This window comes from Alteromonas sp. G5_S2_22_S1 (assembly GCF_054968525.1).
In genome coordinates, this window is the sequence record NZ_JBQKUJ010000001.1 from 115,344 (window position 1) to 230,686 (window position 115,343).

The 115,343-nt window shown below is 44.9% G+C and carries 95 protein-coding genes, 3 tRNA genes, 1 other RNA gene and 1 pseudogene (1 of these 100 only partly in view); 40 read left to right on the top strand and 60 right to left on the bottom strand.

Going from position 1 to position 115,343, the window contains the following annotated elements; translation table 11 throughout:
- Window positions 1-235: 235 nt before the first annotated feature.
- The 6 genes from mnmA to ACTRWF_RS00625 all read left to right on the top strand — a co-directional run bounded on the left by mnmA (window position 236) and on the right by ACTRWF_RS00625 (window position 5,972).
- On the top strand, window positions 236-1,363 hold the full coding sequence (mnmA, locus tag ACTRWF_RS00600) for a tRNA 2-thiouridine(34) synthase MnmA (protein WP_015067099.1): 1,128 nt from the start codon (window positions 236-238) through the stop codon (window positions 1,361-1,363).
- Window positions 1,363-1,989, top strand: coding sequence for a high frequency lysogenization protein HflD (hflD, locus tag ACTRWF_RS00605; protein ID WP_015067098.1), 627 nt, complete (start codon window positions 1,363-1,365; stop codon window positions 1,987-1,989). Before mnmA ends, hflD begins: the two co-directional genes overlap by 1 nt.
- Window positions 1,990-2,002: 13 nt before the next feature.
- On the top strand, window positions 2,003-3,370 hold the full coding sequence (purB, locus tag ACTRWF_RS00610; RefSeq protein WP_015067097.1) for an adenylosuccinate lyase: 1,368 nt from the start codon (window positions 2,003-2,005) through the stop codon (window positions 3,368-3,370).
- Window positions 3,371-3,469: 99 nt separating this feature from the next.
- A complete protein-coding gene (locus ACTRWF_RS00615) occupies window positions 3,470-4,165 on the top strand; it encodes an adenylate/guanylate cyclase domain-containing protein (protein ID WP_287148869.1) in 696 nt (231 codons plus the stop codon).
- A 172-nt stretch (window positions 4,166-4,337) separates the two neighbouring features.
- The gene (locus ACTRWF_RS00620; protein WP_020743473.1) at window positions 4,338-5,504 is read left to right on the top strand and encodes a cupin domain-containing protein; all 1,167 of its coding nucleotides are present in this window, start codon (window positions 4,338-4,340) and stop codon (window positions 5,502-5,504) included.
- A 9-nt stretch (window positions 5,505-5,513) separates the two neighbouring features.
- On the top strand, window positions 5,514-5,972 hold the full coding sequence (locus tag ACTRWF_RS00625) for a GNAT family N-acetyltransferase (protein ID WP_462834932.1): 459 nt from the start codon (window positions 5,514-5,516) through the stop codon (window positions 5,970-5,972).
- A gap of 16 nt (window positions 5,973-5,988) precedes the next feature.
- Here ACTRWF_RS00625 and ACTRWF_RS00630 read toward each other — a convergent pair whose 3' ends face one another.
- Together ACTRWF_RS00630 and ACTRWF_RS00635 are read right to left on the bottom strand one after the other, a co-directional pair.
- Complete coding sequence (locus ACTRWF_RS00630) at window positions 5,989-6,405, bottom strand: DUF4826 family protein (protein WP_015067093.1); 417 nt, start codon at window positions 6,403-6,405, stop codon at window positions 5,989-5,991.
- A 20-nt stretch (window positions 6,406-6,425) separates the two neighbouring features.
- Complete coding sequence (locus tag ACTRWF_RS00635) at window positions 6,426-6,566, bottom strand: hypothetical protein (RefSeq protein ID WP_023559664.1); 141 nt, start codon at window positions 6,564-6,566, stop codon at window positions 6,426-6,428.
- Between the two features lie 157 nt (window positions 6,567-6,723).
- Here ACTRWF_RS00635 and ACTRWF_RS00640 point away from each other — a divergent pair, with 157 nt between their 5' ends.
- The 3 genes from ACTRWF_RS00640 to ACTRWF_RS00650 all read left to right on the top strand — a co-directional run bounded on the left by ACTRWF_RS00640 (window position 6,724) and on the right by ACTRWF_RS00650 (window position 10,068).
- Window positions 6,724-6,939, top strand: a complete 216-nt coding sequence (locus tag ACTRWF_RS00640; RefSeq protein ID WP_015067092.1) for a PGPGW domain-containing protein — start codon at window positions 6,724-6,726, stop codon at window positions 6,937-6,939.
- Window positions 6,940-7,303: 364 nt separating this feature from the next.
- Window positions 7,304-7,810 carry a (2Fe-2S)-binding protein gene (locus tag ACTRWF_RS00645; RefSeq protein ID WP_015067090.1) on the top strand — a complete coding sequence of 169 codons (507 nt, stop codon included), beginning with the start codon at window positions 7,304-7,306 and terminating at the stop codon, window positions 7,808-7,810.
- On the top strand, window positions 7,807-10,068 hold the full coding sequence (locus ACTRWF_RS00650; protein WP_462834933.1) for a molybdopterin cofactor-binding domain-containing protein: 2,262 nt from the start codon (window positions 7,807-7,809) through the stop codon (window positions 10,066-10,068). Before ACTRWF_RS00645 ends, ACTRWF_RS00650 begins: the two co-directional genes overlap by 4 nt.
- A 610-nt stretch (window positions 10,069-10,678) precedes the next feature.
- Here the strand turns inward: ACTRWF_RS00650 and ACTRWF_RS00655 are convergent.
- Both ACTRWF_RS00655 and ppsA read right to left on the bottom strand, forming a co-directional pair.
- On the bottom strand, window positions 10,679-10,828 hold the full coding sequence (locus ACTRWF_RS00655; protein WP_023559661.1) for a hypothetical protein: 150 nt from the start codon (window positions 10,826-10,828) through the stop codon (window positions 10,679-10,681).
- A gap of 325 nt (window positions 10,829-11,153) precedes the next feature.
- Window positions 11,154-13,526, bottom strand: coding sequence for a phosphoenolpyruvate synthase (gene ppsA, locus ACTRWF_RS00660; protein ID WP_015067087.1), 2,373 nt, complete (start codon window positions 13,524-13,526; stop codon window positions 11,154-11,156).
- Window positions 13,527-13,798: 272 nt separating this feature from the next.
- On the opposite strand from ppsA, the gene ppsR reads away from it, so the two are divergent.
- Window positions 13,799-14,611 (top strand): posphoenolpyruvate synthetase regulatory kinase/phosphorylase PpsR, encoded by an 813-nt coding sequence (ppsR, locus tag ACTRWF_RS00665; protein ID WP_462834934.1) that lies wholly within the window; start codon window positions 13,799-13,801, stop codon window positions 14,609-14,611.
- Window positions 14,612-14,786: 175 nt separating this feature from the next.
- On the opposite strand, the gene ACTRWF_RS00670 is transcribed toward ppsR, so the two are convergent.
- The 3 genes from ACTRWF_RS00670 to ACTRWF_RS00680 form a co-directional block, all read right to left on the bottom strand.
- Complete coding sequence (locus tag ACTRWF_RS00670) at window positions 14,787-15,500, bottom strand: diguanylate cyclase (protein ID WP_462834935.1); 714 nt, start codon at window positions 15,498-15,500, stop codon at window positions 14,787-14,789.
- Window positions 15,501-15,801: 301 nt separating this feature from the next.
- Complete coding sequence (locus ACTRWF_RS00675; RefSeq protein WP_462834936.1) at window positions 15,802-17,781, bottom strand: sulfotransferase; 1,980 nt, start codon at window positions 17,779-17,781, stop codon at window positions 15,802-15,804.
- Between the two features lie 164 nt (window positions 17,782-17,945).
- Window positions 17,946-20,657 carry a TonB-dependent receptor gene (locus ACTRWF_RS00680; RefSeq protein WP_348681527.1) on the bottom strand — a complete coding sequence of 904 codons (2,712 nt, stop codon included), beginning with the start codon at window positions 20,655-20,657 and terminating at the stop codon, window positions 17,946-17,948.
- 323 nt (window positions 20,658-20,980) lie between these two features.
- Here ACTRWF_RS00680 and ACTRWF_RS00685 point away from each other — a divergent pair, with 323 nt between their 5' ends.
- The gene (locus ACTRWF_RS00685; RefSeq protein ID WP_012518306.1) at window positions 20,981-22,951 is read left to right on the top strand and encodes a BCCT family transporter; all 1,971 of its coding nucleotides are present in this window, start codon (window positions 20,981-20,983) and stop codon (window positions 22,949-22,951) included.
- Window positions 22,952-22,983: 32 nt separating this feature from the next.
- A complete protein-coding gene (locus tag ACTRWF_RS00690; RefSeq protein WP_012518305.1) occupies window positions 22,984-23,460 on the top strand; it encodes a MarR family winged helix-turn-helix transcriptional regulator in 477 nt (158 codons plus the stop codon).
- A 72-nt stretch (window positions 23,461-23,532) separates the two neighbouring features.
- Here the strand turns inward: ACTRWF_RS00690 and ACTRWF_RS00695 are convergent, their stop codons facing one another.
- On the bottom strand, window positions 23,533-23,880 hold the full coding sequence (locus ACTRWF_RS00695) for an RnfH family protein (protein WP_012518304.1): 348 nt from the start codon (window positions 23,878-23,880) through the stop codon (window positions 23,533-23,535).
- The gene (locus ACTRWF_RS00700; protein ID WP_012518303.1) at window positions 23,877-24,308 is read right to left on the bottom strand and encodes a type II toxin-antitoxin system RatA family toxin; all 432 of its coding nucleotides are present in this window, start codon (window positions 24,306-24,308) and stop codon (window positions 23,877-23,879) included. Before ACTRWF_RS00700 ends, ACTRWF_RS00695 begins: the two co-directional genes overlap by 4 nt.
- A 145-nt stretch (window positions 24,309-24,453) precedes the next feature.
- On the opposite strand from ACTRWF_RS00700, the gene smpB reads away from it, so the two are divergent.
- Window positions 24,454-24,933: an SsrA-binding protein SmpB gene (gene smpB / locus ACTRWF_RS00705; protein ID WP_012518302.1), complete on the top strand. Its 480-nt coding sequence runs from the start codon at window positions 24,454-24,456 to the stop codon at window positions 24,931-24,933.
- Window positions 24,934-25,035: 102 nt separating this feature from the next.
- Here the strand turns inward: smpB and ACTRWF_RS00710 are convergent, their stop codons facing one another.
- A complete protein-coding gene (locus tag ACTRWF_RS00710; RefSeq protein ID WP_462834937.1) occupies window positions 25,036-26,259 on the bottom strand; it encodes an oxidoreductase in 1,224 nt (407 codons plus the stop codon).
- Window positions 26,260-26,644: 385 nt separating this feature from the next.
- On the opposite strand from ACTRWF_RS00710, the gene ssrA reads away from it, so the two are divergent.
- Window positions 26,645-27,004: a transfer-messenger RNA gene (gene ssrA, locus ACTRWF_RS00715) on the top strand.
- Window positions 27,005-27,169: 165 nt separating this feature from the next.
- A pseudogene (locus ACTRWF_RS00720) lies at window positions 27,170-28,416 on the top strand (integrase domain-containing protein).
- Between the two features lie 122 nt (window positions 28,417-28,538).
- On the opposite strand, the gene ACTRWF_RS00725 reads toward ACTRWF_RS00720, so the two are convergent.
- From ACTRWF_RS00725 to ACTRWF_RS00740, 4 genes are all read right to left on the bottom strand, one after another.
- Window positions 28,539-28,940, bottom strand: coding sequence for a hypothetical protein (locus tag ACTRWF_RS00725; protein ID WP_462835074.1), 402 nt, complete (start codon window positions 28,938-28,940; stop codon window positions 28,539-28,541).
- A 19-nt stretch (window positions 28,941-28,959) separates the two neighbouring features.
- Window positions 28,960-29,400: a hypothetical protein gene (locus tag ACTRWF_RS00730; RefSeq protein ID WP_462834938.1), complete on the bottom strand. Its 441-nt coding sequence runs from the start codon at window positions 29,398-29,400 to the stop codon at window positions 28,960-28,962.
- 148 nt (window positions 29,401-29,548) lie between these two features.
- Window positions 29,549-30,193 (bottom strand): hypothetical protein, encoded by a 645-nt coding sequence (locus tag ACTRWF_RS00735; protein WP_462834939.1) that lies wholly within the window; start codon window positions 30,191-30,193, stop codon window positions 29,549-29,551.
- A 166-nt stretch (window positions 30,194-30,359) separates the two neighbouring features.
- On the bottom strand, window positions 30,360-30,926 hold the full coding sequence (locus tag ACTRWF_RS00740; protein WP_020743463.1) for a recombinase family protein: 567 nt from the start codon (window positions 30,924-30,926) through the stop codon (window positions 30,360-30,362).
- Window positions 30,927-30,976: 50 nt separating this feature from the next.
- On the opposite strand from ACTRWF_RS00740, the gene ACTRWF_RS00745 reads away from it, so the two are divergent.
- Window positions 30,977-31,498, top strand: a complete 522-nt coding sequence (locus tag ACTRWF_RS00745) for a DUF4437 domain-containing protein (RefSeq protein ID WP_462834940.1) — start codon at window positions 30,977-30,979, stop codon at window positions 31,496-31,498.
- Window positions 31,499-31,577: 79 nt separating this feature from the next.
- Here ACTRWF_RS00745 and ACTRWF_RS00750 read toward each other — a convergent pair whose 3' ends face one another.
- The 4 genes from ACTRWF_RS00750 to ACTRWF_RS00765 form a co-directional block, all read right to left on the bottom strand.
- Window positions 31,578-32,420: a DUF3307 domain-containing protein gene (locus ACTRWF_RS00750; protein ID WP_020743461.1), complete on the bottom strand. Its 843-nt coding sequence runs from the start codon at window positions 32,418-32,420 to the stop codon at window positions 31,578-31,580.
- A gap of 64 nt (window positions 32,421-32,484) precedes the next feature.
- Window positions 32,485-33,243 (bottom strand): hypothetical protein, encoded by a 759-nt coding sequence (locus tag ACTRWF_RS00755; RefSeq protein WP_462834941.1) that lies wholly within the window; start codon window positions 33,241-33,243, stop codon window positions 32,485-32,487.
- A gap of 240 nt (window positions 33,244-33,483) precedes the next feature.
- A complete protein-coding gene (locus ACTRWF_RS00760; protein ID WP_462834942.1) occupies window positions 33,484-33,906 on the bottom strand; it encodes a diguanylate cyclase in 423 nt (140 codons plus the stop codon).
- The gene (locus tag ACTRWF_RS00765) at window positions 33,896-34,987 is read right to left on the bottom strand and encodes a GAF domain-containing protein (RefSeq protein WP_462834943.1); all 1,092 of its coding nucleotides are present in this window, start codon (window positions 34,985-34,987) and stop codon (window positions 33,896-33,898) included. The genes ACTRWF_RS00760 and ACTRWF_RS00765 overlap by 11 nt, the downstream gene beginning before the upstream one ends.
- A 153-nt stretch (window positions 34,988-35,140) precedes the next feature.
- Here ACTRWF_RS00765 and ACTRWF_RS00770 point away from each other — a divergent pair, with 153 nt between their 5' ends.
- Both ACTRWF_RS00770 and ACTRWF_RS00775 read left to right on the top strand, forming a co-directional pair.
- Window positions 35,141-35,716, top strand: coding sequence for an exopolysaccharide biosynthesis protein (locus tag ACTRWF_RS00770; protein ID WP_020745852.1), 576 nt, complete (start codon window positions 35,141-35,143; stop codon window positions 35,714-35,716).
- Window positions 35,717-35,841: 125 nt separating this feature from the next.
- Entirely contained in the window at window positions 35,842-36,009 is a 168-nt protein-coding gene (locus ACTRWF_RS00775) for a hypothetical protein (protein WP_015067071.1), read from the top strand.
- 67 nt (window positions 36,010-36,076) lie between these two features.
- Here ACTRWF_RS00775 and ACTRWF_RS00780 read toward each other — a convergent pair whose 3' ends face one another.
- From ACTRWF_RS00780 to ACTRWF_RS00815, 8 genes are all read right to left on the bottom strand, one after another.
- Entirely contained in the window at window positions 36,077-36,928 is an 852-nt protein-coding gene (locus tag ACTRWF_RS00780; protein ID WP_015067070.1) for a sterol desaturase family protein, read from the bottom strand.
- 139 nt (window positions 36,929-37,067) lie between these two features.
- Entirely contained in the window at window positions 37,068-37,724 is a 657-nt protein-coding gene (locus ACTRWF_RS00785; protein WP_462834944.1) for a CDP-alcohol phosphatidyltransferase family protein, read from the bottom strand.
- Window positions 37,718-38,356 (bottom strand): ATP-binding cassette domain-containing protein, encoded by a 639-nt coding sequence (locus ACTRWF_RS00790; RefSeq protein ID WP_462834945.1) that lies wholly within the window; start codon window positions 38,354-38,356, stop codon window positions 37,718-37,720. Before ACTRWF_RS00790 ends, ACTRWF_RS00785 begins: the two co-directional genes overlap by 7 nt.
- The gene (locus ACTRWF_RS00795) at window positions 38,346-40,091 is read right to left on the bottom strand and encodes an ABC transporter permease (RefSeq protein WP_462834946.1); all 1,746 of its coding nucleotides are present in this window, start codon (window positions 40,089-40,091) and stop codon (window positions 38,346-38,348) included. Before ACTRWF_RS00795 ends, ACTRWF_RS00790 begins: the two co-directional genes overlap by 11 nt.
- The gene (locus ACTRWF_RS00800) at window positions 40,091-41,284 is read right to left on the bottom strand and encodes an ABC transporter substrate-binding protein (protein WP_462835075.1); all 1,194 of its coding nucleotides are present in this window, start codon (window positions 41,282-41,284) and stop codon (window positions 40,091-40,093) included. Before ACTRWF_RS00800 ends, ACTRWF_RS00795 begins: the two co-directional genes overlap by 1 nt.
- A 103-nt stretch (window positions 41,285-41,387) precedes the next feature.
- Window positions 41,388-42,269, bottom strand: coding sequence for a DUF547 domain-containing protein (locus tag ACTRWF_RS00805; RefSeq protein WP_020743452.1), 882 nt, complete (start codon window positions 42,267-42,269; stop codon window positions 41,388-41,390).
- A gap of 29 nt (window positions 42,270-42,298) precedes the next feature.
- Window positions 42,299-44,452, bottom strand: a complete 2,154-nt coding sequence (locus tag ACTRWF_RS00810; protein WP_462834947.1) for an FAD-dependent oxidoreductase — start codon at window positions 44,450-44,452, stop codon at window positions 42,299-42,301.
- 16 nt (window positions 44,453-44,468) lie between these two features.
- Window positions 44,469-46,808 carry a TonB-dependent receptor domain-containing protein gene (locus tag ACTRWF_RS00815; protein ID WP_462834948.1) on the bottom strand — a complete coding sequence of 780 codons (2,340 nt, stop codon included), beginning with the start codon at window positions 46,806-46,808 and terminating at the stop codon, window positions 44,469-44,471.
- A 166-nt stretch (window positions 46,809-46,974) separates the two neighbouring features.
- On the opposite strand from ACTRWF_RS00815, the gene ACTRWF_RS00820 reads away from it, so the two are divergent.
- Window positions 46,975-47,385 (top strand): hypothetical protein, encoded by a 411-nt coding sequence (locus ACTRWF_RS00820; protein ID WP_462834949.1) that lies wholly within the window; start codon window positions 46,975-46,977, stop codon window positions 47,383-47,385.
- A gap of 85 nt (window positions 47,386-47,470) precedes the next feature.
- Here the strand turns inward: ACTRWF_RS00820 and ACTRWF_RS00825 are convergent, their stop codons facing one another.
- Window positions 47,471-47,935 (bottom strand): EVE domain-containing protein, encoded by a 465-nt coding sequence (locus ACTRWF_RS00825; RefSeq protein ID WP_462834950.1) that lies wholly within the window; start codon window positions 47,933-47,935, stop codon window positions 47,471-47,473.
- 317 nt (window positions 47,936-48,252) lie between these two features.
- Between ACTRWF_RS00825 and ACTRWF_RS00830 the strand changes: the two genes are divergently transcribed.
- Window positions 48,253-50,628, top strand: a complete 2,376-nt coding sequence (locus ACTRWF_RS00830) for a YgiQ family radical SAM protein (protein ID WP_020743449.1) — start codon at window positions 48,253-48,255, stop codon at window positions 50,626-50,628.
- A 73-nt stretch (window positions 50,629-50,701) separates the two neighbouring features.
- Here ACTRWF_RS00830 and ACTRWF_RS00835 read toward each other — a convergent pair whose 3' ends face one another.
- The 3 genes from ACTRWF_RS00835 to ACTRWF_RS00845 all read right to left on the bottom strand — a co-directional run bounded on the left by ACTRWF_RS00835 (window position 50,702) and on the right by ACTRWF_RS00845 (window position 54,189).
- Window positions 50,702-51,106, bottom strand: a complete 405-nt coding sequence (locus tag ACTRWF_RS00835) for a hypothetical protein (protein WP_462835076.1) — start codon at window positions 51,104-51,106, stop codon at window positions 50,702-50,704.
- Window positions 51,106-52,773: a S41 family peptidase gene (locus ACTRWF_RS00840; RefSeq protein WP_462834951.1), complete on the bottom strand. Its 1,668-nt coding sequence runs from the start codon at window positions 52,771-52,773 to the stop codon at window positions 51,106-51,108. The genes ACTRWF_RS00835 and ACTRWF_RS00840 overlap by 1 nt, the downstream gene beginning before the upstream one ends.
- Window positions 52,774-53,115: 342 nt before the next feature.
- Window positions 53,116-54,189, bottom strand: a complete 1,074-nt coding sequence (locus tag ACTRWF_RS00845) for an SMP-30/gluconolactonase/LRE family protein (protein WP_462834952.1) — start codon at window positions 54,187-54,189, stop codon at window positions 53,116-53,118.
- 231 nt (window positions 54,190-54,420) lie between these two features.
- Between ACTRWF_RS00845 and ACTRWF_RS00850 the strand changes: the two genes are divergently transcribed.
- Entirely contained in the window at window positions 54,421-54,999 is a 579-nt protein-coding gene (locus ACTRWF_RS00850; RefSeq protein WP_462834953.1) for a demethoxyubiquinone hydroxylase family protein, read from the top strand.
- 323 nt (window positions 55,000-55,322) lie between these two features.
- Here ACTRWF_RS00850 and ACTRWF_RS00855 read toward each other — a convergent pair whose 3' ends face one another.
- The 4 genes from ACTRWF_RS00855 to ahpC form a co-directional block, all read right to left on the bottom strand.
- Window positions 55,323-56,816 carry a PepSY domain-containing protein gene (locus ACTRWF_RS00855; protein WP_462834954.1) on the bottom strand — a complete coding sequence of 498 codons (1,494 nt, stop codon included), beginning with the start codon at window positions 56,814-56,816 and terminating at the stop codon, window positions 55,323-55,325.
- Between the two features lie 9 nt (window positions 56,817-56,825).
- Window positions 56,826-57,362: a hypothetical protein gene (locus ACTRWF_RS00860; RefSeq protein WP_462834955.1), complete on the bottom strand. Its 537-nt coding sequence runs from the start codon at window positions 57,360-57,362 to the stop codon at window positions 56,826-56,828.
- Between the two features lie 328 nt (window positions 57,363-57,690).
- The gene (gene ahpF / locus ACTRWF_RS00865; protein ID WP_012518269.1) at window positions 57,691-59,280 is read right to left on the bottom strand and encodes an alkyl hydroperoxide reductase subunit F; all 1,590 of its coding nucleotides are present in this window, start codon (window positions 59,278-59,280) and stop codon (window positions 57,691-57,693) included.
- Between the two features lie 176 nt (window positions 59,281-59,456).
- Window positions 59,457-60,014 (bottom strand): alkyl hydroperoxide reductase subunit C, encoded by a 558-nt coding sequence (gene ahpC / locus ACTRWF_RS00870; RefSeq protein ID WP_431603865.1) that lies wholly within the window; start codon window positions 60,012-60,014, stop codon window positions 59,457-59,459.
- Window positions 60,015-60,325: 311 nt separating this feature from the next.
- Between ahpC and ACTRWF_RS00875 the strand changes: the two genes are divergently transcribed.
- Together ACTRWF_RS00875 and ACTRWF_RS00880 are read left to right on the top strand one after the other, a co-directional pair.
- Window positions 60,326-61,654: a DUF2252 family protein gene (locus tag ACTRWF_RS00875; RefSeq protein ID WP_462834956.1), complete on the top strand. Its 1,329-nt coding sequence runs from the start codon at window positions 60,326-60,328 to the stop codon at window positions 61,652-61,654.
- A gap of 320 nt (window positions 61,655-61,974) precedes the next feature.
- Complete coding sequence (locus tag ACTRWF_RS00880) at window positions 61,975-64,566, top strand: ExeM/NucH family extracellular endonuclease (RefSeq protein ID WP_462834957.1); 2,592 nt, start codon at window positions 61,975-61,977, stop codon at window positions 64,564-64,566.
- 128 nt (window positions 64,567-64,694) lie between these two features.
- On the opposite strand, the gene ACTRWF_RS00885 is transcribed toward ACTRWF_RS00880, so the two are convergent.
- Together ACTRWF_RS00885 and ACTRWF_RS00890 are read right to left on the bottom strand one after the other, a co-directional pair.
- Window positions 64,695-66,380 carry a response regulator gene (locus tag ACTRWF_RS00885; RefSeq protein WP_012518264.1) on the bottom strand — a complete coding sequence of 562 codons (1,686 nt, stop codon included), beginning with the start codon at window positions 66,378-66,380 and terminating at the stop codon, window positions 64,695-64,697.
- 285 nt (window positions 66,381-66,665) lie between these two features.
- A complete protein-coding gene (locus ACTRWF_RS00890; protein ID WP_012518262.1) occupies window positions 66,666-67,337 on the bottom strand; it encodes a 2OG-Fe(II) oxygenase in 672 nt (223 codons plus the stop codon).
- Between the two features lie 282 nt (window positions 67,338-67,619).
- On the opposite strand from ACTRWF_RS00890, the gene ACTRWF_RS00895 reads away from it, so the two are divergent.
- The 3 genes from ACTRWF_RS00895 (at window position 67,620) to rluF (ending at window position 71,101) form a co-directional block, all read left to right on the top strand.
- Entirely contained in the window at window positions 67,620-69,176 is a 1,557-nt protein-coding gene (locus ACTRWF_RS00895; protein WP_012518260.1) for a carbon-nitrogen hydrolase family protein, read from the top strand.
- A gap of 215 nt (window positions 69,177-69,391) precedes the next feature.
- Window positions 69,392-70,201: an AAA family ATPase gene (locus tag ACTRWF_RS00900; RefSeq protein WP_012518259.1), complete on the top strand. Its 810-nt coding sequence runs from the start codon at window positions 69,392-69,394 to the stop codon at window positions 70,199-70,201.
- A gap of 153 nt (window positions 70,202-70,354) precedes the next feature.
- On the top strand, window positions 70,355-71,101 hold the full coding sequence (gene rluF, locus ACTRWF_RS00905; RefSeq protein ID WP_012518258.1) for a 23S rRNA pseudouridine(2604) synthase RluF: 747 nt from the start codon (window positions 70,355-70,357) through the stop codon (window positions 71,099-71,101).
- 188 nt (window positions 71,102-71,289) lie between these two features.
- On the opposite strand, the gene rpsO is transcribed toward rluF, so the two are convergent.
- The 14 genes from rpsO to ACTRWF_RS00975 all read right to left on the bottom strand — a co-directional run bounded on the left by rpsO (window position 71,290) and on the right by ACTRWF_RS00975 (window position 87,841).
- Window positions 71,290-71,559, bottom strand: coding sequence for a 30S ribosomal protein S15 (gene rpsO / locus ACTRWF_RS00910; RefSeq protein WP_012518257.1), 270 nt, complete (start codon window positions 71,557-71,559; stop codon window positions 71,290-71,292).
- Window positions 71,560-71,670: 111 nt separating this feature from the next.
- Window positions 71,671-72,957, bottom strand: a complete 1,287-nt coding sequence (locus tag ACTRWF_RS00915; protein ID WP_462834958.1) for a hypothetical protein — start codon at window positions 72,955-72,957, stop codon at window positions 71,671-71,673.
- 194 nt (window positions 72,958-73,151) lie between these two features.
- Window positions 73,152-74,123, bottom strand: a complete 972-nt coding sequence (gene truB, locus ACTRWF_RS00920; RefSeq protein ID WP_462834959.1) for a tRNA pseudouridine(55) synthase TruB — start codon at window positions 74,121-74,123, stop codon at window positions 73,152-73,154.
- Complete coding sequence (gene rbfA, locus ACTRWF_RS00925; RefSeq protein ID WP_012518254.1) at window positions 74,124-74,525, bottom strand: 30S ribosome-binding factor RbfA; 402 nt, start codon at window positions 74,523-74,525, stop codon at window positions 74,124-74,126.
- Between the two features lie 117 nt (window positions 74,526-74,642).
- Complete coding sequence (infB, locus tag ACTRWF_RS00930; RefSeq protein ID WP_012518253.1) at window positions 74,643-77,249, bottom strand: translation initiation factor IF-2; 2,607 nt, start codon at window positions 77,247-77,249, stop codon at window positions 74,643-74,645.
- Between the two features lie 24 nt (window positions 77,250-77,273).
- Window positions 77,274-78,770, bottom strand: a complete 1,497-nt coding sequence (gene nusA, locus ACTRWF_RS00935) for a transcription termination factor NusA (RefSeq protein WP_024016208.1) — start codon at window positions 78,768-78,770, stop codon at window positions 77,274-77,276.
- A gap of 45 nt (window positions 78,771-78,815) precedes the next feature.
- A complete protein-coding gene (rimP, locus tag ACTRWF_RS00940; RefSeq protein WP_462834960.1) occupies window positions 78,816-79,274 on the bottom strand; it encodes a ribosome maturation factor RimP in 459 nt (152 codons plus the stop codon).
- 308 nt (window positions 79,275-79,582) lie between these two features.
- Window positions 79,583-80,584, bottom strand: coding sequence for a response regulator (locus ACTRWF_RS00945; protein ID WP_015067050.1), 1,002 nt, complete (start codon window positions 80,582-80,584; stop codon window positions 79,583-79,585).
- A gap of 14 nt (window positions 80,585-80,598) precedes the next feature.
- Complete coding sequence (locus ACTRWF_RS00950; RefSeq protein WP_462834961.1) at window positions 80,599-83,934, bottom strand: MHYT domain-containing protein; 3,336 nt, start codon at window positions 83,932-83,934, stop codon at window positions 80,599-80,601.
- 168 nt (window positions 83,935-84,102) lie between these two features.
- Window positions 84,103-84,179: transfer RNA gene (locus ACTRWF_RS00955), tRNA-Met, on the bottom strand.
- Window positions 84,180-84,233: 54 nt separating this feature from the next.
- Window positions 84,234-84,310, bottom strand: a tRNA-Met gene (locus ACTRWF_RS00960).
- A 53-nt stretch (window positions 84,311-84,363) separates the two neighbouring features.
- Window positions 84,364-84,440: transfer RNA gene (locus ACTRWF_RS00965), tRNA-Met, on the bottom strand.
- Between the two features lie 202 nt (window positions 84,441-84,642).
- Complete coding sequence (locus tag ACTRWF_RS00970; RefSeq protein WP_012518248.1) at window positions 84,643-84,945, bottom strand: 4a-hydroxytetrahydrobiopterin dehydratase; 303 nt, start codon at window positions 84,943-84,945, stop codon at window positions 84,643-84,645.
- A gap of 190 nt (window positions 84,946-85,135) precedes the next feature.
- A complete protein-coding gene (locus ACTRWF_RS00975; RefSeq protein WP_462834962.1) occupies window positions 85,136-87,841 on the bottom strand; it encodes a TonB-dependent receptor domain-containing protein in 2,706 nt (901 codons plus the stop codon).
- 419 nt (window positions 87,842-88,260) lie between these two features.
- On the opposite strand from ACTRWF_RS00975, the gene ACTRWF_RS00980 reads away from it, so the two are divergent.
- Together ACTRWF_RS00980 and ACTRWF_RS00985 are read left to right on the top strand one after the other, a co-directional pair.
- Window positions 88,261-89,247: a mechanosensitive ion channel family protein gene (locus ACTRWF_RS00980; protein ID WP_015067047.1), complete on the top strand. Its 987-nt coding sequence runs from the start codon at window positions 88,261-88,263 to the stop codon at window positions 89,245-89,247.
- 18 nt (window positions 89,248-89,265) lie between these two features.
- A complete protein-coding gene (locus ACTRWF_RS00985) occupies window positions 89,266-89,430 on the top strand; it encodes an entericidin A/B family lipoprotein (protein WP_012518245.1) in 165 nt (54 codons plus the stop codon).
- Window positions 89,431-89,588: 158 nt separating this feature from the next.
- On the opposite strand, the gene ACTRWF_RS00990 is transcribed toward ACTRWF_RS00985, so the two are convergent.
- A complete protein-coding gene (locus ACTRWF_RS00990; protein WP_020743444.1) occupies window positions 89,589-90,038 on the bottom strand; it encodes a MaoC family dehydratase in 450 nt (149 codons plus the stop codon).
- Window positions 90,039-90,270: 232 nt separating this feature from the next.
- Here ACTRWF_RS00990 and ACTRWF_RS00995 point away from each other — a divergent pair, with 232 nt between their 5' ends.
- Together ACTRWF_RS00995 and ACTRWF_RS01000 are read left to right on the top strand one after the other, a co-directional pair.
- Complete coding sequence (locus ACTRWF_RS00995; protein WP_015067045.1) at window positions 90,271-91,173, top strand: LysR family transcriptional regulator; 903 nt, start codon at window positions 90,271-90,273, stop codon at window positions 91,171-91,173.
- A 217-nt stretch (window positions 91,174-91,390) separates the two neighbouring features.
- Window positions 91,391-91,783 (top strand): DUF3718 domain-containing protein, encoded by a 393-nt coding sequence (locus ACTRWF_RS01000; protein ID WP_012518242.1) that lies wholly within the window; start codon window positions 91,391-91,393, stop codon window positions 91,781-91,783.
- Between the two features lie 155 nt (window positions 91,784-91,938).
- Here ACTRWF_RS01000 and ACTRWF_RS01005 read toward each other — a convergent pair whose 3' ends face one another.
- Together ACTRWF_RS01005 and ACTRWF_RS01010 are read right to left on the bottom strand one after the other, a co-directional pair.
- The gene (locus tag ACTRWF_RS01005) at window positions 91,939-93,456 is read right to left on the bottom strand and encodes a mannitol dehydrogenase family protein (protein WP_287151651.1); all 1,518 of its coding nucleotides are present in this window, start codon (window positions 93,454-93,456) and stop codon (window positions 91,939-91,941) included.
- 10 nt (window positions 93,457-93,466) lie between these two features.
- Window positions 93,467-95,182, bottom strand: a complete 1,716-nt coding sequence (locus tag ACTRWF_RS01010; RefSeq protein ID WP_015067042.1) for a purine-cytosine permease family protein — start codon at window positions 95,180-95,182, stop codon at window positions 93,467-93,469.
- A 475-nt stretch (window positions 95,183-95,657) separates the two neighbouring features.
- On the opposite strand from ACTRWF_RS01010, the gene ACTRWF_RS01015 reads away from it, so the two are divergent.
- The 4 genes from ACTRWF_RS01015 (at window position 95,658) to ACTRWF_RS01030 (ending at window position 98,639) form a co-directional block, all read left to right on the top strand.
- Complete coding sequence (locus ACTRWF_RS01015) at window positions 95,658-96,332, top strand: HAD family hydrolase (RefSeq protein WP_287151653.1); 675 nt, start codon at window positions 95,658-95,660, stop codon at window positions 96,330-96,332.
- Complete coding sequence (locus tag ACTRWF_RS01020; RefSeq protein ID WP_278382889.1) at window positions 96,325-97,281, top strand: sugar-binding transcriptional regulator; 957 nt, start codon at window positions 96,325-96,327, stop codon at window positions 97,279-97,281. Before ACTRWF_RS01015 ends, ACTRWF_RS01020 begins: the two co-directional genes overlap by 8 nt.
- Window positions 97,282-97,598: 317 nt before the next feature.
- Window positions 97,599-97,997: a DUF3718 domain-containing protein gene (locus tag ACTRWF_RS01025; protein ID WP_015067039.1), complete on the top strand. Its 399-nt coding sequence runs from the start codon at window positions 97,599-97,601 to the stop codon at window positions 97,995-97,997.
- Window positions 97,998-98,240: 243 nt separating this feature from the next.
- Window positions 98,241-98,639 carry a DUF3718 domain-containing protein gene (locus ACTRWF_RS01030; protein ID WP_287151120.1) on the top strand — a complete coding sequence of 133 codons (399 nt, stop codon included), beginning with the start codon at window positions 98,241-98,243 and terminating at the stop codon, window positions 98,637-98,639.
- Between the two features lie 363 nt (window positions 98,640-99,002).
- Here ACTRWF_RS01030 and ACTRWF_RS01035 read toward each other — a convergent pair whose 3' ends face one another.
- From ACTRWF_RS01035 to ACTRWF_RS01045, 3 genes are all read right to left on the bottom strand, one after another.
- A complete protein-coding gene (locus ACTRWF_RS01035) occupies window positions 99,003-100,802 on the bottom strand; it encodes an acyl-CoA dehydrogenase C-terminal domain-containing protein (RefSeq protein WP_020745823.1) in 1,800 nt (599 codons plus the stop codon).
- 9 nt (window positions 100,803-100,811) lie between these two features.
- Entirely contained in the window at window positions 100,812-101,993 is a 1,182-nt protein-coding gene (locus tag ACTRWF_RS01040) for an acetyl-CoA C-acyltransferase (protein ID WP_012518227.1), read from the bottom strand.
- A 131-nt stretch (window positions 101,994-102,124) separates the two neighbouring features.
- On the bottom strand, window positions 102,125-104,251 hold the full coding sequence (locus ACTRWF_RS01045) for a 3-hydroxyacyl-CoA dehydrogenase NAD-binding domain-containing protein (RefSeq protein WP_462834963.1): 2,127 nt from the start codon (window positions 104,249-104,251) through the stop codon (window positions 102,125-102,127).
- 245 nt (window positions 104,252-104,496) lie between these two features.
- Between ACTRWF_RS01045 and ACTRWF_RS01050 the strand changes: the two genes are divergently transcribed.
- From ACTRWF_RS01050 to ACTRWF_RS01060, 3 genes are all read left to right on the top strand, one after another.
- Window positions 104,497-105,417 (top strand): haloalkane dehalogenase, encoded by a 921-nt coding sequence (locus ACTRWF_RS01050; protein WP_012518225.1) that lies wholly within the window; start codon window positions 104,497-104,499, stop codon window positions 105,415-105,417.
- A gap of 12 nt (window positions 105,418-105,429) precedes the next feature.
- Complete coding sequence (locus tag ACTRWF_RS01055; RefSeq protein ID WP_012518224.1) at window positions 105,430-106,194, top strand: SDR family NAD(P)-dependent oxidoreductase; 765 nt, start codon at window positions 105,430-105,432, stop codon at window positions 106,192-106,194.
- Window positions 106,195-106,371: 177 nt separating this feature from the next.
- Window positions 106,372-106,647 carry a hypothetical protein gene (locus tag ACTRWF_RS01060; RefSeq protein ID WP_012518223.1) on the top strand — a complete coding sequence of 92 codons (276 nt, stop codon included), beginning with the start codon at window positions 106,372-106,374 and terminating at the stop codon, window positions 106,645-106,647.
- A gap of 94 nt (window positions 106,648-106,741) precedes the next feature.
- On the opposite strand, the gene ACTRWF_RS01065 is transcribed toward ACTRWF_RS01060, so the two are convergent.
- Window positions 106,742-107,107 carry a DUF4870 domain-containing protein gene (locus tag ACTRWF_RS01065; protein WP_012518222.1) on the bottom strand — a complete coding sequence of 122 codons (366 nt, stop codon included), beginning with the start codon at window positions 107,105-107,107 and terminating at the stop codon, window positions 106,742-106,744.
- A 133-nt stretch (window positions 107,108-107,240) separates the two neighbouring features.
- On the opposite strand from ACTRWF_RS01065, the gene ACTRWF_RS01070 reads away from it, so the two are divergent.
- The 3 genes from ACTRWF_RS01070 (at window position 107,241) to ACTRWF_RS01080 (ending at window position 113,025) form a co-directional block, all read left to right on the top strand.
- Window positions 107,241-109,061 (top strand): M2 family metallopeptidase, encoded by a 1,821-nt coding sequence (locus tag ACTRWF_RS01070; protein WP_287150145.1) that lies wholly within the window; start codon window positions 107,241-107,243, stop codon window positions 109,059-109,061.
- A gap of 264 nt (window positions 109,062-109,325) precedes the next feature.
- On the top strand, window positions 109,326-112,175 hold the full coding sequence (locus ACTRWF_RS01075; RefSeq protein ID WP_462834964.1) for a diguanylate cyclase: 2,850 nt from the start codon (window positions 109,326-109,328) through the stop codon (window positions 112,173-112,175).
- Window positions 112,176-112,392: 217 nt separating this feature from the next.
- Window positions 112,393-113,025, top strand: a complete 633-nt coding sequence (locus ACTRWF_RS01080) for an NAD(P)H-binding protein (RefSeq protein WP_462834965.1) — start codon at window positions 112,393-112,395, stop codon at window positions 113,023-113,025.
- Between the two features lie 199 nt (window positions 113,026-113,224).
- On the opposite strand, the gene ACTRWF_RS01085 is transcribed toward ACTRWF_RS01080, so the two are convergent.
- The 3 genes in view from ACTRWF_RS01085 to holB are tightly spaced (at most 60 nt apart) and all read right to left on the bottom strand, a layout consistent with a single transcriptional unit that may run on beyond the window.
- Window positions 113,225-113,782 carry a pyridoxamine 5'-phosphate oxidase family protein gene (locus ACTRWF_RS01085; RefSeq protein ID WP_462834966.1) on the bottom strand — a complete coding sequence of 186 codons (558 nt, stop codon included), beginning with the start codon at window positions 113,780-113,782 and terminating at the stop codon, window positions 113,225-113,227.
- A 20-nt stretch (window positions 113,783-113,802) separates the two neighbouring features.
- The gene (locus ACTRWF_RS01090) at window positions 113,803-114,594 is read right to left on the bottom strand and encodes a TatD family hydrolase (RefSeq protein ID WP_287150820.1); all 792 of its coding nucleotides are present in this window, start codon (window positions 114,592-114,594) and stop codon (window positions 113,803-113,805) included.
- A 60-nt stretch (window positions 114,595-114,654) separates the two neighbouring features.
- On the bottom strand, window positions 114,655-115,343 hold the 3' portion of the coding sequence (gene holB, locus ACTRWF_RS01095) for a DNA polymerase III subunit delta' (RefSeq protein ID WP_462834967.1). It continues 199 nt past the right edge of the window; 689 of the gene's 888 nt are visible here — the last part of the coding sequence; its start codon lies beyond the right edge, outside the window; its stop codon occupies window positions 114,655-114,657.

Consider the following 115,343-nt stretch of genomic DNA (forward strand, 5'->3'; position numbering starts at 1 on the left):
TGTCTATCGTATATTTAATAGCAAAAGTGGATAAGGATTAAATGTGAATTAGCCTGCGTATTCTGATAAAATCCGCGACCTCGAAAACGGGCCTACAAAGTAGAGACTTTAAACGAAATTCTCCATTGATTTCGGCAGCGTTGCCATTTGATGTGGCGCACTTGCTTGGCAAGTAGCTTAAACCGTACTCAATGCTTTGATTTCTAGTGCTACAGGCTTCATTTTTATTAATCAAATGAGTGTGCAATCCATAGTGAGTGATATTGAATCTAACGCCAGCAAAAAAGTAATCGTCGGCATGTCCGGCGGAGTCGATTCTTCTGTTTCAGCCTACCTGCTTCAACAACAGGGTTACCAGGTTGAAGGCCTTTTCATGAAAAACTGGGAAGAGGATGACAACGATGAATACTGCGCTGCAGCGGAAGATTTAAAAGATGCGCAGGCGGTAGCTGATAAACTAGGTATTGAGCTACACACTATTAATTTTGCTGCTGAATACTGGGATAACGTGTTTGAGTATTTCTTAGAGGAATACAAAGCCGGCCGTACGCCAAACCCAGACATCATGTGTAACAAAGAAATCAAGTTTAAAGCGTTTCTAGAATTTGCAGCCGAAGACCTTGGCGCTGACTACATTGCTACCGGTCACTACGTGCGCCGCAGAGAGGTAGACGGCAAATGGCAGATGCTTCGCGGTTTAGATAACAACAAAGACCAAAGTTATTTTCTTTACACGCTTGGCGAAGAGCACGTTGCTAAAACCCTTTTCCCGGTTGGCGATATCGAAAAGCCATTAGTTCGCAAAATTGCTGAAGAGCAAGGTCTTATCACCCATGATAAGAAAGACTCTACAGGGATTTGTTTTATCGGCGAGCGCAAGTTTAAAGATTTTCTAGCGCGGTACCTTCCCGCTCAACCTGGGGTTATTGAAACCGCAGAGGGTGAAGAAATTGGCCAGCACGAAGGCTTGATGTACCACACACTAGGTCAGCGTAAAGGGCTACACATTGGTGGTTTGGCGAAATACGGTGACGACCCTTGGTATGTAGTTGATAAAGATGTTGCTCGCAACGTGCTTATTGTGGGCCAAGGTGCCGACCACCCTCGCCTTTACTCTAAAGGCTTGGTAGCAAAACAGCTGCACTGGGTAGATAGAAAAACGATTACAGAGCCTATGCGCGCTGTAGTTAAAACCCGTTATCGTCAGGCCGATATCCCTTGTACAATAACGCCGACTCAAGACGACACCATTGAAGTGATGTTTGATGAGCCACAAAAGGCGGTAACGCCGGGGCAATCTGCGGTATTTTATATTGATGAAGTATGCCTTGGTGGCGGTATTATTGAGAGTTATATTCGCTGATGTTAGATACCGATATAGAAAATAACCTTGCCCTCGCCGGGGTGTGTCAAGCAGCTGCACTTGTTCAGCAGCTTGCACGACGAGGCTCAGCCGATAACGAAGCACTAGAAGCAAGCTTGTCGAGTATATTGGTTACCGACCCCGATACTCCCCAGCAGGTTTTCGGCCAGCTTAATAACCTAAAAACCGGATATACGACGCTTGCTGCACAACTGTCAGATAAACAAGCCACCAAAGATACCGAGCTAACCCGCTACATTGCCAGTATTCTAGGGTTAGAGCGTAAATTAGCGCGAAAACCAAAGGCCATGAATGAACTGGGTGAGCGCATTTCACACGTTCAGCGCCAGCTTGCCCATGTCGACTTTCAAAACCCGCAAATTGTTGCCTCTCTTGCGAGTATTTACAGCGATATCATCAGCCCACTAGCCCCCCGTATTCAGGTGGCAGGCAATCCAGATTATCTAGGCCAACCCGCTACACAGCATAAAGTACGAGCACTTCTTCTTGCTGGCGTACGCGCTGCTGTAATGTGGCGTCAAATGGGCGGCAAACGAAGAAACATATTATTTAAACGCAAACACATTCTTAACAGTGCTGTAAAAGCACTACGATTAATAAACTAGTGAGGAGCTTAAGGTGGAACTGAGTCAGTTAACTGCAATTTCCCCTGTCGATGGTCGATATGCTGGCAAAAGCGTAGAATTACGCAGTATTTTCAGTGAATACGGCTTATTAAAATACCGTGTGGAAGTAGAAGTACGTTGGTTACAAATGCTATCTACTCACCCACAAATTAAAGAAGTTCCTGCCTTTAGCGACAAGTCAAATGCACTACTTGACAACATTGTGGCTGAATTTAGTGTTGAAGATGCTATGCGCATCAAGGAAATTGAGCGCACTACCAACCACGATGTAAAAGCGGTTGAATACTTCCTTAAAGAGAAAGTCGCCGACAACAGTGAGCTTTCAGCGGTAAACGAGTTCATCCACTTTGCTTGCACGTCTGAAGACATTAACAACCTTTCTCACGGTTTAATGCTCCGCGAAGCTCGCGAGACCGTTATTCTTCCTTACTGTGATAAGCTTATTGATGCGCTTGTAGAACTTGCTAAGCGCTATCAAAACGTACCAATGATGGCACGTACCCACGGTCAGCCTGCTTCGCCCACCACTATGGGCAAAGAAATGGCAAACGTAGCCATTCGCTTAAAACGCCAGCGCAGCCAAATCGCAAAGGTTGAGCTGCTTGGTAAAATCAACGGCGCGGTGGGTAATTACAACGCGCACCTGTCAGCGTATAAAGACGTTGATTGGCACGGCGTATCAGAAAGCTTCGTTACATCACTAGGCCTGACCTGGAACCCGTTTACTACGCAAATTGAGCCACACGACTACATCGCAGAAATGTTCGATGCTATCGCTCGTTTTAACACCATTCTTATCGATTTCGATCGTGATGTTTGGGGCTACATTGCACTGGGTCACTTTAAGCAAAAAACCGTAGCGGGTGAAATTGGTTCTTCTACCATGCCGCATAAAGTTAACCCTATCGACTTTGAAAACTCAGAAGGTAACTTAGGTTTAGCGAACGCAATCTTTGACCATCTTGCCGCCAAGCTTCCCATTTCACGCTGGCAGCGCGACCTGACTGATTCCACAGTGCTTCGTAATCTAGGTGTGGGTGTGGGCTATGCGGTAATTGCTTACCAAGCAACCCTTAAAGGCATCAGCAAACTAGAAGTTAACGAGCAAAGCTTGCTTAACGAACTCGATAACAACTGGGAACTACTGGCCGAGCCCATTCAAACAGTAATGCGTCGTTACGGCATAGAAAAGCCGTATGAGAAGCTTAAAGAGCTTACCCGCGGTAAGAAAGTTAATGCAGACGTTATTGCTGAGTTTATCGACAACCTAGACATGCCTGAGGCCGCGAAAACAGAGCTTAAAGCACTGTCTCCGGCGACCTATATTGGCGATGCAATCAGGCTTGTAGATCAGTTATAAGCATAACGCTTTTCCACTACACTCAAACGCGGTCGTAAAACACCGCGTTTTTTTATGCCAGTAAATAAAATACCCAATCGAACAATACAGGGCGAGCGAATGGCGTTGCACAAACCTATCGATATACCGTTACCACCCACAAACAATTGGGTTACCAAGCAGCGTGTAGAAAATACGGTTGTGATTTTTGCCGACCTTTCTGGCTTTCAGCAGTTCGCCGCTGACTATGGCGATATGACATGTATGGGAGTCGTTGAAGGCCTATTTGAAAAGTTCGACGAATTTGCCCGCCTACATCAATTAACCCCACTAAAAACTAATGGCGATCAATATATCGCCGTTGGGTTTTCGGCTCATCCGAAGCACATTCTTCCTAGCAGCTTTAACACGAATATTCATCAGCGCGCTTCACTCAAAGAATCACTTTGCCGGTCTGTTCGCGATGCTGTTTCCGCGGCATTTCACTTTGCGTGTAAAGCCAGAGACGAAGTGAATAGCCATCCACTTTTGGTATCTTCTTCATGTTATTTACGTGTAGGTATAGCGACAGGTTCCGTCATTGCAGGGCGATCATCTCGCCGCTTTGGAAATTTCGATATTTGGGGAGCGACCGTTAACCGTGCAGCCATGTTAGAGCAGTTTACGGCGCCAAACACAATTGCAATGTGTGATAGAAGCGGCTCATTATTAATAAGTCCTGAACACAATAGGCCGCTACTCCATGGCAACCACCTATTGCTTTACCCCAAGTACTTAAAAACTAAAGCAGAAGGTATTCTTGCGCATGTTTGTTAATCAATCGCACGATTTTTCACACCATACCTCGCGCGCAATTTTTTCACACCATACGCGCCGTTTTAAGGTGTAAGGTGGTAATACGTTCACCAATATTTGATAATGCCGGCAATAGCAATGTTTAGCGCTTCTCGCGTTAAACTGTACACTGACACTAAAATAATGAGACGCCATGCGCACCAACGACACTTCGTACTTTATTGATGCACAAACCGGAAAAGGGTTTGATGCCGATACTTTCCTTAAGCACTATTGGCAGCAAAAGCCGGTGGTTATTAAGCAATTTTTCACAGATTTTGACGACCCTATCGATGAAAACGACCTTGCCGGGCTCGCACAGGAATCTGAGGTGGATGCAAGAGTGATCAGCAACGTGCAGGGAAACTGGCATGTTGAACAAGGGCCCATTACTGACTTTGACCATGCCTGTCAGGGCAAGTGGACACTGTTGGTTCAAGGTGTAGACAAGTACGTGCCAGATGTTGCGCCCATTTTATCGCCCTTTTCATTCGTTCCTCACTGGCGTTTAGACGATTTAATGGTGAGTTTTGCAACGAACGGCGCTGGGGTTGGTGCCCACATCGACCAGTACGATGTATTTCTTGTTCAGGGAAAAGGAAAGCGTCGTTGGCGTGTCGGTCAACCTGGTGATTATAAAGAGGTCTTTCCTCACCCTAAACTTCGACAGATTGAACGTTTTACCCCAGTTATTGACGTTGTAGTGGAACCCGGCGATGTGATCTACGTGCCGCCAGGTTGGCCTCACGACGGCGAAACAGTGGAAGATAGTTTGACCTACTCAGTAGGCTATCGCGCTCCGGACAACCTTCAGCTAGCAGAGAGTTTAGCGATGATGCTGGATAAAGGCGCGCACAACTATCGCTTTACTGATATTGGGCGTACACACCAAAATAACCCGGCGTTGGTGAGCACAAGCGATATCGCAGCCCTCAAACAACAGCTCATTGACGCAATTAACGGTGAAGATTTTACCCTTGCTCTATTAGAAGCGATGAGCGAACAAGGTATTCCAGAGTACCCGTTAGATAACGAAGTTAACCTAGAGCAGGTTTCAAACGACCTAGCCGCGGGTATGAGCTTTGCACCTGCCCCTGGGGTTAGAGCGTTACTTTGCGACGGTAAGCGAGGCCTACCTCGTGCGCTCTATGTAAACGGTAGCCAATTTACTTTCGCTAAAAATGACCAAGAATGGTTTGAAGTGCTGGCATCAGGGTCAATTTTGAACGCAACATGTTGTCAGGATGCACCGTCTTTTACATTTTTAGAAACCTTAACTACACTTATCAATAATGGTTACTGGGAATGGTTCGAGGGATAACAGTCACGTATGACGTTTACCGTAAAGAACGTCGATTGGGAGAAGGATAAACATCGACTAAAAGCACTAAGGGAACACGTATTCGTTTTGGAATGGCGCGTTCCCGAGGCCAGTGAATTCGATGAACACGACAGTTCAGCGTGTCAGGTGTTAATTGTTGATGCTAATAACGACCCCATCGCTACCGGGCGCCTAACAACAAAAGGGGAACTTGGCCGCATAGCCGTTAAGCGCTCTTACCGAACTTTACACGTATACCGCGTGCTATTTAAAGCGTTGTTGAAAGCTGCAAAGCAAAACAACCTTCCCATTATCAAGGTAGTGTGTAACTTAGAAAGTGTCTCTTACCACAAGTCTCTTGGTTTTATTCCTGATGGTCAGGTATTTATGGATGCTGGGGTGCCTCGACAGCGTTTAAAATGCCCGGCAGAGCGATTCCCTCTGCCAGACGTAACCCAATTGCATTAAGGCGAGTAAAACGTTATTAAGCCCACAAATCGGGTGTATTTTGCATAGCGAACAAGCTTTCAGCGCGGTTAATGAGTAATGCGCCAAACGCTTTTTGACTATCGTCTGCCCCTTCTGCATTAATCAAATTCTCAGCTTTTAACTGCCAATGCATAGCGAAATGACGCAGCACATCTTTCGCATCTGCAGCATTGTCGACTGACGTGTAATCGGTAGGTAAATCTCCGCTAATTACCCAGTATTGTTTGCCGTCCATTGCTCTTATCTTCCACACCGCAAGGTAAGGCATTAAATAGCGACTTTCTTCTGTTGTGACTGAGTCAAACAGTACGCCATTTTCTGCGAGAAACTTATTGGCTTTCTGAAACTGTTCTCTTACCCATTCTGCGCGCTGTTCTTCGCTGACTGGTTGGTTTTCTTGTTGTTCTGCCATAACTGCTCTCTTTCTTATCGTTATAAATCGCCTGCACAAATATGCGAAGCGCTTTTTCTCATAGGCATTACGCAAGCTTCTAATGCCCTTGCATGTCTTTCTTTGTACTTTATTTCTGGGTAGCGATCCACCGTAATTAAGCGGTTATCTTCGCTTTTCATATCAAGTGGCTACTTATTCATCAATAGCTCACTGCGCTGCTGTACGCAACGTGATGTAACAACGGCACCATACAAACATTTACAATTATTTTATTGGCAAATACGCCAATTTCACTCACACTGTTGTTCTTACATTTAAGAACGAGCGTTCACTTTCATGCGAATAGTTAGACTTACATTAGGGGCTATCTTGTTTATTGGCGGGATCGTTCTAACGCTTCTTCCTGGCTCAATCTTACTCGTTGTCGGTGGGCTAATGCTGTTAAGCTATGACTGGCCCCGCGCTAGAGGCTGGCTAAAATACAGTCAAAAAACCATGACCACGGGGGCGCGAAAAATCGATCGCTTCTTGCTAATGAGAAGACTTCGTTAAATTCGAATCTCTTACTTTTCGTAAACCAGTCTTACCCCTATTCAACGGGCTGCTTCTTTCGCATTTTTCCATAACCTCTGACACCATTTAGTCGCAGCCTGCTAGCAGTTAAACTTATGTATATGCGTATTCGTATAATGCGTGTTAACGTAATCTTAATTATAAATAGCGAAGCCTTTAATAATAAAAACAGTGGCAAATATCCTAGTATGCGCAGCGTCTTGGATAGTTCGCTTTATCAGGCAACGGAACCGTATAGATATAACACGTGTAATGCGCTTATTGCACAGTATGCCGCTTGGGTGAGAGGCCCTATTAATATTGGGCTAGCGTATATCTATCGTTTACCTATGGAGACAAGACCATGATCACGTTTACCGTAAATGGTAACAAACACGAATTTGCAGGTGATCCTTCAACCCCAGTGTTGTGGTACCTTCGTGATGAATTAAATCTTACAGGGCCTAAATTTGGCTGTGGTATGGCGCAATGCGGCGCATGTACCGTTCATATTGATGGTATGGCGCAACGCTCCTGTGTTCTGCCGGTTTCGGCGGTTCAGGGTAAAAAGATCACTACGATTGAAGGCTTAAGCGAAAACGGCGACCATCCGGTTCAAAAAGCCTGGGTTGAACATAAAGTGCCTCAGTGCGGTTTTTGTCAATGTGGACAGATTATGCAGGCAGCTAGCTTACTCTCAACGAACCCAACGCCTAGCGACGAAGAGATTGTACAGAACATGTCAGGCAACATTTGCCGGTGTGGCACCTACCCTCGTATTCACAAAGCAATAAAGTCTGCTTCTAAATCCATCAGCGCCACCGCTGGTGTGAATTACTTCGACCCAGCAACCGAGGGAGAAGAAGCATGAGCGAAAATAGATACTTCGACATGAACCGCCGCAGTTTCTTGAAGTCTACCGCTGCCGCAGGTGCCTTGGTGTTAGGCACATTTTTTATGGGCAGTGCGCCACGTGCTATGGCTGGCGTTTTGGCTAAGCCAGCAGAAAATGCAAAGCGCGCAAACTTATTCATTGCACTGCGCCCTGACGGCATGGTTGAAGTAACCTGCCACCGCAGTGAAATGGGCCAGCAGATCCGCACCGCTATTGCGCAAATTGTTGCGGATGAAATGGAAGCGGCATGGGATAAAGTGATTGTTATTCAGGGTAAGGGCGACCCTAAATACGGCGACCAAAACACAGACGGTTCACGCAGCATTCGTTTCAACATGCAGCGCCTTCGCGAGATGGGCGCAAGCGTACGCTACATGATGCAACACGCCGCAGCCAAGCGTTGGGGTGTTGAGCCTAGTAGCTGTGTTGCCGAACAACACATGGTTAGCCATAACTCTGGCAAGTCTATCGCTTATAAAGACCTTATCGACGACGCGTTAACCATTACGCCGCCAGAAGCAGACAAGCTTCAGCTTAAAGAAAGAAAAGAATGGCGTTACATCAATACGGGCATGGCGCATATTGACCTTCAGGACATTGTAACCGGTAAGGCAACATTTGCCGCCGATGTGCGTGAGCCCAAGGCACTGGTTGCTATTATCGAGCGTCCTCCAGTGGTGGGCGGTAAAGTGAAAAGCTTTGATGCCAGTAAAGCAAAAGCGGTTTCCGGTGTTGTAGATGTCATCGAAATTCCTGCACCTAAAGGCGCACCGCAATTTCAACCCAAAGGCGGTATTGCCATTATTGCTAACAATACGTGGGCCGCTTGGCAGGGGCGAAAAGCCCTTGATGTAGAATGGGATGACGGTGCTAACGGCGACTATAACTCAGAAAGTTTTAAAGCGCGGTTGCTTAGTACAGTAAACGCACCGCAAACCCTTGTTAGGGAGAAAGGCGATGCGCTAAGCGTTCTAGAAAACGCCAGCGACAAGCTCATTGCCGATTATTACGTTCCACATCTTGCACAGGCCCCTATGGAGCCACCATGTGCAACGGCAATGTATTACAAAGATCGCGTAGATATATGGGCTGCAACACAAAACCCACAAGCTGATATGGAAACCGTTGGCGCTATGGTTGGCATGGACAAAGAGAAAATCAATGTTCACGTAACCATGCTAGGCGGGGCATTTGGCCGTAAATCTAAGCCTGACTTTTCCGCTGAAGCCGCTTACCTTTCAATGAAAACGGGCAAACCAATTCGCGTACAGTGGACCCGCGAAGACGATATTCAGCACGGTTTTTACCACGCGGTATCAGCCCAACACGTTGAAGCGGCGCTTGACGAAAACGGTAAGATTGACGCGTACCTGCATAGAACCGCGTTCTCGCCTATTGCTTCGACCTTTCAAGAAGGTGCCAACGCCCCCTTCAGTTTTGAGTTAGATTTGGGCTTTACTGATAACCCAATCCTGACACCAAACATGAAGTTAGAGCGTGGTGAAGCACCGGCTAAAGCGCGAATTGGTTGGATGCGCTCGGTATCGAACATCTTTCACGCTTTTGCAGTGCAATCATTTATCAATGAAGCAGCGCACAAAGCGGGGAAAGATACTAAAGATTACTTACTGGAAGTTATCGGTCCTGACAGAATTTTAGATGTTACCGAGCAAAAAGCCGAGTACAACAATTACTGGGGCGACAAATCGGTATACCCACTTGATACGTCTCGCCTTAAAAACGTGATAGAGAAAGTGTCTGACATGGCTGACTGGGGCCGGGAAATGCCAAAAGGACGAGGTTTAGGCATTGCAGCGCACCGAAGCTTTCTAACTTATGTTGCCACAGTGGTGGAAGTAGAAGTCTCTGACAAAGGCGACTTAAACGTGATCAAATCTTGGGTGGCTATTGATGCAGGAACGGTAGTAAATACTGATACCGTTAAAAACCAAACCCAGGGTGGTTCTGTATTTGGTATCACCACGGCCATTAGCGACGGTATCACGTTTGATAAAGGCCGCGTACAGCAAAGTAACTTCCATAACTACCGTGTGCCGCGAATGAGCGACTCGCCGCTAGAGGTAGAAGTTGAGGTAATTGAAAGCGACGCACCTCCAGCAGGTGTGGGAGAACCAGCAACGCCGGTATACGCGCCTGCGCTATGTAATGCCATTTTCGCTGCTTGCGGTAAGCGTATTCGACAGTTACCTATAGGTGACCAACTTAAAGCTTAGAAACTTACCATTACCGCAAATAACATTTATTTCGGTATTGATGCAGACAGGAAAAAGGGTAATCACTGAAGTGATTACCCTTTTTTATAACTGCCTACGTTTAATAGCTAATTTTCCCTTGCTATTGTGCCTTGGCTCCGCTAGCTAACTTAAAGTCACACTGCGAAAAGCTGCTATGGGTGCGAGAGAAGACTATAAAGGTTGTAAATACTAAGGCAAAAACAAGCAAAAGATATGATGACGCACGCTACAAAAAGATGAATAAAAATACCATAGCTTGCATACGCAAATACTGCGCAAATCAAGCCAATTGTGAATTCAACAAGCGCTGCTTCACAGAAGGTTCTTATATTACTAATTACTGGCTGTGCAAAAAACTTGAATTGATACGCCATTTTCCCTCTGACCGCTTTCTTATACTAATCACGATAGCATATAAATACGGTAGTGCTCAGCGCTAGTAGCAATAAGCTTTTAGCTAAATGCGCCACGCATGTTGTAGATTACGCTATAAAAGCCTTTATGAAAGCCCACGTGTAAACTTTCATAACTCTCAATCATTTTTGAAAGTAAACTACCGTTTCAGTTCTAGCTCTATGCGACACAACACTTATTCGTAGTTGCGTTCCATCCACATTAATTGCATTTTTAGTTCGTTAATTTCTTTTTGGGCTTGCGCCAGCTGCTCTGCCACAGAGCCTGATTGCATAACATTTTCTTCGGAAGTATTTACTGAAACCGTGCTGTCATTATGTGCCATAAGAGTTCAACCAAGTTAGTTATTAATCTGAAATTTGATGTGAAAGTCACTTTGTAATATTACATTTTTAATTACACAAAGTCATGCTATTAGCGGCTAAAAACCCATATTTTTCCTAAATAACCATCGTTTTTTTAAGGAATTTACTGCTGGCACAGATCTGTTTTAAACCGCTACTCCGCTTGATGTAAGCGGGAAACAAAAAAGAAAAATGCCAGTCAGCTTAACTGACTGGCATTAATCGAAAGGTCTCTTTTAACCCTCGCGTTCGCGTTGTGTCTAAGTTAGATCGTTGCCCACTTAGTCTGGGATTAGACCTATTGGTTTAGCCGTGCTTTTCAGCAAGGTATAGCCATGTCTCAACCACAGTATCGGGGTTAAGCGATACCGAATCGATACCTTCTTCTACCAACCAAGCTGCGAAATCTTCATGGTCAGACGGCCCTTGGCCACAAATACCCACGTATTTACCACGCTTTTTAGCAGCTTGAATTGCCATTGAAAGCAGTGCTTTAACCGCTTCATCTCGCTCATCGAATAGGTGGGCAATCACGCCACTGTCTCGGTCTAACCCTAATGTAAGCTGGGTTAAGTCATTAGAGCCTATAGAAAAACCGTCGAAAATATCGAGGAACTTGTCAGCAAGTAACGCATTGGAAGGAAGCTCACACATCATAATAACGCGAAGGCCGTTTTCGCCTTTCTTCAAGCCTTGCTCTTCAAGCAATTCGATAACCTGACGCCCTTCATCTAACGTACGTACAAACGGAATCATAATTTCTACGTTAGTAAGGCCCATATCATTGCGTACACGCTTTATGGCTTCACACTCAAGTGCGAAGCAGTCGCGGAAGTCTTCAGATATGTAACGGCTAGCGCCACGGAAACCTAGCATAGGGTTCTCTTCGTCTGGCTCGTATTGGTAACCGCCAACTAAGTTAAAGTATTCGTTAGATTTAAAATCTGACATACGAACGATAACTTTTTCAGGTGAGAACGCCGCACCAATGGTTGAAATACCTTCAACTAGCTTCTCGATGTAGTATTCCGTTGGCGACGCGTAGCCTGCAATCATGTCGCTAATTTCTTCTTTCAGCTCTTCAGGCTGACTATCGAAATTAAGCAATGCTTTCGGGTGAACGCCAATCATGCGGTTGATAATAAATTCAAGACGCGCAAGGCCTACGCCTGCATTTGGAAGACGAGCGAAGTCGAACGCGCGATCTGGGTTACCTACGTTCATCATTACCTTTAACGGTAAATCTGGCATAGCGTCTATACGCGAAGTGACTACGTCAAACTCAAGCTCGTCACCGTAAATATAACCCGTATCGCCCTCTGCACAAGAAACGGTAATCTTGTCACCGTTTTTTATACTGTCAGTAGCGTTACCGCAACCGACTACCGCAGGAATACCAAGCTCGCGAGCAATAATAGCCGCGTGACAGGTACGTCCACCACGATTGGTAACAATGGCAGACGCCTTCTTCATGATAGGTTCCCAATCAGGGTCTGTCATGTCAGTCACCAGTACGTCGCCGGCTTGAATTTTGTCCATCTCTTCAATTGAGTCGAGCACTTTAGCTACACCAGCACCAATTTTATGACCAATTGCGCGGCCTTCAACAACGATATTGCTTTGGCCTTTTAGTTGGAAGCGCTCAATGCTTTGTGAGTCTTCTCGGCTGCGCACGGTTTCTGGGCGTGCCTGAACGATATAAAGCTTACCGTCTACGCCGTCTTTCGCCCATTCGATATCCATAGGGCGTTGGTAATGCTTTTCAATGATTTGCGCTTGCTTTGCTAGTTCCATCACTTCATCGTCGTTAAGCGAGAACGTTTTGCTATCAGCAGCATCAATATCAACGATGGACACTTGTTTGCCGTGTGCTTCGTCGTCTGAGTAAATCATCTTGGTAAGCTTGCTACCTAGGTTACGACGTACGATGGCGGGAAGCCCTTTGTCTAACGTAGGTTTGTGCACGTAGAACTCATCAGGGTTTACTGCGCCCTGCACCACCATTTCACCTAAACCGAATGAACTGGTAATAAATACTACGTCTTCAAAACCAGACTCTGTATCGATAGTAAACATAACGCCTGATGAAGCGATATCACTGCGCACCATGCGCTGAATACCCGCAGACAGCGCCACACCTTTGTGGTCGTAACCTTGGTGTACGCGATAAGAAATCGCGCGGTCGTTAAACAGTGACGCAAACACGTGTTTAATCGCCACAAGAACCGACTCGTAACCTTTAACATTTAGGAAAGTTTCTTGCTGACCGGCAAATGACGCATCAGGCATATCTTCTGCCGTGGCTGAAGAGCGCACCGCGAATGACGCCTCTTCACCCGCATCCCCTTGGAGGGTAACAAATGCCGTTTTGATTTCTTCTTCTAACTTGCCTTGAAATGGCGTGTCGATAATCCACTGACGAATATTCTTGCCCGCTTCAGCAAGGGCATTCACGTCATCTACGTCTAATGAATCTAAAACTTCATGGATCCTGGCTTCTAGGCCACTTTGCTCTAGAAATTCGTTAAATGCTTCGGCGGTGGTAGCAAAACCACCCGGCACCTGCACACCGGCGTTAGCCAGGTTTGAAATCATCTCGCCTAATGATGCATTTTTGCCGCCTACGCGACCCACATCATGCATGCCCAGTTCTTGATACCAAAGTACGTATTCTTGCACAGCCCAAGCCTCCAGCTTTTTTATGTGTAGGGTATGAGGTAAGTTCCAGGTTTGTGCTTATTATCGCCTGAAACAAATCAAATTGTTGTCGAGGTGTGGGTGTTATCACCCATAACGCCGTCCATTACGTTTGACAGCAAACCTGTTGATAATTGCCATCATTCACAAGAACCGTGTAGCTTTTCGACGAAATCATCTTAGAATGGGGAAATTCAGAATGTAAACCCTTTATTACTTTTGTAATAAAATTACACCAATGTTAAGGATATGTTGTGCGTACAGCTTTTTATATTTCAGATGGTACTGCCATCACTGCAGAGGTCTTTGGCCACGCCCTGCTTTCTCTGTTCCCCGTTTCGTTTAATCACAACACCATTCCTTTCGTTGAAACTGAGGAACAAGCTCATAAAGTATTGCAGCAAATTTCTGAAAGTTTTCAAGACAACGGAGAGCGGCCGCTCGTTTTTTATACAATTGTGAATGTAGATGTTCGCAAGATTATTTCGAAATCGGTGGGCATTAATTACAATTTCCTCGATCAGTTCGTTGCTCCGCTCGAAAAAGTATTAGGTGTTCCGTCAAAACCAGAAAAACACCGCACTCACAGTATCCACGAAACCACTTACGACATTAGAATTGAAGCCGTAAACTATGCGTTGGCCAATGATGATGGCTCGAACTTAAAAGACTACGATGAGGCAGATATCATTCTTACCGGTGTTTCCCGCTCTGGAAAAACACCAACAAGCCTGTATTTAGCACTTCAGTATGGAATTAAAGCAGCTAATTACCCGTTTACCGAAGAAGACATGGGCGACATGTTAAAGCTTCCTCCTGCCCTTCGACGCTATAAACACAAGCTGTTTGGTTTAACCATCGCCGCCGACCGTCTACACCAAATACGCTCAGAGCGAAGAGCAAACAGTAAATATGCGTCTATTCAACAATGTAGGATGGAGTTGAGGGAAGTTGAAAACTTATACAGAAAGGAAAAAATCCCATTCTTAAATAGTACCAAGTACTCCATAGAAGAGATTTCAGCGAAGATCTTGGCGGAAACAGGGCTTAAACGTCGCAAATACTAGCCGGGCTTTTAAGTTATCAGTAACTACCTTTGCTGCAGCGGCGATGTTTACCTACTGCGTTTTATACAGCGCTTTTTTATATCGCGGTGCTTTGTTGAGCTTTTATAAGCCTACAAGGCACCCTATAAATAAGACTCTGGTTTTGCTTCACTTTTTATCACCCGCTATGAGAACGTCACTTTTTATTGCTTTCCACCCATTCTTCAAGTGCTACACCTGGGTCTTCTTCACCTGCGAAAGATGACGCATAGGGGCTCGCTGCTTCTGCATCTTGGTGTGAAACGTCCGCCTCTCTATTTCGTTGGTTTTCTTTGTCTGAAGACAAAGTCGCTTTTTCTCGTGAACTTTTTTCTTTTGCTTTCATACCTCTTATCAACTCCTCTACATAAGGTAAAAACTCTAAGACGGCAGCAACGGCTACAACTGATAGTAAATACCAAGTTGGAAGGGGCTCTTGCTTAAACCGCAAACCAAAATCAGCAGGGCTTTCGCCTAGCCCAAATAACGCTATAAAATGAGACCAATGTCTGGCAATCACCAAAATTAATGCGAGCAGCGGTATCATTTCCAAAAAGCTGTGCACATGTTGCTCAATGGGCCCGACTCGTCTTTTCGATACGGCGTAGCTAACGTCCCACAGTGCGGTAAGCTCGTGTAACAAGAAAAACACTATACCTACAGCAATAATTAAGCTATTCACTTCAAAAAGAAGAACCAGAAAAAGTGGAACCCCCACCTCTAAAAACATCAATAGATGAATTAAGGATTCTTTCGGCCCGGCGGTAGCAGCGATATTACTGCTGCGGTGGCAAAACCAGTCGACTATCCCCGCTATGAACCACAGCGGTATAATGAAATACATCAATATTAGCTGTGTAACGTCATTCATGACTAAACCTTCAATAAGTCGTCGCTTTCCATGTATTCGAGTTTACAAACTCGACACCATATAACGTTGTAACGTCGAAAATCGAAAATTAGATTAAGAATGGTTAACATTTTTTAATGTCTAAGGAGTAACAGCTTACCTAAATGGAAAGGTGCTATTCAAACCTACGCTTAACTTTGGCTCTCAAACATGTCGCCTAACGAAAGAAGGCGCTGTATCTTATTTCTTAGGCGGTAGTAGCGACAATCCAAACGACATTGGCTTTAAGACAGCCATGACCTTTTTTACTTTTGTCTATCACTCAATTATTTGTCACCGACGTGTTTCCACCTAGCGCTTGTTTTAGGTCAGCTAAATAGTTATCAAAAGGTTTCCACTGCCCCATTCCTGTTTTATAAATAGGTTGGCGAACCTGTTCAGAACTTGGCGTTTTAATAACCCGCTTGGTTTGGTGAAATGCTAAACACGCTTCTTCAAAGTCTAACCCACAAAAATCTAAGATACGTCTGACTTGGCCTTCTAAATCGTCTAATACCTCTTCGTGCTGTACGGTAAGAATCTCCCCCGGCAGCACCGCGTGCCAGTGATCCATAAGCTTTTCATAAGCTTTGTAATAGCGCCCAATATCGGAAAGCGAGTAACTAAATTCCTGCCCCTCACCGAATAGCTGCTTAAAGCCGCTAAAGCAGCAGTCCATAGGATTTCTTCGCGCATCGATAATTTTAGCGTTAGGCAGTATCTTCTTAATTAGGCCAATATGAATAAAGTTATTGGGCATTTTATCGATGAACAATGGCGCGCCTTGTCGGTAAGCACGAGTTTGCTCGATATAACGCGCGCCAAGCTTTTCAAGCGTTTCTCCATCTAACGCATTAACGTTCAATGGATAAGGCGTCTTTTGATGACTTAACGATGAAGCAATGCCCAATATATCGTGAAGCTCCATGGTGCCATCGACTTTTGAATGTGACGCGAGAATTTGCTCCAATAACGTTGAGCCTGCACGCGGCAAGCCAACAATAAAGATAGGGTCAGGCGCTTGGCAACCTTCTACTTTATTAAAGTCTTCACTTGAGAAAGCGCGCTGCTGTGCGTTTAGCGCTTCCTCTGTCCTTGCAATATCAAATTGAAGGGTGCTGCGCTTTAAGCTGTTTCCTTGCTGGTAATAATTGAAGGCTTTGCTAGCCTCTCCCCGGTCTTCAAGCCCTTTACCTAGTGCAAAGCACACATGTATTTTATCTTCTAACTTTATAGCATTGCTGTTTAGCTGTTCAGACATTTGCGCAAGTAGTGCGTCACTAAACTTATAGGTTTTCGTGTTTGCGAGGCTCCAATAGGCGTCGCCGTAGTCACTGGCATAGTCTATGGCCTTTTCGTACGCACTAACCGCATCAGGCGTATCCCCTTTTGCTTTTAACGCATGGCCAAGCGATACCCACACTTTGGGTCTATCCGGGTTTTCTGCAAGTACATCACGGTAAACAGTAATGGCCTCATCTAATTGCCCTACACCAACAAGCGCATGGGCCAAGCTGGTTTTTATACTAAAGCTAGTGGGGTTATGCTCTAACCTTTGGCGAGCCACTTGTACCGCCTCTGGAAACTTGCCTAACTTAGACAGCACATTTTGATAGGCTAAGGCTGCTTTTTCATTATCTGGATAAAGCTCAACACAGCTTTCTAAAAGAAACTCAGCGTCGCTATAAACCTTAAGTTGCATGCCTATTTCAGCAAGTAGCATCATTGCTTCGGGGTGATGCTTGTGCTTGGTCAGAAACTGCCGGCATACCTGCTCTGCAGCAGCGAACTGCTTTTCGTACATAAGGTCGTAAGCCCCTAATACAGGCGCTGGTAGCGACTGCAAGTGCGCTATTTGCTTGGTTGCCATTTGTACCGCAGTGACATCATTGTGACGTTGATAAATTGACAGCAGTTTTTTCCAACTGCTGATCAGCGCGGGATTAAAATGCGTTGCTTTAAAAAACGCGCTCGACGCTTCTTTACCGTTACCCTTCGCTTCATGACAATAAGCAAGCTCTTGATACGCCCTGCCGTAATCGGGAGAAAGTGAAAGCAGTACGTCGATATGACGAAAGGCCTCATCATATTGCTTTGCCATTCTATGTGTAACCGCTGCAAGATAATGGACTTCTAAGCGTTGCTGCTCGCTAAGCGACGTGGACAATAGGTGTTCAACGCGTTCATTGGCTAATAAGAATTGAGCGCGTTGCAGCGCTTGTTTAATAGCGCGTATTTCATGTTGGATATCTTCTGGTGTCATAGCCTTCGTTATAATTCTTAGTAGCGCCTGTTTGCAGTGCTGTTAATTCGATGAAATTAATAGTACCTAATTCTTCAAGCATTAGTAATGAAAACGGCAGACGTAAAGTCTGCCGTTTAAACGCTTTTACATGATTAATTTATACTATTAATCATCGCTTACTATTAATAATAATCGTAAGAGAAGCGTAAGCCGATAGTACGTGGACGATTCGTCACGACTTTAGGCGTGTACTGCTGGGTATCGATATTTAAGATAGCCGACTTGTCGAAAACATTGTCGATAAACGCTTCAACTTTCCAGCTTTCATACGACATACCCACTGAAACGTTACCAATTACGTAACTTTCTTGGATATAACGACCACCGCGAATGGTTTCACCGTCTGCGCCTGGATAGGTCGCACCGTTAAACACTTCACCTTCGTCTTCAATCTTCAATCCAGAACCTGTACCGTAAATCAAGCGCGTGGCATCTTCCATGGCGTAGGCATTCATGACCATGCCAGCAAGGCGATCGCCAGTGTACGTAAGTGATGCATTAACGAAACCTTCTTTACCGCCATCTAGCTCAAAGAAGTAACGAGCACTAATGTTTCCAGAGAAGTCTGCAGAGTACGGTAATTTGCTACCCACCCCTGCTGAAATACCTTCAAGTTCAGAGTTGATACTGACTAGTTCAGTATCTAACACGCTGAACGCTGCGTTAATAACTAGGTTATCAGAGGCCAACCACGTTATATCTGCATCAATACCTTTAACTTCTGCATCACCTACGTTATCGGTAAATACCAAGAAGCTGATGTTGGTAGGGTCGAAGCGAGAGGTCTGCAAGTCTGAAATTTCTGAGTAATAACCGGTTGCGTTGACACGTAAGATACCGTCTAAGAAATCACCTTTAAGGCCAATTTCATAGTTATCGAGGGTATCTGTGGTTGAATAAACCGGCACGCGGAAATCTGCAAACGCGCCCGTGTTATTCGCTGCTGCGTCACCACCTAAACGGTTGGTTACCGGTGGTCGGAAACCTTCTGAATAGTTTGCGAATAACAATACGTTTTCGTTTACTTTCCAATCTAGACCAAATTTGAAGATAGTGTCGTCTACGGTTAACACACCGTCGTCACCCAACAAGCCTATATCTAGAGAACCGTCTTGTATTGCGTCTACAACACCTTGACCGTCAAGGCCTAGGTCATCGTAAACTGCTGGGTCTAAAACGCCTTGACCATAGGCTTCTAAACGACTTGTTACGTCACGGGTAGACGTTGCACCACGGTAAATATCATCAATCTGATACCAGCGAGCACCAACGGTAGCCGTTACTGTGTCGGTAATTTCATAACCCAATTGACCAAATACCGCGATTTGCTCGATAGTATGGGTAACGTCGTTAACAAAACTGATTTCTGGCGAGAAAGGACCGCCGTCACTGTTAATACCGCGATCGCCTGCAAGCGCGTTCCACGAACTTGCTAAGTTCTCGAAAATCTCGGGGCTAGCAATTTTGAACTGACCTACTGAACCCACTTCTTGTTCATCGTAGAACACACCTGCGGTTAGCTGCCATGGTGTATCCATGGTTGTGCTGAAGCGTAGCTCGTGGGTTAAACGAGTGCTTGTGGTGTCTTCTTTGTAATACTTGCTTGGGTCAAGACAACGTGCGTCATCTGGATTATCTGGTGTTTCATAATGCGTACACACGTAATATGCCGAAAACAAACCACCGTTTGTGTAACCCGTGTAGTCGGTAAGGGTGTCAATTTCGCGATCTAAGTAACCGCCGGTGTAAACCACATCGAGTTTTTCAAGGCGGCCGTTCAGCGTCCACGTAGTTAAGCCAAATTCATCAGAATTTTCATCGCTTTGAAAGCGAATTGCAGAGCTTTCACCCTCTACCGTTGGGTCGTATGCAAATACACCTTCGGTGTCGAGCGTTTGCTCGGTGTGCTGAACCAACAAATCCCAATCTTCATTGATAATGTAAGACAAGCCGAAACGCGCACCTGAATAAACCGCATCGTTAAAGTTATCTTCTACATGCTCACTGTTTCTTGGCGTTACTACCGCAGCTTCGCTTCGATTAAAGCCGTTAATTTCACGACGTGTATCCATATCAGCAGGGTCTATACCTTGAGCCTGAAGCGCACCACCTGATATACGGTCGATAACCACAGCACTACCGATATAGCCGCCGTTGTTTGGGTCGTTTTCGATATTGTCTATCCAACCACCTTGGCTTTCGTTATACGCAGCAACACGAAGAGCTAAGTTGTCGGTTGGCGTAACGTTAAAGTACGCTTCAACCGTATTGCTCATATCACCGCCTTTGGTGGTAGAGATACTGGTATCAAAGCCTGCTGAAAAACCCGAGTGATCAGGTTTATTGGTAATAAGTCGAACAGTACCTGCCTGTGAGCTGGCGCCGAATAACGTACCTTGTGGCCCGGGGAGTACTTCTACACGCTCTACATCTGTAGCGAAAATATCTAAGTTTCGACCGGCCATGGAAACAGGCATTTCATCAAGATAGAAAGCGACAGACGGCTGAAGCGCTTGGACCGATGAAAGGGTAATACTTGATTGGGTGGTAGCAGCGCCGCGAATGTAAATTTCGTTTTGGCCTGGGCCCGTCCCCTGGAATACAACGTTAGGTAAAAACTCTACGTAGTCTTGGAAGTTATCAATACCAAGATTTTCTAGCGCTTTTCCGTCAAGTGCAGAAACCGCAACAGGTACGTCTTGAATTGATTCACTTCGTTTTGTGGCGGTAACTTCAATGGTTTCAAGTTTAGCGGGCGCGCCCGTATCCTGCGCCGCCAGAGAGGTGGATGCCAGTGCAGCGACAATTGCACAGCTAAGCTGAGTTTTTCGCATTTGTGTGTGTTTCCTTCAGTTGTTTTTTTATTTCTTCGGATTGTGTTTAGTTAATACACATATCAAAAAGATCATATATTACAATACACCAACTAATTTTAATTTCTACTCTAACGATTAATAATTAACCTAAAGTTGCGAAAACATAACCCAAAGTCTAATTAACAGAGCATTTTCTTCACCCAAAATTAAGTTTGATGGATAAGTGCAGTACAAATGCATACAAATCGAATTATTTCATCTGATGTTTATAAAAAGTGCTCCATGCTGTATATTTCAACGTATTAACCTAAATTCAAACAAAGGTGAAAGGAAATTACTGCGTGACTGAGACAGAAAATAAATCTCCACTCAACAAGCCGGTGTTTTTAACATCGTCTGCCTTGATAATCTGTTTACTTATTTTCGCTGCTGGTACGCCTGAACTAGCAGACAGTATCTTCCAAAAATTGCAGGATGTAATCGTATCTAACGGTAGTTGGTTTTACGTATTAACGGTTACGATTATTGTTCTCGCAGTAGTGTATTTAGGGATGTCTCGCTACGGGGAAATTAAACTGGGCCCTGACCACGCTACGCCAGAATTTAGCTTTGGCACCTGGCTTAGTATGCTGTTTGCTGCAGGTATGGGTATCGGACTCATGTTCTTTGGTGTAGCTGAACCATTAATGCACTTTATGGCCCCGCCCACTGCACAGGCAGAAAGTATAGACGCCGTACGAGAAGCCATGAAAACCACCTTTTTCCATTGGGGTATTCACGCTTGGGCTATTTATGCAGTGGTAGCGCTTATACTCGGCTACTTTGCCTACCGACAGAACTTACCTCTAACGCTTCGTTCTGCGCTTTACCCACTTATCGGCGACCGGATTTACGGTTGGCCAGGCCATGTGGTTGATATATTTGCCGTTACTTCGACGGTATTTGGTATTTCAACGTCTCTTGGCTTTGGCGCATCGCAAGTTAATGCTGGCTTTAACTATTTGTTTGGTTTGCCTTCTAATACAGGCGTTCAAATTGCCATTATGGCCGGTGTGGTTGGCTTAGCAGTAATTTCAGTTACCACTGGACTGGACAAAGGTATTCGTCGCCTTTCAGAAACCAACATGGTGCTGGCTATTATCCTACTGTTAATCGTGTTGTTTTTAGGTCCAACGGTATTTTTGCTACAGGCCTTTATGCAAAATACTGGCGCATACCTGTCTGACATTGTGAGAAACACTTTTAACTTATACACCTATGAGAAAACTGACTGGATTGGTGGCTGGACCATCTTTTACTGGGGCTGGTGGTTAGCATGGGCGCCTTTCGTAGGCCTGTTTATAGCGCGTATTTCATTCGGCCGTACTATTCGCGAATTCGTTATCGGTGTACTACTTATCCCTTCAGCGTTTACCCTATTTTGGATGACCATATTCGGTAACGGTGCTATCGACCAAGTTTTGGTACAAGGAAAAGATGTACTTGCTCAAATGGTTAACGACGATACCTCCGTCGCACTATTTGTATTTTTAGAACAGTTTCCTTTTTCTTCAGTACTGAGCTTTATCGCCGTACTTATGGTGATTATATTCTTTGTAACCTCGTGTGATTCAGGCGCAATGGTAGTCGACATGCTGTGTTCACACGGTGAAAACAACACCCCACTATGGCAACGTGTTTACTGGGCAGTTGGTGTAGGTATTGTGAGTTCTATACTTCTATATGCTGGCGGATTAGGTGCACTTCAAACCATGACTATTGCCGCTGCACTGCCATTTGCTATTGTCTTGCTTATTGCCATATCCGGGCTATTGAAAGCACTGCGTATAGAATCTTATAAGCGAGAAAGCTTAATGGTGCTGGCAGGCTCGCCACAGCATAGTGACTCTGACAAAAACTGGAAAGAACGATTAGAAAACATTGTTACCTTCCCAGATGAGAAAGCGGTAAGACGCTACATCAACAAGGTGGTTAAACCTGCCATGACTGAAGTTGGTGAAGAGTTTAAAGAACAGCAATTCGATGTAAGAATTGAGGATACCGAGGAAGCTCTTACCTTAACAGTGGAATTAGGAGGAGACCCGGAATTCGTTTATGCGGTGTATCCAACGTCGACAGAACAGCCTGAATTTGGTCCAACTGACACACCAAGACTGGACGAAAACGAAAAGGCCACGTACTATCGCGCCGAAGTACACCTAAGTGAAGGTGGTCAAAACTATGACATTATGGGCTGGTCGAAAATTTCGGTTATTAATGACGTGATCGATCACTATCATAAACACCAACATTTTATTCATTTGCTTAAGTAACCCTTAAGGGTTGCGCATTTGTTGGAAGTAACATGCGAAAAGAAGAAGAACTATTAGTGGCACTACGGCGCGTAATTCGCGCTGTAGACCTACGCAGCAAGCAGCTAAGCAAACACGTGGGGCTAACAGGCCCGCAGCTATTGGTTATGCAGAACATTGAAGAGCGCCCTGGTATTATGGTGCGCGAAATTGCAGAGAATATTAACTTAAGCCCTGCAACCATTACCAATATTCTGGATAGGCTAGAATCACGAGACTTAGCGACTCGCATTAGAAGTACGCAAGACAAAAGAAAGGTCGGCGTTTTCTTAACCGAACGCGGTAAGGAAGCGGTAGTGGATGCACCTCGTCCGTTACAAGAGCATTTCGTTGAGCGCTTTTCTCAGCTAAAAGAATGGGAACAAAGCCAAATGGTAGCAACCGTTCAGCGTATCGCTAGCATGATGGATGCAGAAGACATCGACGCCTCACCGTTTTTGGAACTGGGAAGTATTTCAGAAAAAAGCTAAATAGTATTCTTCTTAAAAAAATGGCCTTCAATTTGAAGGCCATTTTTATTTCTGTTGTTAATTAGAAAGCAATTAAGACTTCGCCTTAAGCGGGTTTACTTTCCCGCCCGTTACCTTATCAGCCCTGCCCTCTTCCTTTGCTTTTTCAGCCCTGCGCTTGCGTATCTCTTTCGGGTCTGCAATAAGGGGCCTATAAATTTCAATACGATCGCCGTCTGACAGGGTATCGCGAAGCTTAACCACGCGACTCCAAATGCCAACTTTAGCAGCCTTTAAATCAATTTCTGGAAACTGCTCGGTAATGTTTGAAGCAGCAATCCCCTCTTCAACCGTCGCGTTTTCGTGAATAGCCACTTCTACAATGGCTTGCTTGGTGGGCAATGCATAGGCAACTTCAATATTAATGAGTTTATTGCTCATGCGTAAACGCTCCTAGCACGCTCAGTGAACGCAGTAACCATACTTGTGGCTAAGCTATTAAACACTTTTCCAAACGCCATTTCAGCCAACTTATTGCTAAATTCGAACTCTAAATTAAGTTCAATTTTACAGGCCTCTTCAGAAAGCGCAGAGAACGTCCATCCACCTGTTAGTGAGCGAAACGGCCCATCGATAAGTTGCATCTGAATGCTCTTGCCTGGCTCTAACACGTTGTGGGTAGTAAACCACTGTTTTATACCTGCCTTGGCCACTAATAAAGAAGCCTTCATGCTTTGCGTAGATGTGTCGAGAATTTTGCTATCGGTACAACCTGGTAAAAACTCAGGGTAAGAAGCTACATCGTTTACTAAGTTAAACATGGCTTCTGCGCTATGTGCTACCAGCGCGCTTCTATGAATACTTGGCATTGATTCCACTACTATTAAAACTATTGGCGGCATTGTATCACAGAAAAATTGCTTCGCTTGTATTCGGTTTTGAACCAAATGCCCCCATATGAGTTATTAATGACAACTAAAGACATTCCCCCGAACAATCAGTATAATAGCGAGTATGAAAAAGAACAAAGCCAACAAAAACACCTCTGGAAATATCGCGCAAAATAAAAAGGCGCGTCACGACTATTTTCTAGAAGACAAGTTCGAAGCAGGTCTGGAGCTTCAGGGGTGGGAAATTAAAAGTATTCGCGCAGGTAAAGTTAATATCACTGACGCGTACATTATTATTCAAAACGCCGAAGCGTATTTAGTGGGCTGTAGAATTAGTCCGTTGAATCAGGCCTCTACCCACGTGGTTGCTGCACCAGAGCGCGCCCGCAAACTGCTGCTAAAGAAACGTGAAATAGATCGCTTAATGGGTGCTCGAGACCGCCAGGGTTACTCTATTGTCGCTACTTCCATGTATTGGAAGAAATGTTGGGTGAAGCTAGAAATTCACTTAGCTAAAGGTAAGCACGCCCACGATAAGCGCGACACCTTAAAAGACAAAGACTGGCAGCGCCAGAAAGAACGGATGATGAAACACAGCGTTTAACGCTGTGTTTTTCTATTCGCTGTAGCAAATAAATCACTAAACCCTTGGTTTTCTTTTTGGCGGAGCGAATCAACTAACAGCCGAGTGTGCCCTTAAGTTGTATTAATTCACGTCTCGCTTTGTCATTTTCTTGCGGTGCAACATATCTAGAATAAGGCTCCACAGCGGAGAAGGATTTCTTAGCGTTGTTAAATTATTTCCTAAACGCCTTAACTGTCTTCGCACCATAGCCATATTGGCAAGACTGGCAAGGGATTTATCTTTCCAAGCGCAATGGGGAATAATGCCTGAATAACTCCATTCCTGTTGCCATTTCTTTGCGAGATCAGGCGTAATGGCGAGCGCACTGGCTAAACCTACCAGTTCGCAGCCTTGCTGAATTACCCGCTCGGCAACTTCAGCGCGCTTAATACCACCTGTGGTCATAAGTGGAATGTCGGTTTTACTTTCCAGTGCATGCGCAAATTCAAGAAAATAGGCTTCTCGTGCCAATGTAGTATCGTCGCGGGTTTGACCTTGCATCGCTGGCGCTTCGTAGCTACCACCAGAAAGTTCAACCACATCCACTCCAAGCGCTTCAAGGCGATTAACCACCTCACACGCATCATCAAAAGAAAAACCGTTCTTCTGAAAATCAGCAGAATTAAGCTTAACCATTACAATGAAATCTTTGGCACACACTGCACGTACTTGGCTGACGATATTTATTAATAAACGAGCGCGATTGATTATAGAACCGCCCCACTCGTCTTGACGCTGATTGGTTAGCGGAGATAAAAACTGAGTAAGTAAATAACCGTGAGCAGCGTGAATTTCCACACCGTCAAACCCTGCTTTTTCGGCCTGCTTAGCGGTTTGTACAAAGCGTTTGCACACGTCGTGGATATCTTGGCAAGTCATTTCGCGAGGTTGAGCAAAGAGCTTCGAATGCTTACCCATATCAAGCGGAACCGCTGAAGGAGCTATCGCTTTTCCCTTCATCGCTTTAAATACCTGCCGGCCTGGGTGATTAATTTGCATTACTGCAAGCGCGCCGTTCGACTTAATAATCTTTGCCCACTTTTCAAATGGCGCAAGTTCGGTTTCGCTTTCAAGTGCAACGCCACCCGGCCCTGTCATCGCCGCCTTATCGACCATCACATTCCCAGTGATCACCATACCCAAATTGCCGTGAGCCCAATATCGATACAAAGCGTAGAGCGACTCGCCGGGTAAATTACCCATACTCGACATGTTTTCTTCCATAGCGGCTTTAACAAGACGGTTACGCACCGTTATGCCGCATGGCAAATTATAGGGGGAATACAATATGGATTCTGAAGACATTTACACTACTAGCCTTTTATTTATGCTCACGTACTTTAATGGTTATTAGCGCTAATTGCATCCTTGCACACGCACTTTACCCCTAAATAATTTGCTAAAAGTTTCGACAGCAAGTGCACAACTTGTAGCTTACACACCTGCCTTTTATACAGTTTGCATACTGCACCCCTTGAAAAATACGCAGCTGCCCCTATATATAAAGCAATTCGATAGTAAGCCAAGTGAACACTAGTCGCGAACTTGCGTTTAATATGAGGCGGTAAGCGGTTGAATTGCTAGATATATTTTTTGTTTGAAATATAGCCAAACCCTTAAAATTTATAGCAATTTTAAAAAGAAACCGTTTAACACTGAGAGATTTGTGTTATTATTGAAAATCACACTCGGGGCTGATTAGGATTCGACAGGATCTAGGAAGCCGGAGGTGCATGCAGAGGAGCGGTTGGCCTCTTAAAAAAGCCGCATTTAAATAGTCGCAAACGACGAAACTTACGCACTAGCCGCTTAATAACCGGTATAGGCCCTTCCACCCTAGTCTTTTCCTGCTAGCGGGGATTCGGAAGGTCATCCAAGTAGGATAGCGAGGGAACCTTGTCTGAGGGTGAACCGCGAAATAGTATCAGGCCAGCTGCAAGGAAATCCTGTTTGTCGGAGTTCCAAGCAGTTAAATAAATGACAAACTAAGCATGTAGTACCAAAGGTAGACATTTTCTGGACGCGGGTTCAAATCCCGCCAGCTCCACCAATTCAATAAATTAAGACGTCCTATGACGTCTTTTTTTATGTCTACAACAACGTAAAATCAATAACTTAGCGTATTTTAACGTTCAATAGCTTCCTCTAGCTTCTTTGATCTTTAGGTACACCATTGGGTACACTACGCAAACTAGATGAAATTGGTGTACCCATTATGGCAAAAGTTACTACACGGCTATCTGATAAAGAAATCAAATCTGCAAAGCCAAGCGAAAAAGAATATAACCTGTTTGATGGTGATGGCCTGCGACTTCGTATTAAGCCAAATGGTTCTAAAAATTGGATATTTAATTACTACAGACCTACCAGCCGTAAAAGAGCTAATCTCAGTCTAGGTAAGTATCCTGACCTATCACTAGCGAATGCTCGTAAAGCGACACTTGAAGCAAACGAGTTACTTGCGCAAGGCATAGACCCTCAGGAAGAGCGTAAACGTCAGATGCAGGAGTATAAGTCTGTCCACCAGCATACATTCATTAACGTAGCTAAAGAATGGTTTGGAATTAAAAAGGACGATATTACACCTGACTACGCGGTTGATATCTGGCGTTCTTTAGAGCTACACATATTCCCTTCAATATCGAAAGTTCCGGTAAGTGCTATTACTGCCCCACAAATTATCGACTTACTTAAGCCAATTGAGGCTAAAGGAAGTTTAGAAACAGTAAAACGCTTATCACAGCGCCTAAATGAAATAATGAACTTCGCTACAAACTGTGGGTTTATTCAAGCTAACCCACTTGTAGGGATTAAAGCAGCATTTAAAAAGCCGAAAAAGGAAAACATGGCTGCACTGAAGCCAGCAGAACTACCTGAGCTTATGAGAGCAATTGCCAATGCTAGTATTAAGCGAACCACACGCTGTCTTATTGAATGGCAACTGCACACTATGACAAGGCCGAGCGAAGCATCTGGTGCTATGTGGAAAGAGATTGATATGGAAAGTAAGGTTTGGACAATTCCGTCGGAACGTATGAAAAAACGCAGAGATCAGCGTATTCCACTTACTGACCAGATGATGGCACTTCTTGAAGTTATGAAACCAATCAGTGGCCATCGCGAGTTTATATTCCCTTCTGACCGTGACCGAAAAAGCCATGTAATAGCCAAACAGCAAACATGGCTCTTAAACGTATGGGCTTCGCTGGTCGTTTAGTTAGCCATGGCCTGCGTTCATTAGCGAGCACTACGCTAAATGAACAAGGTTTTGACCGCGACCTGATTGAAGCAGCCCTAGCGCACGTAGATGATAACCAAGTACGAAGTGCTTATAACCGAACAGATTACCTTGAACGTCGCCGCCCTATGATGAATTGGTGGAGCGAGCAAATTCGAGAAGCAGCTACTGGCAGTTTCTTAGTTAGTAGTGTAAAGCAAACAGTAGTGTTAAATATAAGTTAAGTGTTCACACCTTCTAACCAGTGATCCAGAACGCTAATTAAATTTAAGTGCTGCGTTAGGTACACCTTATACTAAATTGAAGCATACAAAATATATGTCATTAGAATAAAAGGTTTCTATATCTAACCACGATAAGGCGCCTTTGAGTATCGCATGCGAAACATATTTCCTGTAACTTGCATGTACGTTCTTAGGAAGTCAGCTGCTAATTTTTTCTCTCTACAAGGGCCTATAAATATTTCCGATATTGGTAAGAAGCCTTCATCGTCACGCTCTAATTTAAACTCATAATAGGGTAATAAAAGACCATTTTTCGTACGCCAGCAAGAAGTGGGGCTTTTCCACGAAAATGGTCCGCCGACGAGTCGCCACTCATTTTCTTCAACAAACGACGAGTGCTTCATTATTGAGCCGACTCGAAGAAAGTGACCGTAAAATTTGCTATCGTGAACGACTTCAGAATAATCAGAAACTCGACCTTGAGATCTAAAAAAAGTTACAGACTCATCAATAACTTCCTCAATTACTCTCGCTTTTTTAGCGTCATTGTATAGACATTTTTCTAGTCGATAACCTTGTGCATGTGCAAGGTGTTCTAGAAAAGAGCGTCAAGCCGACTGAATAACCTCCAAGACCACAGTACCCACGCCATTGGCTAAGTTGGTCAGGGTTCTCAGTCATTGAAAATATAAACGTTCTGGCTCCATTGCTTGACTTTAGCGTCTGCTCCATTGCCTCAAAGTACTTCATAAGATCGACATCGATTTGTTCTTTCTTTCTATTGATAATTTGCAACGCAAAATCAACCGCATGAGAGAACTCTTTAGAGTCATTCATATATTGGATCTGTGTTGTCCAAAGCGACTCGTTATCTAAGATACCTTTTAACCCATCAACGGATGTATAGTGAAAAAGCCTATCAAACCTTTCGGCTCTATCTGTTTCCGCTAATGTAGCTCCCAGTTCTTCTTCAAAAAAATTCATATCTTCTAAGCCCTAACATTTTAGAGGCGCAGTTAGCTAAGACTCTGTAAATAGAGTAGCGCTGCTAAGCTTAAGTTTTTTCTCATCGACTTAATGACAATGCCTATATTAACTTTGTCTACTACTTTCAAAATCTGAGTAAACAATATTAGTTGCTCATAGGCGAAGGCTCTCTATTATTTCTCAAGTCTCCCACCCAGTGATTGTTCAAAAGCTTTTTATCGAGTTCAGGTTTTAACACTAATACGAGACTCCTCATCACATTTATAAGTTCAGTCATTTCGTAATCGTTATGTTGAAATACTCGAAGCATATAATCATGACTTAATTCATAGGCGTAACGAAAATCCTTAAACCTATCGTTATTTAACACCAAGACGTCTTTAACAGATTGATGTTCATAGGCAGTATGTCCCATTATCTCCATAAGTTTTTTTTGCTGTATATAACTAGGGCTAGACTGAACCCGATTATTAAACTCGTGTTCAAGTTGAATCTTCCAGTCATCGGGTAACAGCTCATACATACTTACCAAGCCGTGACCATACTTTGGTTTGTGAAACTCCTTTGGAGAATGCCCATCTAATACCAAAAGAGTTTTGATTAAGAGTTCAAAAGCAAATGAAGTTGTAACATAGTAGGCAGGAGTGAAGTTGAGCGTCGGTTCTAGTCTATTCTCTGGAGGCCATGAGTTCACGGTATATTTAATTGCGATTGATGCCTGATATATTTTTTCCGCGTGGGAAAAGATATCGTCTGCGGTGATTTCGCTTTTTTTCTTCTTCATTTTCATAGAGTGTCCTTCCATATAAAGTTCGGTGATAAAAACCGCCTGTTCCATAAGCTACAGATTACACACACCAACAACCCAACTCAATTGCCGATTCAGAAATGCGTTCACAAAATATTTTATATTCACTTCGAAGTTTATGTACAAAATACAAAGAATTTTTGAGCCCCTATTTGTTCCAATGCCGCTTCACTGTCGCAATCCCTAGCCCCAATACTTCAGCAGTTTTAGACTGAGACAACCCTTCAGCTTTCTTCGCCTGAACGGATAGCGTTGTCGCCTTAGCTACTGGACGCCCTAGCTTTCTTCCTTCAGCTTTTGCTCGTTCAAGCCCTTCTTTTGTCCTCTCTCTAATCCTGTTGCGCTCAAACTCTGCAAAAGCAGAAAACATTTGAAGCATAAGCTTACCTTCTGCACTAGAAAGATCAGCCACTGGCAAATCTAGGCACACCACCTTGATTCCTTTATCAGTGAGTAAATTAATTGTACTTTGCACATCAATATTGTCTCGACCTAAACGGTCTAATTTCAAAACCACCAGCATATCCCCTTTTTCCATCTGGTGATTAATTAGCATTTTAAACTTTTCTCGCTTCATGGCTTCGACCGAGCCCGAAACTGTCTCGCTGACTGTCCGTGAATCAAAAACTTCATATCCTTTTTGACGGATAGCTATGACTTGGTTTTCTGTCGTTTGCTCTGTGGTAGAAACTCGACAATAAGCAAATATACGCATTATTCAGTTAACTTCCTTTTTGGTGTCATCTACTGGGGTATCATATAATATTGGCATCATTATTAAAATACCCTAATTTAATGATACCAAAGAAGACACAAAAAAGCTGGTATCAACATACGAACCTTATTTACCTTGAAATTGATGAGGGACCGTATTTAGTTCAACCGTCAAAAGAACATTTCGACAATGGTGAGCGACCGGTAAATCTGCACGTGGATAACATGGTGTGGCTTCAAGAAAGCGACCTGGTTAATATCGCCGCCAACGATGTTTCTGCCACTTACCTTTGGGGCGATACCAATAATGTTTACGGCACACTGGTTAAGCTTCCAAAAGGCTTTGAAGGTTCGATAACATCCAGTGGTGATGAGTTTAAAGCCGTAGTTATCCAAGGTAGTTTGAGTTACATAGACGAGAATAAATCCAATGCGCGAACGCTTAACGCAGGCAGCTATGTTGCTTCTTCTACACCGGCTAAGCACCGCCTTCGCAATATAAGCGACGATGAGACTATTGTTTACGTTAGAGCGTCGTCTAAGTACCAGGTTAACGACTTAGTGAGTAGATAATAGCGTTTGAAATACCCATTATTCGATTCATCAAACAGCATGGTTCGTAACATAGCTTTTATAAACGAATTAATGCTTTTCAGGGTTTAATGGGTAATCGCCCTAATGCGGCAGCGCATAGTAAACCTATAACAAGGGTCATTGCTACGCTAGTAAAGGTGCCTAGCAGCACGTATTCAGTGAGCTTTCTGTCTTGGTGTTTAGTGAGATCGCCAAAGCGGAAAATAGATTTCGCAGCAATAAGGAATCCAATTGCGGAAAACTGGTTTAATAATACAAAAGTCAGCATTAATACCCTTTCTAGATACCCTATGCGCTGCCCAGCTAAAGACAGGGTTTGCTGCGCTTCGGTGCTAATGGTTGGCGGGTCGTTGGGGTGAGTGGTTTGTGTGTTGCTCGATAATACTTCACTACTCCACGGCGATAACAGCTGTTTAATAACGATGGAGCTGGGTTTAAGTACAGCCAGATACGCCAACGTTATCACCAAGTCGCCAGCGCTAAGCTGCCTTAACGCACTAAGAACATACTGCCACTGATCGGTAGCGTATAAAAATACGCCTAAAAGAACGACCACATGCGCTATTTGGTCAATAACAAACGCTGTCGTGCTTTGCACACAATACGATTTGATAACATCAATTTTAAAATGTGATACCGCGATAATAATAGCGCCAACACCTATTGTGGTTAAGCTTATATTTTCAGATAACAGTAGCAGTACAGCTCCAGCAAGAACGCCGTGTATAAGGGTGTGTATGTATAGAGGTAACGCTAAAGCATGGCGTTCATTTCTTTGCTTTACCCATGCAAAGGGCTGAAAATAAAAATCAGCAAGGATATGTGCCAATAATAGTCCCACCAGCAATTCGGGCTGCTCTATAGTCGTCACCATACTGGTATCTAGGTTATCAGCTAGCATTTCTCGCTCCTTTCACAAGCTCGCTTTTTAATATGTTTACACCCAAGGCGTAATGACCGCGTTATTATTTTACAGGCGCGTTACTCAATAGCCGGTGGCCAAGTTTCCACACGTTAATTTCCTGCTCCATGTAGCTTAGGTATTCTGCTACCAGTTTGTAATTACTGGCATTTAGAATTCTACTCACATTGCTTCTATTTTTATTCAATATGGCAGCCACGTTTTCATGGCTTTTGTCTGACGCTTCGATATAGGCCAATAAGGTTTGAGATTGGGTAGGCGTTAGCCCTGTAAGGTGAGCATCAGCGAAACGCGTGATTAACTGTGTACTGTTTTCAAGCGCTTGATGGCTCGTATGAAAAGCGAGGTGGTAAGGCTTAATATCGTCAAGACCCCTGCCTGACAACACAAAGGCTTCCCCCGTTCCCGTTTTCACCTCTTTTGCGCGAAACTGTGCGTCCCCCACAGCAGCACTAATTCGAACATCTACGCTCGGGTTTAGGGCTTTTAGCGCTAGCCGTAGCCCAATAGCAATCAGCATAATGTGCTCAGGCTGCTTAACGACTAACTGAAACGCGTCCCCCCTGTAAACATCAAAGTCTCCGCTGTATTGGTCAGCGTATTTTGAGAGTAGCGCCTTGAGGGTGGCTAGAATAGAAGTAAAATCGTCATCAGAAAATGATTGAGACTGGGATATATCGCCAGTAAGTACACCTGCTTTGTGGTCACTTTTATCGTTCAGCTGCACGTCATTTAACCGCTTAGCAGCGTCTTGACGTGTGTCACTACTTCCCGATTTAGTGTGCTTACCTGACTGTACCATGAGCGGCTCCCGTTCTTAATGTCACCATCATTTTCAATGGGTCTAACGCTTTACTATACACAACAACCCATAAAACACAAAAACAATCACATATTAAAATGTGATTACTTTTAATCACAAAGTAACATGTGACTATTTAAAGTGGTGTAACTTAACGCGCTGATAAAGAAAACTCATATTGGAGGGTGAGTGCTTAAGGTTTGTTAACCTTACTGAATGCTTCATTGAGTGCCTCGAAGGCTAAAATTTAGCGCAGTTCCTGCCGGCGTTCTTAGCCCGATATAGCGCCGCATCTGCTTTTTCAAGAAAGGAGGTCGCGCTTAGTTTGGTCTCCCCTCGCATAGATTCAGGCTCGGTTTCGCTCCAATCAAGGCAAACCATACCAATACTCACGGTGAGCGTTTTAGAACATTGAGATTTTTCATGTGCTATCGATAAATAGGTTACGTTTCGAAGTATTCTCGCGGCTATTGTCGCAAGTGAATCAGAAGCTGTACCTAGAAGGATGACTGCGAACTCTTCTCCTCCAAACCTTGCAATTAAATCGTCACTTCCCAAACAGCTATTTGACAAGGTTTCGGCAACGCTTTTAAGTACAGCGTCCCCCGCCACGTGACCGTAACAATCGTTATACTGTTTGAAATGATCAACATCAATAAGCAATAAAATTATAGGAATTTTTTGCTCGTTGCAGCGAATAATATCGGTTTAGCGTAGCGTCAAACAATCGCCTATTTAGAATACCAGTTAGGCCATCAATGTTGGCTAAACGCTCCAGTTGTTTGTTTGCTTCAAGTAATTCTAACTGCATTTTGTGTAACGCTTTTCGGTTGTGAAGGTTTTGGAGTGTACTACCAAGCATTTCACCTATACGGCGCAAGTATTCAATATCGTAAGCTTTCCAAGCATAAGGGCTTCCAATAATGTCGCACCCTAGAAAACCGTACATCGTCCCATCAACCATAATGCGCACACATAAAATTGAGCAAATACGTTGCTCTTCGAACATTTGCCTTTCTTCAATCGCAAAATCAGGAATAGACGAAACGTCGTTGACTTTAAAAATTCCATTTGAAATATGGCTTATAAAGAAAGGCATAGTATCGGTGGGCATATTTTGCAACTCGTCGATGTAAGGCGTAACACCTGCTGCAGTCCACTCATGCGTATTCGACATTATTTGACCAACGTTACTGAACTCAAATAAATAACATTTATCTACATCACAAAAAGCCCCGAACGCAGCTAGCGCTTGGTCAATAATACCATCTAGCTCATGAACACTAGAATTGATTAATTTAGATGAAAAGTTCGTAAGTAATTGATTAAAAGCAATATGCTGACTAACTGCTGATTCCTTGTGACTATCATTCAACAGGTCGGTAACGTTTGTTTTAATACGGAGGACCGTCCAATCACCTGACGGAGTGTTAACCATTCCCCCTTCAATATAGCAATTCATCGTACGTGATTGAGTCTGAAGCCGGCACTGCTTGGCAAGCTGTTCCCCAGACTCTACAAGAAGAAAAGGGTCAGCACGACCAAGCATCTCTTTCTTTGAGTACGGGTCGTAAAACGTAAGAGAGCTGCTTGTAATACCACTTGGCTCGATTATTCCAAAATCTTTTTCAAAGTATTCGCTCGCGTATACCTTATTGCTATCAGTACTTTTAAACAAAATACTCGATGGCATTTGACGCAAAATTGAAAGGGCTTCTTTTTTATTCAAAACAGTTCTCGACATTCGATACTCTTTAAATGTAGCACTAAATATGCCGATTTCCTTGGCCTCACGCATTTCATAAAAAATTTCGCCTATTGGTTTATTAAACTTATTTAAGATGACAGCGTATTCAAAAAGGGATAAGGAATTTCAAACGGGAACGAAGCATTAATCATGAGCGATTCAATCGTTGAATTATTAGATGAGATGTATGATGAACAAAGCGAAAAGACGTCATTAGGCGAAGTAGTGGAACGCTTTGAAGATAGAGGCTTTGGCCCGCTCCTCTTAATGCCTGCTCTTATTGCTTTGCTTCCCACAGGGGCTATACCGGGCGTACCAACCCTGTGCGGCTTAACGTTATTTTTTATCTGTATACAAGCGGCTGTTGGGCGAAAAAGCCCATGGCTCCCCAAAGTACTAAAAGAGAAAGAAGTAAGCTCTGATAAGCTAGAAAGCGCAATTGATAAAGCAAAACCCTACGCCCAAAAGACCGAAAAGCTACTTAAGCCCCGCATGACTTTTCTCTCTCACACCCCCGCTAAAAATATCATTGCGGGATACTGTGCTATTGCAGCCCTTGGTATGATCCCCCTTGAAGCACTTCCTTTCGCTGTCGCTTTGCCCGCTTTTGCACTTTGCATAACAGCGCTAGGCATGGCGAACCGTGACGGCGTGTTTCTGTCCCTTGGCATTTTACTCCAGCTAGGTACAGGTTATCTGGTATTTAAAGCTATTGGCATGATGTAGCGCTCTAGCGCACGACTACACGGCAACTATTCACTTTTTAACATTAAGCTCTTTGTTTTATTCAAGGTTACTTTGAAGTTGTTGTTAGAGAAGTAAATGGCCTGGTCGAAGCATCTGCGTTCATCATGCAGCAAAATGCGTCCCGCCGCGATGACTACTGTACCACTGAGGTAACCGTTGACGAGGTAGAGGCCCACACTGGTCTTGATATCATGCCCATATTGCCAGTAGAAAGTGAAAGCAGTGTAGAAGGTACTCTTGGTGGCCTTTCTTTACAACTTGGATGTAGCTAAGCTGACTGTATGCGACTCAGGCTTATGCGATACCGCTAAAGATGAATATTGTAGGGTGGTTAACGCCCTACTTATTTTTAAATGGCTGCATTAGCAATGCCCTAATAGACGCATTTTCTTTTACTGCAGGTACGTCTTTTTGCCCAATAGGTAACGTTTCATCGCTGTATTGTGCCCGTGGAGTGAAACTATTAAACAAGCGATCCCACCACGACACGCTGAACCCATAGTTTGAATTTGACTCTGCTTTGGCCTGGCTATGGTGAATACGGTGAAGGCGTTGCGTTATTAAGACCCGCCCCACTTTGTCATCCCACTTTTGCGATAGTCGTATATTGGCATGATTAAACAGCGCAAAGCCATTAAGTGCCACTTCAAAGATAACAATAGCAACAGCAGGTATGCCTAACAGTGCCACGGCAGCGGCCTTTACGCCTAGGCTGATAGCAATTTCAACGGGATGAAAGCGAAGCCCTGTGGTGGTATCCACATGACTATCAGCATGATGCATTTTGTGAAAACGCCATAACAGAGGTACGGTATGAAATAGCCTATGCTGCCAATAGATGATCATATCTAGCAGTATTACACTTAAAGTCACTATGACGGCGAATACGACGCCGCTACTTTCGACAGCATCACTTATTCCTGTTAACGATGACCCGCTTTGCGCATAGCCTAACATTACATTGAAAAGCCCAAAGTCTTCTTGCTGCGCCCACACCGACACACCGACTAAAGTGGCGGGCAACAGTACCCGAGATATCAATGCGCCCAACACGACCATAGACAAGTTACCCACCCAGCGTGTTTTTCTATCGAGCACCGCTTTACGCGCTGGATAACGCGCTTCTAACAGCGCCATGCACACGAATATGCCAAGAAACACGCTTAAGCGAATAGCTGATGTATTATCCAACGTATACTCTCCTTGTCATAAACCTCTATCATAATACTTTTTCAACAATACGCGTTCTAACCCTTCACACTTTGCCATCATAAACAGGTGTTTAAGCGGCCATAACACAATGCTCACGGTTACACGCAGTTTATATTTATTAAGCTTGATGCTCGCGAGCGTTTTTAGCCTTTACGCTGCGCTCTACCTTATCGAGGGTGCTGAACCCTCCTGCAATACGCGTCGCCACAGTAACCGCACAGGCTGCTGCAAAAATATAAGCCATTTCAGCGAAATATTGCGGCCAGATGCAAAATGCCAAAAACACTATAATAGTTTCAGTTCCCTCGGTTAGCCCTTGCATGTAATAAAAGCTTTTATTGGCAAACTGAGGCCTGGCTATCTGAAACTTTTCTGCGGCGATAGCAAAAGCTAAAAAACTACTTCCTGTACCAATAAACGTGGCTAATAACACCATAGCAGGGATACCCCAGTTGATAGGGTCTGCGATGCCAAACGCCAAAGGTATCGACGCGTAAAATAGAAAGTCTAAGCAGATATCCAAATATCCACCCGCGCTACTACTACTTTTCTGGTAGCGGGCTAGCTCGCCGTCTATACCATCAAAAACGCGATTGAAAATGATGCAGCAAAGCGCCACCCACCACCAGTTAAGAATAATAAAGGGAACAGCCAGTAAGCCAAGGACAAATCCGGCAAGGGTCACGTGGTTCGGTGCAACGCCCTGTTGATCGAGAAAGCTAATCAGGGGTTTTAATAGTGGCTTTATAAACGGGGTAATTTTTGCATCTAACATGGCGATAACTCAATTATTTGGCCGCCAGCAGCAATGGCGTCTTCTTTGTCGTGGGTAACCAGCACGGCGGGAATATTGCGCGCTTTAAGCTGCTCGAATGTCCAGCTTCGAATTTGCCCACGAAGCGCAAGGTCAAGCTTACTAAAGGGCTCGTCTAGCAAAACCACATCCGGCGCAGAAGCTAGCGTTCTTAATAACGACACTCTTGACTGCTGCCCGCCTGAAAGCGTATTTACACCACGCTGCCCCATGCTCTCTAATTCGACAGCGCTCAACATGGTGTTAATGGCCTCCATCCTAGCGTGCGGATTACTGTGGCTATTTTTTGGCATGGCAAACGCTATGTTTTCAGCTACCGTCATATGTTCAAACAACAAGGCGTCTTGAAACATCATGCCCACTTTACGCAAATGGGCGGGTTTACGGTTAATCACGTTATTGTTGATTTTAATAATGCCGCTAACACTAAATGGCTCATAAAGTTGCCCGGCAATGGCTTGCAGCAAGGTAGACTTGCCCGCTCCACTTGGCCCCATCACTGTTAAAACTTGCCCTTTTTCTACGCATGCGTTTACGTTCAACAGCACATTTTCTGCACGAGAGATAACCAGTTTTTCTAAACTAAGTGCCATGTAATACTGCTCTACGTTTGTTTTTTTCTTTGATACTAGCGCCGCGGTTTTTCATTAAAACGCCAGGTAAATACCACGCAATCACAAAGCCAATCAAAGGCATTGCCCCCTGAATAATAACGTATACGGCGCTTAAGCGTGTACTGCTACCCGATACCGAGGCGACAGCTTCCGTCGTGATAGTCGCAATGGTGCCCCCCGAAGCTAACAAGGTGGGTAAATATTGACTAAAACTTATAGCTAGCCCTAATGCCCACGCCACCAATATAGCGTTAAGCATTAGAGGTAGCTTAATGCGGTAGAACACCTGCCACGGCGTTTTCCCTAAACTCTGCGCAACCATGGCATAGCGATAGTCGAACTTGCGATAGGCCACCGCCATAGACAAAAACACATAGGGAACAACATACACCATGTGCGCAATGTAGGTGTGAAACCATACGGCGTTTTGCAAAACAAGCTGCTGGAACCACACTAACCCGTATAAAAATGCCACTCCGGGCACTAATAGTGGTAGAAAAAGCGATATTGAAAACGCGCTGTTGGCATGTCTAGCCGCCGGCTTTAGCTGTTCGCTTTCTAGCGTAAAGAGTACCAATAACATTGCCGATGTGCTCATTAACATGCCAAGTAATAGGCTATTTACAAGCGGTGTTGCCAGTGCCTCTAACGCGGTGCCCCAGTGTAAGAAAGTAACCCCTGCAGGTAGCAGCGCAGGAAAAGACCAATGTTTTGCTATTGAATACATTACAACCGCGTAGATCACTGTGCTTATCAATATCACGTAGAGTGAAACAATGCCGTATCCAATGCCTCGAACTAGGGCATCGGCACCGTGCCTGCGGCCTTTTATCAGGCTCTGTTTGCCTAAGTACATAAATAAATGTTCAACGGCGAAAAATAAGAGTAACGCTACCCCACTCACAGCCACCTGAAGCACCGCTGCACCGCTGGCCAGTAAGCGCATGGACAAATCAATATGATTAAACCAATGCATAATGGCAACGGCTAGGGTACTCGGATTATTGGAGCCAAGTATAAGCGGAATTTCAACGTTTGAGGTGGCGAACACCAACACCGCAAGTATGGGCAGCTTGATTTGCGTAAATATACTTGGTGCTACAAGTTTGAAAAAGCTTGCTGTGGGTGAATAACCAAGGGAAGCCCCCACGTTTACGTAGCCCAACAGTTTCTTTTTTATTAGCGGCTGAGACATCACACTAAGGGCCATTAAAATAATAAATGGCAACTCTTTAAGGCTTAACGCCAACAGTACGCTAAAGCCGAACTCATCATAAGGGAAAAAGCTGCTGCCTGCTACAGGGGGAACGTCATCACCGCCCAGCACCATGAGCCGAGCAAAAATACCTGAAGGACTTAATACAAACAATAAAGCAATGGCCGCTGCCGCATGAGGAAACACCAGAAACGGGCTAAGCAACCCTTGCACTTTTTCAAGCCACGAAGACTGATAAAAGGTAGCTAATAATAAAAACGCGCCAGCCATCGCCAGCAATGTTGACCCCACCCCAGTAAAAAGTGAAAGCCACACCATGTGCCAAATATCATCAAGAGCAAATAGCGTTCTAAAAACGTCTAGTGAGAAGCTGTTTGCGCCGATGGCAGGGAAATAGCCTAATGCAGGAAAAATTACGCCCACAAGCCCTGCTAATACGGGTATGCAAAGCAATAGCAGTAAACACCAGCGCATAATGCGCGTAAATTGCGCGAACATTAGTAACGCGCTCCGTAACGTTCGTACCATGCATCACGCAGCGCGTCGGTCCAGCTTGCATGAGGCTCGGCCAATAGAGCGGTCGGCTTCGATTTATCGAGTGCCGATGGATGCACTGCCTCTTTTTTAAATAATGCTTGTTGGGCATTAGTGAGGGTCGTCATATCGAGCACGGTGTCATCGCCCCATACGGTTATTTCCTGCTTCTTGGCTTGTGCTTGGGGTGAAAGCAAGAAATTCACAACGGTTTTCGCCGCCGCTTTGTTTCCCGAGTTATAGGTTAACCCTACAAAGTGCACGTTTGCTAAGCTTCCGTCTTGCATAGCGTAAGTGCGCACATCTTCAGGTAAATCGAAGCGTGTGACCGCAGAGGGGATTTCCGATGCGGTAAAAGAAAAAGCCAATGAAAGCTCGCCCGCCCCCACCAATCGCTGGAGCTGAGAGGCGTGTCTTAGCATATGATCGCCTTGCTGCCACATGGTAGGGTGTAGCGCATCCAGATACTTCCATAAAGGGGGCAAAACAGTTTTTAGCGATGCGTCACTTACCGGTTGATAAAACACGCTGTGTTTGTCTTTGTTTAGCGCCAGCGCAGCATATTTAATAAAGCTGATGCCCAAATAGTCGCTAGGTACAGGGTAAGTGAATCTACCCGGGGCTTTTTGGCTAAATCGTAGAAGCTGTTCAGTGGTTTTCGGCGCCATAAGCCCTAGCGACTTCATGTGTTCACTACGATAGTAAAACACCATAGACGCTTTCCCCCAAGGTGCTTCCATGCCTAAAGTGGGCTCACCAAAGTCTGTGGTCATAGCGGAGTTTCCCTCAGGATTAGTGAGACTGAAATTATTAAGTTCACTTACCCACGAGGCACTCAGTAATCCGTGCTTTTTCATTGCAGCGAAGTTCTCGCCGTTTATCCATATAAGATCCACACTGCCATTGTCATGATTACCCGCTGCTTTTTCTGCCAGTACACGAGACACCGCATCACTGGTGTCAGCTAGCTTCACGTGTTGAAGCTCTATGTTAAAGCGGGTTTTAACTTGAAGTGCCACCCACTGAAGGTAGCCATTGACCTGGGCGCTACCACCCCAGGCATGAAATCGAACAAGAGGCGGTTTTTCGCTGGCTGCTTCATCGTTGGTGTTGCCCACCGCGGTTTGGGCTACAACAAATACCGAAAAAATGACCATACAGGTAAAAAAGAGTACCTGCATGGGAGTAAACAACGGGCTATTTGTACGTAACTGCAGCCTAGCCTGCCCCCCTGAACTCATATGGGCGGCGTTTTTAGTGCTACTGTGCAACATTAAGCGCCCAATCATAGTTAAGGTATTCAATATCAGCAGTGTTAATTTTTAACGCTGAAACTTGCGCTTCAGTTAACCGCATTGCGTCTTTATACAGCAAGATAAACTCGTTGAGCGTTGACGTGTCGCGCCACTCGCCGTATTTACCTTCAAAGTCCTCACTGTACCAGTCGAATATTTTAGACAAATAGAGTGTGTCGCCACTCATTTTGTTACGAGCGCTGTCAGACAAAAATCGTTTTGTTTGCGCCTCTAACTGTTCATCTAGTTTATTCCCTGTGTATGCTTCTTCACGAAGTGCCGGGCAGCCTACGCTGGCGCAATTCACCGCAAAATGAATGCGAGGCTCATTATAAGTTTTTGTGGTTTGGTTTGTGCCGCGAATAAGTTCGTGTTCAATTTCATCTAACGTGCGAGTTTCACCAAGCAGCGGCGCTATTTCTTTTTTCCAAGGCGAAGAAAAGAAACTTCCTAAATCCCGTATCGACGCTATATCAGGATACTCAGTTAAAATAAGCGCAATGGTATAGGCGTTGTAAGCGTTAATAAGAAAAGCGAGCTGTTTATCCTTATCCCACGAATCAAATTTACTTTGCTCTACCTTAGATAAGTGCGCTAAATACTCGTTAAGCGTATTTCGCTCTTTTTTAAAGCCATCGTAATTTACCTGTGTGCTTGCGCCGTTGGAAATTGGCGTCACATACTTACTTAACAAATTATCGAACGTGCTATGCAAACCTTCTTCAGCGCTAGCGTAGAAACTTACGCTTGCAGCAAACAGCACTATGCTGCCTGCTGCAATTCTACGCAATGCTGAAATACCACGTGACACTGTAATACCTTGTAACAATAGGGCGATTTTACGCATAAAAGTGGTTAGAGTAGTTTTCACCTCTATTACCCTCTGCGCCATGTGTGGAATTTCTCAACAAAGCCTAAAAGTTTTTCAGGTGCATTAGCCCGCTTCCAATTCCCCGCTGCGTATTTCGCACCTTCAGCCCACGTAGGGTAAGCGTGGATAGTGCCTAGTATTTTGTTTAACCCTAGGTCGTGTTTCATGGCAATAACAAACTCAGCAAGCAAATCACCAGCGTGCTCAGAAACAATAGTAACGCCCAGTATTTTGTCCTTACCTGGCGGCGTAAGCACCTTTATAAATCCTTTACGCGCACTCTCGGCCACGGCTCGATCGAGTTCGGCAAATTCGTAGCGAGTTACTTCCACATCAATATCTTGTTCTGCAGCATCTCGCTCACTGAGACCTACCCTTGCCACTTCTGGGTCGATAAAGGTTGTCCAAGGAATAACCCGATAATCCACTTTAAACTTCTTAAATGTGCCGAAAAGTGCATTAACCGCCGCGTACCATGCCTGATGTGCGGCCACGTGAGTAAACTGATACGGTCCTACCACATCACCTGCTGCAAAGATATTTGGCATCAGCGTTTGCAGGTATTCGTCAGTGTCGATAGTTCTGTCAAACTTAATTCCCAAGTCTTCAAGACCAAACCCGTTTAAACGGGCCTTACGGCCCACCGCGATAATTACCTCATCATAAGCGATGGTGCTTTCGACCCCCTCTTTCGCCACCACCAACACCTTTTCACCGTTTTGTCGCTCAAAACGAAGGGCATCATGGGATGTCAGAACATTTACCCCGCTTTCACGAAGTACAGATTCTGCATATTCAGCAACATCAGCGTCTTCTTTACCCATTAGCCGTGGTGCACGTTCAACTTGCGTAACCTTACTACCCAGGCGAGAAAAGGCCTGCGCCAGCTCACAGCCAATAGGCCCACCACCCAACACGATTAACCGTTTTGGCGATTCTTCAAGGTCAGCAAATTTAGACCATAAGGTGTCAGACGTAACATAACCACTTTGTTCAATACCCGGCAGGTCAGGAACAAAAGGCGCAGCACCGGTAGCAACAACAATGGTTTTCGTGGTTAGCGTTTGGGTGCCGCCATCATTCTTTTTAATCTCTACTGTCCAGGGATCGATGATCTTTGCATAGCCTTTCACTACATCAACACCTAAGCTGGTGTAACGCTCTACACTGTCATTAGGCGCAATAGCCGCAATTATTTCGTGTACACGTGCCATCACTTTTTTAAAGGAAATCGCAGGCGATACTGGCTCCAAACCATAGTTATCGGCATGGCGCATTTGGTTCGCCACTTTAGCGGTTTTTATAATGGCTTTACTGGGTACGCAGCCATAGTTAAGACAATCGCCCCCCATTTCCCCAGCCTCTACCAGCGTTACTTTCGCTTTCACCGCTGCCGCAATATAACTGGTAACCAATCCACCTGCACCGGCACCGATAACCACTAGGTTTCGGTCAAATTTCTTTGGTTTGTTGTAGCCTTTGTAAACACGGCGACGATTAACAAGCGCCACTATGCCTTTGGCAATCCACGGGAAGATACCTAACAGCACAAAAGAAAAAATTAAACCTGGAGAAACAATGCCTGACAGGCTGTCAATTTGGGCCAGTTGAGTACCCGCATTAACGTAAACCGCCGTACCAGCTAGCATGCCTATCTGGCTTACCCAGTAGAATGTCCAGGTCTTTAGTGAGGTTAAGCCCATTAATAAGTTTATTAAAAAGAAGGGGAATACGGGCACTAAGCGTAAAGTGAACAAGTAAAATGCCCCCTGCTTCTCAACGCCTTCATCTATTTTCTTTAGCTTCTCTTTAAATTTATTGCGTACGGTGTCACGCAGGATAAAACGGGATACTAAAAACGCCAGCGTAGCCCCTACGCTGGAAGCAAACGACACAATAACTAAACCTTGTACAAGACCAAAAAGCGCACCCGCGGCCAAAGTTAGAATAGCTGCACCTGGCAGTGAAAGTGCGGTTACTGCGACATAAATAGCAAAGAACACCCCAATACTTAAAACCGGATTGTCTGCAATTTGGCTTTTGAACGTATCGAGGGAACCTTTCATTCCCTCGAGGGTTAAATAGCTATTTAAATCAAAATAAAAAAAACTAAAAATGGCGGCTGCAATAACCCCTAGTAGCGCTATCTTTTTAAACATCAATAATCCTTAGCGCTTAGAACGCGTATTGCATGGTAATTTGAGCGTGACGAGGCACGTTTGGCATGACTAGAGTCGCACCAAAATACCCGCCTTCAAAAAGTGGCTGCCAGTTTTCTTCGTCAGTGATATTCATTACATCTAGGCGAACGCGAAGCGCATCGGTAACCTGATAGTCGGCGTTTAAATCAACCGTATATTGGTCGCGAATATGCACGGTTTGTAAAAAGTCTAACGGGAAAGATTTGGTGTAAAGCGCGCTGGCACCCACTTGGAAACTGTCGGTAATTTGCCAGCCGGCATTAATAGACGCGATTTGAGGCGGAATACCTTGTACGCGAGTATTTGATGCAGGAAACGCGGCAAACGTCGGCGATCCCACTCCCGTCCCCTCAATAATATCTGGGCGACTGTTATCAAACGCGTCTATCACCTGAGCCGTGCCTTGAAACGCTGCAGAGTCATCGAAGCGAGCGTCTAAGTAGCTGTAAGCAGCATTTACCCATATATCATTGCCTTGATAGAACATTTGCAGTTCAAAGCCGCTGGTCTTAACCCCGCTATTGCTGCCATCGCGATTGCGTAAGCTACGGGTTTGCTCAAACACTGCCGCTTCAGCATACCATTGGCTGTTTGGCGCGTATTTTACCCCTGCTTCGTACAAGGTATTTTCGGTAGCAAAATTAAGCGGGTTAATTTCATTATTACCGCCCAATACTGTGCCCCCCGCCATACTGTTTGACGTAGCATCGTTTTCGGAAAACGCAGCATATACGTTGATGTCACCGGTGAGTTTGTAAACCGCGCTTAACTGATAGCTAGTTAAAGTATCGCTATAGGTATCAGACGCTGCCGTCACTCCCTCCGGCGCTAGAGGGTCGCGGGCTTCAACATCGTAATAATCTACTCTAACGCCAGCAATGGTTGAGAACTTGTCTGTCCATGTAGAGCGTTGCTGTAGCGCCAACCCAGTTTGCCACGATGTAGAATCTGTGGTGTCTGACAGGTTAAAATCGCCGTTACCATCGCCATCGAGGTCATATTGCGCCCCAGGCGACACAAATACGCCTGGGCGTAATTCAACCAAACGGGCTTTTTGTGCATCGGTAAGCGGTATAACTCGGTTTGAAATCGGGCCAGTTAAATCAATAGGGTTGTCAGCTTCGGTGGTAAATTGGCTGTAGCCCAGCACGTCGTTATAGCGAAGCGCCAAGCCTATGGTAGTAAGTTGGCTATCGCTCCACTGGTAATCAAGTTCAGTGCGGTTTTCAAACGTATCGGCACCGTCAATAATTTCCACAAAGCTATTTTGCGCAATCTCTTCGCGCTCTAAGTACTGATAATACGTAATGTTGCGAAGGGTCGCGTTATCGGTCAGTTTGTAATCTACGTTACTTCGGATAACCGTAGTTTCAGCACCGTTAATGTCATCTGGGTTGGTAAATACACGGCTTCGAGGAATAACTACTTCACCCGTAGGTGAAATAATAGCCCCTGCACCAGCTACTGTGCTGCCATTTGGCTGAGTGCCTTGCCCTGTAATATAAACCCCGTTATCGATAAGGTCTTGAGTTGGACGGTTGATGCCTGCGTTATCTGGATAATCTGTATCGTAATATTCCGCACTGATATCCCACGTTAATGCATTGCTTGGGGTATAGCGGTAGGCCACGAATAAGTTGGTACTTTCACGCTCGGCAAAGTCATAAAAGCTGCCGTGATCTAGGTATTCCGCACTGAAGCGAATACCGCTTTTACCTTCTTCTATCGCCGTGCCGTAGTCTACTTGAGCTGAATACTGATCCCAGCGCCCGGCGCGAAGGGTAGCTTTACCGCTACTTTGACTAGTAGGCGCAACCTTAGTTTGCAAGTTAACAAAGCCGCCATTGCGCTGTGTACTTCCAAACAGCACCGGCGATGGCCCTTTCACTACGTCAATTTGCTCTACGCTATTAAATGACAATGGCAACCCAAAACCATTATTACCGGCCTGACGACGCACGCCGTCTTGAAAGAGTTCACCTAACTGCCCGCGTATGCTTGGAAGGCTTGGCGTACCAAATCCGCTGGATGCATAGGCATTAGGCGCCGCTTTCACAATATCGTGTAAGTCGTTAATATTCAGTGCTTCAATGGCCTCGGCCGAAAGCGATGTAACAGCACGTGGCGTTTGTGCTGCCGTTAAACCGTCACCAAATATACCTTTTAACGTATTATCACCTGGATTTAGCGTACGCAGGCTCTGTTGGTTCCCTTTAACTTCAACGACTTCTATGTCTGCCACGTCTTGGGCAAACAGAGATTGACTTATTGCAAGTGCGAGTGTGCTAACGGCAAGGCCGGTTATCTTTTTCATTAACGAGTCCGTTTTATATTTCTTGTTCGACAAGACCGATACGCTTAAGAAAAAATTTCAGTACATTTAATTTTTAATAAATATCAAATAAAACAAAATTAATTGAAATTTTTGTTTTGAACGGTCGTTCTAGTATGCTTTCACTTAGTATATTTTTCGAGCATTTATGCAAAACAACACCAATATTCAAAACCGACTGGAATGGTCGTTACTTTCTCTTCGCGTCACTATTTTTATCGTTATGTTTGTTTGGACCCTAGACAAATTTGTTAACCCCGCACACGGCATGGCCATTTTTGAAAAATTTTATGGCATTGGCGGCGTGCCTGAAATGGCTGTCTACGTAATGGGTGCATTGCAACTAGCCTTAGTTTTAGCCTTTGTAGCAGGGCTAGCTAAAAAGTACACCTATGGTCTTATTTTCATTCTTCACGGCGGGTCTACCCTTTCGTCTTTCCCGCAGTATTTAGATGCCTTTAATCACTTACTGTTTTTTGCCGCATGGCCTATGTGGGGCGCGTGCTTTGCACTTTTCCTATTGCGCGATGCTGACACTAAACTTGCCTTTGGCAAATAGTAAGCATTAGTTAGGGCAACTGCGCATTATCGTGCTGGCAAGTTGCCCTTGCCATGATGTATCTCAAAGCGTTGAACCGGGCTTTTTAGCCTTTCGCAGCAGCGTACAGCTGCTGCCACTCGCCCTCTTGTACCGGCATTATTGATAACCTTCCGCCTTTTTTAACTAAAGGTAGCTCAGTAATACCTTCCATACTTTTAATCACAGAAAGTGGCAGTACGCTGGAAAACTTTTCTACAAACTTCACATCGACACGATACCAACGAGGGTTTTCTCCGCTGGATTTAGGATCGTAGTATTTTGACTCAGGGTTAAACTGTGTGGTGTCTGGGTACCCGCCTTTCACCACTTCTGCAACGCCTGCAATACCAACTAGTTTGCAGCTGGAGTGATAAATAAACACCTTATCGCCTAGCTTTACGCCATCACGTAAAAAGTTACGGGCTTGGTAGTTTCTTACGCCATCCCATGGTTCAGTTTGCTCAGGACGGTTTGCCAAATCATCAATAGAGAATGCATCGGGTTCGGTTTTAAATAGCCAATATGCCATGTTATAAAAATGTCTCTTAGTTTTATTTAAAAAGGTTTTTGCTCGTGAAAGCCTAAGCAACGGGTTCACTTCAAGAAGCGGCAACTAGCGCTCTTACCTAGTCTGGCATTACATAAAATTGAGGTACGCACATACGAAACCCCAAGCAATAATCGCCGTGCTGCAACATTGCAATTTTGTACAAGTATACAAAGCACTTTTATTTAATGACAGTGCTATACCGTACCTGTCCCAAGACTGCTATAATTACGCCATTATTCTGTGTCGCAATTCAATTGCGCTTCAGCAACTCTCTGTTTTTTCTAGATGTGATTACTATGCAAGCCACCATTAAGGCCGACCGCGGTCTGTTTTCTTACCCTAAATATTGGCCACACTGTTTGGGTACTGCGCCATTCTTACCTATGTCTAAGGAAGAGATGGATGCCCTTGGTTGGGACAGCTGTGACGTTATTTTGGTAACCGGTGATGCCTATGTCGATCACCCTAGTTTCGGCATGGCGGTTATTGGTCGTGTACTTGAGGCCCACGGGTTCAGAGTAGGCATTATTTCTCAGCCCGATTGGAAGAGCAAAGACGACTTCATGAAGTTAGGTAAGCCAAACCTGTATTTTGGTGTTACCGCCGGCAATATGGACTCCATGATTAACCGCTACACATCGGATAAAAAACTTCGCCACGACGATGCCTACACGCCTGGCAATGTAGGTGGTAAGCGCCCGGATCGCGCTGTTACCGTTTACTCGCAGCGCTGCCGCGAGGCCTTTAAAGGTGTTCCGGTTATTGTAGGTGGCATTGAAGCGAGTTTGCGCCGTATTGCTCATTACGACTATTGGAGCGAAAAAGTACGCCGTTCGGTATTATTCGACTCTAAAGCTGACATGCTGTTTTTCGGTAACGCTGAGCGCCCGCTTGTTGAAGTCACTCACCGCTTAGCGGCAGGCGAAGATATTGCCGATTTGCGCGACATTCGTGGCACTGCCATTATCGTTAAAGAAGCACTGCCAGAGTGGCAAGGCGTGGACTCTACCTCATTAGATAGGCCTGGCAAGATAGACCCAATATCAAGCCCCTATCAAATGGAGCCTGAATGCGATTCACAAGACAAAGACACCAAAAGTAGCGAAGCGCCAGAAGCTGCGCCTATCGTTATTCAGCCGCCGCAGAAAGAAAAAGAAAAGCGTAAGCCTTGGGAGAAGGTTTACGTTAAGCTGCCTGCTTTTGAGACAGTTAAAGACAACAAGGTGTTATATGCGCACACCTCGCGTATTTTGCACCAAGAAACGAATCCCGGCTGTGCCCGCGCTTTAATGCAGCGCCATGCTGATAGACACATCTGGATTAACCCGCCGGCGATGCCTCTTGAAACCGAAGAAATGGATGCGGTGTTTGACCTACCCTATCAGCGTGTTCCGCACCCAGTGTATGGCGATGCTAAAATTCCCGCTTACGACATGATTCGCTTCAGCATTAACATTATGCGCGGGTGTTACGGCGGCTGCACGTTCTGCTCTATTACCGAACACGAAGGGCGCATTATTCAAAGTCGTTCTGAAGACTCCATCATTCGCGAAATTGAACAAATTCGCGACACGGTACCCGGTTTCACTGGCGTTATATCAGACTTAGGCGGTCCAACGGCGAACATGTATCGCCTTCGTTGTAAGAGCCCTAAAGCAGAAGCAACCTGTCGTCGACCTTCATGTGTTTACCCCAGCATTTGTGCGCACATGGACACCGATCACAAGCCAACTATCGACTTATATCGTCGTGCTCGCGAATTGCCAGGCATTAAGAAAATCCTGATTGCTTCGGGCGTACGTTACGACTTAGCGGTAGAAGACCCGGAATACGTGAAAGAACTTGCCCTTCACCACGTAGGAGGCTATTTGAAGATAGCTCCAGAACACACCGAAGACGGCCCGTTATCTAAAATGATGAAACCGGGCATGGGCAGCTACTACCGCTTTAAAGAGCTTTTTGATAAGTATTCACAGGAAGCAGGTAAAAAGCAGTATCTGATCCCGTACTTCATTGCGTCGCACCCGGGCACCACTGACGAAGACATGTTAAGTCTTGCGATTTGGCTTAAAGAAAACAAATTTAAACTCGATCAGGTGCAAAACTTCTATCCGTCGCCAATGGCCACGGCAACTACCATGTACCACACCGAAGTGAATTCACTGCGCAAAGTAACCAAAGACAGTGAAGACGTACCATCTGCTAAAGGTGAAATTCACCGCAGACTGCACAAAGCGATGTTGCGTTATCATGACCCGAAAAATTTTGCGCAAATCCGTGAAGCGCTTAAGCGTATGGGGCGCGAAGATTTAATTGGTCGCGGTCCTCAGCACCTCGTTCCACCAGAAACGGCAGATGAGAAGCGTCAAAAAGCGCAAAAAGGCCGTCGGGGCGAACGCGCGCTAACCAAACACACCGGGCTTCCACCCTCGTTTCAAGGCAAAAACGGGAAAGGGAAAAGTTCAGACCGTAATGTAGGCAATAAAAACAGCCGAAATAACGGCGGCAATAAACAGCAAGGCACACGCAAACAGGAAACTGGCAGCGGCGGGCCTGAAAGTCGTAACGGCCACAGTGACAATAGAAATCGTGCTAATACTAGCAAGGCAAATAGCGGTACGGGCAATAAGCGCAATCGCACTCAAAAACAGCCAAGCATGCAAAAGCGCTAGTAAACAACACGGCTAAAAAAACGCCCAGCGTTAGTCAACGCTGGGCGTTTTGCATTTATAAAGCAAACTTGGGTTAGACTTTGGGTGCAGCCTCACACACAACATTATCTAAGGTGGCTAGCTCACCGGTTTGCTCGTTGCGTAATAAGCACTGTTTACCATTAGTTAAAAGCGTAAAGCTAAATATCGGGTTATTGTGCCTGCCATCAATGGGCAGACCTCTGCTAGCCATCTGCGCTTTTCGCTCAATAGTCACCTTCGAAGACTGGCTAAACACGTCATCGGCAACGGTAATCTTAACGCCGCCAAACCACTCGCTAATGGTGTTTTCGATAGCCTGTTTTTGACTGGCCGTGATAGACGTCGCTCGGGCCTCTTGCATATCATCGCCTTGGGTTGCTGCACAACCACTTGTTAGCGCAAGGGATGTGAGTAGAGCCGTCGCCACCATCACCCTTTTTTTTACAAAAAACGGCATCACTCGCGTTCCTTTATAATTGGTTGATTTATTTTATTGTGTAAAATAAACGTCTCTTTGCGTGTTTGTGGCTTATCGATGGCAATAAGCTTTTGTCCTGCCAGCGCGCTTTGGCTCTCGCTTTGATTAAAGCCTAACGCCTCGATATTGGCAACAGCGCTTGAAGCAACCACCTCTGGGCATGACCCCGTAGCGGCATACTGTAACGTAGCAGACAGCATTCCTTCATCTGGGTCACCTAAACTCGCGGTAAAGTCATCTTCCACTTCACACCCCGGCAACTCAAAGTCGAAGTTTGGTGTGGTGGTGGGCATAAAGCCGTCGGCGTAGTCGCCAAAACCTTTATTATTTATCCCCTGAAATTGAATAGTGAAATACGTCTCACCACAATTATCGGTAGGATAGAAACCATAGGGCTTACCGCAAGTTGTCGAGCCAATTTGTACCACTTCAACGTCGATACCGCGAAGCGCATTCATCACCGCTTCACTTGCTGAGCAGGTTGCATCGGTTGCAATAACGTACACTCGCGTTAGCGACAAGCTAGGCAATAGCGTATCGGTAAGTAAACCTGCGTCGTAATCAATTTCTGTGCTGTAAAATGGTGTAGGACGGATAGTTTCCCCAGTGACAGGGTTTGTCGATGGGTTTTTGTCATTAAATCGCAAGGTTTCAAAAATGGCATCGTTAGTTTGATTAGGCCCAGCCACCATATAAGAAAGCTGTGACGCTAACGCCAAACGCCCCCCTCCGTTATAGCGCAAGTCCATAACTAACTCTGTTACGTTTTGCTCCACGAAAGTATCGAAGGCATTAATTAAGCCTTCTTGCGCAGTAACGATAAAGGTATTGAATTGGAAGTACCCTACCTTTCCTCTTTCGGTCTCTAGTACTTTAACATTTTGAACAGGCGTTACGCTTATATCACCCGAGGTGATTTCCACCGAGGTTGTGGTGCCATCAACCAACTCGAATTCAAAATTGGCTGTCGTGCCCGCGTCATCCGGAAACAGAGCGGCATTAATAGCATCCACGCCTTGCTGGGTATTATCATTAACAAAATCAACGCCGTTGATGCTTAACACTTTGGCCCCTCGCGGCACTTCTGCCAAAGCGGCGGGCGACCTGGGCTCGGTGAAACGAACGGTTAGCTGTCTAGGTACTGTAGTTGACCCGAATTCCCAATCAAACCCGTAACCCGACGATATACCCGACTGAGATAATTCGTTGTATTCTGCTGTATCTTGCGAAAAATGAAAGTTGTCTTTTGGCGTACCGCTTGGTGTAAGTTCGGTGGTTTTTAGCTGATCGAAATAGGCTAAAACCGAAAAATTTTCCGGGTCGTTATCGTCTACTTCGTCATACCAAAGGTAAGTATCGTTAGTCCAAGAGCGCAGCCATAACTTTTCATCCATTGCTGTGCCTTGCATATCGGGGTAAGCACTTCCTGTGAATGGGTCAATGCCGCTTCGAGGGGTTTCGCATTTCGCAATAAATTGGGATTGCGGCTCGTAAACGCCGGCTTCCCACTCTGGCTCACTCGTGACAGGCGTCGTCGGCGTAGTGGCCACAGGAGGATTATTAGACGATCCTCCCCCGCCACCACAGCCACCAAGAAGAGTAACCATTACCGCCAATGCCACCGAAGAATACGTATACGCTTTCATGTTCAGAAAAATGTCCTTTTTTAAATACGGCTAACCTAAAATAGTAAAACAGTACTACACGCATTTTTTTTAGCATAGACGATATTGACACAACCTAGAAAGGGTAACTACTTAACAAATGTTTAAAATGTTTCTAAATGTAAAATGTAGGTAGGGGTTGCTGCTCGGCCCAATAACGTATTCATTTACGTATTCATTTACGTATTCATTTACGTATTCATTTACGTATTCAATAACGAACTATGCCTGCATCATCGTAGCTAACGCCCTTTTGCCTTGGTTTTATTAAACCTACAAAGCATGTTTACAGTGTATAGGCGCTATACTCATGGCGCGTTCGCACTACTCTTTTAGACCTAACACGCCCACAGCAGTGGCTGTTAAGCTACTAATGTACAGCTCTTCATCGGTTTCAATTGCGCCCGTTGTGAAAGGAAATGCGCCTGTTGGGTCTTGCAAGCTTAGCTCTATTTCTCCGCGTTCACTTATTTTTATTAGATGGCCGTATGCTTGCCCCTGTGGGCGAAGAAGCTTAGGAAGTCGTTGCACTATTTTCCGTAAAAAAGGACTGTCGGCGAGTTTATCAACGGCGCTTGAACGCGGTGATGCCAGCCCCACGTAATAGCCACCGTTTCTTGCCGCACTTATGTTATCGGGAAAGCCGGGCAAGTTATCAATGACGATATCAACCTGACCGGACCTTGGCCCACCTAGCCAATAGCGCAGCACACGGTAGTTTCCCGTTTCATTAACTAAAACTGACGCTTGGTCATGGCTAACCGCTACTCCATTAGCAAAGACTAAACCATCCATAATGACCTTGCTTTTACCCGTTGAAGGGGTGTATTCGATTAGCCTACCATTCCCTCTGTGCTCTAAAATTTCAAGCAAACTTGCATTTAGGGTGCCACCAAACGCTTTGGCTGAAAACTTGGTGGTCGCGTCGGTAAAGTACACCTTGCCATTTTCTGCGATATCCACATCATCTGCATAAACGACAGGGGTGCTGTTTACGCTATCAACCAGCACAGAGAGTACGCCAGCAGTATCTATTTTAAGTAACCCAAGGTGAGCATCGGCGATTAGAAGGTTTCCTTTACTATCGTACTCAATGCCTAGGGGGCGACCGCCCGTATTTACCCAGGGAGAAAAGGTACGCTCGCCTTTTTTCTTTAACAGAATGGCACCTGAATGGCTCGATGTCGCCAAGGTTCCTTCATGGTTTAACGCAAAGTCCTCTGGCCCATAGTCGTCGCCCAGATCAATAAGGGTTAAATCGGAAAGCCGTGTGTTTTGGGCGAATTTACCTTCAAACCCATTATTGGCAGGTGATTGCCATGAAACTGGCGCTATGGGTACAGGCCATAACAGTAGGTAAAGGGCAATTAACACAACGATCAACCAAGCCACTTTCATTAGCACTCTCCCCATATTATTACGCTTTCTATTTAGCTTGCGCCTAGGTTTTCCCCACAATAGCAAGCATACTTTCAACACTCCCCTTTCGTTTTTGAATAATGAACTATTACTCAAAGCTGTTTTTTAAGGAGTTAATATGGCAATGCTTTTTGCGCATTACAAATTCGTAAAGTGACATCTATAAACTGGTTTCGCGCGTTTCATAATAAAATGCTGTAAAGGTGCACCATGTCATTTTATTCAAAAACACTCGAAGCTTCGTATGCCAAGCAGATAGACAGAGAGTTACGGGCAAGCCATGCTGGTGAAACCGGTGCGGTTTGGATATACCGAGGCGCGTTTTTTGCCGAATTCATCCTAAGCTTATTTAATATTTTGCGCTCGACGGAAGATACCAAGGTCTTCATTCAAGAGCATCTAAAAACTGAAAAGCAACACCTGAATCTTTTTGAAACGGAAATGCCGCTTTTCAGAGGAAGCTTTATTCTGCCCCTATGGGTAGCGGCTGGTTTTATTACAGGTTTTATTCCTCGCTTATTAGGTAAAAATTGGTTTTTCTATACGATTTACAGTGTAGAGAAATTTGTCGACACCCATTACGAAAAGCAATGTAGCAAATTGGTAATGCAACCGAACCCGCCATCAAACGTCATTAACCGGTTCAAACGGTGTCAGATGGACGAACAGCATCACAGAGACGAGGCACAATCTCAAATCGCAACGAAAGTCACGCTGCCTATGAAACTGTGGGGGCGCTTAGTACGCGTAGGTTCATCGGCCGCAGTTACAATCGCGAAGATTATTTAGAGGAATAATCCACGCACTAAATAGAACCATGATAGATTAAAATAATTACCTAATTCTCAGCATCATGGAAAGAATGAATGGGCAAAAAAGACAGAATTAGACCACCAAAGCCTTGCGATATATGCAGTAAAGAAGCAGACGTACAATTTAGAATTCAAACAAACGAGAGTGGTAACTGGCGTAGAGTGTGTAAAACATGCCAAGAACAGGCAGCAAGTAGCGCGGGTTATCTCTACGGTGGAACATGGAAAAGAAAAAAGCGCAATTAGCGCCTACGCGTTCTCACGGGCAGGCGCTAACTGCGCGGTTAACGTTAACGCTACTTAAGCACTCGCACCCTCTGCGCTATTGCCTTGACTAGCCTGCCCCGCGCTGCCAGTTTTGTCTTTTTTCACCTTTGCTTGTTCAGTGCTAGCACGTTTTATTAATGTGCGGGCACGGTATACGCTCCAGATGACGTAAACCGCCATGGGAATATTCAGCTGTAACGAAGCAATAGTAAATGTTGCACTACCATGCACCGCCACGTAAGCAACAAGCAGCATGAATACGCTAAGCCCCGATATCAATAGCCACATAGGCTTAGTTAACGACTTAACCGCCACCGTTACCCCAGTATTTAATAGCATTAAACACCAAAACACCGCTACTAAAGACCCCGTGAAAAACATATCTGCAATGGCAGTAAATGCTAATGCGCTTACACTTCCCCAAACCGTTGCGTACCAAAGGCGACTAGCCAGCGGTGGATGTGCTTTTTTAGACAGCCAAATCTCCATGCCCGATACGCATAACATCGTTAGCATTACACCCAAGACAAAGTAAAGCCATTTACTGACCAGTCCAGCGAAGTCACCAAAATGTAGTCGGTACATTGACCACAATAGCTGCTTACCCCATTCTCCGTTTTCATAACCCGCAACGCCTATATAATTACCCGCGGTATCAAAGCGGTAGCCTTCAGCGTAAATCATTCGATTAGGGGCCTTCGCGTAGATTTCTATAAATTGCTCAGGCTCACCCACTTCATGTACGGTTAAAAAGATAGGGGATTTCTCAGGGGCCAAGGTTTCCATTTGAGCAAATGCTTTGCCGATAGCCGGTTTGCCTTCTTGAGGCACTAAGACCGGGTCTGGTGTGAATATTTGATCCACTACGGCATCTCTGTCCCCCCCATAATTAAGCGTAGCAATGACAATAAGAATAATGCCCGCCAGCCCAAAGTAGGTGCCGGTAATACCGATAACTAAATGAAATGGCGATGCCCAAAGGCCGAAGCGATTATGCAGGTCTATTTGGGCTTGCTGACCATTACCCCCGCGTCTTAGCTTAAATGCATCTTTAGTGATACGTTTATGTGCAATAATCCCTGTGATGACAAGCGTACAAATAACTGCACCTAGCGCACTGACTAAAATCATCCCCCAACTGTGTGGTAAATTTAAATAAAGGTGTAAATCCACCAGCATTTGAGTAAAAGATACGCTTTCCTTTTCAATCAAGTTGCCTTCATTGTCGGCGAAGTAAGCAACATGATCATTTTCAACAACCAGTCGCGGAATATCTGATGTAGGGAACACCACGAAGAGGTGATGAGATTCTTCGGTGTGCCGCGACAAAAAGCTATCCATGGCTTTTTCAACGACTTCTGGCGACACATTTTCCATTTCGGTAATGTGCGGCTGCTCCCATCGCTCAAACTCGAAATGAAATACAGCAATGGTTCCCGACAAACACACAAGAAAAAGAAGTACGCTCAGAAACACGCCTACCCACGTATGTGCATTTAATGCATTTTGTTTGGTTATTTTATCCATTATTTTCACCTACATCGGCATAAAGGTAAGTACAGGCACGCATAGACCCGCAAGAACGGTGTAAGCACCCACCACTTTAAATTTGTGAACGGTGGCGAGGTAGTGATAAACAATCATCCCCCACAATACCGGCAAGAGCACAGTGCCTGTGGCGAGTTGCCCTGCTATTGATAAAGGAAGTAGCGCGCATATACCAAGGGTTAGAAATACGCTAACCGCTAACAAAACAACCAATATCACCACGTAGTTCGCCGTATTACCTAGCAGAGTTTTGCGAGAAAAATCGACGCTTCTCGGCTGGGGGTTATTCTTTGGCTTTAGTAATTGGGTTTGATTTAACGCGATAAAAGGCCACACTAACAACGCGGGAATACACAGCGCGTATAGCACACCGAACTCCCACCCTTGAGCATAAGACCAGCACACGGATGAAGCCAACCAAACAGCAAGCCCCACGTATAAATAAGTAGACGCCTGCCCACGCCAACTTTTATAAACTGCCGCTAAGGCCGCAAGTGACAGACCACTTGCTGCAACTGAAAGCATAACTATTCCTTGAAGTAAGAACATAAAAGGCAACGCTAATGCTATCGTTAGCGATGAAAGTGCCTTTTGATGTTTTGTAGGTTTTTTATTTGTGGTAAAGCACCCGAGCACGCATAAATGCGCGTTTCTAAAAGAAGGATAAAACTGCTGAGCGCTCTACTTCTTTCTATTTTAACGGTGCTAATTTAACAAATTGACAGTTAAATGAAAACTACTATCATTACTATTTAGGGCGATACATTTGATGACTTAGAAAAGGAAAACAAAAAAGCCGAACTAACATGGTCAGTTCGGCTTTTTGATTGGTAGGTAAAGGAAGCGCCGCTAATTAAGCTGCTTCGCTCTCATCTTCTGATTCAACGACTTCGTGGCTTAGTAAATACTCGAACGCTGCCAATGAGGCTTTAGCGCCCTCGCCCATTGAAATAACAATTTGCTTATACGGAACAGTTGTTACATCGCCCGCTGCAAATATACCAGGCTCAGATGTATGACACTTGTTGTCTACCACAATCTCGCCGTATTGTGTCATTTCAACCGTATCTTTCATGAACTGGCTGTTTGGAACAAGACCAATTTGAACAAATACACCTGCTAGTTCGCGGGTATGAATCTCGTTAGTACTACGGTCTTGGTACTCAATCGCATTCACTTTGCCATTTTCTGCAGTGATCTGACGGGTCGCTGCATTTTTAATAATAGTGATATTGTCGCGCTTTTCAGCTTGGTCTATTAATACCTGATCGGCTTTAAGCTCTGGCATGAATTCAAATACCGTTACCGATTTCACTATACCTGCTAGGTCTAGTGCAGCCTCAATACCCGAGTTACCACCACCAATTACCGCCACGTCTTTGCCTTTAAAGAATGGGCCGTCACAGTGTGGGCAATATGCTACGCCATTCCCTACGTTTTCTCTTTCACCTGGTACGCCCAGCTCTCTCCAACGGGCACCAGTAGCGACAATTACCGTACGCGTACGGATTTGCTCGCCAGAAGACAACGTAATCGTTTTGATGTTGCCTTTTTCGATGCTATCTACACGAACATGCTCTTTAAGTGTAATGTCGTAGTCACGTACGTGCTCCATCAAGTTGCCAACAAGTTCAGGGCCTGTGGTTTTAGGCACAGAGATTAGGTTTTCAATGCCCATCGTATCTTTAACCTGCCCGCCAAATGTTTCTGCAACAATTGCTACTTTCAAACCTTTACGAGCGCTGTAGATAGCTGATGCTACGCCAGCTGGGCCACCGCCAATTACCGTCACATCTTGCAGCGGTAACGCGTCGCCTTTATTCGCTTCTTTAAGGCTTGGGTCGCGTTCGATAAGTTTGTTGATAAGCACAGAAGCGTCAACTTTACCGTTTGCGAATAGCTCGCCATTTAGATACACACTTGGTACACCTTGAATGTCGCGCTCTTGAATTAAGTTTTGATATAAACCGCCATCAATCATTTCAGCTTTAATATTTGGATTAACCAATGCAAATTGGTTTAACGCCTGAACGACCTCTGGGCAGTTGTGACAGCTAAGGCTAATGAACACTTCGAAGTTAAGCGGTTCATTGATAGCTTTTACCATCGCTTTAACGCTGTCATCTAGCTTCAGTTCTGTGCCTGCTGCGTGCAGCATGGCAAGGACTAAAGAGTTGAATTCGTGACCACCGGGAATGCCTGAGAAACGGATACCCGTATCTTCACCGTCAGCTTCTAATAGGAAGCTGATAGCGCTGCGGAGTTCACCATTAGTGTCGCGCTCTTCAACATTAAGTTTTTCGCTTACTGATGCAATGTCGGACAGAAACTTCACAAGCTCGTCGCGCTTGCTATGTTCACCGGTCTGTACGACAAAGGTTACGTTTTTCTGCATTGTTTCAGCATAAGACTTCAATGCTTGTAAAATTTCTTTAGTTAACACGGTTATTCTGCCTTATTTTCGACACGCCGATCCCCGCCAACCTTCTTCTGAGGTCAACTACATAAGCGGAAATTGGGAATTAACATCAGGGAGCGGAGACCCGCTCCCTATATAAACGTTGCCAATGCTTACCGTTAGCTAACGCCAACGGCATTATCGGCCTCTAAGCAAGACGCTTAGATTTTACCTACTAGGTCTAGAGAAGGTGCTAGTGTTTCTTCACCTTCTTTCCATTTAGCTGGGCAAACTTCGCCTGGGTTATTTGCTACGTACTGAGCAGCTTTAACCTTACGTACTAGGTCGTCTGCATCACGGCCGATACCTTCAGACGTGATTTCCATTGCTTGAACGATACCCTCTGGGTCAACAACAAATGTTGCACGGTCAGCAAGGCCCATAGTTTCACGCATACAATCGAAGTTGCGAGTGATTTCACCTGTTGGGTCGCCAATCATTGCAAACTTGATCTTGTTGATCGTGTCTGAAGAATCGTGCCATGCTTTGTGTGTGAAGTGAGTGTCAGTAGATACTGAGAAAACTTCTACGCCACGAGACTGAAGCTCTTCGTATTTGTCAGCGATGTCACCAAGCTCGGTTGGGCATACGAATGTGAAATCAGCTGGGTAAAATACGAAAACTGCCCATTTACCTTTGATGTCTTCACTGCTTACGTCAATGAACTCGCCGTCTTTAAATGCAGTCGCTTTGAAAGGTTTGATAGCAGTATTGATCAATGCCATGTTTAATTCTCCATTTTGGTTTTAAATTATCTTCGCAAGCAAGTAGCATGCGAATACAAACTTTACGTTTATAGTGACGACATGGTTTTACACTTTTGTGAACTTATTCACTAATGAAAAATTCATGTCTCTCGAAACTGGTGATAAGAATAGCGCGTATCATTTTAAAAAACTAATTGGTAAAAATGAATCGCTTAATCAGGTTATTGAATTGAACGATGAAAATAGAACCAAATTGATTAATTGCATTGCAATACGCGCACTTAAAAGCTCAGCGTTTGCCACATGAATAGGTGAGGAAAACCATGTTAGACAATCGGCTTCAACATATCATAGATGCAGTCAAACGCATTGACGGGCAAACACCAAGCTTACAGCTAGCTAAGCACACAAAGATGGCTTCAAGCCCTTTTGTGTTTTATCGAGGAAGTGCCCAGCTATTTTATGCCGATATTCGATCTGGGGTCATCACCTTCCCAAAAGAATGTGACTCAATTCCCCTTACAAGCGTAATGGGCGATTGCCACACCTCAAATTTCGGTTTTCTTACCGAAGAGGGTTCCCATGGCGACACGGTTATTTTCTCACCCAACGATTTCGACGATGCATGCGTAGGACAAGCGCAATGGGACGTTCTTCGCTATCTCACGTCTTTACATCTTGCCAGAGCACATTGCGTTGGTGTGGTTAAAGGTAAATATCAAGATGACGCTATCAACCATTCGAAACCGGTCGTTGGCCATCAGGATGTGATTGAAGCTCAGTATCGTTTTATAGAAAGCTATATAAAGACATGTGAGCGCGTTAAAGCAAACGCTTCGGTACTTAACGAAGCAATAGACACCTGCCCTAGCACCGTTCCCAGTAAATTAACTAAGCTCTATAACAAAGCAAAGGCGCGTAGTGCAGGTGGTGAAGATTTCACGTCAAAAAGTGCGTTAGCCAAAGCAGTACAACTACAGGGCGGCACATTAGCCTTCAAGCGTAACAGCGAGAAGTTCACTAAACTAAGTGGGCAAGAGTATTCAGCGTTACTGGCCGCGTTTGCCCCTTATATGGATGACGCCGTTGTGGATATCGTTAAACGCCTAAATGCCGGTACGGGCTCGGTTAATATGAACCGCTATTATTTTTTAGTGGGCCCGTCCAAACCGCATAACGCCGAAAGCTTCTCACATTGCCATATCGTAGAAGTGAAGCAGCAGCGTGAAGCCGCTCCCATTCACTATTTTAAAGCGCTTAACCCGGTTAATCGACTGAACGCGGCGCATCTTACCGCCCGCTGCCAACGCCGAATGCAGCGCAGGCCAGACTTAGTGCTCGATGAGGTAAAATACGCTGGCGCACACTATTTAGTGCGCTCGCGCCATCACGCTAAAGTTGGGGTTGCCCCGCACGATATCGCCATGGGCAACAAAGCCATTGAAAAGGGTTTTAATTACTTTGCTGAACTTTGTGGGTACAGCCTTGCTTTAGCGCACTGTCGGGGAGATCGCCGCAGTACCTGCTTCTCCTCTTCTGCGGCTAAAACATTTGAATCTGTAAAGACCCTACTGGTAAAAGTTGCAAATTTGTATGCTGAGCAAGTAATAGACGATCATGCTTTATTTAAACAACATATTGAAAACAAATGAATTGATGGGTAACGCCCTAGCTTGCGTTAGCGGTTTAAACACTTCACTGAATAGAATTACTTAAGCGAAAATTAAGCGCTTTGTTACAACTCAAAGGCATAAATAAACTTACCCATAAAAGATAAGTACCTGTTGTATATAAATTTATTAAAATACAGCTTGAATAAGCTTAAATCATTCCTACCCACGCGAAATCCCTTTACGGTAGTACTCGCAATAGCAAAATGGCATTGGGCCTGGTTATTGCTGGCTTGCACACCTGCGAGCACACACAAAGATGTGAATTAGAAAAATAATGAAAACTACAAAGGGAAAATGACGTGAAAACATCATTAACTTTACTATCTGCAGGGATAATTTCTGCGCTTTCTTCCACAGCAGTTAATGCTAACGATTTGGTCATTAGTGGTGTCATTGATGGGCCGCTAAGTGGCGGTGTACCCAAAGCCGTTGAACTTTTTGTGGTCAACGACATTGCCGACTTGTCCGCTTATGGTGTTGGCTCTGCCAATAATGGTGGTGGCACAGATGGCGAAGAGTTCACCTTCCCAACTGGCGTATCTGCAACTGCAGGAACCTATATTTACGTTGCATCTGAAATAGACGGCTTTACCGCGTTTTTCGGTTCAGCACCTGACTATGATAGCTCGTCAATGGGCATTAATGGCGACGATGCTATTGAACTTTTCAAAGACGGTAGTGTTATTGATACGTTTGGCGACATTAATACCGATGGAAACGGCACCGCGTGGGAATACCTTGATGGGTGGGCTTACCGTACCTCAGGCCAAAACGCTAACGGCGGCAACTTCGATTCAGCTAACTGGACATTCAGCGGTGTGGATGCGTTAGATGGCGCAACAACAAATACCGATGCAACGACACCTTTCCCAACAGGTACTTTCACAACTGAAGGTGGAGATGAAGTAGTCGATGAACCTGAAGTACCGGCCGTTGAGCTAGGGGTTTGTGGCGATGACGCGGTGCTTATCAGTACTATTCAAGGTAGTGAGAATAGCTCTGCAGAGGTGGGCAATAAGGTTATTGTAGAAGCTATTGTAACAGGTACGCGAGATGGCGGATTCTTTATCCAAGAAGAAACGGCAGATTACGACGCTAATGAAGCAACGTCTGAAGGCCTGTTGGTAGAAGGTAATATAGACATTGAAGTAGGCAACCTGGTTCGTCTTTACGGAGAAGTTGAAGAAAATTACGGCATGACCACGCTGGTTATGGACAGCGCTGTGGTAGCGTTAGATTGTGGCGAAGCGGAATCGGTTGCGAGCGTAGCCCTTTCAATGCCTTATGAAGTTGACTTAGAAACACTGGAAGGCATGGTAGTAAGCGTTACCGATGCTACCGTAATAAGCACGAATAACTTGTGGCGCTTCGGTGAGATTGTCGTTAGTGACACGATTAAGCGTCAGCCGAGCGACGTTGCAGCTCCACTGTCAGAAGACTACGTTGCAGCAGAGCAAGCAAGCGAAACCAGCTTACTCACTATTGAAGACAATAGTGGCTCACAATATCCTGATACACTTAATTACTTCCCTACTTTCAGCTATGCGAACGCCATTCGCATTGGCGACAGTGTGTCGGCCTCGGGCCCGCTAAACTATAGCTTTGGTACTTACAGAATAAATCCAAGTGACATCATTGAAGTAGCTTCAACACGCGAAGCCAACCCTGTTGTTGCTGAAGGTAACCTTTCAATCGCGACGTTTAACGTACTGAACTATTTCAATGGCGAAGTAGATGAAAACGGCGATGTGACCTTTGATTATGACAACAATCGCGGTGCGTCAGACGACGTGGCCTTCGCCCTACAACAAGGCCGTATTGTCGAAGCCATTATTAATTTGAATGCTGATGTTGTTGGCTTAATGGAGATAGAGAATGATGGCTTTGGCGACGATAGCGCTATCCAGTCTCTTGTTAATGCCATTAATGCTGAATTAGGTGAAACCGAACAATACGCATTTGTTGCTACCAGCGACGGTAGCGAAATAGGTACCGATGCCATTACCGTAGGCTTACTATATAAGGCGTCTGTAGTGACACCTGAAAGCGATGCAATGATTGTGGATATGCCAGTACAACAAATTGATGAAGATAGTCTGGCACGTATGCGCCCTAGCCTTCTTCAGTCGTTCGTTCATAACGAAAGTAGCAAGTCGTTCCTTGTTGCGGTAAATCACTTTAAATCTAAAGGTTCGCAGTGTGCTGAGGACGTAGCAGAAGCACCGTCTGAAATTACGACAATTCAAGGCAGCTGTAATGCACTTCGCGTATCGGCAGCGATCACGCTTGGTAACGCATTGAGCGATGAGAGCCTGCCTGAGCGTAAGGTCATCTTGGGCGACTTAAATGCATACAGTGCTGAAGACCCTGTCGCTGTACTTACCGATTACACACCTGAATCACGTGGATACACCATCGCTACTGCTATAAACACGGGCATGGACGAAGGTGCTTCGGTTGACGTTGAATCTAGCTTTGGCTATCACAATTTAGCCGAAGAGTTCGACGCAGAAGGCTTTTCATATTGGTTCTACGGCACTGAACAAGTGGGTAGTTTAGATCACGTGTTAGCAAGTGACGCCATGCTTGCAGACGCTATTGATGGTGCGCACTGGAATATTAACTCAGTGGAAGCGTATCAGCTACAGTACGATCAAGCGCTTCGTTTCTATCCTGAAGAAGAAGGCTACGCATTTACCGACGTTGGCCCGTTTAGAAGCTCGGACCATGACCCATTCATCGCCACATTCGATTTACAAGCGGACGTAGTTGAAGACGATGAAGATGACAACAAGGATAGCTCAGGAGGAGCGATGGGAGGAATTTTCGCATTGCTAGCCGCAATGGTAGGTTTTCGCCGTCGTCAGCATAATGTTGAAAAGAAAAGCTAACGTTGAAAAATAACCAGCGCCGTTCACATTAACAAAATGTGACCCGCAAACGTAAAAAGCTGCCTTTAAAGGCAGCTTTTTCAATGGCGCATCACCATAATTTTCTATTTCTACACACCACTAGGCGTTCACGCTTTAGACACTACCATACCCACTAAGTCAGCGGCATTAGTATCGTCAACTTCGATACCAATACGCTTAATATACTGGTCCCGCTTCTCCGCTTGCGTTGTCGATAATTCACTAGATAACAGTACCTTTGCTGCACGCTTTGCCGACTTCATTTGTTCATCAGATAGGTTATCGTCAAGGTGAATTTGGGTAATAACTTTCAATAAACTCAACGCAATTTGTTTATCTTTAGGCGACAATGTCAGTGCCTGCAGCAAGTTATTGTAGGCGGGGTTCAATCGGTTCTCTTTATAGTTTACCGTTGCCATCTGTTTCAGTTCTTTGGTGGTAAACTGAATCTCACTGCGTTCAATGGACTCTTGATTTAAGTATTCATTGACCACTTGCGAGGTAAAGGTATCGCCTTCAATCTGTTTACGTAGCTTATCTAAAATACTGACACAGTGTTCGCGCATTCCCAGTTCATGAAACGCCTTCATTTTGTCCAGACTGTCTTCCATCGACAAGCCTTCTGTAGAAGCTGAGCGATCTTTCATCAATTTTTCTGCACTACGCTTATCATCTCTTAGACAAAGCACGCGGGCTTTCACCACGTCAATTTGTTCACCAAGCTGACTTTGCATACCTTTTTGCTGTTTAAGCTCTTCCAGTTCGGACTCGGCTTTTTGCAAATACCTTTCTGTCTCTGTATTGCCCAGGCTAGTAGCAAGGTCAATAGTAGAACGGATAACGTTTAACGTGAGCTGAGGTGAATCGTGAATAGAGTTTTTAGCAAATTTTGCCATGTTTTGAACGGCAGAAAGCTGGCCTTTTTTGTCGTGATTAAGTCGAGCGAGGTCCCATAGGCGCTTGTTGCGCTCAATATTACGGGGCGCAAGCCTACTCGCTTCTTTCATCTGCTCATAAGCAATATCGAACTGCTCTTTTTCTATAAAATACTGCGCCAGTAAATCGTACGTTAAAAACCGCGTATCAGGCCTTTGTAACAAATCATCGACAAGAAGCTGGGCTTCTTCTAATTCGTCTTGTCTAAGTAAGGAGCGAGTTAAGCCAATATGAACCCATGCGTGGTCCATACTCTGCAATAAGCCCCTAAAATAATCTTCGGCGGTCTCGTAATCGCGAAGCTGCAATAAGCAATCGCCAATTAAGCGCTTTATTCTTGTGTGATACTCAGAAAGCAAGGCGTCTTTTAGCTGCCTTTCGGCATAATACATCGCAGTGGAATAGTCGCCTATCTGCATACAGTACAACATTTTGTGCAGCTTAAGGCGCACTTGTATTAAATAGTCTAATCGAGACTCAATTTTATTACGCTGTAGGGGTTTTACCCAAAAATCATCGGGCTGAAGTTCGACAATACAATTGACGAGCTCGGGCGATGTTTCGGCGCTTAAGAACACGACAGTTGTTGTGTCATTGATGTGATTGAGGTGCTTTAATTCTTCAAAGAGGTGAAAGCCATCTTTATCGTGGCTTACGTTAAACGACAATAATACAAAATCAAACTGTCGCGCTTCACATAGTCGCTTTGCATGAAATGCGTTAAATGCACTGCTGACATTCTTTATTCCAATTTCATGCAATGCAGATGCTACGACATCATGAACAAGCCCCTGATTATCGATAACCAGTACATGGAGTTCTTCTCTTGGGGTGGGGGCAGGTATTTTTTCCAGCATTGACCAATCACTTCTTACGTCTTTTCCCTAAGCGGCACAATAGGCATTTAAGCGATGCTATTGTGGACTGCACTACCATATCAACAAAACGTTCTGGGAAAGCGTCAGTTAAAAGCACTTTACTTCCACATTAAGAGCAAGGCTTTTAAAACGAAACATTTAGAGCATATTACCCTAGTGAAGGTTTAGTTTTACACCCTTTATCTGTAGATAGATAGCGTGAAGTTATTATACATAAGTATTATGTTTTAGATACCAGACATGCTGAACATTGCCCCATAAGTTTTAACGCGGTGGGTCTATGTTATCGTTAACGCTGCCGTTAACTCTAAACCAACCGGCAATAGAGTGACGGGTACGTGTAGCAGGCAGTACTTCATGGGGAAACTGTTCGCTCAAAAAGACGACAAGGGTATTTTTCTTCGGTAAGACTTTGGTACCTTCAACGTCATCACTGCTATTGTAAATGACCAGTTCTCCACCGTTCTCCTCCAGCCAATCTTCATTCAAATACCCGACCAGTGAAAGCACGCGATTGCCCTGCCCTTTAAACGCATCTACATGTCTTTTGTAAAATTTACCCGGTCCGTAGCAGGCGAAATGACTTTCAAACGAAAAAAGCCCCATAAAAAGTGAACGGTTTATATACTGCTGCATTGCTTCACACCATGCTAGCCACAGTGCTCCCTCTTGGGACGAGCCCGTAATCCAACATATTGCATCCCCTCTCACGTTCGTCGCTTTTTTATAGTTTTCCGCGCGACCAATGCCGGCCGTTTTATATTCTGCCTCAGAAATTGAACGCTGACAGTCTAAAAGAGCTTGTGTTATAAAATCAGGTAACCCATTCTCTTGTATAGAAAAGCCTTTCGTAACGAGGTCATCGACAATGGTTTCGAAAATCGATTCATCAAAAACATGAAGAGGTTGTATTGCTGTCAGTTGCTGTTTATTCATTTACGTTTTGTTTACCGATAAATTAAAACAAAGAAGGTTTGATGTGCATTGATGGCGTTAATGCACGCCGCGAGAAAGCTGCGACGTTATACGCCGCTAACATTAGTGTGGCAATTGTGAAACGCGGTTTTTACTCCGCAAAATTTTAATCGATAGAAGAAAAAAGTTTTATCGCTGGCGAGCGTGCTTCGAAATCGCACGCTTCTTGCTTGTCTTACTTAAAGTCAACATCAACTATACTTGAATATAAGTGATGTAAAGCGTAACAAACATGAGTAACCCATGAGTCAAGATCAAACACAAATAGAAGAAACGGAACATCATTTAGACTTGAGAAATTTAAGGCTAGATGACTACAACGATGTAAAGGCGTTAATGGATACAGTTTACGCCAATGTAGGAGGCGCTTGGCCGTACTCTAATTACAAAGCCCAGGTAACAACCTTTCCCGAAGGGCAAATTTGTATTGAAGATAAAGGCAAGGTGGTCGCTTTTGCTATCTCGGTTATCGTCGACTATGACCAGTTTGGCGATAAACACAGTTATGATGAGATAACCGGCGACGCCTACCTGACCACTCACGATCCTAACGGCGATGTGCTATATGGCGTTGAAGTGATTGTTTGCCCTGAGTATCGCGGCCTTAGACTAGGCCGCAGATTGTACGAGGCGCGCAAAGAACTGTGTCGTAACCTCAACTTAAAGTCGATAATGGCGGGCGGCCGTATACCAAACTACAAAAACCACGCTAATGAATTGTCGCCATACGAATACATTGAACAGGTAAAGCTTAAAGATATCTACGACCCTATTTTAACCTTTCAGCTTTCTAACGGCTTTGAAGTGAAACAGGTTATGTCAGCTTACTTGCCTGAAGATGAAGCGTCGCAAGGGTATGCCACCTTGCTTCAGTGGCACAATATTTACTATGAGCCTGGTACCCCTTCTCTAATCGCAAGCAGAAAGGCCAGCGCCCGTATAGGCTGTATTCAATGGCAGATGCGCTATTTTAACAATGTAGAAGAGCTATTGCAGCAGGTCGAATATTTCGTTGACGCACTGTCAGATTATTCCTGTGATGTTGCGCTTTTCCCCGAGTTTTTCAATGCACCATTAATGGGGCTTAGCCCGTCAGATTCTTCCATTGACGCTATTTGGCACTTAGCTACCTACACCGATGAAATTTTAACAGCGGTGTCCCATTTAGCGGTGTCCTACAATATCACGATCATTGCTGGCTCTATGCCTGTGGTGGAAGAGGAAGAGCTTTACAACGTTAGCTACATCTGTAAAAGAGATGGCACCATCGAGAGCCAATATAAACTGCATCCTACTCCTCACGAGAAAGAGGATTGGATAATGAAAGGCGGTAACAGCCTTAAAACCTTCGATACCGATTTTGGTAAAATTGGCGTACTGATTTGCTATGACGTGGAGTTCCCCGAGCTTGCGCGCATTCTGTCTGACCAAGAAATGCAAATACTCTTTGTTCCATTTTGGACTGATACTAAAAACGGCTATTTACGCGTACGCCGGTGCGCACAGGCACGGGCTATCGAAAATGAATGTTACGTTGCCATTGCCGGAAGTGTTGGTAATTTACCCAAAGTTGATAATGTAGACATACAGTACGGGCAAACGGCCGTATTTTCTCCTAGTGATTTTGCGTTTCCTCACGATGCAATTGTATCTGAAACCACGCCAAACACGGAAATGACTCTCATTGTTGATTTAGATTTAGACAAGCTTACCAAACTTCAAAACGAAGGATCAGTAAGAAACTACCTTGATAGAAGACGCGACTTGTATCGGGTTGAGTGGATCGGCGACAAATCCTAAAGCCGCGTTTCAGCGCAGCTAAATCTAACGCGTTAAAGAAAATGTTTAATCTTGTGGCTTATGTATTGTTGACATCTTCATAAGCCATAGAATTTCCTTTAAATAAGCGATAACATGCGGTAGCGCGTAAAAAAGGATGGGCTCTCTTCTTATTAGCGCACATCATGATAGCCTTGTGATTAGCGAGCCCTACATAACGAGATAAATAATTTACTATGGCAAACAATTCAAAAAACGACGAGTTTCCAACAATTAGGCTGGACGAAGAAGACCGTCGAGATTACCAAACCAAAAGGCAAGCGGCACCTTCAAAACCCTCTACCACGCCGTCATCAACGCCTTCTTCTCCTTCCCCTTCATCGAACGGTGGTGGAAATGGAATATGGGTAACCTTGGTTGCAATTGTAGCGTTAGCTGCATGTGGTGGCTGTTACTACTTATATACGCTATTAGAGCAACAAAAAGCCGTTGCCGATCAAGCCGAAAAACGCATTATGCAGCTTGAAAACAAACTCTCTGCCACTGGCGAAGAAATTGGCGAGTCTACGGTCGCGCTTCAGGTTAAGGTGACCGAGCTCAGTAATAAAACCAACGAGCTGTGGGAACAGATGGACAAGCTATGGGCTTCAGCTTGGCGCCGCAACCAAAAAGAAATTGCCGATTTAGGCGATCGTGTTGGCAACGTCCAAACCGCGCTCAACAAAAATATTGGTTCCGTATCTGACGATGTTAACGCCCAGGCGGCGGCCATTGGTTCTGTGAAAAATCAGCTGGCCTCGCTGGCCGACGAGTTGCTCGCGGTGAACGTTCAGCTTGAGCAAGCGGCTAACGATAAACAAAGCGCGCAACAAAGTGTGCGTAACCTTTCAGATAAGCTTTCTGTTCTAGAGCAGCGCAATACAACATTATCTGGCCGTCTGACTAGCTTAGAAAATGAAATCCGCGAAATTGCTACAAAAGTAGTGTCTCGCAGCGGTGCATCAGGTGGAAGCGGCTCGGCGCCAGCTACGGCAGGAACTCAATAGAATATTGGTTGATGTAATCTCTATTTAGCGGTGAGGCAACACACTGTTAAACGAAGAAACGAAAGGGGCAATGTGCCCCTTTCATTTTTTATGTATTAGCGTGTGTCGTGATATTATTATCTTCTTTTAAAAAATTATAGGACATACTGCGCAATGAGTGACCAAGCGCCAAAACGTTTAAATAAATATATCAGTGACACCGGCCTGTGTTCGCGACGTGAAGCTGATAAACTCATTGAGCAAAAGCGCGTTAGTGTAAACAACCATCCTCCAGAACTTGGCACCAAGATAGGCCCAAATGACATCGTAAAAGTAGATGGCAAAATTGTTGGGGCGGTGGCTAAAGACAAATCCGATCGGGTGTATATTGTTTACAACAAACCCATAGGTATCACCTGCACCACAGAGCGACACGTTAAGGGAAACATCATTGATGCCATAGGTCACAAAGCGCGTATTTTCCCTGTTGGGCGCCTAGATAAGCCATCAGAAGGGCTTATTATCTTGACCAGTGACGGTGATATAGTAAACAAGATATTGCGCGCTGAAAATGCTCACGATAAAGAGTACGAAGTCACGGTTAACCAGCCTATCAGCGAGCGCTTCGTTAAACGCATGGCCCGTGGTGTCCCTATCTTAGGAACAGTAACTAAGCCTTGTGTTGTAAAGCCCACAGGTAAAAATACGTTTACTATTATCCTAACCCAAGGGCTCAATCGCCAAATCCGCAGAATGTGTGAATTTCTTGGGTATGAGGTGACTAAATTAAAGCGCACGCGAATTATGCACCTTGAGCTCAAGGCCCTGAAACCGGGACAGTGGCGTAACCTCACCCAACACGAGCTAACCACGTTGCAAAATGCGGTTAAAGCATCAAGTAAAACTGCACCCTCAAACTAACATGCCATTAAGAATGCTTTAAAACGCGCCTATGCGATAATAATTAATTGCAACGAACGCCAAATCTCAAAAATATGGTCTAAGCTTCTAGCAAATAAAAAATGTGAGGACAAAGCGTCGCTTTTTTGAAGGAATAAAATTCACACAGAAAAAAAGCGCCCATTGGGCGCTTTTCTTGAAACCTAGTCTTATCGACGAAGGCCTAGACGCTTGATTAGGTCAAGGTAACGCTCAGCGTTCTTGCCTTTAAGGTAGTCTAGAAGCTTACGACGTTGGCTAACCATACGTAGAAGACCACGACGTGAGTGGTGATCTTTCTTGTGATCAGCGAAGTGACCTTGAAGCTTGTTGATGTTGTGAGTAAGCAAAGCAACTTGAACTTCTGGTGAACCAGTGTCGCCTTCTTTAACGCCGTACTCAGCAATGATTTTCGCGGTTTCTGCTTTAGTTAGTGACATGTCATTCTCCTAATATTAATGCTTCGCCGATCACTAATTCAGCAAAGCGGAATGAGCGCCGTATTATAATGACCTTTGCACAGTTAGCAAGGACCGAACAACGTAAATTCATCAATTAACCCGTTTAAGGTTCGATTCCACCTTATTAATACGTTTAGCTAACTCGCTTTTGTATTCGAAACCGTTCAAAAAATCCCTTGCCCGCTGGTCACTTTTGTATCCGTATGCAGAATACACCGAGTGGGCTATGTTTATCTTAGCGTCGCGATCTACAACTAAGTCTAAATTTTGTTCGACAAATTGCGGTGATCTGTAAACTGCTCCTTGTAATAAGGTAACCACTGCTTGCTTAGTATCGATATTCGTTTGACGTTGTGCCCAACTAAGCGCGGTGTCGGGCTCAAAATAAGCGATAGTTCTGGCAGCGTGTTCAACATCAGATTGATAGTTTTCACTACTGCTATGTTCTACAAACCAGGAAGCAGCTTCACTGGGTGATTGGTTTACATAACTATCAAAGACCGCGCGTTTTATCTCATTTTTTCGTTCGTTGTCATCTAGCGTATCGAACCAAGCTTTAGTGCTTTCAACGTCTTTGCGTACCCAGGTACTTATTAAATTCGTTTCTAACCGTTTGTCATCCGAACGTTTTACTAACGATAACATGTCTCGAAACTGCTCTGATGTTTCTAGGACACTAAAAATACCGCTGTAGGCCGCACTTTTTAAATTTTCTGACTCAAGAAGAGCGATAGACTGAAAGGCACTATCAATGTCCTCACTTGCCATTTCTCTAAAAATGAGCAGAGGGTAAATGTTGTTTTCGAGACTGCCTGAGGTAAGTGAAGCATTATTAATATACCAATCAAGGGCCTTAGAGGGCGATTGATTAGCCCAATTAGCTATAACCGATAAGCGAAACTGCTTCTTCGTTTCCAAGTTAATATTCATATTATCAACAAGGTCCCAGGCTTTTTCGGGGTTCAGCTCTACTAAGCGAGAGACCATTGTTGACAAAATCATGCCGGCATCTGGATCGCTGATAGACGTATCGATGCTTGATAACGTATCGATAATTGCCTGCTCGCCCATCGTGCTTATAGAGATAATTAAGGCGCCTATTTGTTTTAAGCTAAGCTTGGGCTTGTCGGACAACCAGGCCTCTAGGCTAATCTCATCAGGTTTACTCGCTGAGTCTTTGGGTAACTGATCACGCTTAGTCTCCCCTTGCTGAGGGGGTAGCGCTTCTTGTGAGACGTGTTCATCTTTACCGTCGCCCACGTTGGTTATATGTACAGAAGCTTCTGAGGGGACTGTCGGGCGCTTATCATTGGCATAGTAACCCGCAGCAAATACCAGGCATAGCGAACAAAGCCATAAACCAATCCATTTGATCATTGTGTAATCCCTTAATTAACACTCTGCGCCCGTTTAAGACGTTTCGCAGAAGGTAAAAGTCTGTATGAGTGATAAATAACCTACCACTAAATGGTGCGCCTTTTATACTACTTTATTTACCATTAAAAAAGCCTTGCGGTAACCGCAAGGCTTTAAATGAGTATAATTTGCTAGGTATCGCTAATTGCTAAGAACTAACTATAAACAACGCGACGTTTCGGGTTAACGAATATTTCTTGCTTGGGTATACCCTGATCTTTTGGGTCAAGTACCCCTTCCCCTACGCCAAGAAAGATGCCGTTGGTATCAACACCGTGATAAACACGATAAGACGTGCCCTCACTAAGTGGCTCGCTACACTCTCCTTTAACCGATTGTCCATTATCAAAGCGATTTCTTTCAACGTCGTTGATAGTCACAAACGGCAGACGACTTACTGCGGTGTCCATAGGAATGAGCAAGTCATCAAGTGCTTTATACTCACCGTCGTCTAGTGACTCCTGGATTTCAATTAACTTTTCAAGCGATACCATTTTATCCGTAGGATAATCGGCCACTTCAGTACGATGTAAACGGGTAACGTAGGCACCGCATCCTAAGTTTTGCCCTAAGTCATCAACGATTGAACGTATATACGTGCCTTTGCTGCATTTTATTCGCATATCCACGTTAGGAAGCTCAATGCGCAACACGTCAAGCTCAAAGACTTCAATATCACGGGGCTCTCGCTCTATTTCAATCCCCTGTCGGGCATAATAATACAGCGGCTTACCTTGATGTTTGAGTGCAGAAAACATAGACGGGATTTGTTTGCTTTTACCTAAAAAAGCAAGGCATGCGTCGCGGACTTGCTCTTCGCTAACATTGACGGGCTTTTCCTCAACAACTTCGCCGTCTGCGTCAGAGGTGGTTGTACGCACCCCTAGCTGCGCCGTAACTTCATACGTTTTCTCAGCATCGAGCAGAAACTGAGAAAACTTAGTCGCCTCACCAAGACACAAAGGCAGCATACCACTGGCCAGAGGATCAAGCGCTCCTGTGTGACCCGCCTTGGCTGCTTTATAAAGCCAACGCACTTTTTGAAGAAGCTGATTCGAAGAACCACCAAGTGGTTTATCAAGCAATACTATGCCGTTAATATCACGGCCTTTACGACGTCTTGCCATCTACTCCTGCTCTTGTGAATCGTCTTGGTCGCGCTTTGACTCATCTTTTGCAATGGTCTGAGACACAAGATTAGAAATACGCATACCTTCAATAATTGATTTATCTTCAAAAAAGTGAAGGTCAGGGACTGAACGCATACGAAGTCGCTTAGCAAGAATACTGCGAATGAACTTCTTGTACTCTGCTAGCTGTTTTATTTGAACTTTACCTTCTTCTTCCGTGCTGTTGTAAATGGTTACAAAAATCTTTGCGTGCGCTAGATCGCGCGATACATCTACGTCAGATACCGTAATCAAAGGCATATCACCCACACGGTGCTTGTATTCATTTTGCAGGATGCTAGCGACTTCTTTATGAACTTGCTGAGCAACTCTGTCGGTACGTGAAAACTCACGAGCCATTGTATTCTCCTTTCCTTATTTAACCTTGAAGCACGCTTTTGGGTCTGACGCTTTAGGTACAGACAAAAACGGGAGCACTCGGCCCCCGTTTTTCACATGCCGAATTAACTAAGGCAATTAAATTTCGCGTTTAACTTCAACGATTTCGAAGACCTCGATTTGGTCGCCTACTTTTACGTCGTTGTAGTTCTTAACGCCGATACCACATTCCATGCCGTTACGAACGTCTTGTACGTCATCTTTAAAGCGACGTAGTGATTCTAATTCACCTTCGTAAATTACTACGTTGTCACGTAGTACACGGATTGGATTGCTGCGCTTAACATTACCTTCGGTAACCATACAGCCGGCAATTGCACCCAGTTTCGGTGACTTAAATACATCACGTACTTCTGCAAGACCAATGATTTCCTGCTTGAATTCTGGTGCAAGCATACCACTCATGGCCGCTTTCACTTCATCAATTAGGTTGTAGATAACGCTGTAGTAACGTAAATCAATTTCTTCCGCTTCTAGTACGCGACGGGCAGTTGCATCGGCACGAACGTTAAAGCCTAGTACGATAGCACCTGATGCAGCCGCTAGGGTTGCGTCAGTTTCAGTGATACCACCTACACCGCTACCTACAATATTTACTTTCACTTCAGAAGTAGAAAGCTTGATAAGTGATTCAGAAATCGCTTCTACAGAACCCTGGACGTCGGCTTTAAGTACGATGTTAAGTTCGCTAACATCACCTGATTCCATGTTCGCAAACATGTTTTCAAGTTTCGCTTTTTGCTGACGTGCTAGTTTAAGTTCACGTTTCTTCTGGTGACGCTTAGCGGCTACTTCACGCGCTTTACGCTCGTCTTTAACAACAGCGGCGTCTTCACCCGCTACCGGTACACCTGAAAGACCAAGTACTTCAACTGGTGTAGATGGACCGGCAAGCTTCATGTCTTTACCGTTTTCGTCGCGCATAGCACGAACGCGGCCGTATTCTTCACCACATAGTAGGATGTCACCCGCGCGTAGCTGGCCTTCCTGAACAAGTACTGAAGCCACTGGCCCACGACCTTTATCAAGGCGAGACTCAATAACGATACCACGACCTGGACCTTCCGCTACTGCTTGAAGGTCAAGCAGTTCAGATTGTAGTACGATAGCTTCTAGAAGCTCGTCTACGCCCATACCTGTTTTAGCAGATACGTTACAGAACTGGTGTTCGCCACCCCACTCTTCTGAGATAACTTCAAGTTGAGAAAGCTCAGTTTTAACGCGGTCTGGATCAGCTGTTTCCTTATCCATTTTGTTCACTGCAACAATCAGTGGTACGCCAGCCGCACGGGCGTGCTGTACCGCTTCTTTCGTTTGCGGCATTACGCCGTCATCTGCAGCAACAACAAGGATAACGATATCGGTTGCCGTAGCACCACGTGCACGCATTGCCGTAAACGCGGCGTGTCCAGGTGTATCTAGGAACGTGATTTCACCGTTATCTGTTTGTACTTTATATGCACCGATGTGCTGAGTAATACCACCCGCTTCACCATCTGCAACCTTCGCACGACGAATGTAGTCAAGTAACGATGTTTTACCATGGTCAACGTGACCCATGATAGTAACAACAGGTGCACGGCTGGTTTTCTCACCGTCTGTACCATCTGCTAACAACTCATCTTCTAGTGCATTATCGTTAACAAGTTCGTATTTGTGACCCATCTCTTCGATAACCAGTACCGCTGTATCTTGGTCTAGTACTTGGTTAATGGTCGCCATCTCGCCCATCTTCATCATGGTCTTGATAACTTCATTAGACTTAATCGCTAGTTTACTAGCAAGTTCGCCTACCGTGATGGTTGCGCCTAGTTTTACTACGCGCTCAACAGGTGCCGCTGGCTTATTAAAGCCCTGCTTAAGATGCTCACCTGCGTTTTTCTTAGACTTACGACGACGGCGCGATGAACGCTCTACCTGCATGTCTTCTTCGTCTTCTGCTTCTTGAGCATAACGGTTAGAGTGCAAGTGAACTTCTTCAGCTTCTGCTTTCTTACGACGCTCTTCTTCTTCTTTCCAGCGACGTTCGTTTTCTTCAGCGAGTTTACGCGCTTCATCAGCCGCTTTCTTCGCGTCTTCTTCAAGCTTCTTCTGCGCTTCTTCTTCTTGCGCTTTGCGTAAACGCTCTTCTTCCTGACGCGCAGCTTCCGCTTCCGCTTTTTCAGCTTCAGTTAGCTCTGGCTCGTCTTTTTTACGTGCTTCAGCTTCTTTCTTCGCTTGTTCTGCGCGACGAACACGCTCTTCTTCAGCGGCTTTTTTCGCTTCTTGTGCTTTGCGTGCTTTTTCTTCGGCGGCTTTTTTCGCTTCTGCCGCCGCTTTCTCTTCCGCTTCGCGCTTCAGCCGTGCTTCTTCTTCAAGACGCTTCGCCTCTTCTTCCGCTTGACGCTGCTGCTCTTCAATGTCGCTTCGCTTAACGTAAGTGCGCTTCTTGCGAACTTCTACTTTCACTTCTTTAGACTTACCTACACTTAGCGTGCTTGTCGTCTTACGTTTCAGTGTCATGCGCGTTGGTTCAGCTGCGCTGCCGTGTTGCTTACTTAAATGATCCAATAGTTTCTGTTTCTCGTCTTCGTTTACCTGTTCGCCGGCACTCTTAGAGATACCCGCGTCTTTAAACTGGCCAACCAATCGGTCAACGGTCGTACCAATGTCGCTGGCGAGCTTTTCAATAGATACATCTGCCATTACGTATTTTTCCCCCTGTTGACCTTACTCTTCTTCACTGAACCATACGATATTACGAGCCGCCATGATTAACGCACCGGCTTTCTCTTCGTCTAGTTCATCGATATCACTGATATCATCGGTACCTTGTTCTGCTAATTCCTCTAGGTCGGTAACACCGCGGCTGGCCAACACATAAGCCACGTGTTTACTCATACCCTCAAGATTTAATAAGGCTTCGGTAGGTTCTGCACCTTCAAGCGACTCTTCGTTCGCTAGTGCACGCGTGGTTAAGAAAGCGCGCGCTCTATTGCGCAACTCTTCAACCATATCTTCATCTAACCCTTCAACCGCTAGAAGTTCACTTGCCGGCACGTATGCCACTTCTTCTAGTGTCGTAAAGCCTTCATCTACTAGGACAGACGCAAATTCTTCGTCAATATCCAAACCAGCAGTAAATAGATTCAGTACCTTCGCGTTTTCTTCTTCGTGCTTCTTGTTGAGGTCTTCAACCGTCATCACGTTAAGTTCCCAGCCTGTTAGCTGGCTTGCTAAGCGAACGTTTTGACCGCTACGGCCAATCGCTTGCGCTAGATTATCGGCTTCAACTGCTACATCCATGTTATTGCTGTCTTCGTCAACAACAATTGATGCTACTTCAGCAGGTGCCATTGCATTGATAACGAATTGCGCTGGGTTTTCATCCCAAAGCACGATATCAACACGTTCGCCGCCCAGTTCACCCGACACGGCTTGTACACGTGAGCCACGCATACCAACACACGCACCCACAGGGTCTAAACGCTTATCGTTGGTTTTAACAGCAATCTTCGCACGAGAGCCCGGGTCGCGAGCAGCAGATTTAATTTCTAGTGTTTCTTCCGCAATTTCTGGCACTTCTAAGCGGAATAGTTCAACTAGCATGTCTGGATGCGTACGGCTGATAAATAATTGTGCGCCACGCGCTTCTGGACGAATCACGTAAAGAAGGCCACGTACACGGTCACCAGGACGGAAAGTTTCACGAGGAAGCATGTCATCGCGGTAGATAACACCTTCAGCGTTGTTACCCAAATCGATGATGATGTTATCGCGGTTAACTTTCTTAACCGTGCCTGTTACCAACTCACCCACTTTATCTTCGTACTCAGCAATCATCTGCTGACGCTCAGCTTCACGTACTTTCTGTACGATAACTTGCTTAGCTGTTTGCGTAGTTATGCGGTCGAATTTGATAGATTCAATCTGTTCTTCCACATAATCGCCAAGTTGTATCTCTGGTTCGTCGATTTGCGCCGCAGAAATCGTAATTTCAGCAAATGGGTTTTCCTGTTCTTGATCATCAGGGATAACCAACCAGCGACGGAATGTATCAAAGTCACCAGACGTTCTGTCGATGCTTACACGAACTTCAATTTCGCCTTCGTTTTTCTTTTTTGTTGCGCTAGCAATAGCAAACTCTAGCGCTTCAAAAATCTTTTCTCTAGGCACTTGTTTTTCATTTGAAACGGCTTCCGCCACTAACAAAATTTCTTTATTCATTTTCGCCTCACTTTTGCTTTCGTCGATGAAAGCAGAGCTGTTCCGTTAATCGAACGTGGGAACAACGTTACCTTTTTCGATATTCGCCACAGCTAACTGGAACTGCTGGCCATCCACTTCAATACTTACCATGCCGTCTTCGCACGCAAGTACTTTGCCTTTAAAATTGCGTCTGTCGTCCATCGGCATAGACAAACGAACCTGAACCACTTCACCCACAGACTCGATGTAATGCTTTTCTTTGAAAAGCGGTCTGTCCATACCCGGTGATGACACTTCCAAGTTATATTCAGTGCTAATTGGATCTTCAACGTCCAAAATTGCGCTAACCTGATGACTTACATCTGCACAATCATCTACGGTAATCCCGTTTTCATGATCAATAAAAACGCGAAGAATCGAATGTTTCCCCGCTCGTACAAACTCGATGCCAACCAACTCAAATCCAAGTGCTTCAACACCTGGTTCTAGCATTTCGGTTAGCTTCTCTTCAAGTTTTGCCAATGCAAACCTCCAAAAACGAAAAAAGGGCCTAAAGCCCACCTGTCATCACCCGGCTCAGCGAGGCTGACTCCAGGTTTTAATACAACAAAAAGCCCCGGACTAGCGGGGCTTTTATTAAAATTCTGAACCCATACCTGCCAACAAGGGCAGTTGCAAACTTATGGGTAAAACCACCGTTAGGTGATAGCTTGCTATGGATGAGGGCGTTACTTTCCTGAACACTCATTTCTGAACTCTGAGGGAGCCCGCGCTCATCACTTAATGTGTCCATTATACGTATAGGCGGCGCATTAAGCAACAGCCAATACTTAGTCTTCGTCTTTGAAGGTGGCTTTAATGTCGAGAATTTTCGGCATTATTTCGATCATTAAATCAACTAAACGAGGCTCAAAATGCTTGCCTCGTTGACTCTCTAAAAAGTCGATAGTTTTTTCGATACTCCAAGCGTCTTTGTAAGGGCGCTTACTGGTTAGGGCATCAAACACATCTGCAAGAGCGCAAATTCGGCCTTCAATAGGAATATCCTCGCCTGCTAGCCCGTTGGGATAACCGGTACCATCCCATTTTTCATGGTGGGTTAAAGACACCGATTTAGCGACTTTTAATAAAACCGAGTCACCACAATCACCAATGATTTCAGCCCCTATCTCAGGGTGGTGCTTCATGGTCGCAAATTCTTCATCGGTCAATTTACCAGGCTTAAGCATGATACTGTCTGCAATGCCTATTTTACCTATGTCATGCATAGGGGCTGCATGAAGCAGAATCTCAGCTTGCTTCTCTGATAGGCCATAAGCCAGCGCCAGTTCTTTCGAATAATGACTCATACGCATGACATGCATACCCGTCTCATTATCTTTATACTCAGCTGCTTTACCGAGGCGCTGTACAACTTGTAAACGGCTGTCGAGCAACTCGTCGGCTTGGACCAAGCTTAGGTGAGTTTTAACCCGCGCTTTTACTATAGCGGGTGAAATAGGCTTAGTAATATAATCTACTGCGCCAGCGTCAAAACCTTGTGTTTCATCTTGCTCATCATTTAACGCGGTGACGAATATAACAGGTATCTGCTTTGTATTATCTTGCTGCTTTAACTGTCTGCATACTTCAAAGCCCGTTAAACCTGGCATCATGACATCCAGTAAAATTAAATTTGGCTGTCTGCTTGGCGCTAATTTGAGCGCTTCCTCGCCATTTCTCGCAAAAATAAGCTGATAATCGTTGGCGAGTAGTTGCTTTAAAACGCGGAGATTGACAGGCTCGTCGTCTACAAGCAATAAAGTGGGTTTTTCAATATCAATATCTAACATGCCCTGTCCCATGGCTACTTTAACTCTTCTATCATTAACGAAATCCGTTCATGCGCGAGTTCAAATTCGAAATCGTCTATATCTAATATGATTTGCGTTATTTGTTCTTTATGACTAGAACACCCTACTTCACGCAGGAAAGCCAACTCTTCTTCATCCACCATATTTTTGTCAACGCTTTCAAGCAGCGACATTAAATGGCTAAGTAACAGCTCGTTGTCGATGCTTTCATTTATAGCATCCTCAGCGTACAAGGGCGACTCGCTCAACATTAATTCAATTTTATCTAACGCGCCTCTTAATACATTAATGTTTTCTATATCAACGTGTGACTTCAACGCTTGAGACTCTATATCTCGCGTGGTGCGGAAAAACGTGGTTAAACATAAATTCCCAGACGTGCCTTTCAATCCATGTGCTAAAGCTGCTACCGCTTTGTAATCTTCCCTAATTGCAGCGCTCATCAGCGCATCTATTTTATCTCGACAAGAAGAGGTAAATTTATCGACCTCTTGGAGCACCGTATCTTCGTTGCCCCACAAATCAATGGCCTTATTGATATCTAAAATATGCTTTTCAACACTGAGTGTAGATGCGCGATGATGCGTTGGCAGCGCGTTTTCTGACACTTTCACCTGCTCAGTTTCCAGGTTAAGTACCCGCACAATCTCTTCCATTAATAAGGAGAAATCCACAGGCTTATTAGCAAATCCTTCCATACCGGCTTGCTCTGCCTCATGCTTATCTTGAACGAGCACACTTGCAGTAAGTGCGATGATAGGCGTTGCAGGTAATCCCTGATCTTTTTCATAAAGTCGACGTTGTTTAGCTGCCTCTAAACCATCGAGGTTAGGCATTTGTAAATCCATCAACACCACATCAAAAGACTGTGCGCGCATTTTTTCAAGTGCGATCAAACCGTCTGTTGCCGTCTCTACCTTGTGCCCTGAGCGTTTAAGCAGTAATGAAAGTAACTCAATATTTTGCTGAACATCATCCACTACCAGAATATTCAGTGTAGACTCGATATGCGTTATTTTTGCATCCGCATCAGCCTTGCTCGTTTCATCTAACGCAACAACTTCTAACGGTAGCCGAAAGGTAAAGGTCGTCCCTTTCCCTTCTTCACTGGTTGCACAAATATTGCCGCCCATCAGCTCTACCAGCTGTTTTGAAATCGTGGTACCTAACCCGGTCCCCCCATACTTTCTACTCATCGACGCATCGGATTGAGAGAACGGGTCGAAGACCTTGTCCAACTGCGCTTTCGTCATCCCAATGCCGGTATCTGAAACATCAAAGTAAACAAGCTCTCCTTCACTTCTTACCGCTATTTCTACTTTGCCTTCGTGCGTAAACTTCACGGCATTGCCAATCAGGTTGTTAAGTACTTGCCGCATGCGCTCTGGTACACCTCGGTAACCATCGGCAACCGACGCATCCACGTTAAGTACTAGGTCGACCTTTTTGCGTTTAGCTTCTAACCAAAAGGTCGATACAACAAGGTCTAATTCTTCACGTATAAGGAAGTCGCGATAGTCTAGATCAAGCTTTCCTTTATCTAACTTAGCACTGTCCAAAATATCATTGAGTAGGTGAAGCAGGGAGCGCGCCGAACGATTAATTGTAGTGAGATGAGATTTTTGTTCGTCTCGTAAGGCCTCGCCTAACATGAGGTCGCTAAAGCCAATAATCGCGTTCATGGGTGTACGAATTTCATGGCTCATATTTGCTAAAAAGGCCGTGCGGGCTGCGGCAGCCTGCTCTGCCTTTTCTTTCGCGGCTTTAAGCTCATCTTCCATTACACGTCTTTGAGTGATATCAGAGATAAACCCATCTACGTAAAGCACGTTGCCATCTTCATCTTTAACATGAACGCCGTGCTCCGTTACCCATTTAACTTCGCCTGATTTTGCAACAATGCGATATTCATAGGAGAACGGGCCCCCGTCGCTGTTTACATTACAAAGCCTTTCCACATCGTCAGGATGATAAAGGTCACTAAAAGAACGCTTTGGGTCTGGCAATACAAAATCTTCGGGTGAATAACCCGTTACTTCTGTAACTGCATCACTAATAAATACCATTGGCCAGCCAGGCATATTCAGACAGCGATACGCTACTCCCGGAATATTAGAAATCAAACTTCTAAACTTAGCCTCACTTTCACGAAGTGCATCTTCTATTTCTTTACGTTTGCGCAAATCGGAAGCAAACGAAACAAAAACCGGCTTTCCATCAATTTTCGTATACCCCACACCGAGGCGAACCGGTATCTTTTCACCACCTTTTCTTAATATTTCTACTTCACGTCCAGTACCAATAATTTGCTCAGTGGGCACAACCCGTTGACTAAAAAAGTCATCGTCGTAAAGGTGGCGCCTTTCATGAGGAACAATTTCAGACGCGTGAAGCCCAATGAGTTCATCAGGCTTATAACCATAAATATGTTCTACGGCAGGGTTAGCCGTTTTTATGATGCCTTTATCATTGACAGTCATGATGGCATCTACTGCCGTGTCGGTTATTGCTCTTTGAATTCGTTCGCTTTCGATTGCCCGTACCATAACGTCACGGTATTTGAATAACAGGCTGATACCCAACACCATAGTAATAAGTATAAGCGTAACTATTGCTATTGATACGGCCAAAAAGACCGCGATATTTGATGATTGAGCAGAGGTTTCCATACCAAGCGGCAAAACAAAACGCGCTGCGGCCATGCCGGTATAATGCATTCCTGCAATAGCACACCCCATAACTACACTAGCTAGTAAAACGTGTTTACCCAGAAGCTTTTTAGACTTCGTTGCCGCTCTTATTCCAAACTTAATCCAAAGTGAAAGCATGGCAAGAAGAACTGCTACTATAATGGACAGCGCGAACATAGGTAAGTTGTATCGCAGCAAAGGTGCCATTTCCATTGCCGCCATACCACTGTAGTGCATAGTACCAATACCAGCGCCTACCAATACACCGCCAAGAATAACTTCACTCACACTGATGCGGGTTTTAATTAGTAAATTCAGCGCTACCCATGCCGCCGCAATGCCCGGCAGGGCCGACAGCCCCGTGATAAGGGGGTCATATTCAACAGGTACGCACAAATCAAACGCGGTCATACCCAAAAAATGCATAGACCAAATGCCGCCACCAAGCGCAATACTGCCCGTTCCCAATAGCGTATTCCGGCGAAGGTGATCGGTTGTAACGGCAGCTTGTCCTGCGACATTAAACGCCATAAATGATGCAAATATTGCGACTAAAAGAGACAATACTACGAGGGGAAAGTGGTAGGCGCCCTCTAGCAAAGTGGCGCTTTCTTCAAACGTAAAAAAGCGAGATATCATAACGCGGCCAAACTACCTTCTAGTTAATTGTTATTAGTGGCGATAAATCAATTTAGCATACACATTTCTATAGTGTAGTTACTTGTTGAGAATATTGTGCTAAAAAATATAGAAGGAATAATTAAAAGGCGAAAAAGAAAAAACCCAGCAAATGCTGGGTTTTTAATGTGGTTGCGGGAGCAGGATTTGAACCTACGACCTTCGGGTTATGAGCCCGACGAGCTACCAGACTGCTCCATCCCGCGACTGTACGGTAAAGCATGGTGTTGCGATGCTTTATAATTCTGGCTATATAAATATGGTTGCGGGAGCAGGATTTGAACCTACGACCTTCGGGTTATGAGCCCGACGAGCTACCAGACTGCTCCATCCCGCGATTGTACGGTAAAGCTTGCATTGCAAAGCTTTGAAATTCTGGTTTATTTTCTGTGGTTGCGGGAGCAGGATTTGAACCTACGACCTTCGGGTTATGAGCCCGACGAGCTACCAGACTGCTCCATCCCGCGCCAGAAAATATACGTTTGAAGCGTTTCGTTTAATGCCTCGCTTCAACGTGGTGCGTATTATACATAGGGACTTTCTCAACACAAGTACAAAGGTGCGAAATATTTCATTTTTCTGACTGTTCGCAGTTTAATTGACCAACATGCTCAAAGTTAATACGAATATGCTGCTGATTAGCACCTTTTACAAAGCACACGCGCTAAGTTATTTAAATTTTTCCATTTTTTCAGCAAGCGAGAAATCCAGTTCAGTCAATCCACCGGCGTCATGGGTGGTCAAAGTTACTTCTACTTTATTGTAAACGTTAAACCATTCTGGATGATGCTTTAGCTTCTCAGCCCAAATAGCCATTTGCGACATCCACCCAAACGCCCGAATAAAGCTTTTAAACGTAAATGTTTTTTTAATGCTATCACCACTGCGCTCCCAAGGGGTGTCATCAGTTATCAGAGCGTTTAGTGCTTCAAGTTTATTCTCAATTTCACTTTCTACCAGTTTTGTAGCCATAGCGCGTTCCTTGAAATAACATAAATTGATTGACACGTGAGCTTACTACTTTAATGAAACGTTGAAAGATTAGAAGTCATTGCGCGCTATTAGGAAAGCGCAAGGTGGAGGAAATAGTTTACAAGCAATTAAAAAAGCCGACCTAGCGTTGTGACTCACTAGGTCGACTTTATAGGTGCAACGTTAAGCGTTAAAACTCAATAGCTAAACGCGCATAGATTTGTCGGCCTCGCGGGTCGTGAACTTTTGAGTCAAAACCACTATTGGTAAATAGCTGAGGGGGTTCTTCATCAAACATATTGATTGCACCAAGGGTTAACACGTAACTCTGCTCAGTATCATAAAGACCGCCAAGGTCAATGTTATATTGCGCATCAACCGTTAGGTGGCTATCCACTTCGTAAAATCCGCCCGCACAACCGCCTAGGTTAGCTGTGCCGTCATCACAGTTTTGGTCATCGTCATACGACGAAATATAGCGCAAGAAGACATTGGCAGCATGGATGTCATTCTTCCAAGCCAAGCCTAAATTCGCGCGCAGCTCAGGGGAAGATACTCCTATGTTGTTAAAGTTACGACGCCCTGCGCCGTCTATATTACCTGCCTGTGGGTCCATAAGGTCATATTTAGTAATATAGGTAGCATTAAGTGACGGCGTGAAGCTACCAAAGTCGGTTTCAATTTTATAGCTGGTCACAAAATCGAGACCCGATGTTTCAAGTGAGCTTGCGTTAACATAGGTATTGTTCACCTGAAGCGCTGGGCCGGTCAACGGATCGCCCGCGCGAATGACTCGGTCAGGATTCGTCGGGTCTTCATTGAGTACCGCTTGCGCATTCTCCTGAATGATCAAGTCTTCAAATTCAAAATTCCAATAATCAACTTCTATAGAAAAATCTCTGAATGGCTCGTAAGAGAAGCCAATGTTATATGCGGTAGATTCTTCAGGTTTCAAATCTTCATTACCCGACGTTCGCACCGCAACAAAAGTGACGGCCCCTTGAACAGGGTCAATTAACTGCTGTAACGACGTAGCCCCGCCTTGCGCTAGGAAGACCGTAGGCGCTCTAAATGAGGTAGAAATTGATCCACGGAACGAGAATTCATCGGTTGCGCGCCACGAGACCGCGAGTTTCGGGTCGACAGTACTACCTATTGAGCCACCGTAATCTTCATAACGCACGGCAAGCTGAACGTCTAATTCGTCGTTAATAGGTAAGGCTAATTCACCAAACGCCGCCCATACGTCTTGGCTACCATCAATATCGGGGTTACCAATCACGAAGGTGAAGCTGTCTTGATTCGCCAAGTCATCATAATCTTGACTAAGCTGGTTCTCTCGATACTGCACTCCTAGCGCCAAAGCCGCAAATCCACCGCCCATTTCAAAGACATCAAACGAAGTGAAAGCTTCGAAGACTTCTAAGTCAGCTTTAGAATCAATTACCTCTGTGCCCGTAAATGAACTAACAACATAATCAGAATTGGGGGCAGATGTATAAGAGGTAGCAAACGGATTAAAGAACTCACAATTCCCTACCCCGGGCGACCCTGCTATAGGATCACAGTTCGAACCGCCAAGGCCATAAAGTGCCAGCTGGAACTCTGTGTTTAATACATCAGGCACTCTGAACACAAAATCGTTCACTGCTCGGGTATAACTTACTTCCCAGAACCCTGTGTCGGTGACACCTTGTAAGCTGGTGCTAAAACGAAGGGTGTCAGATTCGGTATTCGCTGGGTCGCCTTCAAAGCCGTTTCCTTCTGCTCTTCCGAAAAAGGCCACAGACTGGCCAAACGGGTTTTGCGGGTGATAATCAGGAACGATGGGCGAAGTTAAGATAGGGAAGCTTGGTGCTCCACCCCGCTCTGCACGGTTTCTTGCGGTACTGAATTCCGCTGTCCATGTTATATCGTTATCAAACTCATAATCGGCGCGAAAATAGGCATTGGTTCGACTTTCATCGGCAACATACGAATAAAATTCACCAAAATCGAAGCCACAAAAGCCTACTTCTAAGCCGGGAATCGTGCCGCTAGGTGCTCTGAGATCTGGCGCGCCGCCGAACTCTTCACATCCATATGGATCAATTATTGGAAGTGGACCCGCGCCAGGAATATTCAAAAAATAAGAGCCAGGATTTCCTAGGGCACTGGTGTCATCTTGCGGACGACTTAAGCGTCTATCGCTTAAAAACAGTGGCGAGCGGTTGGTATAGCTGATTGCAGCAAGTACGCTTCCGTTGTCTCCAGTAGCTCCCCACAACCCCTGTAGAATATACTCTTTATTATCGCCATGGGCCCCATCTTGATAATCAACGCTTACCATTGCACCGTCGTAGTTTCGTTTAGTAATAAAGTTAACTACACCGGCAACCGCGTCAGAACCGTAAAGGGCTGATGCTCCATCTTTCACTACTTCCATGCGGTCGATGGCAATCATAGGTACTAATGAACTAGTGTCTACAAAGTTGAGGCCTTCATTAGTGGGCTGAGCGGTAACTACTTGGCGCTTGTTATTTAGCAGGACCAAGGTCGAGGCAACACCAAGGCCCCGAAGGTTAATATTAGATGTGCCAGCAGTCGCGTTTTGCGTAAACGCGTCTGGGTTGTTTTCAGCACCTGTGTTAATGGTAAGTGTTTGTGTAATGTCAGCAATATTCTTTGCGCCAATTGCTTCAATAGCCACGCTATCAACAACGGCCAGCGGTGATGGAGATTCGAAGTTCTCGCTTCGGCGTACGAAACTGCCGGTAACTAAAATAAGTTCAACGTCTTTCTTTGCTTCTTGCTCTTTATCTGCGTCAGTTTCTTGTGCTGAAACTAAATAAGGTGAGCAAAGTAAAGCAGTGCCAACCATAGCGGCAACTGCGGTCTTACGCGTTTTAAATTTCATAGTGTGATTCCAAATCTGGGCTTATCACTACCGGCACTACTACCCACACTTTCCGCTAGCAACAGGCTGTTCGATTTTGTGTTGTTATTGTGATAGGTCACATCAAGTGATGGCCTACTCAATTGATACTATGCCCGATTTCCACCTTTGTAAATTTATTGTGAATAATATGTTTACATTAATTTTACACATGGTCAGACCAGATAGACTTTTGGATAAGATCGTATTTAAAATCTAGATACTTCCTAATATTCCACTGAGTATATGTTTCATTGATTAGGTAATTTATACACTACCTCTACAACGGCCCACCTACACACCTAAACTAACTTCATAAAATTCAATCGCATAAGAATTAGCATTTAGAGGAACGAAATTTGATTCATCAAGAACAGGCCCACAACAGGTGAATGAGGTTTATGGAGTTTCCGAAAGTAGACGAGGTATATAAGCTTTTAAGTGAAAAGTTAGAAAGCTGGATAGAGGGTGGCATTACCCTACTACCAAATATAGTTGTCGCATTTCTTATTGCTATTGTATTTGGGGTCATAGCTAAAGTTGTGGGCAACGTCGCAGGTAAACTAATGCGACGTACGTTTGAGTCCCGACAAATTGCTGGCCTTCTTACCTCTATTATTAAAGCGATTGTACTTGTTGCCGGCATTTTCATTGCTCTAGATTTCGTCGGTCTTAAAGGCACTGTTACATCACTACTTGCAGGTGCTGGTATTGTAGGGTTAGCGATTGGTTTTGCTTTTCAAGACATGACAGAAAACTTCATTGCTGGCGTAGCGATGGGTATTAGAAAGCCCTTTGATATTGGTGATGTTATTGAAGCTGAAGGGGTGTTTGGAAATGTTAAGGAAATAAACCTTAGAAATACGTTGGTGGAAACCTTTTACGGCCAGCTAGAGGTTATTCCAAACAAAATTTTGTTCCGCAACATCCTGACTAATTATTCGTATTTAGGTTACCGAAGAATAGAAGTGCCTGTGGGTATATCCTACGCCGACGATATTGAACAAGCCGCTAAAGTGATTACGGATGCGATGAACGAAAAGGACTACGTTATCAAGAAAGAAGAAACCGCGGTGTATGCCGAGTCTTTTGGCGATTCTAGTATCAACCTTCTGCTGTGGTTTTGGATTCGATATCCGGGAGAGCCGGGCTTTATGGTAGTTCGTCACGATGCCATTACCACGGTTAAAACGGTGCTTGAAGATAATGACATACTTATACCGTTCCCAATCAGAACGCTGGATTTTAATGCTAAGGGCAGCGATAAATTAAACACCATGCTTATCGATCGAGATGAATCGAAAGCAAATAGCCATAGTTCAACCTCGCCGCAGTCTTCTGCTGGCGAAAAGGCGAGCGACGGGTCAAGTCACGTCGATGAAGAGTAAAAACCAAAGGAGAAACAAATGGAAATGTTAAATTCAACTACACGTAAACACGCATTTTTAGCACTGATTTTTGCAGCGAGTATCGGAAGCTTAGGTGGTTGCGCTACTATCGAAGGCGCTGGCGAAGATATTCAAAGCGCCGGTGAAGCGGTAGAAGAAGGAGCGCAAGAGGCATCGAACTAAGTGCCAATTATGTGAATTAGGTACAGAGTTCTCTACTATCAACAATAGCCTGATGAAGGATGCGTTCTTCATCAGGCTTTTTTGTGCTTAGTTTTCACCAAAACAGTGAAAATTCATTAATATGCCCATTATTGCCATGGCCCTGCATATAGCTTGAGCTAGGGTTTAAGTATCGCTAACATTAAAAAACTGCCTACAAGCGCTGGGTTACCGCTCGATTTTAAAAGGCAGCTAGCCTCAACTTTAAAGAGCTTGCCTTGCGGCTTTTCAGTCACGTCAATCAGTTTAAATTGATACTTGAGCGAATCGTTGCATTTCACTGGCTCTAGAAAGCGCAACTTATCGATGCCGTAATTAATCATAGAGGCTATGCGTTCGCTCGGTGATACCACTTCGGCAAAGGCCTTTGGCATCAAACTAGCGCTTAGAAAACCGTGAGCTATGGTGGTTTTAAACGGGCTCTCTTTTTCACAACGTGCCCCGTCAAGATGAATCCATTGGTGATCACCGGTTGCGTCAGCAAACTGATTAATCATGTCTTGAGTTACGGTTAGCCATTCAGGCTGCTCAAGTAAATCCCCTACCGATAAATCCAAAAGCGTTTTCATTTTTACGTCCACTCTCCATTCATACACGACCAACCTACTATTATTCACTTGAATGTTTCAATTAACTTTTAATAATAGGTATTTATAAATATTCTTGTTACACTAACGTAAATTTATCGTAGATGCTATATAGCAATGCATTCATATATTGCTTTAATACACGCTGTTACAAACACAGCGCTTCTTCATCTATTGGCTTTTTTTCAGAGCATTCGCTCGTAAAGGATTAGTTATGAATCTCAATAGAATCGATTTAAATTTGTTTGCCGTATTTGATGCCATTTACACGGCAGGCAGTTTGACCAAGGCAGCAGACGTACTATGTATTACTCAACCCGCGGTGAGTAATTCATTAGCAAGACTAAGAGAAATGCTTAATGACCCGCTTTTCGTGCGTACTGGGCATAGCATGACACCTACACCAGTAGCTCAAAACATTATTGTTCCTGCGCGTCAGGCCCTTGCATTGTTACGCAAGAGTGTTCAAGAAAGCCATACCTTCGACCCGCTTACCGCTGAAAAGTCCTTCAACTTTGCTAGCCGCGATTTACTAGAGGCGAGCATAATGCCTCGCTTAGTCTCTCGCCTTCAAAACTTAGCGCCGAATATTGGATTAACAAACTACGAAATTCCGCGCAGTCAGGTGGTATCCGCAATGGCAGCGGGTACGCTGGACTTCTTCGCTGACGCGTCTACGTTTACCGACCCACACTTGTGTAAAGAGAAAATTGCACAAGACAGGTTTGTTGTATTAGCCCGTAAAAATCACCCTGCCCTAAAAAACGGGCTGGACTTAGATACCTTTCTTCGTCTTGGGCATATTAACGTATCGCAACGCAAATCGGGCGCAGGCCCTATTGACGTAGCGCTAGACAAAATGGGCAAAAGAAGAAAAGAAGTCATGCGTGGGCAACACTTTTTGACAGTACCCAGTACCATAGTGAAAACCGATTTAATCGCTTGTTTACCATTTCACTTAGCAAAGCATTACGATCTTGCGATTTACGAAATGCCCTTTGACCTGCCGCCGGTCGAATATTATTTGTATTGGCATGTTAGCGCAGACCACGACTACGCCCATATGTGGATGCGTGAACAAATTATGGAAGTGGCAAGTAATTTTAAGCCACACTAGCCCACCCTGCCTAAAAGCGCTCACCCAGAGCGCTTTTTTATTGCGCTTATTTAACGTGCTTATTTAGCGCACTCATTTAGCGTGCTCATTTAGCGTGCTATGTCAGTTATTAAGCCACATACCTAAGTATCGATTACGGCGTTTCTAACCTCTCATGAATATTGTTTAATCGTTTCCAACGAACGAATATTCAAACAACTTACTTGAGGAATTAACCATGTTGAAAATCGTTAAAACTTCTCTTGTTATTGCAGCAACATTTGGCATGTCAGGTATGGCACACGCAGATGTAAGCGAGGCGCTAGCAAACATTTGCACTATTGTACAAGCTGACGATAAAGGCGAGCTTCGTAAGAAGATGCGTTCAGTTGAATCAGATTATCGTATGAAGCTTAAAGATTATTACTCTGGCATTAGCTGCAGTGGTAACAGCCTAATTCGTACGGCTCTGCTAAGTAACGCAGTAGAAGCTGGTGAGCTACTGGTTAAGAAAATGCCCAAGAGCGATTTAAATGCGCCTGAAGCAGACGGTAAAACACTGCAAGCATGGGTTGCCGAAAACGGCTTGCAAGACAACCCAATTGCAGCGGTAATTAACGACAGACTGTAACCCCCTTTCACGCCATGTGAATCAGTTCAACATGGTTGCAGAGTAATCTGCACTTTAAGAAGCGACCTCCGGGTCGCTTTTTTCTTTTCAAGATGAAAAGAAAAAAGGAGAGTTAATATCAACTCTCCTTTTGTTTATTAATTAGTAACTAATACCTAACTGGCCTTAGACACCGCTAGCTTTTCTTCCGAAAGTGCTTCGCTTATCGAAAGTACAGGCTCATTTTGATAAACACGCTCAAGGAATGCCTTGTAGACATCAGCAAATTTTTCTTGCTGAGCAAGCTCGCCAAACACTTCTTCTATCTTCAAGAAGCTTAAGCTGTCTGTTTCATTTTGCTGGGCAGCGCGATGAAGTGTACCAGACAATACGTCGTTAATTTCTAGCGGCTTTCCGTCTTGAGACGCGTGTTTATCTGAATAATACGACCAACACGCGACAACGAAGGCACTAATACTTACATCACGCCCAGCTACTAAGTTATCTCGTACCGTAGGCAGCAAGAACACTGGCAGCTTGGCTGAACTTTCTAAGCAAATACGCGCCAAGGTATCTTTGATAAAAGGATTTGAAAAGCGAGAGATTAACGTATCGCGATAATCAAATACATCAATGCCTTCAACCTCATCTAGGGTTGGCATCACCTCTTTTTCCATAAAGATAGACAATAGCTGTTTTAATTGCGCAGCTTCTACACTCTCATGGATAGTATCAAGTCCGGCAACTGAACCCACTAGCCCTAGTACTGAATGCCCAGCATTTAGCATGCGTAGTTTCAGCTTTTCATAAGGCGCTACATCGCTAACAAATTGTGCGTCCACTTCATCAAACTGTGGCTTAGTATTACAAAAGTCATCTTCAATAACCCACTGCTTGAAAGGCTCACATACTACTGGCCAGCTATCTTCTACCCCTTGTGCTTTAAGCATTACTATATCTTCGCTTGTAGTCGCAGGCGTAATTCTGTCTACCATAGAATTAGGAAAGCTGACGTTCTCGTTAACCCACTGCGCTAATGCTTGGTCGAATAACTCAATATAAGCTAGCAACATCTTCTTCAACACATGACCGTTGTGCTGAATATTGTCGCACGACATAACCGTAAAGGGCTTAACGTTGTTTTCTCTGCGCTTTTTGATTGCAGCAACCAAGTAGCCAAAAACCAGTTTAGGGCTTTTCGGATTTTCGATGTCGTGAAGCACATCTGGGTTAGTGGTAATAAACTCACCTGTAGATGCATCAAAGTTATAACCACCTTCAGTGATGGTTAAAGAAACGATACGCACTTCAGGCTCAGACATTTTATCAATGACAGCTTGAGGATTATCTGGCGCCATTAAGAAACCAGTCATCGCACCTATCACTGACGCAGAGCGCGACCCGTCATTGTGCTTTTCAACCAATGTGTAAAGATTGTCTTGCTCATCGAACACTTTTTTCATTGCTCGGTCGTTTTCACGAAGGCCTACACCACAAATACCCCACGACAAATTACCGGTCTTGGCCATTAATCTGTCTACATACATGGCTTCATGTGCACGATGAAACCCACCCACGCCGATGTGAACAATACCCGTTTGAACATTCTCCACATCATAAGCTGGACGCTTAACGTCAGCAGGCAAGGATGGCAAGTTAGCTCTGTTTAATAAAATTGGCGTTTGAGATTGCATAAAAACCTTATTAGCTTTGTAGCGCTTTCTGGCGACGCATCGCCCAATACGCAGTAACGAAATAGATAACGGTGCACGCGAACCCTATGTTGAAAAATAAATCACGGTTCGATTCGTACACGGCAAGCGTGTCACTAAGAGAAAACGTTTTAATTGCTAGCGCGATGGACACAAGTAAGCTAGCTACAGAAGTAAGGCGCAATAATTTAGTTGCGGCGCTGATATCCTCAACGTGGTCGCTTTCTAACGCCGCTTCTTGCTGTTGGTGTTCTTCAACACGCTCGTCAAAGGCCTTCACTTGCGCTTGTTGCTCAGGGTATTCTTCTTTCGCGCCATATTTAGCAGCAAGCACGGTATATACGGCTATTGTGAAGAACCATGTAGGGATAAACAGGTAATAGAATGAAATAACATCTAACGCATTTAACCCAAAGCCGAACACAAGTCCTAGGCCCCAGCTTGCAACAGCGGGTGTGCTATGGGTAAGGCTTTGATAATGGGCCCAGTAACGTGTAAACCCAATGCGAGGAAAAATCATATGCTCAGCGAAGACTATTGCACCGACTGGAACAACAAGCAGCCCGGCATAAGTTAAAAGTGGCAGCAACTTAGTAAATACGAATGGGAAGCACGCGATGGCTACGGTAACCATACCAACTATAGCAGTGGTTTTAGTACGTGATTTATCTTTAAAAATAGCTTGTGCAGCAAGTCCGGCACGATAAAGGTTAGCGTTTGCGGTAGTCCAGCCGGCAACGATAACAATAACAAGACCAGAGAGACCTAACGCGTGGAATGCCACGTCACCTGGATCAAGTTCTACAATAGATTTCTGCACAATAACCGCAGTCCCCGCGCCCATAATACCCGCTGAGATCCATGCGATATAGTGGCCAAACAACATGCCTGCTGAGGTGCAAAGACCGTAGCGCTTGCGTTTCGCAAAGCGTAGTAGCGCCATATCAATAAGGCCAAAATGCGTGATGGTATTTGCTGCCCAAGAGAACCCAATAACTTCTAATAAGCCAATTCCTGGCTCACCGCTTTGCGTTAAACCGGTCCACACCGACGTACTGCCGATATGCATAAAGTCGTTCCACGACGTTAAGAATGTTTGTCCTATCACAGATTCTGCCAATGCAGGCATAAGAATAAGTGGACCACAGATAAACATAGTGAAAAGCCAAGGGGCACAAATACGAGAGAAGTCCGACACAGCGTTAAAACCGTACATGGCAACAAACACAACAATAACGCCCACAGCCAACACAACAGCAACAAATGCTAAATTAGTCGGGTACCAGTTCAACTGCGCTGGAATGTTTAACGCAAATCGAACGGCAGTGGCTGATACGGTAATCATCGCAGCGGAAATAACGGTGAATATGATCACATTCGCCCAGTTATAGAGCTTGGTCATTGAATCACCCGCTATCTTCTGAAGATAGGAGTACAAGCTTAGACGGGTTTCAACAGCTATAGGTGTAGTGATAAGTGTCCAGCTCAAAACAGCCAGTAGGTTACCAATAAGTAAGCCTAACAAGATGTCGGTCATGGTGGCGCCTAAGGCGACAAACGTTGCACCGAAAACAAACTCTGTGGCCGCAACGTGTTCACCGGCATACAAGCCCATAAAGTGCTTCCAGCCTTTAAGTTTATGCTTTGCGACCGGCAGTTGCTCGTCGCTTACTTTTGAAATATCAATATCGCTCGACGTTGACTTCATCTTCAAATCTCTTGTTGTAGGTGGATATCTCTTTGTTGTGTCTTTGTAGCGACAATGCAGATGGAGCAATTGCCCAACTTGTGAGACATATCTCATTTACGTGAATATTTGCACATACCCTTTCATTTGTAAACACGAATTAACAAAATAAAGTCGCTATGCGTTAAATTTTTAACACGACAAAATTGCTCAACAAATGTACGTCAGCCTTTTCCCTTAGGGGTATCTCTTTGAAGTAAATAACGAAGATATAAAATGGTATTGTTAATACATTGAGTAATTTCAGCGAGTTTACGTAAAACAGCGTTATCGCGATTGGCGCATTAAATTAACGGTAGAAACGTTGGCATCAATTACTTTACACTTAAGCAAATATTCAAGGGGTGCTTTTTATTTCCCTTGTAATCATTGAACAGGTATTGCGTAGGAAAGTATGGAATAAGGCAAAATATGGTAAATGCATTAAGGGTGATTCTTGCGAACTGATAACATTGATTTAGTTATTTTTGACTGTGATGGTGTACTTATAGATAGCGAAGTGCTGTCTGTGCAGGCGTGGAATTCGGTTTTAGCGAATTATGATATTGCACTCACTAAGCAGTATTTTATCGAAAACTTTCTAGGCAAAAGCATGGAGCATGTAAGGAGCAAAATAGAAGAGGATTTTGCGCTTTCATTGACCCCTTCTCTGGAAGGTGAGTTTCATACACTGCTTTTTCACGCCTTTGAACGCCACCTAACTGCAACGTCAGGCATTATAGATGTTCTCTCTTCGTTGCGTGTCCCCTTTTGCGTGGCGACAAGCAGTTCACCAGAGAGAACCGAAAAAGCATTAAAAAGTACTGGCCTAATTACCTATTTTAACGACCGTATATTTACCCGCTCATTGGTAAGCAGAGGTAAACCAGCGCCAGACTTATTTCTTTATGCCGCCAATGCACTTAATTGCAGCCCACGCACCTGTTTAGTGATTGAAGACTCCCAGCCAGGCTTGGCGGGGGCAAAAGCCGCCGGTATGCGCTACCTTCAGTACACAGGCGGTACTCATATACGTAACCTAGTAGAACACCACGAGCACACCATTGCTTCTTGGGACGGGTTTACAACACGGTTCCCTGACTTATTTAATACGAGAAAAAAACATGAGTAAGAAAGCACAAAACGAACTCAACAAACTGGATGAAGCGGCCAGAGCGGGATGGATGTATTATGTGGGCGGAAAAACACAGGACGAAATAGCGAAAACCCTTAAAACTTCCCGTCAAAGTGCGCAAAGACTGGTCGCACTGTCTATGTCAGAAGGGCTGGTTAAAGTGCGCTTGGAACACCCTATCGCCAGATGCATGGAATTAGCGCAAGGGCTACGAGAAAAGTTTGGGCTGACATTTTGCGATATCGTGCCAAATGTAGATGACGACCCTAACTCTACACAAGGGCTGGGACAGGCCGGCGCGGCAGCTATAGAACGCGCACTTAAACACGACGCTCCGCAAACCATAGCATTTGGCACCGGAAGAGTGCTTCGTGCTTGTGCGGATGAGTTATCGTTATTGCACTGCCCGCAACATAAAATTGTTTCTCTCGTCGGTAATATAGCTGAAAATGGAGAAGCGACCCGTTACGACGTGGCGGTACATGTTGCTGACCGATTAAAAGCCCAGCACTACCCTATGCCAACGCCGGTCATTGCTTCGAGCAAAGAGGAACGAGGTGTATGGCATCAACAAAAGCATATATCTCGCATTCATTCGTTGGCCGAACAGGCTGATATCAGCTTTGTAGGCATAGGCAACCTAGGCAGCGTATCTCCGCTATATAAAGACGGATTCATTGACGACGACGAGTTAGGCATTCTAGCCGACTCAGGCGCTTGCGGCGAAATTATCAGCTGGGTGTTTAACGAAGAGGGCGCATTGATCAAGTGCGACATTAACCAACGGGTAACGAGCGTTAAACTTAAAGCCACCCCAGAGAAACCCGTTATTGGTATTGCTGCGGGAGACAACAAATTCAATGCCATTAGAGGTGCGCTTCGCTCTAAATTTTTAAACGGGTTAATCACTACAGAGCGCACGGCGTCAGCATTACTTGATGCATAGCACGACTTAAAATTGAAGCGATTTTTTTCAAAATTCATATCGAAAGTCGCTGAGAAAAAGCAAAAAAAACAGTGAAGCGCTGTTTTTTTGCGCTTTTTCTGCTGCTTTATCGAGCAAGCCATTTCCCCTTCCGTCATCGCCTCTACCCCTTTAATACTAAAGGCTAACAGCAAATTCCACTCTACTTACATCTTTAGTATAAGGTATTGACTGATATACCTTGTTATTCGAATGAATGTTTTTTACTCAACCTGGTTGTTTTTTAATTAATTCCAACAAGCAAAACTTTTAATCAAACAAACGAAGGAAATTTAACCATGTTGAAAATTGTTAAAACCTCTTTAGTCATAGCAGCGTCTACCTTAGCTTTCTCACATACAGCGCAAGCAAACGATGTAAACGAAGCGCTAGCCAACATTTGTACCATTGTGCAAGCAGACGACAAAGGTGAACTGCGCAAAAAAATGCGTCGTGTGCAATCTGACTTTAAGTTAAAACTTCGCGATTACTACTCTGGTGTTTCGTGTGGCGGACAAAGTCTTATTAGAACAGCTTTAAGCAACAATGCTGTTGAAGTAGGCACACTATTGGTGAAAAAAATGCCAAGTAAGGATTTGACCCAGCCAGAAGCCGACGGTAAGACTCTTCAGGCTTGGATTGCAGAACAAGGCTTACAGAGCTCTCCTATCTCTGCCGAACTTAACGATAGAATTTAAGCTATTCACATTACCATGTGAGCCCATTCAACATGGTTGCAGCAATAGCTGCATTCGAAGGCCCCACTGCTACGGGGCCTTTTTTATTGGGCTAATTCCGCTTCATCCCCCCGCCCAAACCCAAAGGTATACTTTGGTATACCCTGTTATTTTACAACATGTTTTTCAATTACTTAGTTTGAGGTTAAATACATCTCAACGAACAAACATAATCTTAAAAACAACAAACGAAGGAATTTAACCATGTTGAAAATCGTTAAAACTTCTCTAGTAATTGCATCATCTACTTTAGCTTTTTCTAACGCAGCGCAAGCGAATGACATTAACGAAGCCCTTGCGAACATCTGTACTATTGTACAGGCAGATGACAAAGGCGAACTACGCAAAAAAATGCGTAGCGTACAGTCAGATTACAAGCTTAAGCTTCGCGATTACTACTCAGGTATTTCTTGTAACGGTCAAAGCCTTATCCGCACGGCCATTACTAACAACGCAGTGGACGTAGGTACACTACTTGTAAAGAAAATGCCAAGTAAAGACCTAGCGGCACCTGAAGCTGACGGCAAGACTCTTCAAGCTTGGATTGCAGAGCAAGGCCTTCAAAGCTCACCAATTTCAGCTGAGCTTAACGGTAGAATCTAATAAAACAATTAAGTCACACCATGTGATACACCAGTTCAACATGGTAGCGGCAGGATGCCGCACTGGAGGCCCCTTTTTGGGGCCTCACCCCTTTCTACTCCCTAAAAAAGTCATTCTCTTTGCCTTTACCTATCCGGCCTTTTTAATACTAACTTTGTAAAGTTTCGGCGTACCAATGGGTATCGTGGCTGCTATTCACTGCTGAGTTTTTGTCAATGAGGTCATAGATACCTTTCTTATCTTCAAAAACAAAAAAACCGAGCTAAATAACGTATCCAAAAAACTTGGTTACCTATTTGCTCGGCTTGTCGTGCGCACTTTTACCTGCGCACGAGTTTTATTGCTCGTTTAACTACTATGGCATTACTCGATAGCAAACATGCTCTCTGGCATAGACATCAAGTTGTCAGCGCCTGATTGCATTGCAGAAACAAGAGAACGAGTACGTGTTAACAAGCGGTCAAAGTAGAAACCCGTCGTTAAGATCTTGCTCTGGTAAAACTCAGTTTCTGTACTACCGGCATCGAGTTGCTCTTGTGCCTTCACTGCCATTTTAAGCCAGAAGTAAGCCACGGTGACGTAACCCGAGTACATCAGGTAGTCAACAGACGCCGCACCTATTTCATCTGGGTTTGACGCGGCGGCTTTACCAATATCCATAGTAATTTGCTGCCATTCGTCAAGGTGAGAACTCAGGGCATTAGTCCAGGCACTAAATTGGGCGTTGTCGCGAAGCGAGTTACAGTAGTCACGTACTTCTTGTACAAATACATTAAGCAACTCACCGTTAGAGCCCATTACTTTGCGGCCTAATAAGTCTACCGCTTGAATACCAGTAGTCCCTTCATACATGGTACAAATACGCGTATCACGCGCTAGCTGCTCCATGCCCCACTCTTTGATAAAGCCATGTCCACCGTAAACCTGCATGCCATAGCTGGTTGATTCTTGTGCCGTTTCGGTTAAAAACGCTTTTACAATAGGCGTTAAGAAAGCAAGTTTAGCTTCAGCTTCTTGTTTCTCGGCCGCATTATCACCGTAAAGGGTAACGTCAACCATTTGCATGCAATAAGCGGCAAGCGCACGATTTCCCTCAGCAAACGCCTTTTGCGTCAATAGCATACGGCGCACGTCAGGGTGCACGATAATCGGGTCGGCCGGACCATCTGGGTTTTTACGCCCGGTCATTGAGCGAAACTGAATGCGATCTTTCGCGTAGCGCAGCGCACCTTGGAATGACGCTTCCGATGCCGCAAGACCTTCTAGACCAGTACCAATACGTGCTGTATTCATAAAGGTAAACATGCAATTTAGGCCACGGTTTGGTGGGCCAATTAAGAAACCTTTTGCGCCGTCAAAGTTGATAACACACGTTGCGCTGGCCTTGATGCCCATTTTGTGTTCAATACTGCCACACGCAACTGCATTTCTATCTTGCTTTTCGCCTTCTTCAGATACATTGAATTTAGGCACCACAAATAGCGAGATACCTTTAGTGCCCTCTGGTGCGTCAGGCAAGCGAGCCAACACGATGTGTACGATATTTTCAGACATATCGTGTTCACCGGCAGAGATAAAAATCTTTGTGCCCGTTAAGCTATAGCTGCCGTCTTCCTGAGGCTCGGCGCGACATTTCAGCATGCCTAAGTCTGAGCCACAGTGCGCTTCGGTTAGACACATTGTGCCTGTCCACTCACCGCTTACCAGTTTTTCAAGAAACATTTTTTGCTGCAACTCAGTACCGTGGGCTTTTAATGTTTCCATACAGCCCTGACTAAGGCCTGGGTACATGGCCCACGAGTGGTTCGCGCCTGAGAACCATTCAGCAATGATAGAAGACAATGAATATGGTAGCGCTTGACCACCAAATTCTTCTGGGTGAGACATACTTGGCCAGCCACCCTCTACGTAGGTTTGATACGCTTCTTTAAAGCCTTTCGGCGTCGTTACTTCGCCATCAACCCACTTGCACCCTTCTTCATCGCCTGATGCGTTAATAGGTGCAAGCGTGTTTTCAGAGAACTTAGCAGCTTCTGCAAAAATTGCAGACACTAAGTCTTCAGACGCTTCTTCGAATCCCAGCTTCTGATAGTGATTTTGATAATTTAGTAGCTCATGTGTTACAAACATGGCGTCACGTTGTGGAGCTTTATAACCTTCCATACCCAATACCTATATAACTTCAAATAGACCAGCAGCGCCCATGCCGCCACCGATACACATGGTGCAAACTACATATTTCGCACCACGTCGTTTACCTTCGATGAGTGCGTGACCCACCATGCGAGCACCGCTCATGCCGTATGGGTGACCAATAGAAATGGCACCGCCGTTTACATTTAATAATTCGTCTGGAATACCTAACTTGTCGCGGCAGTAGAGTACCTGTACTGCAAATGCTTCGTTAAGTTCCCATAGACCGATATCGTCCATGGTTAATCCATGCTGCTTTAATAGCTTAGGAATGGCGAATACCGGGCCAATTCCCATTTCATCAGGTTCACAGCCTGCCACTGCAATACCGCGATAAATACCAAGTGGCTGAGCACTGCCTTTCGCTGCTGACTGCTCATCCATAATAACTGTTGCACTTGCGCCGTCTGAAAGCTGGCTCGCGTTGCCAGCTGTAATGCAGCCGCCTTCAATAACAGGGTTTAACGCTTTCAAACCTTCAAGAGTAGTTTCTGGGCGATTACCTTCATCTTTAGACAAGGTGACTTCGCGCTCAGAGGTTTCACCCGTTTCTTTATTGAACACCGCTTGAACTGCTGTAATAGGTACAATTTCGTCGTCAAACTTACCGGCCTCTTGCGCTGCTGCTGTGCGCATTTGACTTTGGTAGCCGTACTCATCTTGTACATCGCGGCTAATGTTATAACGCTTGCCTACCACTTCAGCGGTTTGAAGCATCGGCATGTAGATATCTTTGTGCTTAGCAACAAGTGCAGGGTCAACGGCACGGAACATATTCATGTTCTTGTTTTGTACCAGTGAAATAGAATCTAAACCACCGGCTACCATAATGTTGGTATCGCCAGTACGAATAGCATTTGCTGCTGTAGCGATGGCGTACATACCTGAACTACATTGACGGTCAAGGGTCATACCCGCAACCGTAACAGGAAGGCCGCCGGCAAGCCCGGCTAACCGGCCGATGTTCATACCACCGCTGCCTTGTGTGAGCGCTGCGCCCATGATGACGTCATCTACGCTAGCAGGGTCAATACCCGCACGAGATACCGCATTTTCAATGGCATGACCACCTAACGACGGCGCGGGTAAGTTGTTTAGTGCGCCTTTATAGGCACGGCCTATTGGTGTACGTGCTGTACTTACAATTACTGCATCACGCATATTACTGTTCCTTCGTATTGCGCAAAATTCAGCTCAACTCTGCTCGTAAAGCTAAATTTCACGTTTTCTTTAGTGTGCGTAACGTAAGCCGCTAACGGCTTACGCCTTACTCATTACTATTTTTTAAAAAACTAGGCTTTTGCGTCATAGCTTCTAAAACTGCCGCCCTCTTGGGCCAGCTTTACCAATAAATCACTTGGCTCTAACCACATCTTTCCGTATTCGCCAAGCTGATCGCGATAAGTGGTTAGCTTATCTAAAATGGTCCCAAGCCCTACTTCATCGGCATATTGCATAGGGCCGCCGCGGTACACTGGGAAGCCATAGCCGTAAACATAAATCACATCAATATCGCTAGACTTTGCCGCAATACCTTCCTCTAAAATCGCCGCACCTTCATTGATCAGTGAATACATAACACGAACAAGAATTTCTTCATCGCTGATGTCAGAACGCTGTTGAACGCCTAGGCGTTCCGCTTCTTGCTTAGCAATTTCAAGTACTTCAGGGTCTGGGATAGGAACGCGACTCCCTGGCTCGTAGTTGTAAGCACCACGCCCGGTTTTTAGCCCGTTGCGCCCTTTCTCTACAAGGCGATCTGCAACCGCGCCGTAGGCGGGATCGTGGGAAATGTGTTCTTGGCGAGATTGACGCACATAGTAACCAATATCTAAGCCCGCCATGTCGCCCATCGTGAACGGCCCCATTGGCATGCCAAATTCTGTTAAAACGCGATCAACCTGTTCAGGCGTCGCTCCTTCAAGAAGCAATCGATTGGCTTCACGACCGTAAGGTTCAATCATACGATTCCCCACGAATCCAAAGCATACACCTACTAACACGGCTACTTTCCTAATGCGCTTAGCCATCTTCATGCAGGTTTTGATAACTTCGGCGGATGTCTTTTCTGCTTTAACCACTTCAAGCAGCTTCATAACATTGGCAGGCGAGAAGAAATGCAGGCCAATCACATTTTCTGGGCGTGACGTCGCGGTAGCAATTTCGTCTATGTCCAGTGTCGATGTATTCGAGGCCAAAATAGCGCCGGGCTTGCACACTTTATCAAGCGTTGAGAATACTGTTTTCTTTACTTCCATTTTCTCGAACACAGCTTCGATGACTAAGTCGACATCAGAGAGATCATCGTATGATGTGGTGCCAGATAGCAGCGCCATGCGACTTTCTACTTGTTCTTGAGTAAGCTTGCCTTTTTTCGCAGAGTTCTCGTAGTTCTTGCGAATGAGTGCAAGACCCTTTTCCAGCGCCTCTTCTTTAAGCTCAAGCATAGTTACGGGAATACCGGCATTAGCAAAGTTCATTGCAATTCCGCCCCCCATGGTACCTGCGCCTATAATTGCGACTTTTTCGATACTGCGCTCTGGCGTGTTCTTATCAAAATCACTCACATGACCTGCCGCTCGCTCTGCAAAGAAGAAGTGCTGCTGTGCTCTGGCTTGTGGCGTGTTCATACATTCCATGAACAACTTGCCTTCGTTTTTAAGGCCATCGTCAAACGCTAACGTATACGCGCCGCGCACTGCCTCAATACACTTAAGGGGAGCGAAAAAGCCACGGGTCGCTTTTTTCGTTTGCGCTGTTACCGCATCAAACACGCCTTTAGTTTCATCTGTCATCGTAAGCGAAATGTCGCAAGTACGTTTGATGGCTTTATCTGGCGTAAGGCCCTGCAGATACGCTTTGGTATCTTCAAGCAAATGCTCTGGTTTATCGGAAATTTTGTCAAAAACACCTGGTAACTTCACTACTGATGTAGGTTTGCCCGTTACAATCATTTCAAGGGAAGTTTGAACATCGGCTAAACGCGGAAGGCGCTGCGTACCGCCAGCCCCAGGCAAAATTCCAAGATTAACTTCTGGAAGGCCGACTTTGTTGCCCGCAAAAGTAATGCGGTGGTGACACGCTAACGCTACTTCTAACCCGCCGCCAAAGGCTGGCCCGGGAAGTACGGCAACCACGGGTTTTGTCGCGTTTTCTATCTTGTCTAAAACTTCAGGCAACATGGGCGACAAATCGCCACCGGAAAACTCACTGATGTCTGCACCACCAGAAAAAATGGGTAGTGAAGAAGTAACAACGATTGCTTTCACGCTTGCATCGTTAAGCGCGCTTTCTATACCTTCAATTAAGCCAATTCTTATTGCGCGTGATAGCGCATTTACCGGTGCGCTTTGCATTGTAAGGGTGGCAACACCCTGCTGCACTGCGTATTCGACAGCTTTATTTTCCATCTCAGTCATAACCATGTCCTGTTTATCACGTTAACCGGATGTTATTGCAGTGTTGCCAATCATCCAAGTTTATTGGTGTTATAGACATTCATCATAATATTTAATAACACGCCCCAACCCGTTAGCGGGTTCATTTTTGTGTTTAGCGCTAGCTACGACTCGCTTAAGGATTAATTGACAGCTTGAAGAAGGAGTGTTTTTGTTAAACATGCAGTACAGGTTATTACATTTTATTTACATAAGGATGGTGAACGATGCAAGTCCTCAAAACACCGGAAAGTGCTTTTGATAAAATACCCGACTTTCCTTACGTGCCTCGGTATGTCGCAGTTACCGATACGATAAGCAGTGAAATTACGATGGCGTACTATCAGTGTGGCCCGGCTGACGGCCATACCATTCTATTAATGCACGGCGAACCCACATGGGCCTATTTGTACAGAAAGATGATGCCTATATTAGCAAAGGCGGGGTTTAACGTAGTGGTTCCCGATTTAATAGGCTTTGGCCGTTCTGATAAGCCAATGCGCAAAGAGGACTATACCTACGCAAGGCACGTTATCTGGCTTAAAGAATGGTTTACTCAGGTTGTTAAAGGACCGACTACATTGTTTTGCCAAGATTGGGGTGGGCTTTTGGGGTTACGACTTGTCGCAGATATGCCGGAGCGCTTTACTGGTGTAATGGTATCTAATACAGGGTTACCTACTGGAGATCATCCGGCAAGCGACGCGTTTATAAAATGGCGCCGTTTTTCTCAAGATACACCGGTTTTTCCCACTTCGGCCATTATCCAAAACGCTACGGTATCGGATTTACACCATACTACCCTAGCCGCCTATGACGCGCCCTTTCCAGACGAAAGTTACAAAGCAGGTGCGCGAATGTTCCCTTTATTAGTGCCCACAAGTCCGGATAATCCAGAGGCACAAGCCAACAGGCTGGCGTGGGAAAAACTGAAACAGTTTAACAAACCTTTTATTACTGCGTTTGGCGACAGCGATCCAATAACCAAAGGCGGCGAAAAGATATTCCAGAAACTAGTCCAAGGCTGCGATGGCATGGCGCACACCACGGTTAAAAACGGCGGACACTTCATTCAAGAAGACCAGGGTGAAAAGTTAGCCGAATTACTTATACGGTTTATTCAACAAACACATCAGTCAACAAATTAATAGGAGTTTACCATGGATGCACTACTCGACTTTACGGGGCAAGTAGTACTAATCACCGGCGCAGGCAGTGGCTTTGGCCGCTTGCTATCGTTAGGTCTTGCTAACCGGGGCGCGAAACTGGTTCTTTCTGATATCAATGAAACAGCCCTTGAAGAAATTCAGCGCGATGTAAGTACATTAACCGATGTTGCAGTGCTAGCTGGTAACATCGCGAGCGAATCACTCAATAAAGAGCTCGTTAACAAGGCGATGGAGACATTCGGCCGATTAGACATTGCAGTCAACAATGCGGGTATTGCTCATCAGCCCGCTCCTGTTCACCAGATGACAGAAGAAATCATAGACGCTCAGTTTGCCGTAAATGTAAAAGGCGTTATGTTCGGCATGAAATATCAGATTCCCGTCATGCTAGCGCAAAAACAAGGACACATATTAAATGTAAGTTCTCTTGCCGGTTTGGGCGGCGCGCCTAAAGGCGGCGCTTACGCGGCGGCGAAGCATGCGGTTTCAGGTATTACCCGAACTGCTGCCGTTGAATATGGGCGTAAAAATGTAAGGGTTAACGCAATTTGCCCGTTCTACAGCCCTACCAATATACTCAATGTGGACGGCTATAACACGCCTGAAGCCCGCGAACAGCTGGGTATGGGTAGCCCAATGAAGCGTTTAGGCGAGCCTCAAGAAATCGTCAATACCATGATGCTCATGCTGTCACCTGGCAACAGTTACATGAATGGACAAACCATCGCCGTAGATGGCGGTGTTACGGCGTGGTGATAAAAACGTTGCCCATAAGCTTAGCAATAAGTATGGAAACCAATACCTTGGTATAACCCGTAACCTTTAGATTTCTCTCTACTTTAGTTGTAATAAAGGTGAACAAACAAAACCGATTAAAGAGGCGAGTGCAACCGCCTCTGCAATCGACCCGTCACTGCAAAAGAGAAAAGTGTGATGATAAAGCCAAGTAAAAACATTTTCTTATCGCTCGCGCTAAGCTTATTCGCCATTGTTTTTACTCCTGCTCTGGCTCAAGAAGCACCACTTTCGTTAACCAGTGTAAAAGAAATAGCCTCTAACCCAAGCAATAAGAAACAGCGCCTCAATAAATCGCTGGCACTTAACGCTGTTAAACGCACTACCTCCTTAGTTCCTCAACGCAAAAAGCCATCGAACCGCTTGTTTCTCATTCATAGCGTACTCCCTAACAGCCGTACCAGCGCTGAATAATTACCATTTAACAGTCTTAAAGCTAGCGTAAAAGACGGACGAAACGGTAACGAATGATAAAGGCGCTTAAACACCTGATAGTTGTAATGTTGCGTTAGCGCTTAATAAACTGAAAACTCAAAGGATAAACCCAAAGTTCCCCTTTGTTTGCTTTTACCGCTGCTACAATGGCAAAGATAACGTTCAGCAAGCCAAGTGCGATAAACCCAAGTGCCCCGATGATAATGAAGGTGAGAATAAAGCAAATTACTGAGTAAACGAGTAAGCTCAGTAGCCAATTAGCGGTCACTCTGCCATGCTGGTTAATATCTTCGTTTTGATCTTTATGTGCAATCCAAAGCACTATCGGTAAAATAATACCAAGACCGGGAATAACAAAGCTCGATAACTGAGAAACGTGGATCAGTGTGCAATAACTGCGGGCATTTAGCCCCCAATAAAGTGGCGCTTCCGTTGACATAAATTTCCTTATAATTGAATAAATGTGTTGTGTTAAATTTGTTTTACAAAATCTACGCAGCGTTACACAATGCTAGCGCATGTCTATGTGAACGTCGATTCACTTTAAGAACAAAATAATTAAAGGACAAAGTATGCTCAATCATAAACGTACTCTGATAGCAGCACTGGTAAGCCTATCGCTTATAGGATGTGGCGAAAGTACTACGCAGACAGAAACCCAAGCGGCACTGACCGCAAAAGACGCAAAACAGTTCCTCCAGCAAGCACAAGATGATATTGCGAAGATGCAGGTACCCGCTGCGCACGCAGAATGGAGCTATGCGACCAATATCAATTTCGATACCGCTGCGGTAAGCGCCTACTTTAATGAAGTGCTATCAACAAAAGTAGCAAAGTTAGCCAAAGAAGCGGCCAAATTTAATGATGTAGATGTGGACAGTGATACCCGCAGACAACTCGATTTATTAAAAAATGGCTTAACCATGCCACCACCTGCAGATGCAGCTAAAGCTGAGCGCTTAGCCAAGATTGGCTCTGACCTAAGTGCCATGTACGGCTCGGGTGAGTATTGTAGCGAAGATGGGACGTGCAAAAGCTTAGTAGAAATGAGCAGTGAAATGGCCACCCTTCGTGACGCCGATAAATTATTAGAATATTGGGCAGGCTGGCGCGAAATATCTAAACCAATGGCACCGCTTTACGCAGAACAAGTGGAGCTGGCAAATGAAGGCGCGGCAGAGCTGGGTTTTGAAAATGTGAGTGCACTGTGGCGCGGCAAATATGATATGCCTGCTGATGAGTTTCCCAAAGAGCTAGACCGCTTGTGGACGCAAGTAGAACCTTTTTATGAATCACTTCATTGTCATGTACGCGCAAAGCTTGGTGAACATTACGGTGAAGATGTAGTACCTCAAGACAAACCCATTCCGGCCCACCTTTTAGGCAATATGTGGGCACAGTCGTGGGGTAACATTTACGATATCGTAAAACCTCAACAAGAAATGCAGGTACCAGATGTAACCGCTGCGTTGGCTGAACAAGGCTATGACGAAATCGCTATGGTTAAACAGGCTGAATCATTTTTCTCATCCCTAGGCTTTGAGGAACTGCCAGATACGTTCTGGGAACGCTCTATGTTTCAAAAACCAGAAGGCCGTGACGTACAATGCCATGCTTCTGCGTGGGATTTAGATGACAAAGACGACCTTCGCATAAAAATGTGTATTCAAAAGACAGGCGAAGAGTTCAACGTTATTCACCATGAATTAGGTCACAACTATTATCAGCGCGCCTATAAAGATCAGCCACTGCTCTATCGCGGTTCAGCTAACGACGGTTTCCATGAAGCGATTGGCGACACTATCGCACTATCGATTACGCCTAAATACCTTAAACAAATTGATTTGATTGATGAAATCCCAGATGCGTCGAATGATATCGGCATGTTGATGCAGGTAGCGCTTGATAAGATCGCGTTTATTCCTTTTGGTTTAATGGTTGACCAATGGCGTTGGAAGGTGATGTCGGGGGAAGTAACACCTGACCAATACAATGACCTGTGGTGGGAGCTTCGAGAGAAGTATCAAGGTGTGATGGCACCTGTCGAGCGAAGTGCAAATGCCTTCGACCCAGGTGCAAAGTATCATGTACCAGCAAATGTACCCTACACGCGCTATTTCCTAGCGCACATCCTTCAATTCCAGTTCCACAAAGCCTTGTGTGATATAGCTGGTGATGAAGGCCCGCTAAATCGCTGCTCTATTTACGGCAGTAAAGAAACCGGTAAGGCGCTAAACGAGATGCTGGAAATGGGCATGAGTCAACCGTGGCAGAACGCGTTAGAGACACTAACGGGCTCGCCGCAAATGGATGCTAGCACCATCGCTGATTACTTCGCGCCGCTCAAAACGTGGTTAGATAAGCAAAATGCGACACGCCAGTGCGGTTGGTAGTCACTACGCTCTATAGGCAAAATTTAAAGCGTACTGAGTAAATAAATATGCCCCGAATGTTCGGGGCTTTTTTATACAATTTAAACTTTAGTCCCATTGAAAGTTTCGGGCATTCGGGTAACGTTGCGCTATGAACTTTATTTAACAATTAGCGTTATTATGCGTGGTCATCTGACGTACCTCTTCCTCTTATTTAGCTTCCTTACCAACTATACTTTTCACGCACGAGCGCAGTTTAACCCACCCGTCTTTCGTAGCTTTGACATGGAAAGCGGTAACAGTCACGTGACCGTTTCCGACATAGCAGAAGATAAGTATGGCTTTCTATGGCTTGCCTCTCAATCAGGTATCGACAAGTTTGATGGCTATACGTTTAGAAACTTCGGAATGTGGGGAGAAGACAAGTCGAAGGGTCTTCAAACACTTACCGCACTACAAATTGAAGCTAGTTTAGACGGCCAACACATGTGGGTGGGTACATTTAGCGGGCTTAGTCGTTTAAATGTCGACACCGAGCGGTTTGAACACTACACCTTACCCACTGCTTCCCCATTCAATAAACAGGTCATTAATCGAATTAAAACGACGCACGATGGGAAGCTCTGGATAGTCTCTGAACGCAATCTATACGCGTATCACGAAGAGACAAACAGTATAGAGCTTATAAGCTATCTACCCGATACAACCAGCACGCTAACTGATGTTGAACTGATTGGAAACACGCTTTACGTGACCTCAACCTCTGGCCTGTATAAACTCGATTTAATTAAGCAAACGTTGGAGTTGGTGGCGTTTGAAGGCGTTAACTTTACCCGCCTAGTAGCGGCGCAGCGCTCGCGGTTTTGGCTTGGTACGGCAACACACGGCATCTGCCTGTTTGATCCAAACGCTAAATCAGAGCCGATTACAAGACTGTGTACGTCTGAAGTTCATGGTTTATCTGACAATTACGTCTCTGATATTTTACTTCGCCGCAATGGTGACCTATGGGTAACGACTGAGCGAGGGGTAAACATACTGACGGCGCACAGTCCGTACACTGTATTGCGGTTTCCAATTAGTAAAAAAGATTCGGCGAATGAGCGGTTTTCAAGCCTCTATCAAACGCAATCAGGCCTTGTTGTTGTGGGGACTAAAGACAACGGTTTCGCGATAAGCAATCCCGAGCTAAGCAACTTTTACTCAAGCGAGGTCGGCGATGGCCGAATTGTCGGTTCAATGGCTCACTATAAAGACAATAAAGTATGGCTTACCAACGAAAAAGGGCTATGGCTTTATGATGCTGTCGATAAAACGCACCAAGGCCCTTTTACATCTAGCGGCGCACAAGTTAGCGATGACAAAGCCAACGATAAGCTAACGAGCCTTGTTTACGACAAAAAGACTGAAACGTTATGGGTATCAACACGTAGCGGACTCGCTAAATTTAACAGTCAAACCAATCAACTGGACATTGTCGCTTTGCAGGGCAAATCTGGCTACAGTATTAATATCGATGCTGACGGAGATATCTGGTACGGTGGGTATAGTGACGGTGTTTTCGTTTACCGTCCGTCAGAAGGGCGAGTGATTAGGCAATGGCCACTGTCACTCACTACTCGAATTCTTTTTGAAAGCGAAGAAAGCGCATGGCTTAGCACGGTAGCTGGCTTACATGTCGCTAACAAACTAACCGGCGAACTTGTCAACGTTAGCCAATACACAGACAAAATCACAGATAACACGGTAATTACTTGGATATCTCGCTCAAAACGCGGGGGTTACTGGGTCGGCACCCAAGCGGCTGGGCTTTATTTTATAACCAAAGATGGAGACGATCTGTCGTCACTCAAAGTAACACAGATTAAGCCCGAAAGCAGACTTAGCAATATCTCAATCGGCGCTATTGTGGAAGATAACGAGTATGGTCTATGGATTTCTACGATTGAAGGAATTACTTACCTCGCCCCTGACCTTTCCTCACTGAGTTATTACGGTGCAGAGCACGGTGCGATATCCACTGGCTACTATATAGGCTCAGTCGCTTCTACCGATAACAATACTATTCTTTTCGGCGGTTCAGAAGGTGTCACGCAGTTTACCCCATCACAAGTCACTAACTTAAAGTGGACACCGGGCGTTCACCTTACTAACGTTAAAGTAGTTAGTCGAAATAATAGCAATAGCACTACGGCAGAAAGACGTCTGAATTTAGGTGGAAAAATCGCACTTAACGATAATGATATTGCACTTTCTATCGAGTTTGCAGCAACAGACTTCATGAACGCCAACGAACTTCGCTATGCTTATAAGCTCGTTGATTTTGAGAGTAGCTGGCGTATTACTGACGCCAAAACAAGAGTGGCAACTTACACGAACTTAAACCCAGGACACTACCGCTTCACCTTAAAAGCCATTAATAAAGAAAACGAATGGAGCAGTGACGAGGCTCAACTTGAAGTAATCATCATTCCCCCATGGTGGGATAAACCTATTTGGCGCGTGGTAATCGTACTTATTATACTTCTCCTCATTACCTCAATCGTTTGGTTTAGAATCGCGTCGCTAAAAAAACGTTCTGCAGAACTGGCGTTGAAGGTAGAAGAAAAAACAAAAGATCTAGAGGAAGTCGTAGAAAAGCTAACACGCTTATCTACACAGGACTCATTGACTGGATTGAAAAACCGTCGGTATTTTACGCAAAGAGCAAAAGCTGAATGGCAAGAATTCCAGCGTCACGGACACACTTTCTCGCTGCTTCTTTTAGATATTGATTATTTCAAGCGCATAAATGACGAGTACGGCCACCAAACTGGTGACTCGGTGCTTGTCAAAATAGCTAAAATCTTGCAAAGCAGCCTTCGTGAAAGCGATGTTATCGCTCGCTGGGGTGGCGAAGAATTCCTTATTCTACTTCCCTCTTTAAAAGAGCAAGAAGCCTATTGGGTTGCCGAGAAATTACGCAAGGCGGTGGCTAGTCTAGTTATTGACTCTCCTCCTTATCAACTTAATGTAACCATTACCTGCGGCGTCGCTGACATTAAAAATTACGATAGCATTGAAGCTTGTATTCATGCAGTTGATAAAAAACTGTATAAGGGCAAAGAAGCCGGTAGGAATGCAGTCGTTAGATAGTAGCGAATTCATCCTTCTAACAACCTACTTATTGTGACCTAAAACTGGCGCTCGTTTTAAGAACGAGCCCGTGCTTTAACACCTAATGTAATGTCGACAACCTCGTTATCATGTTGTTTGTCGCACACATTGATCGCTTTTCACTTTACCTTTCTAACAAACATGAACTCAGTTTTTATTCACGATATGCATGTTGCATTGCAAGGAGGTTTATATCATGGCGAATGTGTTAGTTATTGGCGCATCAGGACAAATCGGTAAACAGGCGACGGTTAAACTTTTAGATGCGGGCCACAAAGTGTTAGCACCGGTAAGAAGCCCTGAAAAATTATCTGACATTCAAAACGATGATTTAACCGTGGTAGAGCAAGACTTAGAAGAAGATTTTTCTGCACATTTTGAAGGTATTGATATTGCCGTGTTTACGGCTGGGTCAGGCGGTAATACCGGGGCAGATAAAACACTGATGATTGACTTATGGGCCGCGCGCAATGCCGTTAACTACGCCAAAGCTGCGGGCACGTCAAATTTTGTAATGGTGAGTTCAATTGGAGCCGGCGACCCCGACGCAGTATCTTCAGAAATTAAGCCTTACTTAGTCGCCAAGCATATGGCTGACGAGCACCTAATTAACAGCGGATTGCACCACGTTATTTTGCGCCCTGGAACGCTTTTAAACGAACCGGGTTCTCATTTGGTCCGCACTGATATGCCAAACAACAAAGATGACGCCGTCATTTCACGAGAAGACGTAGCAACCGCTATTGTTGAAAGTATTAGCCGAAAAGGTGAGGACAACGTAATTACATACCTATTTAAAGGTGATACGCCAATTTCTCAGATCTTCTAAGGGCAAGCGTACACACACCTTAATTATAGTCCCCTTAGGTAGAGATGCTTGAATTAAAACAACTTAGGTTTAGTTACCTCGGGAAGAGAGCCCTTAGATAGAGATAGTTAAAAAGCCCTTTTGCTTAGTGTTTCGCATGCAACAGGGCTTTTTATTTGTGGTTAATAATGGGGGTTAGAAAACCACGCCAGTTACCACGTTAGGGAATGAGCGACTGGCTGACCCAGTTACCATTGTCATCTTTATGATGCCACTCGCGGTGTTGTGGGTTACCTCGAAGATTTAAGTAATCAACACTATTAATGGCAAGGAGTATGGTGCAAAAGTGTTCTGGCACCTTGTCGAAACTCCCTTCAATTTGTAATGCCGACCCATCATTTCTGGGCGTGCCCGGCTCTCCCCATAAAAATTGCTTTTTGCCAGCATCCGATAATTTATTCCACTGAGACGTGACAAGTTCGTCATCTTGTTCAAAGGTGACTAGCGATGCTTTGCAAGAAAAGCGGTATTGTTCCCGGGTTTTAGAAAAGTACCAACAAACGTGGGCTTCAGGGGTTTGACTAAGTTGTTCAAACTTTTCTGAGCGGGTGTCAGAGATAACGACCAACTGGTTATCATCAGTCATGCCTCTAAACACCACGGTACGGCAATAAGGCACACCCATGCTATCTACCGAGGCAAGCTGAAAGTAGCGACTCTCAGGTACGCTACGGGTTTGATGCAAACTCTTTGTCAGTCCTTGTCGCCACTGGGGCATAGCTATCTCCATGCACTACATTAGTTATTGCTAGCAACGCGTTTATTGCCAGCAAGGGAAAACAACCTATAAAAGTTCCGCGTAGTAGCTTCGGCTAACTCTTTTACAGAAACACCTTTCAAGTCCGCTATAAACTCAGCGACTTCAACCACATAACCAGGCTGATTCTGTTTGCCTCTATGGGGTACAGGGGCTAGCCAAGGGGAATCTGTCTCAATAAGAAGGCGTTCAAGCGGTATCGCTTTCACAACCTCGCGCAACGCGGTCGCAGAGTTAAAGGTAACGATGCCCGAAATAGAGATATAAAAGTCCATCTCTATGGCTGCTTGGGCCATTTCTAGCGACTCGGTAAAGCAATGCAAAACGCCTTTTGTATGCGACGCTTTGTGCTCACGCAGCAAGTTAATGGTATCTTCTCTTGCGTCACGGGTGTGAATGATTAACGGTTTCTTCGTTTCATTGGCAACCTTAATGTGATCAACAAACGAGGTTAACTGTACCTCTTTGCTCTCGGGGCTATAGAAATAATCTAGCCCAGTTTCGCCGATAGCCACCACTTCTTCACGCTGCGCTTTTTCTAAAAGTTCCTCAAAACTACACGCTTCGTCCTGATGCAACGGGTGAACACCACAGGACACAGAAACATCGTCAAAGTTGCTCACCTTCTCTAGCATGCTGTCGTAATCATTAACAGATACACACACGCAAAGAAAATGTTCAACACCACGCGTTCTTGCAAAGTCCAACGTCTCTGCGAGCGCTTCTGGCCCTTGTTTAAGTCGGTCTAAATGACAATGAGAATCTACAAACAAACTACACCTATATTTTTTTGAAGTTAACTGCTTGGCAACGATATTGCCTTCGCCACGCTGTTAACGTTGAAACTGTTTTAATAACCCGAAAAGCACCAAAGACTTGTTCACACCCGCGTGCTGCAAAGTTTTCACTGCTTCAACACACGCTGCGTAACGCTTGTAATCTGTCTCTTGCTGACGTTTTACATATTCATTATGGGACAATTGCTGACACCACAATGCTATTTGCTGAGCATTGTCTTGCCACTTGTTAGCAAGGGTTTGTGCTTGCACATTTGCGTCGCCCGCTAAGAGCGCTTGCATCCCATCACTGAAGTGACGGTAGCTGAGGTCATCGTCACCCGACAAGGCCTCCTCTACCCGAAGCGGTGCATAGCCATAGGCTGCAAGTAACGCGTCGCTAGCATCTTCTACGCCTTTCGCTTTTAAGTAGTTCAAACTCTCTGATACTGACGGCAGTGACAACACTTGCCGCTCGCAACGACTAAGTATGGTTGGCATAAGTTTATTTACGCTGTCGGTAATCAGAAGTAAGAAGGTATTATCTGTGGGCTCTTCCAAGGTTTTCAACAGCGCATTAGCCGCTGCCTCTGTCATAGTGTCAGCCTTGGGGATTAATAAAACTTTATTCCCGCCCATTTGTGCAGTACCGGATAGCTTAGCAATGCCCTCGCGAATTTTGTCTACCCCCAGCTGTTTTTCACTTTCAAGAATATGAAAATCTGGATGGTTACCCGCCTGCCTTA

Bases quoted from the DNA above. Each gene is read 5' to 3' on its own strand.
- ACTRWF_RS01045 (WP_462834963.1), bottom strand. From the start codon at position 104,251: ATGACTGAGATGGAAAATAAAGCTGTCGAATACGCAGTGCAGCAGGGT.
- ACTRWF_RS00695 (WP_012518304.1), bottom strand. From the start codon at position 23,880: ATGAGCAATAAACTCATTAATATTGAAGTTGCCTATGCATTGCCCACC.
- ACTRWF_RS00855 (WP_462834954.1), bottom strand. From the start codon at position 56,816: ATGGATAAAATAACCAAACAAAATGCATTAAATGCACATACGTGGGTA.
- ACTRWF_RS00835 (WP_462835076.1), bottom strand. From the start codon at position 51,106: ATGCCGTTTTTTGTAAAAAAAAGGGTGATGGTGGCGACGGCTCTACTC.
- ACTRWF_RS01010 (WP_015067042.1), bottom strand. From the start codon at position 95,182: ATGAAGTCAACGTCGAGCGATATTGATATTTCAAAAGTAAGCGACGAG.
- ACTRWF_RS00635 (WP_023559664.1), bottom strand. From the start codon at position 6,566: ATGAAAAGCGAAGATAACCGCTTAATTACGGTGGATCGCTACCCAGAA.
- ACTRWF_RS00950 (WP_462834961.1), bottom strand. From the start codon at position 83,934: ATGATATCTCGCTTTTTTACGTTTGAAGAAAGCGCCACTTTGCTAGAG.
- ACTRWF_RS00680 (WP_348681527.1), bottom strand. From the start codon at position 20,657: ATGCGAAAAACTCAGCTTAGCTGTGCAATTGTCGCTGCACTGGCATCC.
- ACTRWF_RS00825 (WP_462834950.1), bottom strand. From the start codon at position 47,935: ATGGCATATTGGCTATTTAAAACCGAACCCGATGCATTCTCTATTGAT.
- truB (WP_462834959.1), bottom strand. From the start codon at position 74,123: ATGGCAAGACGTCGTAAAGGCCGTGATATTAACGGCATAGTATTGCTT.
- ACTRWF_RS00800 (WP_462835075.1), bottom strand. From the start codon at position 41,284: ATGGTCATTTTTTCGGTATTTGTTGTAGCCCAAACCGCGGTGGGCAAC.
- ACTRWF_RS01020 (WP_278382889.1), top strand. From the start codon at position 96,325: ATGAGTAAGAAAGCACAAAACGAACTCAACAAACTGGATGAAGCGGCC.
- ACTRWF_RS00890 (WP_012518262.1), bottom strand. From the start codon at position 67,337: ATGAATAAACAGCAACTGACAGCAATACAACCTCTTCATGTTTTTGAT.
- ACTRWF_RS00655 (WP_023559661.1), bottom strand. From the start codon at position 10,828: ATGGCACATAATGACAGCACGGTTTCAGTAAATACTTCCGAAGAAAAT.
- rluF (WP_012518258.1), top strand. From the start codon at position 70,355: ATGAGTGACCAAGCGCCAAAACGTTTAAATAAATATATCAGTGACACC.
- ACTRWF_RS00985 (WP_012518245.1), top strand. From the start codon at position 89,266: ATGGAAATGTTAAATTCAACTACACGTAAACACGCATTTTTAGCACTG.
- ACTRWF_RS00840 (WP_462834951.1), bottom strand. From the start codon at position 52,773: ATGAAAGCGTATACGTATTCTTCGGTGGCATTGGCGGTAATGGTTACT.
- ACTRWF_RS00895 (WP_012518260.1), top strand. From the start codon at position 67,620: ATGAGTCAAGATCAAACACAAATAGAAGAAACGGAACATCATTTAGAC.
- ACTRWF_RS00690 (WP_012518305.1), top strand. From the start codon at position 22,984: ATGCGAAAAGAAGAAGAACTATTAGTGGCACTACGGCGCGTAATTCGC.
- ACTRWF_RS00735 (WP_462834939.1), bottom strand. From the start codon at position 30,193: ATGAAAATGAAGAAGAAAAAAAGCGAAATCACCGCAGACGATATCTTT.
- ACTRWF_RS01025 (WP_015067039.1), top strand. From the start codon at position 97,599: ATGTTGAAAATTGTTAAAACCTCTTTAGTCATAGCAGCGTCTACCTTA.
- mnmA (WP_015067099.1), top strand. From the start codon at position 236: ATGAGTGTGCAATCCATAGTGAGTGATATTGAATCTAACGCCAGCAAA.
- ACTRWF_RS00900 (WP_012518259.1), top strand. From the start codon at position 69,392: ATGGCAAACAATTCAAAAAACGACGAGTTTCCAACAATTAGGCTGGAC.
- ACTRWF_RS00875 (WP_462834956.1), top strand. From the start codon at position 60,326: ATGTTAGACAATCGGCTTCAACATATCATAGATGCAGTCAAACGCATT.
- ACTRWF_RS00710 (WP_462834937.1), bottom strand. From the start codon at position 26,259: ATGTCTTCAGAATCCATATTGTATTCCCCCTATAATTTGCCATGCGGC.
- ACTRWF_RS01070 (WP_287150145.1), top strand. From the start codon at position 107,241: ATGCTCAATCATAAACGTACTCTGATAGCAGCACTGGTAAGCCTATCG.
- ACTRWF_RS01055 (WP_012518224.1), top strand. From the start codon at position 105,430: ATGGATGCACTACTCGACTTTACGGGGCAAGTAGTACTAATCACCGGC.
- ACTRWF_RS01040 (WP_012518227.1), bottom strand. From the start codon at position 101,993: ATGCGTGATGCAGTAATTGTAAGTACAGCACGTACACCAATAGGCCGT.
- rpsO (WP_012518257.1), bottom strand. From the start codon at position 71,559: ATGTCACTAACTAAAGCAGAAACCGCGAAAATCATTGCTGAGTACGGC.
- ACTRWF_RS01060 (WP_012518223.1), top strand. From the start codon at position 106,372: ATGATAAAGCCAAGTAAAAACATTTTCTTATCGCTCGCGCTAAGCTTA.
- ACTRWF_RS00975 (WP_462834962.1), bottom strand. From the start codon at position 87,841: ATGAAATTTAAAACGCGTAAGACCGCAGTTGCCGCTATGGTTGGCACT.
- ACTRWF_RS00675 (WP_462834936.1), bottom strand. From the start codon at position 17,781: ATGACACCAGAAGATATCCAACATGAAATACGCGCTATTAAACAAGCG.
- ACTRWF_RS00670 (WP_462834935.1), bottom strand. From the start codon at position 15,500: ATGAATGACGTTACACAGCTAATATTGATGTATTTCATTATACCGCTG.
- ACTRWF_RS00795 (WP_462834946.1), bottom strand. From the start codon at position 40,091: ATGTTCGCGCAATTTACGCGCATTATGCGCTGGTGTTTACTGCTATTG.
- ACTRWF_RS01085 (WP_462834966.1), bottom strand. From the start codon at position 113,782: ATGCCCCAGTGGCGACAAGGACTGACAAAGAGTTTGCATCAAACCCGT.
- ACTRWF_RS00815 (WP_462834948.1), bottom strand. From the start codon at position 46,808: ATGAAAAAGATAACCGGCCTTGCCGTTAGCACACTCGCACTTGCAATA.
- hflD (WP_015067098.1), top strand. From the start codon at position 1,363: ATGTTAGATACCGATATAGAAAATAACCTTGCCCTCGCCGGGGTGTGT.
- ACTRWF_RS01065 (WP_012518222.1), bottom strand. From the start codon at position 107,107: ATGTCAACGGAAGCGCCACTTTATTGGGGGCTAAATGCCCGCAGTTAT.
- ACTRWF_RS00845 (WP_462834952.1), bottom strand. From the start codon at position 54,189: ATGAAAGTGGCTTGGTTGATCGTTGTGTTAATTGCCCTTTACCTACTG.
- smpB (WP_012518302.1), top strand. From the start codon at position 24,454: ATGAAAAAGAACAAAGCCAACAAAAACACCTCTGGAAATATCGCGCAA.
- ACTRWF_RS01075 (WP_462834964.1), top strand. From the start codon at position 109,326: ATGGAAAGCGGTAACAGTCACGTGACCGTTTCCGACATAGCAGAAGAT.
- ACTRWF_RS00775 (WP_015067071.1), top strand. From the start codon at position 35,842: ATGCAGCAAAATGCGTCCCGCCGCGATGACTACTGTACCACTGAGGTA.
- ACTRWF_RS00770 (WP_020745852.1), top strand. From the start codon at position 35,141: ATGAGCGATTCAATCGTTGAATTATTAGATGAGATGTATGATGAACAA.
- ACTRWF_RS00750 (WP_020743461.1), bottom strand. From the start codon at position 32,420: ATGCTAGCTGATAACCTAGATACCAGTATGGTGACGACTATAGAGCAG.
- ACTRWF_RS00620 (WP_020743473.1), top strand. From the start codon at position 4,338: ATGCGCACCAACGACACTTCGTACTTTATTGATGCACAAACCGGAAAA.
- ACTRWF_RS00700 (WP_012518303.1), bottom strand. From the start codon at position 24,308: ATGCCAAGTATTCATAGAAGCGCGCTGGTAGCACATAGCGCAGAAGCC.
- ACTRWF_RS00885 (WP_012518264.1), bottom strand. From the start codon at position 66,380: ATGCTGGAAAAAATACCTGCCCCCACCCCAAGAGAAGAACTCCATGTA.
- ACTRWF_RS00625 (WP_462834932.1), top strand. From the start codon at position 5,514: ATGACGTTTACCGTAAAGAACGTCGATTGGGAGAAGGATAAACATCGA.
- ACTRWF_RS01030 (WP_287151120.1), top strand. From the start codon at position 98,241: ATGTTGAAAATCGTTAAAACTTCTCTAGTAATTGCATCATCTACTTTA.
- ACTRWF_RS00765 (WP_462834943.1), bottom strand. From the start codon at position 34,987: ATGTCGAGAACTGTTTTGAATAAAAAAGAAGCCCTTTCAATTTTGCGT.
- ACTRWF_RS00810 (WP_462834947.1), bottom strand. From the start codon at position 44,452: ATGTTTAAAAAGATAGCGCTACTAGGGGTTATTGCAGCCGCCATTTTT.
- ACTRWF_RS00755 (WP_462834941.1), bottom strand. From the start codon at position 33,243: ATGGTACAGTCAGGTAAGCACACTAAATCGGGAAGTAGTGACACACGT.
- ACTRWF_RS00970 (WP_012518248.1), bottom strand. From the start codon at position 84,945: ATGGCTACAAAACTGGTAGAAAGTGAAATTGAGAATAAACTTGAAGCA.
- nusA (WP_024016208.1), bottom strand. From the start codon at position 78,770: ATGAATAAAGAAATTTTGTTAGTGGCGGAAGCCGTTTCAAATGAAAAA.
- ACTRWF_RS00850 (WP_462834953.1), top strand. From the start codon at position 54,421: ATGTCATTTTATTCAAAAACACTCGAAGCTTCGTATGCCAAGCAGATA.
- ACTRWF_RS00990 (WP_020743444.1), bottom strand. From the start codon at position 90,038: ATGAAAACGCTTTTGGATTTATCGGTAGGGGATTTACTTGAGCAGCCT.
- ACTRWF_RS01080 (WP_462834965.1), top strand. From the start codon at position 112,393: ATGGCGAATGTGTTAGTTATTGGCGCATCAGGACAAATCGGTAAACAG.
- ACTRWF_RS00615 (WP_287148869.1), top strand. From the start codon at position 3,470: ATGGCGTTGCACAAACCTATCGATATACCGTTACCACCCACAAACAAT.
- infB (WP_012518253.1), bottom strand. From the start codon at position 77,249: ATGGCAGATGTATCTATTGAAAAGCTCGCCAGCGACATTGGTACGACC.
- ACTRWF_RS00805 (WP_020743452.1), bottom strand. From the start codon at position 42,269: ATGCGTAAAATCGCCCTATTGTTACAAGGTATTACAGTGTCACGTGGT.
- ACTRWF_RS00980 (WP_015067047.1), top strand. From the start codon at position 88,261: ATGGAGTTTCCGAAAGTAGACGAGGTATATAAGCTTTTAAGTGAAAAG.
- ACTRWF_RS00790 (WP_462834945.1), bottom strand. From the start codon at position 38,356: ATGGCACTTAGTTTAGAAAAACTGGTTATCTCTCGTGCAGAAAATGTG.
- ACTRWF_RS00645 (WP_015067090.1), top strand. From the start codon at position 7,304: ATGATCACGTTTACCGTAAATGGTAACAAACACGAATTTGCAGGTGAT.
- ACTRWF_RS00820 (WP_462834949.1), top strand. From the start codon at position 46,975: ATGCAAAACAACACCAATATTCAAAACCGACTGGAATGGTCGTTACTT.
- ACTRWF_RS01050 (WP_012518225.1), top strand. From the start codon at position 104,497: ATGCAAGTCCTCAAAACACCGGAAAGTGCTTTTGATAAAATACCCGAC.
- ACTRWF_RS00830 (WP_020743449.1), top strand. From the start codon at position 48,253: ATGCAAGCCACCATTAAGGCCGACCGCGGTCTGTTTTCTTACCCTAAA.
- ACTRWF_RS00650 (WP_462834933.1), top strand. From the start codon at position 7,807: ATGAGCGAAAATAGATACTTCGACATGAACCGCCGCAGTTTCTTGAAG.
- ACTRWF_RS00945 (WP_015067050.1), bottom strand. From the start codon at position 80,584: ATGTTAGATATTGATATTGAAAAACCCACTTTATTGCTTGTAGACGAC.
- ACTRWF_RS00860 (WP_462834955.1), bottom strand. From the start codon at position 57,362: ATGCTTTCAGTTGCAGCAAGTGGTCTGTCACTTGCGGCCTTAGCGGCA.
- ACTRWF_RS00730 (WP_462834938.1), bottom strand. From the start codon at position 29,400: ATGAATTTTTTTGAAGAAGAACTGGGAGCTACATTAGCGGAAACAGAT.
- ACTRWF_RS00640 (WP_015067092.1), top strand. From the start codon at position 6,724: ATGCGAATAGTTAGACTTACATTAGGGGCTATCTTGTTTATTGGCGGG.
- ACTRWF_RS00630 (WP_015067093.1), bottom strand. From the start codon at position 6,405: ATGGCAGAACAACAAGAAAACCAACCAGTCAGCGAAGAACAGCGCGCA.
- ACTRWF_RS00740 (WP_020743463.1), bottom strand. From the start codon at position 30,926: ATGCGTATATTTGCTTATTGTCGAGTTTCTACCACAGAGCAAACGACA.
- rbfA (WP_012518254.1), bottom strand. From the start codon at position 74,525: ATGGCTCGTGAGTTTTCACGTACCGACAGAGTTGCTCAGCAAGTTCAT.
- ACTRWF_RS01000 (WP_012518242.1), top strand. From the start codon at position 91,391: ATGTTGAAAATCGTTAAAACTTCTCTTGTTATTGCAGCAACATTTGGC.
- ACTRWF_RS01005 (WP_287151651.1), bottom strand. From the start codon at position 93,456: ATGCAATCTCAAACGCCAATTTTATTAAACAGAGCTAACTTGCCATCC.
- ACTRWF_RS01035 (WP_020745823.1), bottom strand. From the start codon at position 100,802: ATGGAAGGTTATAAAGCTCCACAACGTGACGCCATGTTTGTAACACAT.
- ACTRWF_RS00785 (WP_462834944.1), bottom strand. From the start codon at position 37,724: ATGTTAGATGCAAAAATTACCCCGTTTATAAAGCCACTATTAAAACCC.
- ACTRWF_RS00915 (WP_462834958.1), bottom strand. From the start codon at position 72,957: ATGATCAAATGGATTGGTTTATGGCTTTGTTCGCTATGCCTGGTATTT.
- ACTRWF_RS00995 (WP_015067045.1), top strand. From the start codon at position 90,271: ATGAATCTCAATAGAATCGATTTAAATTTGTTTGCCGTATTTGATGCC.